The 113804-nt window shown below is 70.2% G+C and carries 96 protein-coding genes and 2 pseudogenes; 44 read left to right on the top strand and 54 right to left on the bottom strand.

What is annotated here, in order from left to right:
- Nucleotides 1–552: 552 nt before the first annotated feature.
- The gene (locus ACZ5XZ_RS26270) at nt 553–2106 is read left to right on the top strand and encodes a glutamate-cysteine ligase family protein (protein ID WP_468982174.1); all 1554 of its coding nucleotides are present in this window, start codon (nt 553–555) and stop codon (nt 2104–2106) included.
- A gap of 28 nt (nt 2107–2134) precedes the next feature.
- Here ACZ5XZ_RS26270 and ACZ5XZ_RS26275 read toward each other — a convergent pair whose 3' ends face one another.
- Nucleotides 2135–3922: a substrate-binding and VWA domain-containing protein gene (locus tag ACZ5XZ_RS26275; protein ID WP_468982175.1), complete on the bottom strand. Its 1788-nt coding sequence runs from the start codon at nt 3920–3922 to the stop codon at nt 2135–2137.
- Nucleotides 3923–4115: 193 nt separating this feature from the next.
- Here ACZ5XZ_RS26275 and ACZ5XZ_RS26280 point away from each other — a divergent pair, with 193 nt between their 5' ends.
- A complete protein-coding gene (locus ACZ5XZ_RS26280) occupies nt 4116–4937 on the top strand; it encodes a CPBP family intramembrane glutamic endopeptidase (protein ID WP_468982177.1) in 822 nt (273 codons plus the stop codon).
- A 67-nt stretch (nt 4938–5004) separates the two neighbouring features.
- Here the strand turns inward: ACZ5XZ_RS26280 and ACZ5XZ_RS26285 are convergent, their stop codons facing one another.
- Nucleotides 5005–5826 (bottom strand): PhzF family phenazine biosynthesis protein, encoded by an 822-nt coding sequence (locus tag ACZ5XZ_RS26285; protein WP_468982179.1) that lies wholly within the window; start codon nt 5824–5826, stop codon nt 5005–5007.
- Between the two features lie 185 nt (nt 5827–6011).
- Between ACZ5XZ_RS26285 and ACZ5XZ_RS26290 the strand changes: the two genes are divergently transcribed.
- The gene (locus ACZ5XZ_RS26290; protein WP_468982181.1) at nt 6012–6638 is read left to right on the top strand and encodes a PadR family transcriptional regulator; all 627 of its coding nucleotides are present in this window, start codon (nt 6012–6014) and stop codon (nt 6636–6638) included.
- 72 nt (nt 6639–6710) lie between these two features.
- Here ACZ5XZ_RS26290 and ACZ5XZ_RS26295 read toward each other — a convergent pair whose 3' ends face one another.
- Nucleotides 6711–7139 (bottom strand): type II toxin-antitoxin system Rv0910 family toxin, encoded by a 429-nt coding sequence (locus ACZ5XZ_RS26295; protein ID WP_468982182.1) that lies wholly within the window; start codon nt 7137–7139, stop codon nt 6711–6713.
- A 334-nt stretch (nt 7140–7473) separates the two neighbouring features.
- Between ACZ5XZ_RS26295 and ACZ5XZ_RS26300 the strand changes: the two genes are divergently transcribed.
- The 3 genes from ACZ5XZ_RS26300 to ACZ5XZ_RS26310 all read left to right on the top strand — a co-directional run bounded on the left by ACZ5XZ_RS26300 (nt 7474) and on the right by ACZ5XZ_RS26310 (nt 10367).
- On the top strand, nt 7474–8001 hold the full coding sequence (locus ACZ5XZ_RS26300) for a peptidase (RefSeq protein WP_468982185.1): 528 nt from the start codon (nt 7474–7476) through the stop codon (nt 7999–8001).
- A gap of 49 nt (nt 8002–8050) precedes the next feature.
- The gene (locus ACZ5XZ_RS26305) at nt 8051–9211 is read left to right on the top strand and encodes an EamA family transporter (protein WP_468982186.1); all 1161 of its coding nucleotides are present in this window, start codon (nt 8051–8053) and stop codon (nt 9209–9211) included.
- Nucleotides 9212–9389: 178 nt separating this feature from the next.
- A complete protein-coding gene (locus tag ACZ5XZ_RS26310; protein WP_468982189.1) occupies nt 9390–10367 on the top strand; it encodes a DMT family transporter in 978 nt (325 codons plus the stop codon).
- Nucleotides 10368–10440: 73 nt separating this feature from the next.
- On the opposite strand, the gene ACZ5XZ_RS26315 is transcribed toward ACZ5XZ_RS26310, so the two are convergent.
- Nucleotides 10441–11103, bottom strand: coding sequence for an FMN-binding negative transcriptional regulator (locus tag ACZ5XZ_RS26315; protein WP_468982192.1), 663 nt, complete (start codon nt 11101–11103; stop codon nt 10441–10443).
- Nucleotides 11104–11112: 9 nt separating this feature from the next.
- Nucleotides 11113–11778, bottom strand: coding sequence for a pyridoxamine 5'-phosphate oxidase family protein (locus ACZ5XZ_RS26320; RefSeq protein WP_468982193.1), 666 nt, complete (start codon nt 11776–11778; stop codon nt 11113–11115).
- A 35-nt stretch (nt 11779–11813) separates the two neighbouring features.
- On the opposite strand from ACZ5XZ_RS26320, the gene ACZ5XZ_RS26325 reads away from it, so the two are divergent.
- The gene (locus ACZ5XZ_RS26325) at nt 11814–13145 is read left to right on the top strand and encodes an aminotransferase class I/II-fold pyridoxal phosphate-dependent enzyme (protein WP_468982195.1); all 1332 of its coding nucleotides are present in this window, start codon (nt 11814–11816) and stop codon (nt 13143–13145) included.
- A gap of 168 nt (nt 13146–13313) precedes the next feature.
- Here ACZ5XZ_RS26325 and ACZ5XZ_RS26330 read toward each other — a convergent pair whose 3' ends face one another.
- The gene (locus ACZ5XZ_RS26330; protein WP_468982198.1) at nt 13314–14417 is read right to left on the bottom strand and encodes a DMT family transporter; all 1104 of its coding nucleotides are present in this window, start codon (nt 14415–14417) and stop codon (nt 13314–13316) included.
- A gap of 74 nt (nt 14418–14491) precedes the next feature.
- Between ACZ5XZ_RS26330 and ACZ5XZ_RS26335 the strand changes: the two genes are divergently transcribed.
- Nucleotides 14492–15400 (top strand): LysR family transcriptional regulator, encoded by a 909-nt coding sequence (locus tag ACZ5XZ_RS26335; RefSeq protein ID WP_468982199.1) that lies wholly within the window; start codon nt 14492–14494, stop codon nt 15398–15400.
- A 33-nt stretch (nt 15401–15433) separates the two neighbouring features.
- Here the strand turns inward: ACZ5XZ_RS26335 and ACZ5XZ_RS26340 are convergent, their stop codons facing one another.
- From ACZ5XZ_RS26340 to ACZ5XZ_RS26350, 3 genes are all read right to left on the bottom strand, one after another.
- Nucleotides 15434–16870: a carboxyl transferase domain-containing protein gene (locus ACZ5XZ_RS26340; RefSeq protein WP_468982200.1), complete on the bottom strand. Its 1437-nt coding sequence runs from the start codon at nt 16868–16870 to the stop codon at nt 15434–15436.
- The gene (locus tag ACZ5XZ_RS26345; protein ID WP_468982203.1) at nt 16863–18323 is read right to left on the bottom strand and encodes an acyl-CoA synthetase; all 1461 of its coding nucleotides are present in this window, start codon (nt 18321–18323) and stop codon (nt 16863–16865) included. Before ACZ5XZ_RS26345 ends, ACZ5XZ_RS26340 begins: the two co-directional genes overlap by 8 nt.
- A gap of 166 nt (nt 18324–18489) precedes the next feature.
- Complete coding sequence (locus ACZ5XZ_RS26350) at nt 18490–18954, bottom strand: pyridoxamine 5'-phosphate oxidase family protein (protein ID WP_468982205.1); 465 nt, start codon at nt 18952–18954, stop codon at nt 18490–18492.
- 209 nt (nt 18955–19163) lie between these two features.
- Here ACZ5XZ_RS26350 and ACZ5XZ_RS26355 point away from each other — a divergent pair, with 209 nt between their 5' ends.
- From ACZ5XZ_RS26355 to ACZ5XZ_RS26365, 3 genes are all read left to right on the top strand, one after another.
- Nucleotides 19164–19811 (top strand): cysteine hydrolase family protein, encoded by a 648-nt coding sequence (locus tag ACZ5XZ_RS26355; protein WP_468982208.1) that lies wholly within the window; start codon nt 19164–19166, stop codon nt 19809–19811.
- A 948-nt stretch (nt 19812–20759) separates the two neighbouring features.
- Complete coding sequence (locus tag ACZ5XZ_RS26360) at nt 20760–21260, top strand: RICIN domain-containing protein (protein WP_468982209.1); 501 nt, start codon at nt 20760–20762, stop codon at nt 21258–21260.
- A gap of 181 nt (nt 21261–21441) precedes the next feature.
- The gene (locus ACZ5XZ_RS26365; protein ID WP_468982211.1) at nt 21442–22182 is read left to right on the top strand and encodes a class I SAM-dependent DNA methyltransferase; all 741 of its coding nucleotides are present in this window, start codon (nt 21442–21444) and stop codon (nt 22180–22182) included.
- Nucleotides 22183–22232: 50 nt separating this feature from the next.
- Here the strand turns inward: ACZ5XZ_RS26365 and ACZ5XZ_RS26370 are convergent, their stop codons facing one another.
- The 5 genes from ACZ5XZ_RS26370 to ACZ5XZ_RS26390 all read right to left on the bottom strand — a co-directional run bounded on the left by ACZ5XZ_RS26370 (nt 22233) and on the right by ACZ5XZ_RS26390 (nt 29210).
- Complete coding sequence (locus ACZ5XZ_RS26370; protein WP_468982489.1) at nt 22233–22754, bottom strand: Rieske (2Fe-2S) protein; 522 nt, start codon at nt 22752–22754, stop codon at nt 22233–22235.
- A 169-nt stretch (nt 22755–22923) separates the two neighbouring features.
- A complete protein-coding gene (locus ACZ5XZ_RS26375; protein WP_468982492.1) occupies nt 22924–25089 on the bottom strand; it encodes a S9 family peptidase in 2166 nt (721 codons plus the stop codon).
- 168 nt (nt 25090–25257) lie between these two features.
- On the bottom strand, nt 25258–26478 hold the full coding sequence (locus tag ACZ5XZ_RS26380; RefSeq protein ID WP_468982213.1) for an acyltransferase family protein: 1221 nt from the start codon (nt 26476–26478) through the stop codon (nt 25258–25260).
- A gap of 732 nt (nt 26479–27210) precedes the next feature.
- Nucleotides 27211–28500 carry a sensor histidine kinase gene (locus tag ACZ5XZ_RS26385; RefSeq protein ID WP_468982215.1) on the bottom strand — a complete coding sequence of 430 codons (1290 nt, stop codon included), beginning with the start codon at nt 28498–28500 and terminating at the stop codon, nt 27211–27213.
- Complete coding sequence (locus ACZ5XZ_RS26390; RefSeq protein ID WP_468982217.1) at nt 28497–29210, bottom strand: hypothetical protein; 714 nt, start codon at nt 29208–29210, stop codon at nt 28497–28499. The genes ACZ5XZ_RS26385 and ACZ5XZ_RS26390 overlap by 4 nt, the downstream gene beginning before the upstream one ends.
- Before the next feature lie 260 nt (nt 29211–29470).
- On the opposite strand from ACZ5XZ_RS26390, the gene ACZ5XZ_RS26395 reads away from it, so the two are divergent.
- A complete protein-coding gene (locus ACZ5XZ_RS26395) occupies nt 29471–30202 on the top strand; it encodes a glycosyltransferase family 2 protein (protein ID WP_468982219.1) in 732 nt (243 codons plus the stop codon).
- Nucleotides 30203–30347: 145 nt separating this feature from the next.
- Here the strand turns inward: ACZ5XZ_RS26395 and ACZ5XZ_RS26400 are convergent, their stop codons facing one another.
- On the bottom strand, nt 30348–38108 hold the full coding sequence (locus ACZ5XZ_RS26400; protein ID WP_468982222.1) for an SDR family NAD(P)-dependent oxidoreductase: 7761 nt from the start codon (nt 38106–38108) through the stop codon (nt 30348–30350).
- Nucleotides 38109–38738: 630 nt separating this feature from the next.
- On the opposite strand from ACZ5XZ_RS26400, the gene ACZ5XZ_RS26405 reads away from it, so the two are divergent.
- The 5 genes from ACZ5XZ_RS26405 to ACZ5XZ_RS26425 all read left to right on the top strand — a co-directional run bounded on the left by ACZ5XZ_RS26405 (nt 38739) and on the right by ACZ5XZ_RS26425 (nt 45931).
- On the top strand, nt 38739–40253 hold the full coding sequence (locus ACZ5XZ_RS26405) for a flavin-containing monooxygenase (RefSeq protein ID WP_468982223.1): 1515 nt from the start codon (nt 38739–38741) through the stop codon (nt 40251–40253).
- A gap of 168 nt (nt 40254–40421) precedes the next feature.
- Nucleotides 40422–40907 (top strand): hypothetical protein, encoded by a 486-nt coding sequence (locus tag ACZ5XZ_RS26410; RefSeq protein WP_468982224.1) that lies wholly within the window; start codon nt 40422–40424, stop codon nt 40905–40907.
- Between the two features lie 203 nt (nt 40908–41110).
- Complete coding sequence (locus ACZ5XZ_RS26415; RefSeq protein ID WP_468982226.1) at nt 41111–43399, top strand: serine/threonine-protein kinase; 2289 nt, start codon at nt 41111–41113, stop codon at nt 43397–43399.
- 135 nt (nt 43400–43534) lie between these two features.
- On the top strand, nt 43535–44290 hold the full coding sequence (locus ACZ5XZ_RS26420) for a PE-PPE domain-containing protein (RefSeq protein WP_468982228.1): 756 nt from the start codon (nt 43535–43537) through the stop codon (nt 44288–44290).
- 285 nt (nt 44291–44575) lie between these two features.
- The gene (locus ACZ5XZ_RS26425) at nt 44576–45931 is read left to right on the top strand and encodes a (2,3-dihydroxybenzoyl)adenylate synthase (protein ID WP_468982230.1); all 1356 of its coding nucleotides are present in this window, start codon (nt 44576–44578) and stop codon (nt 45929–45931) included.
- A gap of 12 nt (nt 45932–45943) precedes the next feature.
- Here ACZ5XZ_RS26425 and ACZ5XZ_RS26430 read toward each other — a convergent pair whose 3' ends face one another.
- On the bottom strand, nt 45944–46810 hold the full coding sequence (locus ACZ5XZ_RS26430; RefSeq protein WP_468982232.1) for an arginase family protein: 867 nt from the start codon (nt 46808–46810) through the stop codon (nt 45944–45946).
- Nucleotides 46807–47964, bottom strand: coding sequence for a bifunctional glutamate N-acetyltransferase/amino-acid acetyltransferase ArgJ (argJ, locus tag ACZ5XZ_RS26435; protein WP_468982235.1), 1158 nt, complete (start codon nt 47962–47964; stop codon nt 46807–46809). Before argJ ends, ACZ5XZ_RS26430 begins: the two co-directional genes overlap by 4 nt.
- Nucleotides 47965–48351: 387 nt before the next feature.
- Here argJ and ACZ5XZ_RS26440 point away from each other — a divergent pair, with 387 nt between their 5' ends.
- Nucleotides 48352–48669 (top strand): hypothetical protein, encoded by a 318-nt coding sequence (locus tag ACZ5XZ_RS26440; RefSeq protein ID WP_468982237.1) that lies wholly within the window; start codon nt 48352–48354, stop codon nt 48667–48669.
- Nucleotides 48670–48754: 85 nt separating this feature from the next.
- Here ACZ5XZ_RS26440 and ACZ5XZ_RS26445 read toward each other — a convergent pair whose 3' ends face one another.
- From ACZ5XZ_RS26445 to ACZ5XZ_RS26475, 7 genes are read right to left on the bottom strand one after another with little or no spacing between them, the layout of a single operon-like run.
- A complete protein-coding gene (locus ACZ5XZ_RS26445) occupies nt 48755–49492 on the bottom strand; it encodes a DsbA family oxidoreductase (protein WP_468982240.1) in 738 nt (245 codons plus the stop codon).
- Complete coding sequence (locus ACZ5XZ_RS26450) at nt 49489–53316, bottom strand: multicopper oxidase domain-containing protein (protein ID WP_468982242.1); 3828 nt, start codon at nt 53314–53316, stop codon at nt 49489–49491. The genes ACZ5XZ_RS26445 and ACZ5XZ_RS26450 overlap by 4 nt, the downstream gene beginning before the upstream one ends.
- Nucleotides 53317–53360: 44 nt before the next feature.
- A complete protein-coding gene (locus ACZ5XZ_RS26455; RefSeq protein ID WP_468982244.1) occupies nt 53361–54674 on the bottom strand; it encodes a methyltransferase domain-containing protein in 1314 nt (437 codons plus the stop codon).
- Nucleotides 54671–55528, bottom strand: a complete 858-nt coding sequence (locus ACZ5XZ_RS26460; RefSeq protein WP_468982247.1) for an iron-containing redox enzyme family protein — start codon at nt 55526–55528, stop codon at nt 54671–54673. The genes ACZ5XZ_RS26455 and ACZ5XZ_RS26460 overlap by 4 nt, the downstream gene beginning before the upstream one ends.
- Nucleotides 55525–56340 (bottom strand): dihydrodipicolinate synthase family protein, encoded by an 816-nt coding sequence (locus tag ACZ5XZ_RS26465; RefSeq protein WP_468982249.1) that lies wholly within the window; start codon nt 56338–56340, stop codon nt 55525–55527. Before ACZ5XZ_RS26465 ends, ACZ5XZ_RS26460 begins: the two co-directional genes overlap by 4 nt.
- Before the next feature lie 40 nt (nt 56341–56380).
- Nucleotides 56381–56899, bottom strand: coding sequence for a DUF6190 family protein (locus ACZ5XZ_RS26470; protein ID WP_468982250.1), 519 nt, complete (start codon nt 56897–56899; stop codon nt 56381–56383).
- Nucleotides 56889–58082 carry a pyridoxal phosphate-dependent aminotransferase gene (locus tag ACZ5XZ_RS26475; protein WP_468982253.1) on the bottom strand — a complete coding sequence of 398 codons (1194 nt, stop codon included), beginning with the start codon at nt 58080–58082 and terminating at the stop codon, nt 56889–56891. Before ACZ5XZ_RS26475 ends, ACZ5XZ_RS26470 begins: the two co-directional genes overlap by 11 nt.
- A 430-nt stretch (nt 58083–58512) precedes the next feature.
- Here ACZ5XZ_RS26475 and ACZ5XZ_RS26480 point away from each other — a divergent pair, with 430 nt between their 5' ends.
- Nucleotides 58513–59124, top strand: a complete 612-nt coding sequence (locus ACZ5XZ_RS26480) for a TetR/AcrR family transcriptional regulator (protein WP_468982255.1) — start codon at nt 58513–58515, stop codon at nt 59122–59124.
- 67 nt (nt 59125–59191) lie between these two features.
- Here the strand turns inward: ACZ5XZ_RS26480 and ACZ5XZ_RS26485 are convergent, their stop codons facing one another.
- Complete coding sequence (locus tag ACZ5XZ_RS26485; protein WP_468982257.1) at nt 59192–59767, bottom strand: YceI family protein; 576 nt, start codon at nt 59765–59767, stop codon at nt 59192–59194.
- Nucleotides 59768–59863: 96 nt separating this feature from the next.
- Entirely contained in the window at nt 59864–60193 is a 330-nt protein-coding gene (locus ACZ5XZ_RS26490) for a rhodanese-like domain-containing protein (RefSeq protein WP_468982259.1), read from the bottom strand.
- Between the two features lie 110 nt (nt 60194–60303).
- On the opposite strand from ACZ5XZ_RS26490, the gene ACZ5XZ_RS26495 reads away from it, so the two are divergent.
- The 3 genes from ACZ5XZ_RS26495 (at nt 60304) to ACZ5XZ_RS26505 (ending at nt 62584) form a co-directional block, all read left to right on the top strand.
- Nucleotides 60304–60774 carry a MarR family winged helix-turn-helix transcriptional regulator gene (locus tag ACZ5XZ_RS26495; protein ID WP_468982260.1) on the top strand — a complete coding sequence of 157 codons (471 nt, stop codon included), beginning with the start codon at nt 60304–60306 and terminating at the stop codon, nt 60772–60774.
- Nucleotides 60775–60910: 136 nt separating this feature from the next.
- Nucleotides 60911–61573, top strand: a complete 663-nt coding sequence (locus ACZ5XZ_RS26500) for a HEAT repeat domain-containing protein (protein WP_468982262.1) — start codon at nt 60911–60913, stop codon at nt 61571–61573.
- A 6-nt stretch (nt 61574–61579) separates the two neighbouring features.
- A complete protein-coding gene (locus ACZ5XZ_RS26505) occupies nt 61580–62584 on the top strand; it encodes a MerR family transcriptional regulator (protein ID WP_468982264.1) in 1005 nt (334 codons plus the stop codon).
- Nucleotides 62585–62637: 53 nt separating this feature from the next.
- Here the strand turns inward: ACZ5XZ_RS26505 and ACZ5XZ_RS26510 are convergent, their stop codons facing one another.
- Together ACZ5XZ_RS26510 and ACZ5XZ_RS26515 are read right to left on the bottom strand one after the other, a co-directional pair.
- On the bottom strand, nt 62638–64089 hold the full coding sequence (locus ACZ5XZ_RS26510; RefSeq protein ID WP_468982494.1) for an amidase: 1452 nt from the start codon (nt 64087–64089) through the stop codon (nt 62638–62640).
- A gap of 176 nt (nt 64090–64265) precedes the next feature.
- Nucleotides 64266–66035 carry an ABC transporter ATP-binding protein gene (locus ACZ5XZ_RS26515; protein ID WP_468982265.1) on the bottom strand — a complete coding sequence of 590 codons (1770 nt, stop codon included), beginning with the start codon at nt 66033–66035 and terminating at the stop codon, nt 64266–64268.
- A gap of 347 nt (nt 66036–66382) precedes the next feature.
- Between ACZ5XZ_RS26515 and ACZ5XZ_RS26520 the strand changes: the two genes are divergently transcribed.
- Complete coding sequence (locus tag ACZ5XZ_RS26520; RefSeq protein WP_468982268.1) at nt 66383–67081, top strand: 2-phosphosulfolactate phosphatase; 699 nt, start codon at nt 66383–66385, stop codon at nt 67079–67081.
- 114 nt (nt 67082–67195) lie between these two features.
- Nucleotides 67196–67840 carry a hypothetical protein gene (locus ACZ5XZ_RS26525; protein ID WP_468982269.1) on the top strand — a complete coding sequence of 215 codons (645 nt, stop codon included), beginning with the start codon at nt 67196–67198 and terminating at the stop codon, nt 67838–67840.
- Between the two features lie 98 nt (nt 67841–67938).
- On the opposite strand, the gene ACZ5XZ_RS26530 is transcribed toward ACZ5XZ_RS26525, so the two are convergent.
- The 5 genes from ACZ5XZ_RS26530 to ACZ5XZ_RS26550 all read right to left on the bottom strand — a co-directional run bounded on the left by ACZ5XZ_RS26530 (nt 67939) and on the right by ACZ5XZ_RS26550 (nt 71241).
- The gene (locus ACZ5XZ_RS26530) at nt 67939–68355 is read right to left on the bottom strand and encodes a CBS domain-containing protein (protein WP_468982272.1); all 417 of its coding nucleotides are present in this window, start codon (nt 68353–68355) and stop codon (nt 67939–67941) included.
- A gap of 214 nt (nt 68356–68569) precedes the next feature.
- A complete protein-coding gene (locus tag ACZ5XZ_RS26535; protein ID WP_468982274.1) occupies nt 68570–68803 on the bottom strand; it encodes a hypothetical protein in 234 nt (77 codons plus the stop codon).
- Between the two features lie 287 nt (nt 68804–69090).
- Nucleotides 69091–69507, bottom strand: coding sequence for a CBS domain-containing protein (locus ACZ5XZ_RS26540; protein WP_468982276.1), 417 nt, complete (start codon nt 69505–69507; stop codon nt 69091–69093).
- 46 nt (nt 69508–69553) lie between these two features.
- Nucleotides 69554–70123: a hemerythrin domain-containing protein gene (locus ACZ5XZ_RS26545; protein WP_468982279.1), complete on the bottom strand. Its 570-nt coding sequence runs from the start codon at nt 70121–70123 to the stop codon at nt 69554–69556.
- Nucleotides 70124–70710: 587 nt separating this feature from the next.
- The gene (locus ACZ5XZ_RS26550) at nt 70711–71241 is read right to left on the bottom strand and encodes a hypothetical protein (RefSeq protein ID WP_468982281.1); all 531 of its coding nucleotides are present in this window, start codon (nt 71239–71241) and stop codon (nt 70711–70713) included.
- A gap of 330 nt (nt 71242–71571) precedes the next feature.
- Between ACZ5XZ_RS26550 and ACZ5XZ_RS26555 the strand changes: the two genes are divergently transcribed.
- A complete protein-coding gene (locus tag ACZ5XZ_RS26555) occupies nt 71572–72651 on the top strand; it encodes a YihY/virulence factor BrkB family protein (RefSeq protein WP_468982283.1) in 1080 nt (359 codons plus the stop codon).
- Nucleotides 72652–72801: 150 nt separating this feature from the next.
- Here the strand turns inward: ACZ5XZ_RS26555 and ACZ5XZ_RS26560 are convergent, their stop codons facing one another.
- Together ACZ5XZ_RS26560 and ACZ5XZ_RS26565 are read right to left on the bottom strand one after the other, a co-directional pair.
- Nucleotides 72802–73695 (bottom strand): SigB/SigF/SigG family RNA polymerase sigma factor, encoded by an 894-nt coding sequence (locus ACZ5XZ_RS26560; protein ID WP_468982286.1) that lies wholly within the window; start codon nt 73693–73695, stop codon nt 72802–72804.
- A 100-nt stretch (nt 73696–73795) separates the two neighbouring features.
- Nucleotides 73796–74788 (bottom strand): alpha/beta fold hydrolase, encoded by a 993-nt coding sequence (locus tag ACZ5XZ_RS26565; protein WP_468982287.1) that lies wholly within the window; start codon nt 74786–74788, stop codon nt 73796–73798.
- A 107-nt stretch (nt 74789–74895) separates the two neighbouring features.
- Here ACZ5XZ_RS26565 and ACZ5XZ_RS26570 point away from each other — a divergent pair, with 107 nt between their 5' ends.
- Nucleotides 74896–75456, top strand: a complete 561-nt coding sequence (locus tag ACZ5XZ_RS26570) for a TetR/AcrR family transcriptional regulator C-terminal domain-containing protein (RefSeq protein WP_468982290.1) — start codon at nt 74896–74898, stop codon at nt 75454–75456.
- 221 nt (nt 75457–75677) lie between these two features.
- Nucleotides 75678–76439, top strand: a complete 762-nt coding sequence (locus ACZ5XZ_RS26575) for a MerR family transcriptional regulator (RefSeq protein ID WP_468982292.1) — start codon at nt 75678–75680, stop codon at nt 76437–76439.
- A 290-nt stretch (nt 76440–76729) separates the two neighbouring features.
- Here the strand turns inward: ACZ5XZ_RS26575 and ACZ5XZ_RS26580 are convergent, their stop codons facing one another.
- Entirely contained in the window at nt 76730–77272 is a 543-nt protein-coding gene (locus ACZ5XZ_RS26580) for a hypothetical protein (protein ID WP_468982294.1), read from the bottom strand.
- Between the two features lie 66 nt (nt 77273–77338).
- Here ACZ5XZ_RS26580 and ACZ5XZ_RS26585 point away from each other — a divergent pair, with 66 nt between their 5' ends.
- A complete protein-coding gene (locus ACZ5XZ_RS26585) occupies nt 77339–77536 on the top strand; it encodes a phage tail tube protein (protein WP_468982296.1) in 198 nt (65 codons plus the stop codon).
- Between the two features lie 174 nt (nt 77537–77710).
- Here the strand turns inward: ACZ5XZ_RS26585 and ACZ5XZ_RS26590 are convergent.
- Nucleotides 77711–77932, bottom strand: a pseudogene (locus tag ACZ5XZ_RS26590) (DUF5133 domain-containing protein); the annotation flags it as partial.
- A 215-nt stretch (nt 77933–78147) separates the two neighbouring features.
- On the opposite strand from ACZ5XZ_RS26590, the gene ACZ5XZ_RS26595 reads away from it, so the two are divergent.
- Entirely contained in the window at nt 78148–78633 is a 486-nt protein-coding gene (locus ACZ5XZ_RS26595) for a hypothetical protein (RefSeq protein ID WP_468982298.1), read from the top strand.
- Between the two features lie 392 nt (nt 78634–79025).
- On the opposite strand, the gene ACZ5XZ_RS26600 is transcribed toward ACZ5XZ_RS26595, so the two are convergent.
- Nucleotides 79026–80075, bottom strand: coding sequence for an aldo/keto reductase (locus tag ACZ5XZ_RS26600; protein ID WP_468982300.1), 1050 nt, complete (start codon nt 80073–80075; stop codon nt 79026–79028).
- Between the two features lie 110 nt (nt 80076–80185).
- Here ACZ5XZ_RS26600 and ACZ5XZ_RS26605 point away from each other — a divergent pair, with 110 nt between their 5' ends.
- Complete coding sequence (locus ACZ5XZ_RS26605) at nt 80186–80656, top strand: MerR family transcriptional regulator (RefSeq protein WP_468982303.1); 471 nt, start codon at nt 80186–80188, stop codon at nt 80654–80656.
- Nucleotides 80657–80895: 239 nt separating this feature from the next.
- Here ACZ5XZ_RS26605 and ACZ5XZ_RS26610 read toward each other — a convergent pair whose 3' ends face one another.
- Entirely contained in the window at nt 80896–81231 is a 336-nt protein-coding gene (locus tag ACZ5XZ_RS26610) for a hypothetical protein (RefSeq protein WP_468982304.1), read from the bottom strand.
- Between the two features lie 526 nt (nt 81232–81757).
- Between ACZ5XZ_RS26610 and ACZ5XZ_RS26615 the strand changes: the two genes are divergently transcribed.
- Nucleotides 81758–82252, top strand: coding sequence for a DUF397 domain-containing protein (locus ACZ5XZ_RS26615; protein ID WP_468982307.1), 495 nt, complete (start codon nt 81758–81760; stop codon nt 82250–82252).
- On the opposite strand, the gene ACZ5XZ_RS26620 is transcribed toward ACZ5XZ_RS26615, so the two are convergent.
- Together ACZ5XZ_RS26620 and ACZ5XZ_RS26625 are read right to left on the bottom strand one after the other, a co-directional pair.
- The gene (locus tag ACZ5XZ_RS26620; protein WP_468982309.1) at nt 82227–82691 is read right to left on the bottom strand and encodes a hypothetical protein; all 465 of its coding nucleotides are present in this window, start codon (nt 82689–82691) and stop codon (nt 82227–82229) included. The genes ACZ5XZ_RS26615 and ACZ5XZ_RS26620 overlap by 26 nt on opposite strands.
- 324 nt (nt 82692–83015) lie before the next feature.
- Nucleotides 83016–83476, bottom strand: a pseudogene (locus ACZ5XZ_RS26625) (transposase); the annotation flags it as partial.
- Between the two features lie 248 nt (nt 83477–83724).
- Between ACZ5XZ_RS26625 and ACZ5XZ_RS26630 the strand changes: the two are divergent.
- Nucleotides 83725–84522, top strand: a complete 798-nt coding sequence (locus tag ACZ5XZ_RS26630; RefSeq protein ID WP_468982311.1) for an alpha/beta fold hydrolase — start codon at nt 83725–83727, stop codon at nt 84520–84522.
- Nucleotides 84523–84867: 345 nt separating this feature from the next.
- A complete protein-coding gene (locus ACZ5XZ_RS26635; protein WP_468982313.1) occupies nt 84868–85512 on the top strand; it encodes a dihydrofolate reductase family protein in 645 nt (214 codons plus the stop codon).
- A gap of 62 nt (nt 85513–85574) precedes the next feature.
- Here the strand turns inward: ACZ5XZ_RS26635 and ACZ5XZ_RS26640 are convergent, their stop codons facing one another.
- The gene (locus tag ACZ5XZ_RS26640; RefSeq protein ID WP_468982316.1) at nt 85575–86231 is read right to left on the bottom strand and encodes a class I SAM-dependent methyltransferase; all 657 of its coding nucleotides are present in this window, start codon (nt 86229–86231) and stop codon (nt 85575–85577) included.
- 445 nt (nt 86232–86676) lie between these two features.
- Nucleotides 86677–87090: a cytidine/deoxycytidylate deaminase family protein gene (locus tag ACZ5XZ_RS26645; protein ID WP_468982317.1), complete on the bottom strand. Its 414-nt coding sequence runs from the start codon at nt 87088–87090 to the stop codon at nt 86677–86679.
- A gap of 174 nt (nt 87091–87264) precedes the next feature.
- On the opposite strand from ACZ5XZ_RS26645, the gene ACZ5XZ_RS26650 reads away from it, so the two are divergent.
- Nucleotides 87265–87390 (top strand): hypothetical protein, encoded by a 126-nt coding sequence (locus ACZ5XZ_RS26650; protein ID WP_468982320.1) that lies wholly within the window; start codon nt 87265–87267, stop codon nt 87388–87390.
- A 44-nt stretch (nt 87391–87434) separates the two neighbouring features.
- Here ACZ5XZ_RS26650 and ACZ5XZ_RS26655 read toward each other — a convergent pair whose 3' ends face one another.
- Nucleotides 87435–87893, bottom strand: coding sequence for a carboxymuconolactone decarboxylase family protein (locus ACZ5XZ_RS26655; RefSeq protein WP_468982322.1), 459 nt, complete (start codon nt 87891–87893; stop codon nt 87435–87437).
- A gap of 87 nt (nt 87894–87980) precedes the next feature.
- On the opposite strand from ACZ5XZ_RS26655, the gene ACZ5XZ_RS26660 reads away from it, so the two are divergent.
- The 6 genes from ACZ5XZ_RS26660 (at nt 87981) to ACZ5XZ_RS26685 (ending at nt 96931) form a co-directional block, all read left to right on the top strand.
- Complete coding sequence (locus tag ACZ5XZ_RS26660) at nt 87981–88856, top strand: sigma-70 family RNA polymerase sigma factor (protein WP_468982324.1); 876 nt, start codon at nt 87981–87983, stop codon at nt 88854–88856.
- Nucleotides 88857–89038: 182 nt separating this feature from the next.
- Entirely contained in the window at nt 89039–93268 is a 4230-nt protein-coding gene (locus tag ACZ5XZ_RS26665; RefSeq protein WP_468982326.1) for an FtsK/SpoIIIE domain-containing protein, read from the top strand.
- 133 nt (nt 93269–93401) lie between these two features.
- Nucleotides 93402–93686, top strand: coding sequence for a hypothetical protein (locus tag ACZ5XZ_RS26670; RefSeq protein ID WP_468982328.1), 285 nt, complete (start codon nt 93402–93404; stop codon nt 93684–93686).
- 35 nt (nt 93687–93721) lie between these two features.
- Nucleotides 93722–94759: a hypothetical protein gene (locus ACZ5XZ_RS26675; protein WP_468982330.1), complete on the top strand. Its 1038-nt coding sequence runs from the start codon at nt 93722–93724 to the stop codon at nt 94757–94759.
- 89 nt (nt 94760–94848) lie between these two features.
- On the top strand, nt 94849–95130 hold the full coding sequence (locus ACZ5XZ_RS26680) for a hypothetical protein (RefSeq protein ID WP_468982332.1): 282 nt from the start codon (nt 94849–94851) through the stop codon (nt 95128–95130).
- 76 nt (nt 95131–95206) lie between these two features.
- Nucleotides 95207–96931, top strand: a complete 1725-nt coding sequence (locus tag ACZ5XZ_RS26685) for a protein kinase domain-containing protein (RefSeq protein ID WP_468982334.1) — start codon at nt 95207–95209, stop codon at nt 96929–96931.
- A 14-nt stretch (nt 96932–96945) separates the two neighbouring features.
- Here ACZ5XZ_RS26685 and ACZ5XZ_RS26690 read toward each other — a convergent pair whose 3' ends face one another.
- From ACZ5XZ_RS26690 to ACZ5XZ_RS26700, 3 genes are all read right to left on the bottom strand, one after another.
- Complete coding sequence (locus ACZ5XZ_RS26690; protein ID WP_468982336.1) at nt 96946–97881, bottom strand: helix-turn-helix domain-containing protein; 936 nt, start codon at nt 97879–97881, stop codon at nt 96946–96948.
- An 87-nt stretch (nt 97882–97968) separates the two neighbouring features.
- Nucleotides 97969–98400, bottom strand: coding sequence for a hypothetical protein (locus ACZ5XZ_RS26695; RefSeq protein WP_468982338.1), 432 nt, complete (start codon nt 98398–98400; stop codon nt 97969–97971).
- Nucleotides 98401–98654: 254 nt separating this feature from the next.
- Nucleotides 98655–99026 (bottom strand): peptidoglycan-binding domain-containing protein, encoded by a 372-nt coding sequence (locus tag ACZ5XZ_RS26700; RefSeq protein WP_468982341.1) that lies wholly within the window; start codon nt 99024–99026, stop codon nt 98655–98657.
- Nucleotides 99027–99267: 241 nt separating this feature from the next.
- On the opposite strand from ACZ5XZ_RS26700, the gene ACZ5XZ_RS26705 reads away from it, so the two are divergent.
- Nucleotides 99268–103005, top strand: coding sequence for an nSTAND1 domain-containing NTPase (locus tag ACZ5XZ_RS26705; RefSeq protein WP_468982344.1), 3738 nt, complete (start codon nt 99268–99270; stop codon nt 103003–103005).
- Nucleotides 103006–103021: 16 nt separating this feature from the next.
- On the opposite strand, the gene ACZ5XZ_RS26710 is transcribed toward ACZ5XZ_RS26705, so the two are convergent.
- The 6 genes from ACZ5XZ_RS26710 to ACZ5XZ_RS26735 form a co-directional block, all read right to left on the bottom strand.
- Entirely contained in the window at nt 103022–107401 is a 4380-nt protein-coding gene (locus ACZ5XZ_RS26710) for a tetratricopeptide repeat protein (RefSeq protein ID WP_468982347.1), read from the bottom strand.
- A gap of 471 nt (nt 107402–107872) precedes the next feature.
- Complete coding sequence (locus tag ACZ5XZ_RS26715) at nt 107873–108469, bottom strand: hypothetical protein (RefSeq protein WP_468982348.1); 597 nt, start codon at nt 108467–108469, stop codon at nt 107873–107875.
- Nucleotides 108470–108753: 284 nt separating this feature from the next.
- Nucleotides 108754–109029, bottom strand: a complete 276-nt coding sequence (locus ACZ5XZ_RS26720) for a hypothetical protein (RefSeq protein ID WP_468982495.1) — start codon at nt 109027–109029, stop codon at nt 108754–108756.
- Between the two features lie 349 nt (nt 109030–109378).
- Entirely contained in the window at nt 109379–110281 is a 903-nt protein-coding gene (efeU, locus tag ACZ5XZ_RS26725; protein WP_468982351.1) for an iron uptake transporter permease EfeU, read from the bottom strand.
- A 154-nt stretch (nt 110282–110435) separates the two neighbouring features.
- Entirely contained in the window at nt 110436–111047 is a 612-nt protein-coding gene (locus tag ACZ5XZ_RS26730) for a hypothetical protein (protein WP_468982353.1), read from the bottom strand.
- A gap of 12 nt (nt 111048–111059) precedes the next feature.
- Nucleotides 111060–111677, bottom strand: coding sequence for a hypothetical protein (locus ACZ5XZ_RS26735; RefSeq protein ID WP_468982354.1), 618 nt, complete (start codon nt 111675–111677; stop codon nt 111060–111062).
- A 269-nt stretch (nt 111678–111946) separates the two neighbouring features.
- On the opposite strand from ACZ5XZ_RS26735, the gene ACZ5XZ_RS26740 reads away from it, so the two are divergent.
- The 3 genes from ACZ5XZ_RS26740 to ACZ5XZ_RS26750 all read left to right on the top strand — a co-directional run bounded on the left by ACZ5XZ_RS26740 (nt 111947) and on the right by ACZ5XZ_RS26750 (nt 113323).
- On the top strand, nt 111947–112351 hold the full coding sequence (locus tag ACZ5XZ_RS26740; RefSeq protein WP_468982357.1) for a cupredoxin domain-containing protein: 405 nt from the start codon (nt 111947–111949) through the stop codon (nt 112349–112351).
- A gap of 326 nt (nt 112352–112677) precedes the next feature.
- Nucleotides 112678–113088, top strand: a complete 411-nt coding sequence (locus ACZ5XZ_RS26745; RefSeq protein WP_468982358.1) for a VOC family protein — start codon at nt 112678–112680, stop codon at nt 113086–113088.
- Nucleotides 113030–113323 (top strand): SgcJ/EcaC family oxidoreductase, encoded by a 294-nt coding sequence (locus ACZ5XZ_RS26750; RefSeq protein WP_468982498.1) that lies wholly within the window; start codon nt 113030–113032, stop codon nt 113321–113323. Before ACZ5XZ_RS26745 ends, ACZ5XZ_RS26750 begins: the two co-directional genes overlap by 59 nt.
- Nucleotides 113324–113332: 9 nt before the next feature.
- On the opposite strand, the gene ACZ5XZ_RS26755 is transcribed toward ACZ5XZ_RS26750, so the two are convergent.
- Nucleotides 113333–113638, bottom strand: coding sequence for a hypothetical protein (locus tag ACZ5XZ_RS26755; protein ID WP_468982360.1), 306 nt, complete (start codon nt 113636–113638; stop codon nt 113333–113335).
- Nucleotides 113639–113804: the final 166 nt, after the last annotated feature.

The raw sequence follows: 113804 nt of genomic DNA on the forward strand, positions 1-113804 counted from the left end.
CCCCCCCCCCCCCCCCCCCCCCCCCCCCCCCCCCCCCCCCCCCCCCCCCCCCCCCCCCCCCCCCCCCCCCCCCCCCCCCCCCCCCCCCCCCCCCTGGCCGCTGCGCCCCAGCACCGGCGAAATCACCACGACGCTGGGCGTCAACTCTCTGCCTCGTAAGCGGGAGTTTATACGACGTATGTTCTGAAAGTGTTTCGGCTACCTGCCTTGCGGATTTGCGGCAAGGCGGAATCCAGACCCTCGCGCGAGGTGTTTTTCACCGCTTTGTACGGTGCCTTTGCGATGCCACCTCGTAATTCCATGCCGGTGCGGTAGGCCGGATCTCGTCGGTGGATTTCACAAGTGAAATGCGAACGGCGATGGCCACCTGGATATGCCTGGGGAAGATGCCGGACGCCGCACCACTTCGAGCCTATCGGCACCGGCACGCCCCTGAGGCGTTATCGATCAGATTGCCGGGGCATCATCGACCGTAGCGCGAGCCCCGGCGTGTCGGGGACGGCCCCAAGCGGCCCGTGGTCGCGGGACGTTCACTCAAGGAGGGACCCTTCGATGGGGGAGAAGGTCGCCGCGGACGGGATCGACCTGGCGGACCGGGAGCGTTATCGAAGAAAGCTTCACGAGTGCCTTGAGGGCTTGCAGAGGCTGTTGGCGGAGAAGAGGTTCGATCGGCCCAGGAATCTCATGGGCCTGGAGATCGAGCTCAATCTGGCGGGCCCGGACGGCCTGCCCCGCATGCTGAACTCCCAGGTTCTCGAGCGCATCGCCAGCCGTGATTTCCAGACCGAACTCGCCCAGTGCAACCTGGAAGTCAACATCCTGCCGCACCGATTGTCCGGCCATGTCCTGGACCAGCTCGCCGAGGAACTCCGCACGGGGCTGGCCTACGCGGAAAGGAAGGCCCGCGAGGTAGCCGCCAGGATCGTGATGATCGGCATTCTGCCGACCCTGCACGCCAGTGACCTCACGGCGGCCAGCCTCTCCGAGAACGACCGCTATGTGCTGCTCAACGAGCAGATGAGGGCGGCCCGCGGCGAGGACTTCGCACTCGACATCCAGGGCGTCGAGCACCTGGTCGCCCGCTCGCCCTCGATCGCGCCGGAGGCCGCCTGCACATCCGTCCAATTGCACCTCCAGGTGACGCCCGGCCGCTTCGCCGCCGTCTGGAACGCGGCCCAGGCCATCGCCGCGGTGCAGGTGGCCGTCGGTGCCAACTCGCCGTTCCTCTTCGGCCGTGAGCTGTGGCGCGAGTCGCGACCGCCGGCCTTCCAGCAGGCCACCGACACCCGCGCGCCAGAGCTGACCGCCCAGGGCGTCCGCCCCCGGACGTGGTTCGGTGAGCGCTGGATCAGCTCCGCATACGACCTGTTCGAGGAGAACCTGCGCTACTTCCCGCCGCTGCTGCCCCTGTGCGGCCCGCAGGAGCCGCTGCGCGTCCTCGACGAGGGCGGGGTGCCGGACCTCGCCGAACTGGTGCTGCACAACGGCACGGTCTACCGCTGGAACCGGCCCGTCTACGCGGTCACCGACGGTGTCGCCCACCTCAGGGTCGAGAACCGGGTGCTGCCGGCCGGCCCCACCGTCGCCGACGTGATCGCCAACACCGCCTTCTACTACGGAGTGGTGCGGGCGCTGGCCGAGGAAGCGCGCCCCATATGGTCGCGCCTTCCGTTCGACACCGCGGCCCGGAACTTCGACACCGCCTGCCGGCACGGCATCGACGCCACCCTGCTCTGGCCGCGTCCCGGGCGGGCCGGCACGCTCGCCGAGATACCGGCCGTACGGCTCGTACGCCAGGAGCTGTTGCCGCTGGCGGCCCGCGGACTGGACGCCTGGGGCGTGGAACCGGCCGACCGCGACCGCTATCTGGCCATCATCGAGGAGCGCTGCCGGCGTCGGGTGAACGGCGCCTCCTGGCAGGCCGCGGCCTTCCACCACGCCCGGCGGCAGGGCCTGGGCCGGGACGCCGCGCTCGCCGCGATGACCCGGCGCTACAGCGAGCTGATGCACGCCGGCCAGCCGGTGCACACCTGGCCGGTGGCCTGGGCGCTCGGCGAGCGGTGGGCCGTACCGGGACCGCGGCAGGCGGCGACCGGGGGCGCGTAGGGCCCGGCTACGGTACGGGCGGGCCCGCTCAGCGCCGTCCGGCGCCGCCCGCCGCCATGATGGCCTTGAGGATCACCTGGTGGATCTGGGACGGGTCGCTGACGCGGTGCGCCGAGCCGCCGGTGGGCGCCACGATGCGTTCCAGGGCGGAGTTGTCCGCCTCCGGGCCGATCGCGAGGGCGATCAGCGGTACCGGACGGTGCGGGGAGGAGAGCTTCTCCAACTCGCCGACCAGGGCGCCGAGAGAGATGCCGTCGGCGTCGTCGTTGGCGCCGTCGGTGACGACGACCACCGCGTTGAACTTCCCGCTCGCATACGTCGCACGGGCGCTTCGGTAGGCGGAGAGCGTGGTGTCGTAGAGACCGGTGGCGCCGTGGGGGACCGGAGTGAGCGAGCCGAACGCGGCGGCGAGCGCGTCACGGTGGGTGGCGCCGTCCTCGTCCCGGTCGCCGAGGCGGCCGGTGGGCGACAGCTCCACATAGTCCTTGCCGCCGTCCAGAAGGGTGGCGAACTTCCACAGCCCGATCTCGTCCTCGGGCGTGAACGTGGCCAGCGCCTGGAGGAGGGAGTTCCTGGCGAGGTCCATACGGGACTGGCCGCCCCGGCCCGGAACCGGACTGCCCATCGACGCCGAGGCGTCCACGACGGTGCAGATCCGGGCGCTCTGTACCGTGATCGTCCACATGCCCAGCAGCGCCCGCAGTTCCCTGGCCGTCGGCTGATCGGCGGGCGCGGCCGCGTACGGCTGTGCGGCGCGCCCGCCGGCCGTGTCCACCACCTTCGCGACCGCCGCGCCGTTGCCGGGCCGGAAGCCGTGTGCGCGCAGCGTGCGCTGCCCGCCGGGCTCGCCGAGCAGTGTCAGGAAGCGGTTGGCGGCGCGGGTCTGCTCGGGACCGAGCGCGCCGTCGTCGACCAGGGTGTACGGGTAGGTGAGCTGAGCGGTGCCGTCCTTGGGGTAGAACAGCTCCAGTCGCGGGCCGCCGTCGGCACGGGTGTTGTGGGCGTAGGCGGCCTGCTCGGACAGCAGCAGCGCCTGGTTGCGGCGCGGATTGCCCTGCTCGGCGCCGGAGTCGTCGCGCGGCAGCGTGGCCGGTATCTGGCCGTCGCCGTCCGCGATCCGCTGGGCGAGGAGCTTCGCCGTGGCGGCGGTGCGGACTTCGGCCTCGTCGTCGTCCTTGGCTTCCGTGGTGTCGACGGCGTGGATACGGGCCAGGGCGAGCAGCCCGGTGGCGCTGCGGGCCGGGTCGGCCATACCCAGGCGCAGCGCGTCGCCGGATGTCGCGGTCCGGGTCAGCTCGGCCCAGGTGTAGGTCTTTTTCGGCCAGCCCAGGGCCTTGGCGGCCTTCGGGACGGCGCCCAGCGCGATCGGCGAGGAGGCGATGGCGTCGGCGGCGGTCAACGGGGTGCCGCTCTCCGCGTCGACCCGGTCCACCCACAGGTGCGAATCCGGTATCCATACCTGGAACTCGGGGTCGACCGGTCGTTGGCCGAAGGAGTCGGCGATCTCGTGGGAGGGGCGTGCGGTGATCTTGACGTCGAGGCATCGGCCGTCGGTGCGGGTCGCGTCCTCACGGGCCGTCTTGGCCACCGCCGCCAGCGCCGGGGCGATATCGGGCGAGGCGGCCACGTCGAGCCGTACCGACGCGCCGTCGCACGGGTCGCCGAAGGGGAGCAGATCGCTGCGCAGGGCGACGACCGAGCCGGCGGCGACGGCCAGGGCCAGGCCGGTGGAGACGACCAGGGTGCGACGACGTGCATCGGGGCGGGCCCCGATGCGCTGCGGTGCGGGGCCGTCCGGCAAGCTGTGTCGTCCCATTGCGGTAGCGCCTCTCCTTCTCGGAGCTCGATCGGGTTCGATGAGAAGAGGGACCGCGCGCCACGTGGATGGCGTCCGTCCCCGGCCTGTCGCGCGCGATCTTCGTACCTGCTGTCGAGACCCTAGCGGGGCGGTGGTGGCCAAGAGGCGGTAATGCGGAAGTGGAGGAAGTGTGCAGTCGGATACAAGTCCCGTGGCCGATGCGGACGTTCCGGGGCGAGGGCCCGGTGCGGGGGCAGGGGCGGGGACGGCCGAGGAGCCGTCCCGGCGCGTCCTGCGCAGCGAGACACTGATCGTCCTGGCCCTCTCGCTGGGTGCCAGCGCGCTGTCGGCGCTCATCAGCTTCATCGGGTCGGTGACCAAGCCCGGCGGCCTGAAGGACCAGGCGGCGACGCTCAACGCCTCCCATGCGCCGGGTCGGCCGTGGCTGGATCTCGCCTGGCAGCTGTTCGGGATCGCGAGCGCACTGGTGCCCGTGGCGCTGGTCGCGCATCTACTGCTGCGGGAACGGGCCGGCGGACTGCGGGCGATCGGCTTCGACCGGCGGCGGCCCGGCTTCGACCTGAGCCGGGGCGTCGCGCTGGCGGCCGCTATCGGGGGCAGCGGTCTGCTGCTCTATCTGGGGGCGCGGGCGGCCGGGTTCAATCTGACGGTGATCCCTGAGGCGCTGCCCGAGGTGTGGTGGAAGATCCCGGTGCTGATCGCCTCCGCGGTGCAGAACGCCGTCCTGGAGGAGGTCATCGTCGTCGGGTATCTGCTGCGCAGACTGGGACAGTTGGGGTGGTCGCCGCTGGCGGCGCTGGCGGCCAGTTCGGTACTGCGCGGTTCCTACCACCTCTACCAGGGCATCGGCGGCCTCTTCGGCAACATGGTGATGGGCGTGATCTTCGTCCTGCTCTACCGGCGGTGGGGCCGGGTCGGGCCGCTGGTCGCCGCGCACGCCCTGATAGACGTCGTGGCGTTCGTCGGGTTCGCCCTGTTGGCGGGCAAGGTGGGGTGGCTGCCTACGGGGTGAGGCGAGGGCGAGGGCCGGTGCCCTCGCCCTCGTCTACTTCCCGCGGCCCTCGGCCGGCTGCTCTTCCTCAGTCCTTGACCAGCAGTTCGCCGTCGATCACCGTGACCGCCGAGCCGGTGAGCAGCGTACGGTCGCCGCGCAGCTCGGTACGGACAGAGCCCGTACGGGCCGAGCCCTGCAGCCCGATCAGTGAGTTGCGGCCCATACGTGCCGACCAGAAGGGGGCGAGCGCGGTGTGCGCGCTGCCCGTCACCGGGTCCTCGTCGATGCCCAGCGCCGGGAAGAAGCAGCGCGAGACGAAGTCGTAGCCGCCGACGGGGTCTTCGGCGCGCGCGGTGGCGATCACCCCTCGGCCGCCGTGCCCGGCCAGCGCCCTGAAGTCCGGCGACAGCGCCCGTACGGAACTCTCGTCGGCCAGCTCGACCAGGAGGTCGCCGACATCGGGCCCGGTGTCGTGGGCCGAGCGGATCTCGGTGCCCAGTGCGTCCGCGACGACCGGCGGCACCTCTACGGGCGTCAGCGGCGCGGTCGGGAAGTCCATGGTGATCGAGCCGTCGTCGCCGGCCGTCGTGGTCAGCACCCCGCTGCGGGTGCGGAAGCGGACCGTACGGCCGGCCGTCCCGGTGGTGTGGAGAACATGCGCGGTGGCCAAAGTGGCGTGCCCGCACATGTTCACCTCGGCGGCCGGGGTGAGCCAGCGCAGCGCCCAGTCGGCGTCCCCGCCTTCGGGCAGCGGATGCGCGAAGGCGGTCTCGGAGAGGTTGACCTCGGTGGCGACCTGCTGGAGCCAGGCGGTATCGGGGAACGCGTCGGAGTCGAGGAGTACGACTCCCGCGGGGTTGCCGGTGAACGGACGCGCACTGAAGGCGTCGACGATACGAATCCTCATGGCCGCGAGCGTAGAGGTGCCACAGAGCCGCAGGCCAAGGCCAATTCCAGAAAATTGGCTATGGATGGCGGCCTGTCGAGCGCCGGCGGATGTTGTTCGGGCCTTGCTTCGACGAACAGTCCCGATATATCGTTGAGGCATCGCGACAGATTCGCGACAGCTCAACGATAGAGAGGAAGAACGACATGCGTCCCCAAGGACACGATCACGGGCACGAGCACCGCCATGACTACCGCGGACCCGGCCGCTCCGGCGGTCGCGGGGAGTTCGGGGGCGGCTGGGAGCGGCGGCGCTCCGCTTTCGGCTCCTTCGGTCCGCCCTTCGGAGGCCCGCCTTTCGGTGGCGGTCGAGGGCGCGGCGGACCGCGCGGCCGGGCGCGCCGCGGCGATGTGCGCGCCTCGATACTGGCGCTGCTCAAGGACCGCCCGATGCACGGCTACGAAATGATCCAGGAGATCGCCGAGCGGAGCGGTGGGGCGTGGAAGCCGAGCCCCGGCTCGGTCTATCCGACCCTGCAGCTCCTGGAGGACGAGGGGCTGATCGCCAGCGCCAGCGAGGGTGGCAAGAAGCTGTTCTCGCTGACCGACGCCGGGCGCGCCGAGGCGGACAGCGGCTCGGACGCCCCCTGGGAGGACGCCGGCCGCGGCGTCGACTGGGAGGCGATGAACGAGATACGCAAGGCGGGCGGCGGCCTGGTCGAGGCGTTCCGCCAGGTGTGGGCCACCGGCAGCCCCGAGCAGCGGGAGAAGGCCATGGCGGTGGTCAACAAGGCCCGCAAGGAGCTGTATCTGATCCTCGCCGAAGAGGACTGAGCGGGGAGCGGGCGGTGAGAGCAGTGGCCGGCGGTCTCCGGGGGCCGGACGGAAGGGGCGGCCCCCGGAGGGTCAGGAGACCAGGCCGGCGAGCTTGCGCAGCGACTCGTTCAGTGCGGCGCTCGCCGAGTCCTTGAGCTTGCCGGCCATCAGGGAGACCGCGGCGCCGGTGAACGTGCCGTCGATCCGCACGGCCGTCGCCTCGCCGTCCGGCGTGAGCGCATAGCGCATGCTCAGACTGACGCCCATCGGGCCCTTGCCCTTGATGTCGAGCAGGCGTCCCGGCTCCAGCTCCTGGACGGTCCAGGTGACCTCCGCGGGGAAGCCCATCAGCTTCATGTTCTCCTCGTAGGACGCGCCCGCCGCAAGCGTCTTCGGTCCGCCCTTGGGGAAGGCGGTGTGGGTGGCGTTCCACTCCCCGTACGCATCGAAGTCGGTGAGCCGGTCCCAGATCTTCCCGGCCGGTGCCTCGATGCGGGTCTGGGCGGTGACTTCGGCCATGCGATCACCCCTTCGGTGACGGTCCTGGCTGGTGCCGCGGAACGTAGCCGCATGGGGGTGAAGGTTCAAGAGCGAGGGGCGCTCTGGCTGATGGCTCGTCAGGTGTGGGGAGTGGCCTGCTTCGGAAGCGGGGCGGGAGGGGGCGCTGCATGGGCAGGCGGCGGCGGGGCTGGCACCCCGTATGTCCGTTCTCCATGATTCCCCCGCATTTTCTCCGCGAGATATCTCCTCCCTAGGGAGGAGATCCGGTGCGGGCATCCCCAACCAGCGTGGGATGCGCAAATGCTTCCCGCCGGGGATGTTCCCGGCCTCGCGGACTGGTGGGGTGGGAGCTGTGCAAAACCGTACTGCGTACAGTGGCGGCGGCTCCGCCCAGGAGGACCTCGACAGTCAGCTCACCGTCGAGCTCGCGTCGGTGGTCTCCGCTGCCCGCAGGCGGGCCACCCGCGACGGCGACCGGCAGGTCGACACCGCACATCTGCTGCACGGGCTGCTGGAATCGGACCCCGCCGTACGCGCGGCCTTCGACGGCGGGCCGCAGGTGGCGCGGCTGCTCGGCTACCTGGTCCAGCGCAGCATCGGCTACGGACTCCAATGGCACGGCACCGTCGAGGACTCCGGCGCGGTCCCCATGGTCACCGAGGGCGGCGTTCCCGGGTGGTCGCCGGCCGCGGCCGCCGCCATGGACGGCGCCCTCGACCGCGCGCACGCCCGCTACGCCCTCCGCGCCGGCTGTCTCGATCTGCTCGCCGCGCTGGTGGACGACCCCGGATCCCGGGCCGTGGAGGTACTGCACCGGGCCTCCGTCGACACCGCCGCGCTCGCCGCTCGTCTGGACGGGGAGCGCCCGGGCCAGGACTGACAGGGGTATCGGGGGTGACGCTCCTGACGACGGCTGTCATGATGACCCGATGCACGCGTCTTCGGGAAGCCCGGCGGGTCCAGCGACCGGCCCGGGGCAGGCCACTCCAGCGTCCCCGGCTGCCGGGCAGCCGTCATCCGGCTCCGGGCCGGGCCGCGACGCGCCCCGGGGACGTGGCGCGGGCCTGGGCCTCGCCCTGCTGTCCGCCCTCGCCTTCGGCGGTTCGGGCGTGGCCGCCAAACCGCTGATCGAGGCCGGTCTCGAACCGCTGCATGTGACCTGGCTGCGGGTGGCCGGCGCCGCGCTGGTGATGCTGCCGATCGCCTGGCGCCACCGGGACCTGCCGCGGCGCCGGCCCGCCCTGCTCGCCGGTTTCGGCCTGCTCGCCGTGGCCGGCGTACAGGCCTGCTACTTCGCCGCGCTCTCCCGCATCCCCGTCGGCGTCGCGCTGCTCATCGAATACCTCGCTCCCGCCCTCGTCCTGGGCTGGGTCCGCTTCGTCCAGAAGCGGCCGGTCACCCGCGCCGCCGCGGTCGGGGTCGTGCTCGCCGTCGGTGGGCTGGCCTGCGTCGTCGAGGTCTGGTCCGGGCTGAGTTTCGACGTCGTCGGTCTGGCCCTCGCGCTCGGCGCGGCCTGCTGCCAGGTCGGCTACTTCGTGCTCTCCGATCACGGCACCGACGACGAGGACTCCGCCGACCCGCTCGGCGTGATCGCCTACGGCCTGCTCATCGGTGCCGTCGTCCTCACGGTGGTTGCCCGCCCCTGGGGCATGGACTGGTCGGTGCTCGGCGGCGGTGCGCAGATGAACGGCGTCCAGCTGCCCGCAGCCGCGCTGCTCGCCTGGATCGTGCTGGTCGCGACGGTGGCCGCCTACCTCACCGGGGTGGTGTCGATCCGTCGGCTCTCGCCCCAGGTGGCCGGCGTGGTCGCCTGCCTGGAGGCGGTCATCGCGACGGTCCTGGCCTGGGTGCTGCTCGGTGAGCACCTCTCCGCGCCGCAGATCGCGGGTGGGGCTGTCGTGCTGTGCGGCGCCTTCATCGCGCAGTCGGCCAAGCCGAAGTCGACGCAGACGGTGGTGGTGGCGGGAGCCGGTGCGGAGAGCGGGGACCTCGCGGCGGCGGGTGCTCCGGCGGGCACCGCGGCGCCGGTGGCCGCGGCGTCTCCGGCCGGCTCCGAGGACGGCTTGTCCGCCGGATCCCGCGCCACGTAGGGTGGCGATCATGCATTCGACCGTGCTGCCCCCGCCCGCCGCGTAAGGCGGGCGGCGGCCTCCGAGGAAACCCCGGCCCGGGCAGGTACCCGGGCTGTGCGTCGCTGCCTGCACACGGGATCACGCGACCATTCCACGGCGCATCGCGCCGTACTGGATTTCCCGGAGCACACTTCCCATGCATGCCACTTCTGCCGCCACCCTGCCCGTGGGCCGGGGGCTGCTGTACGTCACCTTCGCCGCGACCGCCTGGGGTACCGCGGGTGCGGCCGCGGCCCTGCTCTACCGGGGCAGCGGACTGGGCCCGATCGCCCTCACCTTCTGGCGCACCTTCGGTGGGCTGCTTCTGCTGCTCGCCATACGGGCGCTGCGACGCCGCCGGTCCGTCGCCCCCGTCGCCCCCGCTCCGTACGAGCCGATCCACCGGCGCGCCCTGCGCATCGCCGTGACCGGCATCGCCCTCGCCGTCTTCCAGGCCGCCTACTTCGCGGCCGTCGAGGCCACGGGCCTGGCTGTGGGCACCGTCGTCACCATGGGGGCGGGCCCCGTCCTCATCGCCATCGGGGCGCGCGTGACGATGGGCGAACGGCTCGGTGTGGGCGGAGTGCTGGCCGTCGCCGGTGCGCTGACCGGGCTGCTGGTCCTGGTCCTCGGCGGGGGCGGCGCCGCGACCGTCCGTCCCGCCGGTGTCGGCTACGCCCTGCTGTCCGCGGCCGGCTGTGCCGCGATGACGCTGGCCACCCGACGGCTGGGCAGAGGCGGCGGCAGCGATCCGTACGCCTCGACGATCAGCGCGTTCGCGGTGGCCGCACTGTGCCTGCTGCCGCTCGCGGTGGTGGAGGGGCTGTGGCCCCAGATGCACGACCTGGGGCGCAGCCTGTGGCTGATGGGCTATATCGCGGCGGTGCCGACGGCGCTGGCCTATGGGCTGTACTTCGCGGGGCTGGCCGCCGTACGGGCCGCCACCGCCTCCGTGGTCTCACTGATCGAGCCGGTGTCGGCCGCGGCCATCGCGGTGCTCTTCCTGGGGGAGCGGCTCACCATGGCCACGGCCGTCGGGACCGGCGTGCTGCTGACGGCGGTCGCCGCGCTGGCGGTGACGGAGGCGCGCGGGGCGCTGGCGGCCGCCCGGTCCGCGGCTCCGGTGGCGGGCTGAGGACGGGTGCCCGGCCGGTTGCCTCGGCCGGGCACCCCCGTCACACCGGGGGCGGACGGGGCGCTCAGGCCCTTCAGGGCGTGGGCGTCCCCGTGGCCGCCGAGGCCGCTGCCAGTCGGCGCTGCTGGTGGCTGCGGGCCGCCGCGTCCCCAGGGCCGCCGCGCTCGGCGAGGCGCTCCGAGACACGGTGCTGGACGGCCTCGCTCCGCTTGCCGCCGTACTTGAACTTGGCGCGCACCTCCCGCACTTCGAGGCGCAGACCGCGGATGCCGGAGAGCAGCCGCCCGTACGGCTCCTCGCCCGCGGCGACCGGAGCCGAGCCGCCGTCCGGCTGGAAGTGGCCCACCTGGCGCTGCAGCAGCGCCGCCTTGGCCTCCGGGTCGTCCACGACATGGGCGGTGCAGGTCAGCTGGACCGCGGTGTAGAAGCTGGTGGGGACGCCGTGTTCGGGCGGCTGGTCCTCCGTCGCCTGCCAGGGGCCGGGGATGAAGGCGTAGTCGTCCACCACGCTCAACAGGACTGTCGGGTGGTCGGCCAGCGCGCGCCAGAGGGGGTGGGGGCGGGCCAGATGTGTGACGGCCTCGCGGCGCTCCGGGTCGTAGGCGAAGTGCAGCGGCTGCACCAGCGGCGGCTCGCCGGGCGGTCCGTTGGCGGCCAGCTGGCCGAAGTCGTGTGCCGCGAGCCAGTGTTGCCACTCGGCGTCGTCGTCGGGCGCGTCCCAGGGGTGGATCAGCACGGTGGCTCCTCAGCGGGCGGGGAGGTACGCCGGCTCGGGGATGCCGGGCGCGAGGTCGTCGGACGGTATGGGGGCGCCGTACGCCGGTGTCACGGGGAGGACACCGCTCCAGTACGGCAGGGCGAGATCCTCGGGCTCGTCGTTGGGGCCGCCGGTGCGGATCTTGGCGGAGACCTCGCGCAGGTCGAGCTGGATCACGGACGTGGCGGCCAGCTCCTTGGCGTTGCCGGGGCGGGAGTCCGCGGCGCGCCCGGGCAGCACATGGTCGACGAGCGCGTCGAGGGCGGCCGTCTTCTCCTCCGCCTCGGTCACCTGATACGCGGTGCCGTGGACCACGACGCAGCGGTAGTTGATGGAGTGGTGGAACGCGGAGCGGGCCAGGACCAGGCCGTCGACATGGGTGACCGTGACGCAGACCGCGAGGCCGGGGTCGGGCGCCTCACCGGCCATCCGCAGCGGCCGGGAGCCCGTCGAGCCGTGCAGATAGAGGCGGTCGCCGACCCGGCCGTAGAGCGTCGGCAGCACGACCGGGGAGCCGTCGCGGACGAAGCCCAGATGGCAGACGTACCCGGCGTCGAGGATGCCGTGCACCGTCTCGTGGTCGTATGCGGCGCGCTGGCGGGCGCGGGTGGGCGTCGTGCGGCCGGTCGGTTCGTACGACTCTGCTTCGGGCATTGCGAACTCCATTGCACTAGTGCATAATCAAGTTTGTGCTAGGAGAGTATCGGATCGAAGGGCGGCGCGCATCGGAGATTGCCGCCAGTGTCGAGCGAGCCGTCGGTGCGGGCGAGCTTCAGCCGGGGGAAGTCCTGCCCCCACTCAGGGAGTTGGCCGTCTATCTCGAGGTCAATCCGAATACGGTCGCGGCCGCGTACCGCACGCTCCGCGACCGGGGCGTGATCGAGACGGCGGGCCGTCGTGGCAGCCGCGTGCGGCCCCGCCCCGCGAGCACCTCACGCGAGGCGCTGCGGGTGGAGGTGCCGCCGGGCGTCCGCGACGCCTCCGACGGCAACCCCGACCCGGCCCTGCTGCCTCCGCTCGAACGGGCCCTGGCCGAGGCCGCGGCGCGCAGCGCGAGACGCCCGGCGCTCTACGGCACTCCGGCCGTCGACGAGGACCTCGCGGCCATGGCCCGCTCGGCCTTCGCCGCGGACGGTGTGACCGACGGCCCGATCGCCGTCACCAGCGGCTCATTGGACGCCATCGAGCGGGTGCTGGCCGCCCATCTGCGGCCCGGTGACACCGTGGCGGTGGAGGATCCGGGGTGGGGCAGCCTGCTGGATCTCATCCCGGCGCTCGGACTGCGCCCCGCACCGGTCGGAGTGGACGACGACGGCCCGCTGCCCGAGCGGTTGGCGGGCGCTCTCCAGGACGGCGCCCGTGCGGTCGTCATCACCGACCGGGCGCAGAACCCGACGGGTGCCGCCGTCAGCCCCGCGCGTGCCGGCGAGCTCCGTGCGCTCCTGGCGGGCCACCCCGGAGTACTGCTCATCGAGGACGACCACGGCCATGGCATCGTCGACCTCCCGCTCCACCCGCTCTCCGGCGTCACCGACCACTGGGCCCTGGTCCGTTCGACGGCCAAGTCCTACGGCCCCGACCTGCGTCTGGCGGTGCTCACCGGCGACGCCTTGACGGTGGACCGGGTGCGGGGCCGGCAGCGCCTGGGGCCGGGCTGGGTCAGCCATCTGCTTCAGGACGCGGTCCTGCATCTGTGGCGGACGTCCGCGATCGACCCGAAGACGGTGGCCGCGGCGTACGGCCGGCGTCGGGACGCGCTGATACACGCCCTGGCCGAGCGCGGAGTGCCCGCGCGGGGCCGCAGCGGTATGAACGTCTGGGTGCCCGTCCCGGACGAAACCGGTGCGGTGGCCCGGCTGCTGCACTCCGGCTGGGCGGTGGCCCCCGGCGCACGCTTCCGTCTGCACTCCCCGCCCGGCATCCGCATCACCGTCTCCGGCCTCGGCGAGCACGACATAGCCCCTGTGGCCGACGCGGTCGCCGCGGCCACAGGGGTGGGGGAGGCCCGTCGGTACGAGTGAGCGGCGCCCGGGCGCTCGGCTCCTGGCCGGTGGCCGGTGGCCGGTGGGCGATGTCGCCTCGTCGGCCGAGCGGGCCGAGCGGGCCGAGTCGGCCGAGCCGGTCGGGCGCCGGGCGCCGGTCTCAAGGGCCGGGCGTCAGGGAGGCCCGTCCGGCCCCGGCCCGATGGTTCAGACCCGACGGCCAGACCGGTCCGTGGTGGTCGTGGTGGAGGTGGCGAGCGAGGTCGAGGGACGGGTGGGTCGGGGCTTGCTCTGGGTGAGGGCGGCGCCGAACAGGATGATCAGGGCGCCGATGGGCGTGTGCCAGCTCAGCTGCTCGCCGAGGAGGACGACTCCGGCGGCGGTGGCGATCACGGGAACGAAGTAGGTGACCATCTGCGCCGTGGTGGGACCGACCTCGGCGACCAGGCCGTACTGGAGGAGGAAGGCGAAACCGGTGCCCAGGGCGCCGAGCGCGAAGACGGCGAGCAGCGGGACGATCGGGTAGGCGGTCGGCGCGGACGTGAACAGGGGGGTGACCACGGCCAGTTGGACGGTGGCGAGCAGCAGCTGGGCGCTGGACATGGACAGGTGGGAGTGTCCGGCGCCGGCCAGGGTGCGGCGGACGTAGATCCAGCCGATGGGGTAGCTGAGCGAGGCGCCGAGCGCCATCGCGGTGCCCGTCAGATCCGTGCCGGCGAAGCCCTGCCAGGCGCCGAGCACGGTCAGCACGCCCAGGAAGCCGATGCCCAGGCCCGCGACCCGGCGCCGGGTGGGGCGGTCCTCGGACAGTGCGACGACCGACAGCGCCATGCCCCACAGCGGGGAGGTGGCGTTGCAGATGCCGGCGAGCGTGGAGGGGATGGTCAGCTCGGAGTAGGCGAAGAGCGAGAACGGCAGCGCGTTGAGGAAGAACGCGGCGACGGCGAGATGGCCCCAGGTGCGCGGGGAGCGAGGGAGCCGCTCACGCCTGATCGCCAGGATGGTCAGCAGCACCAGCGCACCGAACGCCACCCGGCCCAGCGTGACCTGCAGCGGCGCGAAGCTCTGCGTCCCCACCTTGATGAAGAGGAAGCTGAAGCCCCAGATCAGGACGAGGACGGCGAAGCGGGCCTGCCAGCCGAAGGCGCGAAGGCGGCGCGCGGGCCGGTTGCCGGAGTCGGGGGAGACCGGGGCGGCGGAGGCGGCCGGGGAGGGGGTGCCGACGGACTGCGGGGCCGCGGGGTCGGCAGGGGCCGAGGGGGAGTTCGCGGTGCTGGCGGAGGCGGTGGGTGCGCCGGTGGCGGTGCTCATGGCGTCAACGATGCGGGGTACAAATTCGTAGCACAAGCGAAATTCCGTGGGGGGTATCGATTAGCATTGCTTACATGTTGAACCTTGATCGCCTACGGACGCTGAGCGCGGTCGCCCGTCATGGGTCGGTGAGCGCGGCCGCCGAGGGACTGCATGTGACGACGTCGGCCGTCTCGCAGCAGATCGCCAAGCTGGAACGGGAGACCGGTCAGCAGCTGCTGGCGAAGAACGGGCGGGGTGTGCGGCTGACCGACGCCGGCCGGCTGCTGGCCGACCATGCGGTGCGCATCCTCTCCCAGGTCGAGCTGGCGCAGGCGGAGCTGGAGGCGCATCGCGGCCAGGCGGTGGGCGAGCTGCGGATGGGCGCGTTCCCCACCGCGGCCCGGGGACTCTTCCCGTCCGCGCTCGCTGCCCTGCGCGCCGAGCACCCCCAGCTGCGCGCGGGGCTCACGGAGCTGGACCCGGATGCGTCGGTACGCCAAGTGGTGCGCGGCGATATCGATCTGGCGGTCGTGCTGGACTGGTACAACCGGCCGTTGTCCCTGCCCGAAGGGCTGGCGAAGGCCCCGCTCCTGGACGATCCGGCCGATGTGGCGATGCCCTCGACGCATCCGCTGGCCGGGCGCACATCGGTGGAGCTGGAGGATTTCACGGACGATGAGTGGATCTCCTGGCCGCAGGGCGAGTTCTGCAACGAATGGCTGATGTTCACCCTGCGCGGCAAGGGCGTGGAGCCGCGCATCGCGCACATGGCGGAGGAGCACGGCACCCAGCTCGCCCTGATCGCGGCCGGGCTGGGGGTCGCGGTGGCTCCGCGCCTCGGCCGCGGGCCGGTGCCGGACGGGGTGAGCGTGGTTCCCGTACGCCATACGATGCGCCGCCATGTGTACGCCATCTGGCGCGCGGACGCGGACCGCAGGCCCTCGATCCGGGCGGCGGTGGCAGCGCTCCGCGCGGCGGGGAAGAACCTGGAGGGCTGCTGACGCGGTGGCGACGGCCGAGTCAGCAGCCCCCGCTCACCTCGGGTCCGGCGCCGGTGGGACGATGGCGCGGATGACGCCCAGCTCCAGCAAGTCCTGCGGGCGGATGCGGAGTTGGTCGGCGGTCTCCCGTACCTGACCTTCGTCGCGTTTGAGGATCGCGGCGGCCAGCTCCGGGGCGATCACGGAGAAGTAGCTGTCCGGTGTCGCCCAGAGCCGGTCCGGTGCGGCGAGCGCCAGCGCGCCGCCCGAACCGCCCTCGCCGATGAGCAGGGAGGTCACCGGCACCCGGGTGGTGGCGAGCGCCGCGAAGGCGTCGGCGATCGCCGCACCGGCGCCGGCCCGCTCGGCGGCCGCGTCATTGGCGGCGCCCGGGGTGTCCACCAGGGTGAGGACCGGGAAGCCGAGCCGGTCGGCCAGCCGGACGAGGCGGGCGGCGGTACGGAACCCGGCCGGGCGGGTGGCCGTGCCGCACTGCGCGGCGAAGGCGATCGTACGGCCGTCGCGATGGCCGAAGCCGCAGCGTATGCCGGGGTCGACACCGCCGCAGCGGTCGCCGCTTAGCTCCTCCCAGTCGTCGAAGTACGCACGCAGATAGGCCTCGGCGCGCGGCCGCCGGGTGTCGCGGGCACGCACCACCGCGCCCCAGCCGGTCTCCGGCAGCCCCGGGGCGCCCAGCGCCTCCGGCGGGAGCGCCGGTTCCGCGGCGCGGTCACCGGACTCCCCCGAGGGGCACAGCAGCCGCAGCCACCGCTGGAGCGTGCCGCGCAGCCGGTCGGGCGGCACGACGGCATCGATCTGGCCGGACGCCAGCTGCCCCTCGGCGCAGTAGGCGCGGGGATCGGCGTCCGGGGGACGTACCCGCGAGCCCGCGAAGCCGATCTGCGCCCCCGGCAGCGCGAGGATCACATCGGCGCCAGCCCCGAGCGTGGCCCAGCCGCCGCCGGTCGTCGGATCGCGGAGCACGGCGATCTGCGCCAGTCCCGCGGCGCGGTGGTACGCCGACTGCCGCGACACCCGCTGGAGTTGGGACAGCGCACGCATCCCCTCCTGCATCCGGCTGCCGCCCGTGGCGATCAGCGACACGACCGGCAGGCCCCGCTCCCGGGCCTCGGTGTAGGCGGCCTCCAGGCGGTCGCCGGTGCGCTCGCCCAGGGAGCCGCCCAGATAGCGGAACTCGAAGGAGAGCACGACCGCTTGTGTGCCGCCGATCGTGGCGAGGGCTGTGACCACCGACTCGTCCTCGCCGGTCCGCTCGCGGGCGCGCCTGCGAGCGTCGTCGTAGCCGTGCCAGCCGAGCGGCCCGTCCGGTCCCACGGGCGCTCGGGGCGGCGCCTCGGCCCGTGATCCGGACGCGGTGCTCGACGGTCCTCGGGAGCCGTCCGGCCCGGCGAGCTCGGTGTACGTGTCCGCGACCGCCGCGAGGGCCTGACGGGCCGTCAGCCGGCTGCAGGGCAGTGGCCCGTCACGCACGGAGCTCTCGCTTCATGATCTTGCCCATGTCGTTGCGCGGCAGCGCGTCCAGGAAGTGGATGGTCCGGGGGCGCTTGTGCGGCGCCAGCTGGCGGGCGACATGGTCGGCGAGCTCCTCGCCGGACGGTGGCGGACCGGCGTCCGGGCCGCTCTCCGCCACGATCCAGGCGACGATCCGCTCGCCGAGGTCCTCGTCGGGCTCACCGGTGACGGCCGCCTCGGCGACCGAGGGATGGGCCAGCAGCGCGTTCTCGATCTCGCCCGCGCCGATTTTGTAGCCGCCGCTCTTGATCAGGTCGGTGGCCTTGCGACCGACGATGCGGTAGTTCCCGGAGGCGTCGCGAAGGGCCATGTCGCCCGTACGGAACCATCCGCCGTCGAAGGCGGCGGCGGTGGCATCGGGGCGGTTGAGGTACTCCACGAAGAGGTTCGGACCGCGGACCTGGATCTCGCCGACCGTCTCGTCGTCGCCGGCCTCGACGACCTGGCCCGCGTCGTCGACCAGCCGGACGTACACACCCGGCAGCGGCACCCCGACCGTGCCCGTGGCATCCGGGCCGTCCGCCCGCACGCTGGTGTTCATGAGGGTCTCCGTCATGCCGTAGCGCTCGATCACCCGCCGGCCCGAGGCCGCCGCGATCCGCTCATGATCGGTCAGCGGCAGCGCCGCCGAACCGGAGACCAGCAGCCGGGCGCGGGACAGCGCCTTGGCCAGCTCGACATCACGGCCCGCCTCGACGGCCAGGCGGTGGTACATCGTCGGCACGCCGAACAGCATCGTGCCGTCGGCCAGCAGTTCCCGGGCCACCGCCTCGGTGCTGAAGCGTCCGAGGTGGTGGACGCTGCCGCCGCGCCGCAGCGGCCCGAGGACGCCGAGGATCAGGCCGTGGACGTGGAACAGCGGCAGGGCGTGCACGAGCACGTCGTCGGCGGTCCACTGCCAGGCGTCCTCGAGGGCGTCGAGGGTGTGCGCGATGGCGCGGCGGGGGAGGACCACGCCCTTGGGCGGGCCCGTCGTGCCGGAGGTGTAGACGATCAGGGCCGGTGCCTCGTCACCCGGTTCGAGCGGAAGCGGGGCCGGGCCGGTCTCCTCGGGGGGCTCGGCGGCCTCGATGTCGATACGGGGCAGCGCGGCGAGCGCACCCGGGAGGGCGGCGCCCGGCTCGGCCAGGACGAGCGAGGGCGCGCTGTCCGCCACGATGTGCGCCAGCTCGCTCTCGCCGATCTTCGGATTCACCGGGACGGCGGCCACCCCGGCGAGCAGCGCGGCCACCACGCCCACCGAGGTCTCCAAAGTCGGCGTGGCCCAGATCGCGATCCGGGTTTCCCCGGCGATCCGCTCGGCGAGTGCGCCCGCCACCGACGCCAACTGGCGATAGCTGAGGGCGCGGTCGCCGAAGCGCAGCGCGGGTGCGGGCGAACCGTCGCGCAGTGCGGGGAAGAGCACGTTCACCGGATCTCCTTCGTCCTCGTCGGCGCCCGGCACCGAGCGGCCGGGCCGTCCCGCTCCGGCACCTGCGCGGTGCGCGGCGGGCTGACTACCCCACTCTCGCAGAGACCACCGACAACGCGATCACCGCGCGGCCGGCACCGCGCGGTCCACCGCCGCCCGCGCGCCCTCACCTGGGGATCTTGCGGAAGTCCCAGGACGCGACGGACTCCGGCGTCAGCCGCAGCCAGGCGTGCCGGCCGTCATGCGGCATCCGGGCCGCCCCGAAGTACTTCTGCGCGAACAGCCGCTCCGGAACGTCCAGTTCGGGGCAGTTCTCACCGGTGCGCGGCGCCTCGCCCACGAACTGCCCGCGGCCCGACAGTTCGGCGCCGCGCAGTTCGCCGTACTCCTGTCCGTCGTCGACGACCACCGCGATCCGCGGGTCCCGGCGCAGCTGGGCCCACCGCCTGCTGCGGGTGATCGAGTACAGCCACAGCGCCGACCCGTCCCAGACGAACCACAACGCCCCGACATGCGGCGCCCCGTCGCCGCCTACCGTCGCGACCCGGCAGGTGCGCTGCTCGGTGAGGAACGCGTCCAGTTCGCCCCGCGTCATCATGATCCGGCGCCCGCGCCGCTGTGTGTCGGTCATCCGTCATCGCCTCCGCTGCGTACCGCTTGCCTGCCTGACCCCGACGACTTGCCGCAACACCCGGCTGCGCCGGCCGCGCCGACCGCCCTGACGGTGTGTCAGGAATCATGGGCGCTCTTCCTGGTGGGCGCAATGCCCGGTACCCTCGCCCGCCTCGGACCGGCACGCCGGCAGACCGGGCCCGCCAGGGCCCCACAGAGGGGAACGCGATGCCACCGGACACCGCACGGCTCAGCGAGCAACCGGACCCGGCCTCGACGGTGCTGCTCACCGTCGAATGCCAGCGCGGTGTGGTCGGCCCGGACAGCGCACTGCCCGAACTCGCCGACGCGGCCCGCACCTCAGGGGCGCTCACCAACATCGCCCGCCTGGTGGCGGCCGCGCACGACGCCGGCATCCAGGTGCTGCACGCGGTCGCCGAACGCCGCCCCGACGGCCGTGGCGCCAGCCGCAACGCCCGTCTGTTCAAGGCGGCCGAGCGGCTGCCCGTCCAGCAGATCATCGGGTCCACGGCGGTCCGCGTCGCGGACCCGATCCCGGTCTCGGAGGCCGACCTGGTGGTGCGCAGACTGCACGGCCTGTCACCGATAGCCGGCACCGACGTCGACGCGCTGCTGCGCAACCTCGGGTGCCGGACGCTCGTCATCACCGGGGTGTCGGCGAACGTCGCGATCCCCAATGCGGTGTTCGACGCCGTCAACCTCGGCTATGCGGCCGTGGTGCCGGCGGACGCCATCGCCGGGGTGCCGGCCGACTACACCCCCGCGATGGTCCGCAACACCCTCGCCCTGGTCGCCACCGTCACCACCACCCAGGACGTCCTGGCCGACTGGAAGCGACCACGCCGGGCCCGCTGACCGCGGCCGGGCCGATCGACCGCCAACGGAAGGGGCGGAATGTTCGGGCTGGGCCGCCCTCGGCGGGGACGTGCCGCGGTATCCACCGGCTGATAGACCACGTCCCCAGGAGTGATGATCAGCGGCCACACCGCCCCCTCGTCACCCATCACGAACTCCACGGCGGGGTCCCCGTTCGGGGCCCGGATGCGCCTGCACCGCCTCACTTCGGCGGCGTCGATGCGCACCGTGTCATCGATGGCGGGCACATACACGCAGACCCGGCCCGCCGTCACGACGGCCCGGGGCCCCGTAACCCCTCCAGGAGCTGGATGACGTCCGCAGCCTCCATCGATGCCCCCCCACGTCGACACTCTTTGCCCCTCTTCGCCGCTGTCCATCCTGGACCTCCGCGGCCGGCGTGTGCGCCCGGCGTTCTGATCGGGTGGTGATCGTGACCGTGGGGATCCTGTGGGGATCCTGTGGGGATTCGGCCATGCGGCGACTCGCCGAATCGCGCCGAAGTGCCGGGTGAGCGGGAGAGGGGACGTGGCCTGATGTGGAGAACGGGGGGTGGGCGGCCGTGCTCCGGCTTTACGGCCCGGCCCTTCCGCTGCCCTGTGTCCGCCACCGTCCGTGCCGGCCCCCTATCGGCGTCCCGGCGTACCCGTCTACTGACGTCCGGGTAGTGGCGGGAATTCCCGGATCTTTGTCCTGGCCCCCTGTGCCGTTTACGGACACGGCACAAGTGGTCTCATGGCTTGCTTGACTTCGGCTCGATCCTGCGGGAATACAAATCCCTTGAAAACCCAGAACGCCCGGGTCTGTGCCGCGTCCGGATTCCACCTTCCGGAGGGATATGGCCGGCCGTAGGTTGCTTTGCGAGGCACATGCCTCGGGGAAGTGCAAACACAGTGCACAGTCAACTTCTCGTGTGACGTGCAGACGTCACGAAGCCAGGAGGAGATCGTGGCAACTCGCAAGGCCATCACTGCCGTTCTGTCCGTATCGGCTCTGCTGGGCACGGGGCTGCTGACCAGCGGCAGTGCCCAAGCGGCGTCCCCCGCGACATTCCGTCCGGACGTGCGGTACACGTTCCAGAACGTCGGGAGCGATCAAAATCTCGACGCGTTTGGAAATGACACCATCAAGGCCTGGTCGGCGGACGCCTCCGGAACTCAGGACTTCTACCTTCGAGTCGGAAGATTCCAGGGTTACCAGCTGGAGAGCGCGCATCACGCCGGCCGGTGTGTGACGGCCAAGGGCATAGGGCAGCAGGTGGCGCTGGAGAACTGCAACACTGCCGTACAGGCGCAGTACTGGGACTATGCCAACAGGGACGAGGGTTCCACGTTCATCAGCCGTAAGTTCGCCCGGGGCTGCATTGCCGACGAAGGCGAGCGCAACAGCGTGGCGCTCGCGCCGTGCACCGGGGTCGACGCTCAGCGATGGATTCCGCTGATCGGATAGGCGGGAGAGCCCACGCGGCAAAGCGGAAACCAGCCGGACCCGCCGGCGGTGAACGCGCAAATGGGCAGGGGCAAGTGGCAAGTGGCAGTGAGCAGGGGCGGGCCCCGGGCCGGATTCGGCTCGGGGCCCGCCTCGTAATTGAGTCGACAGCGACCCGCCGTGCCCGGCAAGGTGGCGGGCCGTGACGAGCAGTGAGCTGTGGACACGTGCGACCGCCGACCGCTACGACGCCGAAGAGACCGAGATGTCCTCGGCCCCCGTTCTCCTACCGACCATCGCCTTCCTCGCCGAACTCGCCGGAGACGGCCCGGCGCTGGAGTTCGCCATCGGAACCGGACGCGTGGGCATCCCGCTCCGGGAACACGGCGTGCCGGTTGTGGGCATCGAACTGTCCACGCACATGGCAGCGGTCCTGCGCCGCAAGATCGACGAGGACAGGCTCCCGGTCGCCATCGGAGACATGGCCACGACCACCGTTCCCGGCGAGTTCACCTTGGTCTATCTCGTCTACAACACCATCACGAACCTGCTCACGCAGGACGAGCAGGTCGAGTGCTTCCACAACGCCGCACGTCACCTGGCGCCCGGCGGCCGATTCGTCATCGAGCTGGGCGTGCCGCCGCTGCGGTTCCTGCCGCCCGGGCAGGTCGCGGTGCCGTTCGACGTCTCCGAACGGCATCTCGGCTTCGACACCTTCGACCTGGTCGAGCAGATTCTCGTCTCGCACCACCTCACACGCGACGGCGAGGACGGTCGCTACCGCCGAGGTGCCTCCCGGCACCGGTACGCCTGGCCTGCGGAGCTCGACCTGATGGCACGGATCGCGGGGCTCGAACGGGAACGACGGGTCGCGGACTGGGACGGGGCGCCGTTCACCCAGGACTCCGCGAAGCACATCTCCGTGTGGCGCAAGCCGGCCTGAGGCGGCCCCTCGTCGCGCGGCGACCACCCGAACCAAGGGCGGCCGGGCCCTCATCCGAGGGTGACCGAGCCGCCCTTGACGTTCACCTTGGCGGGCGCCAGCGGCTTGGTGGCGGGACCGTCCTTCACACTGCCGTCGGTGATGTCGAACTTGCTGCCATGGCACATGCAGTTGATGGTGCCGCCGGTGACCTCGCCGACGATGCAGCCCGCGTGGGTGCAGACCGCGGAGAAGGCCTTGATCTCGCCGTCCTGCGGCTGGGTGACGACAACCTTCTCGGCCTTGAAGATCTTGCCGCCCCCCTTGGGGATCTCCGAGGTCTTGGCGAGCGCGCCGCCCGTGCCCGCACCCGCGCCCGCCGTACCGCTGCCGCCGGCACCCGGGTCCGCGGGATCGCCGCCGCCGGCGCCGGGGTCCGCCGCGCTGCCGCCGCTGGCCATGCCGCTGCCGCAGGCCGCGAGCGCCGCCGTCAGCCCGGCCGCTCCGACCGCCGCGACCACGTTCCGCCGGGTCGCCCCGCGCCCCGCCGTCTTCGGGGTGGCCGGCGCCGCGTCCGCCTCCTCCGCCGTCATCGCTTCGGTCCGGATCTGTCGTGATGCCGCGTGTCCAGCCATGGTGTGCCTCCGGTTCCTGGTGGGGCCTTCGGTGCGCGATGTGCTCCAAGGACGTTGCACAGATCCATACGGACGGGCGGCCGCGGGCGTTCAACGCCGTACGCGTTCCCTGCCTACGCGTTCCCTCCTACGCGGGCTCTCCCGCGCGCCCGCGCAACGCGTCGAGCAGGAAGTCCCGCTGGAAGTGGAGCAGCTGCTCGTTGACCGCGTCGTCGGCCGGAGCGTGGGTGGCGCCGGGCAGCGGCAGCACGCTGTGCGGCTTGCCCGCCGCGAGCAGCTCCGCCGAGAAGCGCAGGGTGTGTGCGGCCGCCACGTTGTCGTCCGCGAGCCCGTGGACGAGCAGCAGCGGACGGCTCAGCAGGTGGCCATGGCCGGCCAGAGACGAGCGCGCGTAGTTCTCCGGCCGTTCCTGCGGGTGGCCCAGGAACCGCTCCTTCCAGTGGGTGTCGTACAGCCGCTGATCGGTGGGCGGGGCGCCGGCGACCGCGGCATGGAAGACGTCCGGGCGGTGCAGCACCGCGGCCGCCGCCAGGAACCCGCCGAAGGACCAGCCGCGGATCGCCACCCGCGTCAGATCCAGGTCGGCGCACCGCTCCCCGGCCGCCTGAAGGGCGTCCACCTGGTCCTCCAGCGCCGGCGTGAGCTGGTCGCCGTGCACGGCCTTCTCCCAGACCGGACCCCGCCCGGGCGTCCCGCGTCCGTCCACCACCAGCACCGCGAAGCCCTGCTCGGCGAACCACTGCGACACGCAGGTGAACCACCCGCGGGCCCGCCCCACCAGCTGCATGCCGGGTCCGCCGTACGGATCGAGCAGCACCGGCAGCCTGCCCTTGCCCTGCTGGTGCCAGGACGGCAGGAACAGCGCACCGCGCAACTGCCGTTCGCCGAGGGTGAGATGGAGCGGTCGCGGGGTGAGGGCCGGTTCCTCGGCGAGCGAGGCGATCACCCCGTCCGGCGCGCCGTCGCCCGTCCCCGCACCCGCCACCGGATCCGCGTCCCGGACCACCCGCACCTCGTTGCCGTGTGGTGTCACGCCCTCCAGGACGACCGTGCCGCCCCGCGCCACGCCCGCGTACCTGCCGGGGCCCCGGCTCAGCCGCCGGACGCCGTGGCCGGGACCGTAGCGCCACACATGGGTCTCCAACGGGTCCTCGCTCGCGGTGAACAGCACCTGTTCGCCCTCGACCCCCAGGACCGCGCGCAGCTGCAGCCCGTCCGGGGTGACCCGCCGACCGCCGACGGTCAGGAACCGGGTGCCGCCGTCGTCCTCGGGGAGCACCGGCGCGCCGGAGGCGGTACGGGCGGGAGTGCCGGGCACCAGCTCCACCCATGCGGCATCGGTCCGCTCGTGCCGCACCTCGGTGGCCCCGGTCGCCGGGTCGACCGCGAGCGTCCGCAGGGTGCGCTGGTCGCGGCTCTGGACGGCGACGTACGGGCCGTGTGCGTCCCAGCCCGCGTCGACGAGGTACTCATGCGTCCCGCGGTCCCATGCCACCTCCACCCGCTCGCCCTCCAGGGAGAGCAGCTGCACGGTGACCTCCGCGTTGGGGGTGCCCGCCGCGGGATAGGCGATGACCTGCGGCGGCTTCGCCGGATCGGCGGGGTCGCCGAGGTAGCGCCGTGCCACGGGACCGGTGTCGACCCTGGCCACCAGGAGGTGGGCGCTGTCCGGCGACCACCAGTAGCCGCGCATCCGCTGCATGGATTCGGCCGCGACGTATTCGGCCAGCCCGTAGGAGATGTCCGGTCCCTCCGCGCGGGCCAGTTGGCGGTCGCCACCGGCGAGGCCGACGACGTGGAGGCAGCGGCCGCTCACATACGCGATGTGCCGGCCGTCGGGGGAGGGCCGGGGGTCGACCACCGGGCCGGCCGCGGGGACCGGGAACGGTGCACCGCCGTCCGTGCGCACCGCCCACAGGGCGCCGGACAGCGCGAACGCCACGAGACGGGCGGCGTCGTCGGCCGCGTACGACACCACCCCCGCCGAGCGCTCCCTGGCCCGTTCCCGGCGCAGCCGCTCCTCTTCGGGGACGGTGTCGGCCGCCGCTCCTATCAGGAGCCCCGGATCGGCCAACAGGCTTTCCGCGCCGTCCTCGTACTGCCACAGCCGGCCCACCGGGTCGGTGCCCGAGCCCGTACGGACGAACAGGACGCGGCGGCCGTCGGGGGAGACGGTGAAGTGCCGGGGCACCCCCAGGGAGAAGCGGCGAGTGCGGGCGAACTGCCGTGGAAACGCGGCAGAGTTGGGGGACTTCGAAGAGCCCGTGGAGTTCACGGGGGGTGCGGAGTTCACGGTGCTGGCGTCCAAGGTGCTGTCCTCCAAGGGAGTGGGATCCGGTTCTGCGGTACCGGTACCTGCGGTGTACCGGTACTGCGCTCCGACAGGCGCTCGCACCCGCGCTCGCCCGGGACAACGTAGGCACGGATCAGATCCCTGGAAAAGGGGGGATCCGATCCGTAGTCAGGTACGTGTACCGACGCCGGCGTCCTCCTTCTCCGCGACGCCGGCGCCCCCCTTCTCCATGGCGCCGACCTGCCGGTCCCCTCGCCGCCAGGACCGTACTTCGGTCTGCTCCTTATGGGAGCCGTGGCGCATCTCCTGGATTCCCTTTTCGATCCCGTTGCGCAACCAGTTGCCCACGGGTCGTTCCACCAGTCGGTTGACGGCATACGAGAGCAGCAGCATGAGGGTGACGATCGCCGTGAGCAGCACGGGAGCGGGCATCCGATCCCGCAGGAGGTCGATCAGCGTGAATCCGATGTACATATGCAGAAGGTAGAGCGGGTACGTCAGGGATCCGGCCGTGCTCAGCCAGCTCCAGCGCACCTTGTCGAACGCGCCGAGAGCGATGGCCGCCATGAGCGCGAAAGCGACGATGATTCCCAGGCGCGCCGGCCAGGTGTCCGTCACCGCGGCCTTGTCGCCCAGATTCATCACCAGGCGCCCCCGCACATAGTGCTGCGCCAGGAGGAACTCCACGGCGACGATCGCCCACAGCAGCAGGGTCGGCCGGAAGCGATGCATCAGGTAGAAGGCGATTCCCGCAATGAAGTAGGGGGAGTACGGGGCGACCGCCCACACGGACAAGAAGTTGCTTTCGGCCTTGAACGCGATGACGCCGGCCACGGTCCACAGGCCGCAGAAAAGTACGCATCTGCGGTAGGTGACCCCCTTGTACACGACAAGCGCGAAGAGGAGATAGAACTTCAGCTCGACGAAGAGCGACCAGTAGACGTCATCCACGTCGGACACTCCCACACCTTGCTGCAGCATGGTGAGGTTGGTCAGTACGGTCTCCAGGCTGTCCGCACTGCGCACGCGTGGCCACAACGTCAGGACGGTCGCCGTCATGAGGACGGCGACCCAGTACGCGGGATAGAGGCGGGCAACCCGTGACTTGACGAAATCGCCGAGCGGACGTCCCCATGCGCTCATGCAGATGACGAATCCGCTGATCAGGAAGAAGACCTCAACGCCCAGCCAGCCGAACTGCGCGACATGGTAGAGCTCCGGTGAGAAGGCCTTGGGATCTCGGCCCCAACCGTCGCGAAGCGCTATGTAGTGGTAGCACAGAACCATCAGTGACGCCACGAAGCGCAACCCGTCGAGCACATACAGTCTGGGCTGCCCCGGCCCCTTTCCCAAGGTGGCCGGAGAGGCGGGTGGCGCGACGAAGCGCATACTGCGATTCCTTGTTCTTTCTCAAAGCGTCTTCAGCAAGAAGGGACGCGTGCTGATGCCGTGATGGCGGGTCACGGCACGGCCGGCGAGACGGGAACTCGGGCACGAGTCCCGCTGCGTCCCCTTGGGGCGGTCAGCTCGGTATTCGCTCATGTGTCGCTCTGTCACAGGCGCTGACGGCTTGCCGCATCGTCACGCCCAACCGGCTGAGTTGCACGACGCAGGCCGGCTTCGCCAACCAGCCGTTCCCAGGCTGACAGGCATGGTGAATTCTTGACCCTACGGCATATCCCTGCGACTTCAGGTAGGCGGCGCAGGGTTTGGCGGCGGCTTCCGCCGGGCTGGCTACGAGTATCGGCATCGCGGCCGCCAGTGTGGTGAGGACTGCGGCGACGCTCACACGTCGAAACGCTCGGTGCATCGGGCTACCTTTGGTGGGGGGTTGACGCGGAGTCATGTGGCGCAGAACGTGGGGAATTCCCTCGCCGTGGGGGCGGTCCGGCAGCGCCGACAGGGGTACCCGCTGTGGTGCGTTCGGGCGCGTACATGCGGTTCGTCAGGTCAGGTGATTCATCGGTTTCGGTTGCCGCGTGGGAAGACGGGAAGCCCAGGCGTTCGGTTCAGTCCGGGGAGGGTTTTTCGATTCCCGGCCGCGCGCCGCGACCACCGGAATTTACGGCTGCGCCGTTCCCGTAATCGTCACCCGGGACCGGGGGAGCGCGCCGTGGCGCCCTACTCCTGCGACTGCCGCTCGGCCGTCAGGCGGAGGGTGGCGACCGCGCCGCCGCCGGGGGCGTTGGAGAAGCAGAGGGTGGCGCCGAGCACCCGGGCCTGGCCGCCGGCGATGGTCAGACCCAGGCCGTGGCCGGACTTGCGGCTGCCGCCCGAGCGGGTCTTGAACCGCTGGGGGCCGTGGTCGAGGAGGTCGTCCGGGTAGCCGTCGCCGTGGTCCCGCACGGTGACGACCGGGCCGTCGACGGTCAGCACCACCGGCGGGCGGCCGTGCTTGTGGGCGTTGGTGATCAGATTGCCCAGGACGCGTTCGAGCCGGCGCTGGTCGGTCTCCACGCGGGCGTCCCGGATGACGTCGACATCCGCCGCCAGCCTCGTGGCCCGCACCGCGCGCTCGACCAGCGGGCCCAGCTGGTGGATGTCGAGGTCGGCGCGTTCTACCTGGGCGTCGAGCCGGGAGATCTCCAGCAGATCCTCGGTCAGCCGGCGCATGGTCTGGATGCGCTCCTGCACCATCTCCGTCGGACGGCCGGGAGGGAGCAGCTCGGCGGCCGCGTGCAGTCCGGTGAGCGGGGTGCGCAGCTCGTGGGACACGTCGGCGGTGAAGCGCTGTTCGCTGTGCAGCTTGTTCTGCAGGGTGGCGGCCATCGCATCGAGCGCGGCCGCCACCGCGGCGGCCTCGTCCTGGGCGAGGTCGGGCCGCAGGGCGCGGGGGTCGCCCACCCGTGCGTCGAGGTCGCCGGTACTGATCCGGCGGGCGACCCGCGCGGTGCGGTGCAGCCGACGGGTGATTCGGGAGACGCCGAACAGCCCGACGAGCAGGGTGACACCGATCGCGGCGGCGGAGGAGCCGATGATGGCCCGGTCCAGTCCGCGGATGGCGGCGGCCCGGTCGCCGTAGTCCAGGCGTACCGCCAGCGCCCGGCCGCCGTCGACGGGGGCGACGGCCCACATCGCCGGCCGGCCCTGGTGGTCCGCGAGCTGCGTGCCGCGCTCCTTGTGGTGTACGGCCATCTCGCGGAGGTGGTGGGGGAGGTCCGGCGGATCCACCGCGGCATTGCGGCCGAGGGGCTCCCCGGCGACGTAGGTGGCCACCGCGCCGTCCAGTTCGTCCAGGGCGGCGCCGCGGGCCTGGCTCTCGGTCTGCTGGCCGACCAGGACGTGCACCAGGATGCCGAGCAGCGCGGCGAGGGTGCAGCACATGACGGTGATGAAGACGGCGAACTTCCAGTAGAGGGTCGCCGTCCAGGAAGGCAGCCGCGGTGCGGCCCGCCGCCGGGCGGTGTTCACGGCGTACGCCTCGGCACGGGGGAGGAGACCGCCCGGTCGAACTCCATCGCCCGGATCTCCATGGTCTGCTGCTTGTCGTCCCAGGAGTGGACGGTGCGCATCTCGTACCCGGACGAGCTGGTCGGCTCCCGCATGATCAGGTCGCCGTCCGACACCTCCACCGACAGCGGTGTGCCGGCGGTGTCCAGGATCCGGTTCACCACCCCGCCCCGGATCATGTAGGCCCATACCGCGACCGTGTGCTCGCCCCCCTCGATGCCGACGATCAGCTCGTCCTTCCCGTCGTGCGTCAGGTCCTGGTATTCGGCGGCCCGCACGGGACAGCGCTTCGGCTCGGCGGCGCACCGGGCGATCCTGCGCTCGGTGGCCTTGTCGAAGGCCGGCGTCTGCCGGCGGGCGTCCTCGGTGATCTGCGCCTTGACGACGTCGATCGCGCCCAGCGTACGGATGTTGCCGGAAGGGAGGTGGGGCAGCCCGGGGAGGGGTGACGGTCCGTCCTGGCCGCTCTTGTCGGGCGGCGGCGGAGGCGCGGGCGGCCGGTCGGGCCACAGCCGGGCGGGAGCCGAGGCGATCGGGGTCTGCCCCGCGCTCTTCGGCTGCCCGGTCCCCGCACACCCCGCGACCAGCAGCGTCGCCGCGCCCGCCGCCGAAAGAGCGAACCAGGCGGGCCGTACCCGGCGGGGGAACGGCAGGGAGCGGAGCAGGGGCACGGGACTTCCAGACAGCGCGGGGCGGCAGTGCACGGGGACGATGATGTTCCCTGCCCCGCATTACGGCAATCCGGCGGTTGCGTAACGGTTGCCCGTAGATGGGCACACAGTGCCGTTGCCGATTCGGCCATTCGTTCGGGTCGCGTACCCCTGGAGGGCTCGCGGCCGGGCGGGTGCACGGGGCACCGAGAGTGAAACCCTGGCCATTGGTCATGTCATGATCGCGGGCGGGATAACCCCTCTCCGACAGGACCCGTTCCATGCGAACCATCAGCGTCATCACCGCCGTACACGAAGGCGGCCACCACTTCATCGGTGACACCTATGAATCCCTGCGCGAACAGAAGCTCCCTGACGACTGGGAATGGGAGTGGTGCGTGCAGGAGGACGGCACCTCGGGTATCCCTGCGAGCAGCCTGCCCAGTGACCCCAGGATCAGATTCGGTACAGGACTGCGGGCGCGCATAGCGGTGACGCGCACACACGCCCTCGCGCGTGCCACCGGAGACCTCATACGGACGTTGGACGCGGACGACGTACTGCTGCCGGGGGCGCTGGAGCGGGACATCGAGACCCTGGAACGCGTCCCATGGTGCGTGTCCGCCTGTATCGACCTCCACGAAGACGGGAGCACGGCACCAGGTCCCTGCGACCCTCCGGACGGCCCCTTGGAGCCCGCCCGCCTCTATCGCGAGATGCTGGAGCGGCGTCTGTCCGTTCAGGCGACCACCTTCGCCGCGCACCGCCGCCTGGTGGTGGCGCTGGGCGGCTGGCAGGCGCTGTCCGGAGCCGAGACGGTCGCTCTGCTCCTGGCCGCGGAGGCGGTGGCACCGGGTGAGTTCATAGCGGAGCCGAGCGTCTTCTATCGCAAGCATCCCCACCAGACGACCGCGTCCGATCGCTACTGGGAGCCGACCGAAGCGGCCACTCGGATCGAAGCGCTCCTGCAACGCGCCCGCGCCCTGCGGGAGTCAGGCTGGAAGTGGCAGTAGCAACACCGCCGCCGGCGCGCGCCCGCGGCCAACCGGTCGTACGCGGCGAAGGACTGGTCGGCCGCGGTGCGCAGGCGTTCGTCGCGGCCGGCCTGGAGGTAGAGCTCGGTGAGGCGCCGGGTCTCGCCGCCAGGCGGCGAGTCGCTCAGGAGCGATCCTGGCGTGGTGGCGGGTTCGGCGGGTTCAGTGGACTCACCGGGAGAGTCCGGGTGGCGGACAACGGTGCGGATGCCGTGTCCTCCCGGGCGGCTGAGGAGGCGGGGGCGGTCGTGTCGTCGCCGGCGGCCGCCCGGGAATCCCCCGAGAGGCCGAGGCGCAGCAGGACCAGATGGGCGATGTCGGTGATGGTGCCGCCGCTGCGCAGGAGTTCCATGGGCGGGATGTCGATGTCGAAGCGTCTGCGGACGGAGACCAGCAGCTCGGCGACCATGAGCGAGTCCAGGCCGTACTCGTCCAGCCGCCGGTGGTGATCGAGATCCTCGGCGTCCATGTGCAGGACCTCGGCCAGGAGTTGCGCGAGCACATCGGCCACGGCGCGCGACGCGTCCTGGACGGACATCGCCGCGAGCGCCCGCAGGATCTCCTCCCGGGTGTGGTCGGCTTCCTTCAGGTGTTCGGGGAACAGCAGGGAGAGCCGGGGTGCCGCGAGAGCGGGCAGCAGCCGGCGCATGCGCCCCCAGTTGTAACGGCCCACACCTGCCACTTCCAGGCCACTGCCCGTCAGCAGGTCGGCAGCGGTGAAGGCCTCGTGGAGCGATACGGATTCGATCCCGGCGGAGGCGAGTGTCTGCGTCAGCTCGTTGCGGGCGACATAGCCGGCTTCGCCGATGGCTCCCCAGGCGATCGCCTGCCCGGTGGCCCCGCGGTCGCGGCGCCGGCGGACCAGGGCTTCCAGCCAGAGGTTGGCCGCGGCGTAGTTGGCCTGGCGGATGTTGCCGAGGACGGTCGTGCCCGACGAGTACGTCAGGAACATCTCCAGCTCGCGTCCGGCGAGGAGGTGGTCCAGCACCATGGCACCCGCCGCCTTCGGGGACAGCGCGGCCGCGAACCGTTCGTCGGTGAGTTCGGTCAGCAGATCGTCCTCCAGCTGCATCGCGCAGTGGACGACGCCGCGCAGCGGGTGACCGCCCGCGTCGATGTCCTCGACGACGCGCCGCATGGCCGGGAGGTCGGTCACATCGGCGGCGTACGCGGTGGCCCGTACGCCGCGCGCCGCGAGTGCGGCCAGCACGGCCGGGGCCTCGGGTGCCTGATCGCCGCGGCGGCAGACCAGTGCGAGGTGGCGCACGCCCCGCTCGGCGAGCCAGCCCGCGCTCGCGGCGCCGAAGCCGCCGAGGCCCCCGGTGACCAGATACGTACCCCGAGGGTCCAGGCGCGGCGCCGGCACGCGCCGTTCGACGGGGACGGGTTCGTCCAGCGGGTCGAAGGCGACGACGACCTTGCCCACATGGCGGGAGTGCTGCAGGAGCTGGAATGCCTCGGCCACGCGTGCGGCGGGATACACACTGTGCGGAAGCGGGCGGTACGACCCGGCGCGTACGCGTTCGGTGACGGCCGCGAACAGCGCGGCACCGTGGACGGGGTCGAAGGCGAGGGCGCTGAGGTCGACGCCGAAGAAGGCGATGTTGTTGCGGAAGGGGCGCAGGAGCAGCGGTTTGTTCTCGTAGATGTCGCGCTTGCCCAACTCGACGAAGCGGCCGCCGGGGCGCAGCAGTTCCAGGCTGCGCGTGATCGCCTCGCCCGCGAGGGAGTTGACGACGACATCGACCCCCCGCCCGCCGGTGGCGGCCATGACTCCGGGAACGAACTGAAGGCTGCGTGAGTCCAGGACGTGCTCGACGCCCAGGTGCCGCAGCAGTTCCCGCTTCGCGGGAGTGCCCGCGGTGGCGATCACGCGGGCCCCGCACGTGTGCGCGTACTGGAGGGCGGCGAGTCCGACTCCGCCCGCGCCACCATGCAGCAGTACCGTCTCCCCGGCTCCGAGCCGGGCCAGTTGGTCGAGGCTGTAGTGCACCGTGGCGAACGCGACGGGCAGGGTGGCGGCCTCGGTGAAGCCCATCCCTTCGGGGATGTGCCCGAGTGCCTGGTGGACGGTGACGGTGTGCGAAGCGAGGGCGGCGGGCGCCAGTCCGTACACGCGGTCGCCGGGCCGGAAGCCGGTGACGTCCGGGCCGACGGCGGTGACGATGCCGGCGCACTCCAGGCCGAGGCCCGTTTCGCTGTACGTCCCTTCGAGCGCCTCGGTCGGCAGCAGTCCCACCGCCTGCATCATGTCCCGGTAGTTCAGGGCGGCCGCCCGTACGGTGACGGCCACCTGGCCGGGGCCCGGCGTGACGGGTGTGTTCTCCACCCATGCCAGCTGGTAGGAGAGCCCTGGGGAGCGCACGTCCAGCGTGAAGGCGTCCGCGACCGGTGCGGCCGCCCTCGTCGGGCCGGCGGCGGGCATCGCCAGCTCACGGGGCACGAATCTGCCGCCACTCGCGGTGATCACGATTTCGGTCTCGACGTGGTCCGAGAGGAGCTCGCGGGCGACACGACGGGCGTTGGTGGTGAGGGTTTCGCCGCCGCGGTCCAGTGAGACGGCGCGGACGCACAGCCGCGGTTCCTCGTTGGCCAGGGCCCGTGCGATGCCCCACACGGCGGCGTCCTGGGGCGAGCGGGCACGCTCGGGCGGGGGCAGCGCGCCACTGGGGCGGGTCACCATGGTCAGCGAGGCATGGCTGCCGTCCGCGAGGTGGGCACAGGCAGCCGTGACCGCACGCATGAGGGCGGCGCGCCGGGTTGCCTGTTCCACCGCCCGGACGGGGTCCGGCTGGGCGGCCTCGCCGAGGAGGACGCAGACATCCGCACCGTCCTCCCCGAACTCCGCCGCCCAGTCGACGGGGCCTTCCTCCAGCAGGCGCACCGGTGTGGCGCCGCCGCCGTCCGGGGGCGGCACAAGGGCTGCGAGGCTCCGTGCGAAGCCGAGCTCCGCGGCCGTCTCCGCGGCGACGACCCACCGGCGGCCCGGCCGGTCCGCCGGGAGCGGCGGCGCCACGACCGTGCGCCTGGGGGCGGCGGCCAGGAGGACGGAGAAGTCCTCGCGGCAGGGGGCCGCGTCGTCGCCGGTGCGGATGATGTCCGTGAAGCCGCACCGCTCCAGCAGAGTGGGCCACCGGTCCGCGGGCAACAGCGGGGAATCCGGGCGCTCTTCGAGGTCGGCGCGGTCCCAGAAACTGTCCAGGGTGCCGAAGTAGGGCGCCAGCAGGTACGGATCGTGGCTCTCGACCCCCAGCAGCAGTCCGCCGGACGCCAGCAGGGTCGCGACGCGGCGCACCGCTGAGGCGAGGTGCTTCGCGGTGTGCAGGGCGTTGGCGGCGATCACGAGGTCGAAGCCCGCCTCGCACAGCCCCTGGCCGGCCGGGTCGGCATCGAGGTCGAAGGGCCGGTAGGTGACGAAGTCGTATGCGGCGAAGCGGCGTTCGGCGCGTGCCAGGAAGGCCGGTGAGACATCGGTGTACACGTACTGGGTACGCTCCGCCGGCAGCAGTGGAAGCAGGGCCGCGGTCATGCCGCCGGTGCCCGCCCCCACCTCCAGGACGCGCAGCGGCCGGTCGGCGGGCCACCTCCGTACCGTCTCCCGCAGGAGGGCTTGTGCGACCCGGTTGTGGAAACGAAGGGTGACGGCCGTGTCGTAGAGCTGCTCCGCGTCGGCGAGGCTGCCGTCGGACACCAGGATCTCGACGGGGTCCCGGCCGTCGCCGGTGAGCACTTCCCGCAGGCTGCTGATGGCCAGCCGGCTCTCGACGGACGCCTGCGGGAAGTCCAGGGTCAGCCGGCGCAGCAGCTCCCGGTCGTCGAAGGCCGACCGGGTGAGCCTGAGCCGTTCGCCGTCCTGTTCCAGCAGTCCGTGCCGGACGAGTTCGGGGATCATGCACATGAGGTAGGGCGTGCGCCCTGGGGCCATGCCCGCGGCGATGAGGTCGGCCACCTCGAAGGGGGCGGCGACGTCCGTGAGCAGGTCCGCGACGGCGGCCGCGTGGCGATGGGCGGCGGCCTCTTTGAACAGGGCCACGAACCGTGCATAGCCGCTCTCGCACGCGTGCTCGCGGGGGGACCGGTGGATCTCGTGCCAGTCCGCGCGGAGCGCGGCGATACGGTCGGCGGCGGCCGCCGCGAGGTCCGAAGGGGCCGCGGGCGGCTCGCCCACGGCCGGTTCGCAGCCGCCGGGCAGGGCGCGCAACTCCGTGTGATGCGTGGTCAGCATCGTGCGGGCGGCCGCAGCGAACCTGCGCTGCCGGCAGCGCCGCAGTTCGACACTGACCGTTCCGTCCTGGTCGGTGACGACGATGTCCCAGCCCGCTTCGCCCGCCGAGAACGCGCGCTGCCGCACATGGATCCACCCGCTCGCAGCCGGCGTGCGCCACACGCGGACGGCTCCGATGGCGGCCGGCAGATACACCGTGCCGGCCGCCACCTCCGCTGCGATCAGCGGCGCGCCCGCCTGCAGTGCCCCGTCCAGCAGGGCGGGGTGCGCCACGTACTCCTCGCCGGGCGCCTCGTGCCGGTAGGCCGCCAGTACCTCGCCGTCGCCCACGTGCAGTGCGTCCAGCACCTGGAACGCGGGTCCGTAGTGGAGACCGGCGCGCTCCACCGCCTCGTAGTGTTCCGCCCCGCTCACCGGGCGCGGGCAGCGTGCTCGTACGCCGGGGATGTCGAGGTCCGCCGGCGGCCGACCGATCAGGGCGCGGACCCGTGCGCGTACGTGCTGGCGCGGCCGTCGGGCCTGTGCTTCGGTGCTGGTGATGCTCACCAGTCCGTCGTCCGGGGTGATGGCCAGCTGGACGTGGACACTGCAGGCCTCCGCCCAGGGCACGACCAGGGGGCGGGTGATCTCCAGACAGTCCACTTCCGCCGCCGTGTCGAGGGTGAGGCGGCCGGCGGCCATCGCCATCTCCAGGTAGGCCGTCGCGGGGAACACGACCGAGCCCGCCAGCTTGTGGTCGGCCAGCCACGGCGCCAGCGCGGGTTCGATGGCCCCCTGCCAGGTCGGTACGGGGGACGGCAGCCGCTCGCCCAGCAGCGGGTGATCCAACTCGCCCGAGCCACTGGTCCGCAACCAGGTCTGCGGGGTGCCACTCCAATGCCGCTCGCGCTGCCACGGGTACGCCGGCAGTCGCGCCACCCGGCCCCGCTTCGGGAAGTACCCGCTCCAGTCCAGCCGGGCGCCTTCGGCCATGAGCGTGGTCACGGCGTGGTGCATCGCGTCCCGCCCGTCGAGACCGCGCCGCAGTGTGGGCGTCACCGCGATCACCGTCCGGGGACGGGAGTGGGCGATCCGACGCAGATACGACCTCAGGACGGGGTGCGGCCCGATCTCCACGAGGACATCCGCGCCGTCGTCGAGCACCCCTTCCACCGCTGAGGCGAACCGAACCGGCTCCCGGACGTTGCGCCACCAGTAGTCCGCGCCGAGGTCGAGGCCCGCTATCCGGCCACCGGTCACGGTCGAGACCATCGCGACCCTCGTGGCCGCGGGCCGCAGGCCGGTCAGCCCACGGCGCAGCGGCTCCTCGACCCGGTCCATCGCCGCGCTGTGGAAGGCGTAGTCCAGGTCGAGTTCCTTGCAGACCACGCCGCGCCGCGTCAGCCTCTCGGTGAATTCCCGTACGGCGGCCGCCGGACCGGCGACCGTCACATCGCGGCCGCTGTTCACCGCCGCCACCTCCACCCCGGGGAAGGCGGCCACCGCCTCCTCGGCCTCCGCCGGCGGCAGCGCGACGGCAGCCATCCGGCCGCTGCCCGCGGTGGCCGCCTGGCAGTGGCTGCGCTCGGCGATCACCTGGGCGGCCTGCCGCAGGTCGAGCGCCCCGGCGACATGGGCGGCGGCGACCTCCCCGACACTGTGCCCCAGCACGCTGTGCGGGCAGATGCCCTGTTCCTCCAGCATCCGCACCACGCCGACCTGCACGGCGAACAGCAGCGGCTGGGCGATCTCCGTGCGCCCCAGACGCGCCCGGTCCGCCGGCACGGTGAGCTCCTCGGTGACCGACCAGCCCAGCAGCGGGGCCAGGGCGGCGTCGACCGCCGTCAGGGCCTCGCGGAAGGTCGCACTGCCCGCGAGGAGATCGGCCGCCATGCCCGCCCACTGTGAGCCGTTGCCGGAGAAGACGAAGGCGATCCGCCCATGGCGGACGGCCCGGACGGTCGTCCCGATCGAGCAGTCGCGCTCGTGCTCGCGGTCGCGGTCGCGTGGGGCAGGGGCGAGCGCGCGCCGTCCCGGCTCGCCCGTCGTGGGCGGGGCGTTTGTCGCGGGTGAGGCATCCGTCGCTTCGTCGGGGCCGGGCTGAGGCCCGGCCAGAGCGCGCAGCCGCTCGGCGGCGACGCGGCGAGGGGCCAGTACGGCCGCGCGGTGCGGGTGCATGCCGCGGCGCCGGCAGGTGGTGTAGGCGATGTCGTAGAACTCCCGCTCGGTGACGGTTTGCAGCCGTTCGGCGAGCAGCGAGGCGGCCTCGACCAGGGCCTTCGGCGTGCGTGCGGAGACGATCACCGGGTACGCCGGTTCCGCGTGCCCCGCCGCCCCCTCGGCACCGGAACTCTCCGGTGGGGCGGGCGGCAGTGCCGGCGAAGAGGTGAGCACGGCATGGGCGTTGGAGCCGCCGAAGCCGAAGGAGTTGACTCCGACGACCGGCCGGTCGACAGCGTCCACGGGCCGGCAGCGGGTGACGGGCGCGAGGTTGAGCCCCGCGAAGTCGATGTCGGGGTTGGGCGGACAGGCGTGGAGAGAGGGCGGGATCATCCCGTGCCGGAGCACGAGCAGCGCCTTGAGCAGCCCCGCCATTCCGGAAGCGGGCTCCAGGTGCCCGACGTTGCTCTTGACCGTGCCGATCGCCAGTGCCCCGCCGACTCGTCGGCTGCCCAGCGCACGGCCGATGGCCCGGCATTCCATCGGGTCGCCCACCAGGGTGCCGGTGCCGTGGGCCTCCAGGTAGACCAATTCGTCCGGCGCCACGCCCGCCTGCGCGTACACCGAGCGCAGCAGGTCCTCCTGTGCGTCCGCGTTGGGCAGCGCCAGTCCCATGGTCCTGCCGTCGCTGTTGGACGCGGTGCCCAGGATGACCCCGTGGATCCGGTCGCCGTCGGCCACGGCGTCCGCCAGCTTCTTCAGGACGACCAGGCCACCGCCCTCGGCACGTACGAACCCGTCGGCGTTCGCGGAGAACGCGGCGCATCGGCCGGTCGGCGACAGCATGGCCGCCTGCGAGAACCCCACGTAGTGGTACGGGCTGAGCAGCGCGTTGACACCGGCCGAGAGCGCCACCCGGCTGCTGCCGTCGAGCAGGGTGCGACAGGCCCGGTCCAGAGCCACCAGGGACGAGGAACAGGCGGTGTCCACCGCCATGCTGGGACCGTGCAGATCGAAGAAGTGCGACAGCCGGTTCGCGGCGATCGAGGACGCGCCACCGGACATCGTGTACGCGTTGACGGCCTCCGGCGTCCCCATCTGCAGGGCCCCGTAAGAGGTGTCGGACACCCCCACATACACCGCCGCATCAGAACCCGCCAGTCGTTCGGCGGCGATACCGGCGTCGTCCAGTGCTTCGACGGCCAGTTCCAGCAGCAGCCGGTGCTGGGGATCCATGTGAGCGGCCTCCTTCGGCGAAATACCGAAGTAGGCCGCGTCGAAACCGGCGATGTCGGCGAGGAAACCGCCCGCGGCCGTGTAGCTCTTGCCGGCGCGCGGCATCGACGTGTCGACGAACCGGCGGGCCTCGAAGCGGTCCGCCGGCACTTCGCCGACCACATCACGGCCCTCCTCCAGAGCAGCCCACAATCCGTCGAGATCATGGATACCGCCCGGCAGGCGGCATGCCGCCCCGACGACCGCGATCGCCCGGTCCGGTGGCACTCTCCTGTTGTCAGGCATGAACTACCCACTTTCCTACAGGGAGACCAGCGGCCTGCGGTCACCATGGCTGAGGAACTTGGTGTAGAAATTCGGTGAGATTGAGATCGCGTATTGCGCGTCCATACTTGCGGGCACTCGTCGGGTGAGCCGGTGCGGTGGTCCCGGCATGGAAGAGGCGCCAAGAAAACCCGTCACCTCATGAAGTCACACCTTCGGCACTCCGTCAACGGCTCGTGCCCATTTCGCTGAGAACAGATCGAAATCCGGGCGCCAGCGCCCTTTTCACGCACGCCCATGCCTACTTGAACAAATGCGCTGCGTCAATTCATTCGAATCCTTATCGCCCTGCGGATCCTCATCGCCCTGCGGTTCCTTGCGGGCTCCTGCTGGCCGAAAGGCCCACACGACCGCCCCGGCCCACTCATGCACCACGACCGCCCGCCCACCACTACGCGCCCCATCTGCACCGCTGAGAAACTCTCACCCAATCCGTTGGGGAACTCTGCTTGGGCTACCCGAAAACCAGCAACCCCCGCTATTGGTCGTATACCACTCGTAAGTCGACTGTCCTACGCTGGTATTCGTCCCGGTGCTTTATGGCGTGGTGGGCATTCCAGCGGCTTCAAGGGACTGGAAAGGCGGCGAGCCATGGCGGAGCTGGCGGGTGAGCACGTACACGTGGCGGTGATCGGATCCGGATTCGGCGGCCTGGGCGCGGCCGTACGGCTCCGCCGCGAGGGCATCACCGACTTCGTCGTGCTGGAGCGGTCCGGCTCCGTCGGCGGCACCTGGCGGGACAACGCCTATCCCGGCTGCGCCTGCGATGTGCCCTCGCACCTGTACGCGTTCTCCTTCGCCCCCAACTCCCGGTGGCCGCGCACCTTCTCCGGGCAGCGGCACATCCGCGCCTACCTGGAGCACGTCACCGACACCTTCGGGTTGCGCCCGCACATCCGCTTCGACTGCGAGGTCCACGCCCTGCGCTGGGACCCCGTCGCACTGCACTGGGAGATCGACACCGCCCAGGGGAGGCTGACCGCCGACATGACCGTCTCCGCCACCGGCCCGCTGTCCGCCCCCAAGGTCCCGGATACTCCAGGGCTGGAGACGTTCCCCGGCAAGGTCTTTCACTCCGCCCGCTGGGACCACGACTACGACCTGCGCGGCAAGCGTGTGGCGGTGATCGGCACCGGTGCCTCCGCCGTCCAGATCGTGCCGTCCATCCAGCCCCAGGTGCGGCGGCTCACGCTCTTCCAGCGCACTCCGCCGTGGGTACTGCCGCGTCTGGATCGCAGGATCGGCGGTGTGGAGCAGTGGCTGCAGGAGAAGGTCCCGGCGGCGGGGGCGCTGCGGCGGGCGGTGCTGTGGGGTGTACGGGAGCTCCAGGTCGGCGCGTTCACCAAGCGGCCGCGCGAACTGGGCATGATGGAGCGGGTCGCCCTGTGGCATCTGCGCCGGGCCGTCAAGGACCCGGCGCTGCGGGCCGTGCTGAGGCCCGACTACCGCATCGGCTGCAAGCGCATCCTGTTGTCCAACACCTACTATCCGGCGCTCGCCCGCCCCAACGTCGGCATCGTCGCCTCAGGGCTGCGCGCGGTGCACGGCTCCACGCTCACCGCGGTCGACGGCGAGCGGGCCGAGGTCGACGCGATCATCTTCGCCACCGGCTTCCACGTCACCGACACACCGATCGCTCGGCGCACCACCGGAGCCAGGGGCACCACGCTCGCGGAGGAGTGGCAGGACGGTATGGCCGCACTGCGCGGCGCCAGCGCGGCGGGCTTCCCGAACTTCATGACGATCGTCGGCCCCAACACCAACCTGGGCAACAGCTCGATGATTCTCATGATCGAGTCCCAGCTCAACTACCTGGCCGACTACCTCCGGCAGCTCGATCTGCACAACGACGGGCCAGGTGACGGGCAAGGAAAGGCCGCGCTGGACGCCCGTCCCTCCGCGGTGCGCGCCTACAACGACCGGCTCCAGGAACGCATGCGGCGCACCGTGTGGAACACCGGAGGCTGCGACAGCTGGTACCTGGACGCCGCGGGCCGCAACACCACGGTCTGGCCCGGCACCACCGTCGAGTTCCGCAAGGCCACCCGGCGGGTGAACCCAGCCGAGTACGAGGTGCTGCGCATCCCGGCCGCGCCCGGCCCATGACGAGCAGGGCCGGCTCTTTGGCCACGTGCCGGCTGACCAGGCCGCCGTGCCGTGAGGAGCCGGGGCCATTGCGGGGCGCGCCCCGGTCAGAGTCCCCCATCGACGCCCGCGCAGAATAGGGCGGTACGGCGCTGGAGCCCGAGCGCAGCGCACCAACGGGGAGTTGACATGCAGAGTACGCACAGCGAGGCCGCCCTCGTCCTAGTCGTGGTGGTCGTGGGGCTGGTGGTGCGACGGCAACTGCGCACCCGTCCGGTGCGGCGCATCGGCTCGCTGATCGCCCCCGTGCTCCTGGGGTGCCTGGGCGTCGCAGGGATCGCCTTCGGAATCCTCTCCGTCACCGAGGACCACCCGCTGACCGCGCTGCCCGTCATCCTCCTGGCGGCGAGCCTTGCCGTCGCGGCGGGGTTCGGGGCGGCCAGGGCGCGGACCGTCCGGGTCTGGCGCGACCCGCACGGCGTGGTGCTGCGCAAGGGAACGTCGGCCACTACGGGACTGTGGCTGGCTTCGGTGTGCGCGCACCTCGGCCTGGGACTGTGGATCGACCATGAGGCCGGGGCCGGGGTGCTGGGGACCGTGTCCCTGTACGCGTATCTGGCGATCGGCCTGGGCACGCAGAACCTCTTGGTACGTGGGCAGGCCGCTGCGCTGTGAACGGGGGCGCCGACGCGCGCCCGACAGCCGGCACACCGAGCCGCTGCGACGAGTGCTTCGTCAGGCGCCTCCAGCCGCGCGGACTTCCCCAACTCCCTTCGCCGTGCCACGGTTTGACCGCAGAATGACACGGCCGCGTAGATCGCACGTGGCGCATGCGGACAACAGCACAGACGGGGGACGCGCATGGGGAGTGACGCCGCATGGCCGGAATGAAGCTCTACTCACTCGAATCCAACGACCCGCGGCGGCTCGGCCCCTACCGGCTGCTGCGGAGGATCGCCACGGGCGGCATGGGCCGCATCTACCTCGCCCGTCAGGAGGCGCCGGGCACACCCGCCAGCGCGGCCGGGCCCACCGGAACGGTGGTGGACCACGGGCTCGTCGCGGTCAAGACGCTCCTCGCCGAGGGGATCGTGAGCAGGCCGGACCGGGCGCGGTTCGCCCGCGAGGTGGAGCTGGCGGGGCGGGTCGACAGTGCGTACACCGCCACGGTCCTCGACGCCAACGCGAAGGCGGAGCGCCCATGGCTCGCCATCGAGTTCATACCGGCTCCCAACCTGGCCGAACTCGTCGTCAGTGCCGGGACGTTGCCCGTCGACGCGGTGCGCAGGGTCGCGGCCGGGGCCGCCCGGGCGCTGGTCGAGCTGCACGGCCTGGGGGTCGTCCACCGGGACGTCAAACCGCTGAACATCCTGCTGCCCCATGACGGCCCCCGCCTGATCGACTTCGGCATCTCGCACGCCCACGACCACACCAGCTCGACGACGACCATCGGCACCTTCGCGTTCACGTCGCCGGAGCAGGCGTGCGGCAAGAGGTCCACCGCCGCGTCCGACATGTACTCCCTGGGTGCCACGCTCTTCTTCCTCGCGGTCGGCCGCCCGCCGTACGAGCAGACCGACCGCTCCATCGGGGTCCTCGCCCTCGTCCAGCGCGGCGAGCTCGACACGAGCGGGCTGCCGCCGGAACTGGAACCGCTGATCCTGCCGCTGCTGGAGGTCGACCCCGGGAGGCGTCCCGCGCCGTCCGACGTGTTGCGGGACCTCCTCGCCGACCTCGACCGGGTGGCGGCGGACGGGGGCGCCGAGCGGTGGCTGCCGGCGGCGTGGACCGCGCTGATCGAGGAGTACGCCGAGCAGGGGCGCCAACTGCGCGACGGGACCGTGGACTTCGCGGCGTCCGAAGCGCCGACGGAGCTGAAGCCCGACGGCGTCCCGGAGGGTTCGGACGAGGCGATCAGCGAGATGCGCGAGCAACTGGAGGCGCTGCGCAAGCAGCGGGACGCCTTGGTGCGGGCGCAGGCCGAGGAGCAGGCGGAGGCGGAGGCGCGGGAGCTGGCGCGCCGGGAAGAGGAGGAGCGGAGGCGCAGGGAGCAAGCGCGGAAGGTAGCGGCAGAACGCAGCGAGCGGGAGCGCAAGGAACAAGAGAGGAAGAACAAGGAGCAGAAGGAAGAGGAACAGAAGGCACGCGCGCAGAGGGAAAGGGAACGGAAGGCACGCGAGCAGAGGGAAAGGGAGCAGAAGGAACGCGAGCGTAAGGAGAGGCAGCGCAAGGAACGCGAGCGCATAGCGCGCGAGAAGACCGAAACCTCCACCAAGAACAAGAGCACCGGCACGAGACCGAAACCCACGACCCCGCCGAAGTCCGGAGCGACCAAGAAACCCACCACGACACCGAGTTCCTCGGAAGGCTGGGGCGGCGGCCTGCTCCTGGTCGTCCTCGTCATCGGGGTCCTGATCTGGCACCCCTGGGACAAGAAGAGCGACGACACCCCGACAAGCAGCCCCACCCCGCGGTTCACCCTGTCCAGCAGCGGCGGCAGCACCAGCGGCCTCGGTGGCAGCGACCCACTCGGTGACCGCAACACCGACACCTCCTCCAGTTCCGGCACCTCCTCCAGTTCCTCCGGCTCCTCCAGCGGCGGCTCCGATGACACCGCGACCGAACCCGAACCCGAGCCCGAGACCAGCTCCCCCGAGCCCGACCCCACCGAAGACGCCTTCAAGGCCGTCTCGGCCGGGGACTGTCTGGACGTCGTCGACACCGGGTACGGCGGCCTCAGCAGGTACGACTGGAGTGAGAAGGAACCGAACACGACGTCCTGCGGCTACGGGACGCGCGTGAAAGTCACCGGCACCGCCGACAACTGCGCGTCCGGGGTGGGCAAGGCGACCTGGTCGTACTACTCCACCAGCAGCGGTGAGCGGACGGCGCTCTGCCTCACCGGCCAGTACCGCCAGGGCGACTGTCTGCTCGCCAAGCACGACGGCAACTACGTCGGCAGCATCGCGATGCTGTCGTCCCCGAACTGCACGGACCGCAGGGTTCCCGCCGCGTACAACGAGATCCTCGTCGTCACGGACGTCTACCGGGCGACGGCGGGGACCGGCACCGAGGTCTGCCGCCACGGGCAGTACGACCCCAACACGTACTGGTCCACGAAGGTGGACGACGGCGCGACGCTGCTGTGCCTGAAGGCGTACGACTGAGCGTCCGGCCCTCGGTCGGCCCCCCGCCGGCGCAGTCATCGCCGTTTCAGCGCGATTTCAACGGCTGTGGTTAGCGTCAACGCCGTTCGAAGCAGTCACATCTCCATCCAGGGGGATTGCCGGGAAATGGCGAAGATGAGCAGGCTGACACGGGTGGTGGGGACCGCCGCCATGACGGGGGCAATGGTGGCCGGCACCGCAGTCGTGGCACCCACCGTCGCGCAGGCCGACGACGTCCACCACTACTACCTCGAGGTGGGTGGCACGGGCGCCGCGGCGGACGCGCCCGGATGCACCACGACCTACGGATTCGCGAACCAGCACCTGGACGAGGGCGACGAGGTCGTTCCGGTCTGCTACCCGGCGAGCGCCGGACCGTGGGTGGGCAGCAAGACGTTCCAACCGGACCCGAGCGCACCGAGCTACGACGCCAGCGTGAACGAGGGGTACAGGAATCTGCTGGAGGCAGCCGAGGAGACGCACCGCCGCGACCCGAGCGCACGCCTGACGATCGTCGGCTACTCCCAAGGCGCACAGGTCGCGGACGTGGTGCTCCAGAAGATCGCCAACAATGCGACCGCCATCCCGCGTTCGCAGGTCAACGGCATGCTCTACGCCGACCCGATGCAGCCCGGCACCGGCATCGCGGCCCGCGTGCCGAAGGGCTGGAGCGCGCTCGGATTCACCTCCCCCGGCGCCGGGCCTGAGGAGTTCCCGGGCGTTCCGGTCGAACGCTTCTGCATCCGCGGCGACGGGGTGTGCGACGCGACATCCGTCGATTCCGTCCTCGGCTACTTCACCAAGCATGGGAACTACCCCAAGGACGGCAACGCCATGACCCAGACCATCGCCAACGACGGCGGCCACGGGATCACCTGGCTGGACTCCTAACCCTCCGATCAACCCTCCGATATCCACCGCCGCGGCCCGGGGAAGGCGGCGGCGGACCCATCGGCCCGGCCGCCCGCGAGGGCGCGCCGGGCCGATCTTTTCCCTGGTCAGCAGCGCTGATTGGACATTCCGCCGATGGAGTTCAACATCCATGGTGGGGAAAGCGCCTTGTGTACAGGGGTGTTGACGGTTTGGATCGTCAAGATCACTGCCGCCCCGCCCCCCGTCACCACGTAACACGACCCGCACGGCCTCCGGGTCGGAAACTGGTACAGAAGGACGTTCATGACATCCATGCTCGACGGCTGCACGCCCTGGCCCGAGGAGTTCGTCGACCGCTACTGGACGGCCGGGCACTGGCGTGGCAACACGCTGGACAACCTGCTGCGCGGCTGGGCCCTGCAGTACGGACCGCGGACAGCGCTCGTGCACGGCGGCACCCGCATCACGTACGCGAACCTGAACCGGCGCGTGGACCGCATGGCCGCCGGGTTCCGGCTGCGCGGCCTCCGGTCCGGGCAACGGGTCGTCGTCCAGCTGCCGAACGTTCCCGAGTTCGTCATCACCGCGTTCGCACTGATGCGCGCGGGCACGGTCCCCGTGCTCTGCCCGATGTCGTACCGCGCGTCCGAGGTCTCCCACCTCGTGCGGGTCACCGAAGCGGTCGGATACGTCGGTCCCTCGACGTACGAGGGCTTCGACCACACGGCGATGGCCGCGGACATCGCGGCCCGATGGCCCTTCCTGCGGCGGGTGTTCACCTATGAGGCGCCAGGTGCCTCGTCCCAGTACGGCGGCATGACGACCGACCCGGCAGGCTGCCAGTACTATCCGCTGGGCTCCACCGACGCTCCGCCCGGGCCGGCGCTTGAACAGAGCGCCGGCCAGGTGGCGTTCTTCCTGCTCTCCGGCGGTACCACCGCGGCGCCCAGGCTCATTCCTCGTACCCACAACGACTACGCCTACCAGGCCCGGGCCGCCGCCGAGCTGGTGTCGCTCACCGAGAACGACGTATATCTCGCCGCGCTGCCCGCCGAGTCCAACTTCGCCTTCGGCTGCCCCGGCATCGTCGGCACGCTCTCCGTCGGCGGCACCGTCGTCCTGGCCGCGACCCCGGAACCCGCCGAATGCCTTCCAGCCATCGGACGAGAGCGGGTCACCATCACCTCGCTGGAGCCCGCCGCCGCCCAGCGCTGGCTCGACGTACTTCCCACGGTCCAGGCGGATGTGAGCAGTCTGCACCTCGTGCAGATCGGTGGCGCGCCCTTGCACCGGGCGATCGCCGAACGGATAGGCCCCGAGTGGGGCTGTCGTCTGCAACAGGTCTTCGGCATGGCCGAGGGGCTGCTCACGCTCACCCGGCCCGACGATCCGGACGAGACCGTGCTCACCACGCAGGGCCGCCCGCTCTCGCCCGACGACGAGATCCGCATCGTCGACGTCGACGGCAAGGACGTGCCCGACGAGGAGCCCGGCGAACTCCTCGCCCGAGGTCCGTACACCCCGCGAGGCTTCTACCGGGCGCCCGACGACAACGCACGCTCCTTCACCACCGGCGGCTACTTCCGCACCGGCGACCTCGTGCGGCGCACCTCGGACGGCAACCTGGTGGTGACCGGCCGGCACGGGCCATCCCTGTAGGAAAGCCATGTCTTACGGGCCATCCCTGAAGAAAGCCATGTCGTTGAGGATCCCTTGGAGGACGTGGTCACTGCTGGCCGAGTCGGCGGCGGGGGCATGCTCGGTGATCCCCATGCCGGCGACGTTGAAGCGCTGGGTCAGCGCGCACAGGGCGGCGCGCAGCTGGTCGGGGTGCAGGCCACCTGGCTCGGGGCAGGACAGGCTGGTGAAGTGCTCGGGGTCCAGCACGTCCAGGTCCAGGTGCAGGTAGATGTGCGTGGCCCCTGTCCCTGCCACCGCGGAAACCAATTGGTCCGGTGCCTGAAGAGCCTGAACGGACAGGGCTCGGATGCCCTCGGACTCGATGAAGTCCCGCTCGGCGGGATCGAGGGCACGCGCGCCCGCGAGCACGATCTGCCGGGGGGAAAGGCGCTCCGTCGGCCCGGGGGACAGTGGTGACGGCCCCTGGCCGAGCAGGGTGCGCAGCACCATTCCGTGAAAGCCCCCGCAGGGAGATGTCTCGGGGGTGTTGAGGTCCGCGTGGGCATCGATCCAGACGACTGCCAGGCCGTCGCCATGGCGAGCCACGGCGCGGGCGACAGGCGCGAGCTCGATGCCGCAGTCCCCGCCCACGGCAAGCAGTGGCTCATCGCCGATCCGGCCCAGTGCGGCCCTGGTCGCTTCCCACGAGCGGGTCAGCACATCGAGGTGGCGTACGCCCTCCAGGTCCCGTCCGGGTCGGGGGTCGACGTCGACGACCGTGCGTCGCATTGCGGGAAGCAGCGCGCTCAGCCGGTGCGCCCCCTCAGCCAGCCGTTGCGGATCGCGGGCAGCCGACCCTTGCCACTGGGGAATCACCAGAACGGGGTGAGATCCGTTGCCACCGTCGAGCCCGGTCATGTCGTGTAGTCCGCGTTGACGCGGATGTAGTCGGCGGACAGGTCGCAGCCGTAGACCGTGGCTTCGGCCCGCCCGAGGCCGAGTGCGATGACGATGTCGACCTCGTCCCGGCGCATGAGGTCGACGAGTGTGTCGAGGGTGTCGGCCTTGGGCTCTTCGGGGTACACCTCGATGCCGCCGAATCTCACGGTGACGTTGCTCGGCGTGATGTCGGTGTCGTCGGTGTTCTTGCCGATGGCCATCAGTACTCGACCCCAGTTGGGGTCGGCGCCGTGGACGGCGGTCTTGACCAGAGGAGAGTTCACCACGCTCTTGGCGATGCGTTTGGCCTGTCCGTAGTCGCCGGCCCGGGCGACCGTGACGCGCAAGAGCTTGGTGGCACCTTCGCCGTCACCGGCCATCTGCTGGGTGAGATCCAGGCACAGGTCGGCGAGGGCATCGGCAAACTCCGCCGCATCGACGGGGCCTGCCGCCCCGTTGGCGATCACCGCCACCGTGTCGGAGGTGGAGGTGTCGGTGTCGACACTCAGGCAGTTGAACGTGCGATCCACCGCTGTGCGCAACGCGCTGTCGAGATCGGCCGGGGAGACATCCGCGTCGGTGAACACATAGGCCAGCATCGTGGCCATATTGGGCTCCAGCATGCCAACACCTTTGGCGATGCCCACGATGCGGGCCTGCCCGACGGTCCGTATGGCGGTCTTCGGGCGGGTGTCGGTGGTCATCATCGCGCGGGCCACATCCAGGGGGCCGGCCGTGAACGCCGCGAGGCCGCGCTCGGCAGCCTCGTCGAAGTGCGTACGGAGGGTGCCCATCGGCAGCGGGCGTCCGATGACGCCCGTGGAGCCGATGAGTACCTCGTCCTCCGGGATGCCCAGAATCCCGGCGACTCGGCGGACGACCTCGGCGGCGTTCGCTGCGCCCTGGCGCCCGGTGGCGACATTCGCGTTCTGCGCAAGTGTCGTCACGGCACGCAGGTTCTGTGCCGCGGCGTGCGCACGGCTGAGGACTACGGCCGGACCTGCGAAGAGGCTCTGGGTGAACATCGCGGCGCTGATGGCCGGCCGGTCCGACGCGACGATGGAGACGTCGTCGCCGTGCTCGCGCAGTCCGCCGTGCCCTGTGTACGCGCGGAATCCTGCCGGCCACGCCATGGGGGAAGAATCTTGAGTCAATGCATGATCATGCGGCATGAGGCATATATTTGCACCCCGGGTACGGGCTGTCCATCCGCTTTCGAGCGCCCGTCACGAGCCAACTCCATCGGGACACGGCGATGCCGCGTCAGACAACGTTCGCCCGCGCCTCGTCCTCTGATGCCGGGGTGGCCGTGGTCAGTCGGTCGGTGATCTCTGCGGCGGTCAGCGTAGAACGCCGCGTCATCACGTCTCTGGGAGTCATTCCGCCGGCTGACGTGCGTTCCCCCCTGCGGGGGAGGGGAAGCCCTGCCGTGGGCCGACGATCATTCACCGGAGATCGCGAAGACTGGCGGGCATGACGGCGAACGATCTCGGACGCCGTGTGACGTCTTTGCAGGGGCATTGGCGCTGCTCTGCTTCGGCCTGGTGCGAGGCTGGGGCGAGGTGGCGCCCCGTTGGCTGCCGGTTGTCGGGGGAAGGCGCATTCCGCCCTTCGCGGCCATCGTCCCCGCCGCGCTCGGCGGCCTGGGCGCGACAGCCTTCTGGGCGCCCACGCTGCTGCACTGGCTCCACGTCCCCGGCTTCGAGGGACTTGGGTTCTCCAACATCCGGTGGGAAATACTGGCGAAGGTCTGCATCGCCCCGGGCATGTTGTGGGGCCCGCTGGTGCTGGCACTGACCTACGCCTACTACGTACGCCGCTGCCGCCCCGCACGCTGACGACACCTTGAGCCACCCGGCCCGGCGAGCCGGCGGGTCGGCCACTGCGGCAGCACATGGTCGACCCGCCTCGGAGAACGCCTTCTCACCTCAGTCCTGCGGCATGGATGAGGAGTTCTTCGCAGACCTCCGGTCCGCGGTCCTTGTCGATGACCGGCGAGCCGACGCCGAAGTCACCGTTGACCCAGTGGGCCTGGACACCGGGGTTGGCGCTGTTGGTCCCGTCGTGAAGGAAGACGTGCGGGCTGCAGTTGACCCGTCCGTCGCACGCCGCGCGGTACTGGTCCATCACGGCCGCGCGGGCCGACCCGGTATCGAGCGCGTCGGCCAGCGCCGTCACGTCCACCACACCGGTCTGCCCCGCGACTTCGAGGATGACGTGCCGGAGCGAGATACAGCGCCCCTGCGCCCAGAAGGCCCGGCGCAGCGCCCGGTCGAGCTGTTCGCTGGCGTGCCAGCCCTGTGCCTTGGCCGCGTGGACGGCTTCGAGGGCCGGGAGGGTGGTGACGGGGTAGGTCCAGTCCGGGCCCTGCCAGAGCCGCCAGCCCGCTTCGGGTTCGACGGCGCCGAGCACCGAGATCTCGGAGTCGACGCCGGGCCGGGCGTTGACCTCGCGGTTGAACAGCTCCAGCGGGAAGGCGCGGAAGTCGAACCACAGCTGCCCTTCCAGGCCCAGCCGTTTGCGGGTCTCGTGCAGGCGGTGCACGGCGACGTGGGCGAAGGAGCAGTTCAGGTCGGTGAAGACGGCGACGGTGTCCGGGGTGGCCGGGAGCCGGGGGTCCTTGGCACCGGGTGTGGCGTCGACTGCTTCCTTTTGGGTCACGGCTTCTCCTGTACTCGGATCAGGCCCCACCATCCCTCGCTGACCCCCCAGTGCAGGTTGCCGGTGCGGTAGGCGTAGTCGCCGGGATGGTTGGCACGGAAACGGACGGTGCGGGTGCTGGCGGAAGCCAGGGCGCCGATCGTGGAGACGAAGGCGCCGCGGCCGGTCTCGGAAGCGTCCCAGACCTGGCCGTGCACGGTGAAGCATTGGTTGCGCATCCGCGCGGCGCCGATGGCGAGATGGATGGCCACCTGGTCGCCGGGGCGGCAGTGCAGCAGCGGGGTCGGTGGCTCGGGGTCGGCCAGGTCCGGAGCCAGGGGGTGCAGGGCGGCGGTGCGGTAGTTGTACGCCTTCTGGCCGGAGTCGTCGGGGCTGTCGGAGAAGAGGTCGGTCACCGGCTGGGTGAGATCGCCGCCGTGGTAGAGCCGCAGGCCGTCCTGGGTGATCAGGACCAGCTCGCGCACCGATTCGGCGTCGGGGCGACGGACCACGGCCTGCTCCCCGGTCCAGCGTTCGTGGCCGGTGGCCGGGTCGTACGGGGTGGCATCCGGCTCCTCGACGACCAGTGCGCCGACCAGGCCGCGGCGCATATGGGAGACCACGTCGGCGTGCGAGCGCAGCAGGACGACGCCCGGCTCGTCGGCGTACCAGTGGTAGGTGCGGGAGCCGCCGGGTTTGACCGTGCTGTCCTCGTTGTGGCCGACGTGGGCACCGTCGTCGGTGCGTACGTCGTACGAGAGGAGGGTGGGGTGCAGGGAGACCCGGCCGGAGACGGTGCGGGTGCCGGGGTCCTCGTCGCCCATCAGCCTGGGGTCGAACGGGCTGGCCGGGGGCGGCCCGCCGAGCTCGTTGATCAGGGTGACCTCGATCCATTCGCCGGCCCGGGCGCGCAGGACCAGGGGCCCTTCGCCGTCCTCGCCGTCGACCGCGTAGACCAGGCCGTACGGGTCGGTGCGCCGGTCGTTGTAGTCCAGGGTGCGGGAGCGGGCGCGGACCGTGTAGCGGCGGGTGGGGCCGGGTCCGGGCGGGGCGGGTGGGGTCTGCGCGCCGGGGAGCGCCGGCAGGTCCCGCTGCCTGCGCCCGTGCATCCGCAGCAGGCCCCAGCAGCCGAGCCACAGCTCGCTGCCGGAGGTGAAGGACCACAGGTGGTCGCCGGCGCCCAGGGTGGGGGCCAGGGCGAGCTGGGCCACTTGGGAGATGCCGAGGGTCTGCTGGTTGCGCCAGGCGGTGTCGGGGCGGCGGGGCCATTCGCGCCAGCGGGCGCCGCTGAGGGTGAAGCTGTGCTGGAGGTCGTGCGAGCCCTGCAGGACGTGCAGGCGCAGGTCTTCGCCGGGGTAGGCGCGCAGCAGCGGGGTGCCGGGGTCGCCGTGGACGCCGCTGGAGAACCAGTGGGCCGGGTCGCCCTGCCGGCTTCCGAGCGGTTCGCAGCGGTAGTTGACGCCCATGCCGCCCTGGTCGTCGGGGGCGCCGGGGAACGGCGGCGGGTTGACGGGTTCGCCGTGCGGCTGTCCGGTGTGCCGTTCCAGGGGGACGAAGTCGCCGAGGGCCAGGACCATTTCGCGGTACGCGTGGCCGTTGGGCAGCTGGATGACGGCCTGGCTGCCGCGGCGCAGTTCGGTGGAGTGGTCGGTGGGGGAGACCCACGTGGCACCCTCCGGCTCGGCCATCAGCGCGCCGAACAGTCCGTGCCGCTGGCGGTAGTTGGCGAGCAGGTGGTCGTGGAAGAAGACCGTGCCGAACTCCTCGTCGAGGTACCAGCGGTAGGTCCACGAGTTGTACTGTCCGTACGCCTCCCGGCCCTGGTCGGTGGTGGTCGTCGCGGAGAGGTAGTTCCAGCCGATGGCGGAGCCGTCGGAGACCAGCGGGTCGTACTTCACCAGGTGGGTGTGGAGACCGACCTCGGGCTGGAACGGCAGCGGCGGGTCGAAGACGGACGCCTTCTGCGGGCCGGGCGGCAGGGCGTTGGTGAGGGTCATCTCCAGGATCTCGCCCTTGTTTGCGCGGATCACCAGCGGCTCCAACCTCCTTTCTCCCTTGGCGAGTTGGCTCTTGAAGGCGTCGAGCCCGCCGGCCTCCTCCACCTCCTCGGCGAGGACGTAGAAAATGCCGTTGTGGTCGTGCCAGGTCTCGGCGTGCGGCTTCGTCGGGTCGCCGTGGTAGACGAGCACGCCGTTGGTGACCACGAGGTGGTAGCGGCGCACCGGTGCGTCCGGCGGCCCGATCTTGGTGAACGCCTCGCCGGGCTGCGGGTTCACGCAGTACGCCAGCGCCTCCAGCGCGGTGGGCTCGCGCCCCATGCCCGGTGGCTGCAGCGGCGTCCGCGGCGGCCGGGGGTTCTTCTGCGGGTAGGTCGCCGACTGGGCGAGGAAGCCGGGGAAGCCGGGGCGTCCGGTGGTGGGCAGCGGCGGGGCGTCGCGGTGCGGCAGCGGGACCAGTGGCTGGATCCGGCTGCCGTCCGGGTAGCGTCCGGTGCCGTTCTGGAGGGTGTCGAAGATCCGGAACATGCCCCACATGCCCATGTGGAAGTGCACGTACATATGGCAGTGCCACAGGGAGTCGCCGGCCGCGTGCTGGGTGGAGCCCAGGCCGCCGATCAGCTCCAGGGTCATGCCCTCCTGCGGGCTGATGCTGACCGAGTCCACGATCGGGGAGTGCTCGTCGTCGGGGTCGCGCCGCCACTGGTGGAGGTGGGTGTGGAAGACATGGGTGTCGCGCATGCCGCCGTGGACGAGCCGGATGACGGCGGGGTCGCCCGCGTAGCCCCGGAGGACCGGGGTGGAGGGGTCGCCGAACATCCAGGAGCTGTGGTGCATCTCCTCGCCGTAGGTGGCATCGCGCTCCGCGTCGAGCACCCCGTCCTTGACCATCTTCTGGTAGCGGTACATCCGCCATTCCATCGGCTCGATGCGGAGGTTGACCGGGAGCATCGCGACGTTGGGCGGGGTGAGGTCGGCCAGGCTGTCGGACTCCTCGGACTGCTCGGCCGGCGCGGGCTTCCCGGGCTTGGCGAGCTGGTCGGCACGGGGGATGCGCAGCGTTCGCGTCAGGTCGGACGCCGGGGCGGCCGTATCGCCCATGCCACCGTGATCGTGCCCGCCGTCGTGTCCCCCGTCGTGCCCGCCGCCGTGCCCGTGCCCCGACATGGGCGGCGGGGTGGCGGGGTTGGCATTGCTCGGGTACTCCATCATGAAGACCACGAACTCGCGGAAGCTCCGCCCGGGCAGGTGCACATCCGCGTAGAGCCCGGTCGCCAGCGGGCTGCCGGACTCCGGGTCGGTCCAGGTGGCTCCCGGGGCCTCGACGACCAGCGCGCCGACCATCCCGTGGCTCTGGGTCCCCTCACCCCGGGCGTCGGACATGTCGCCGAAGTGGAAGACGCCTTCGTGCTCGCACACCCACTCGTAGACCCGTGCCTCGCCCGGCGGCACCCTGCTGTCGGGGTTGGCGCCGATCGCCGCCCCGTCCATGGTGCGGGCGTCGTAGCGCACGCCCTGCATGGTGATCCCGGCCGGGCGGGACAGCTCGTTGCTCAGCCGTACCCGCAGCCGCTCGCCCTTGCGTACGCGCAGTACCAGCGGCCGGGCGAGCGGATGCGGGCGCGGTACCAGCTCGGGCTCCTCCAGGTAGCTGGGGAAGGGCTCGGGCCAGGTGGCCGCCACCTCACGCAGCTCGTGGGCGTCGCGGGCCAGCGTGTACAGCGCGCCGTCGCGGTCGTGATCGCCGTACTCGTTGTAGGCGATCGGAACTTGGAGCGCGACCACGTCGTACGTCCTGATGGGACGGCCGTCGCGGGTCCGCTCGCCTGGTGTGAATGCGGTGCTCATGGTGTGCTCCCCCGTTTACTGATCGTGCTTGTGTCCCGTTGTGCTCAGGGTTGTCGGCGTTCTCCCGTCGACGGTGTGCCGTGCGGGCGGGTGCTGTGCGAGAAGCGGGCGAGGGTGGTGTCGCCGGAGAGCACCCGCCCCTCCCAGCGGTAGCGCTGCCCGAAGGAGTCGTCCGCTCCGGCGTCCCGGCTGAAGGTCAGCGCGATCCGGTCGCCGCGCCGTACGGGTACCGCGTCGGCGACCGGCAGATAGCAGTGCTTCCAGCTGTCGGAGGTCGTACGGGCCCGGTCCGCGCCGCCGGTGTCGTCACCGGAGATGTCCAGGGCGACGGAGTCCGACAGGGTCGCCACGAAGTAGCCCTTGAATCCGGTGAACAGGCCGTCCCGGCGGACGGTGTAGACCAGCGGCAGCCGGTAGTCGGTGTCCGCCGCCCCGTCGCCCAGGAGGTCGTACGCCCTGGCCAGCCGGGGCGCCGCGAGGTAGGCGCCCACCGGGAGGACCGCGTCGTAGTAGAGGTCGAACGGGCTCCGGGCCCCGCGTCGGCGCAACAGCGCGGCGAAGTCGGCGGCGCTTCCCGCGTCCTCGGGCACCCCTCTGGCCACCTGGGCATGGGCCCGCTCGGCGGCCACCGGGACGAGGTAGCTCTCCACCCGGCGCGGCAGCATGGTGCCGCCGGGCTTGAGGAAGCGGCGCCGGGCATCGGCGAGGATCGCGGCGAAGTTCTCGTTGTCGGCGAGGTTGCCCATGATCTCGGAGATGACCAGGTCCACCCGCTCGGGCAGCTCCAGCCCGAAGGAGAGCCCGGCGAGGGGGCGGAAGCGGTCGCCGAATCCGGCGGCGGTGAGCCGGTCCGCGGCCGTGTCGAGGATCTTCTCGTTGAGGTCGATGCCGTAGACCCGGGCGGCGCCGGCCTCCAGGGCCCAGCGGGCCAGGATGCCGGTGCCGGTGCCGAGGTCGAGGACCGTGTCCCCGGGGTGTACGGCCTCGAAGACAGCGGCCCGGAACGCCGCCATCCGTACGTCGTCGCCCAGCATCAGGTCGTGGAATCCGTCGTCCCACTCCAGCAGTTGCTCGGACGCCGGGAGCCAGATCTGCTCGGGCTGGTAGTCCTGCCCGAGGACACCGGCCCGGTGGACGGTGAGCGCATCGGTGGCGGGCCCGGCCACCGGGCAGCCGGTGGCCAGGTCGAAGCCGGTGCGGTGCAGCGGGCAGGTGATCCGCAGCGTGCGCGGGTTGACAAAGCCGTGGACGAGCCGGCCCTTGCGGTGCGGGCAGGACCCGTCGATGACGAACTCCCGCCCGGCGACCCGTACGCGGACCCGGTCGCCCGGCAGCTCTTCGAGGACCGCGTCCGTCATACCGCCTCCCTCGCCCGCTGTACGGCGGCGTCGAAGGCGTCCCCGATCAGGCCGGAGAGCAGCTGGGCGCCGATCCACACCTTGGTGGGGTCGAGGCCGTGCACGGCTTCGTACTCCTTGATGGCCTGCTGCATCTCCTTCATGTGGAAGGTGTCGATGTGCAGGTGCTCGGTGTAGTACACGCCGTTGACGATGCCGAGACGGGCGCAGGCGCGGGCCTGGACCTGGAAGGCGTCGGGGATGCTGGCTTCCAGGTAGGCCAGTCCGCCGAGGAAGTACTCGACGTCCGGGGCGCGTTGGGTGAGCCAGTAGAAGACGTTGAGGAACTGGAAGGTCTCGTCGCCGGTGGTGTCGAGGAAGGGCTCCATCTCCTGCGGGAGGCCCAGCTCGGCGAGGAGGTTGCGGTAGAGCTGCGAGTGCGCCTGCTGGAGGTTGCCGCAGCCGAACTCGTCGATGAGCACCCGCATCACGGCCATCTGCGCCCTGATGGGGAGGCGGGGTACCGCGGGGAAGAAGTTCTGCGCCTCGGTCAGACCGTCGAGGGCGAACTCCCTTACCACAGAGGCGAATTCCTCCCGAGTGGCCTCTTCGGCGAGGTACTTTCCGGCCGGGCTGCCGGCGCGCTCCTCGGCGAGCAGGGCGTCCAGGTGCGCGATCCACTGGGCGCGGGAGGCGAGCGGCTCCGAGCGGGCGGTGAGCTCGGCGATCCGTGGCACGATCCAGCCCTCCTCCAGCGCCTCGATCTCCGCGAGGACCTCGGAGGTGACGCGCGAGCGGTTGAGGACGAACAGGCGTCGGTGTGGGCTGCCTGTCTTCTGCGGGGTCGGTGTCCGTGTCGGTGTCGTGATGCTCATGACGGGATCTCTCCGGTATCGACGGCCGGGTCGGCATCGGCCGTACGGTCGGTCTCCAGTACGCCGCGCCGGCACAGCTCGGTCTTGAGCGCGCGGTACCAGTCGTCGCGCTCAAGGCCGAACCGCGCGCAGGCCGCGGTGAGTTCGGCGGCCCGGTCCGCCGTCGGATCGTCGAACAGGGCCGCACACAGGGCGGGTTCGGCATTGGCCAGTGCCAGGACGTACCCGTCGACGGGCCCGGACTCCAGCAGCAGATGTTCCAGGCCCTGGAGGACGGGCACGCCGGGACGGGCGGCGACCAGCTGCCGGGTGAACCGGCCGTTGCCCGCCGAGTCCTTGACGCCGGCCACGGCGGGCAGCGCGCAGATCCTCAGCAGGGTGCCGAGTTCGAGGGCATTTCCGGAGACCGCGGACTCGTGGTAGACGACCAGGGGCAGCCGGGTCGCCCGTGTCAGTTGCTCGTAGTGCCGGTACATCTCCTCCTGGGTGACCCCGGGCCCGTACGGGGTGGTCACCGCCACGGCGCGGGCGCCCAACTGCTCGGCGGTCCGCGCGCGGGCGGCGACCTCGGCCGTGGTGGGCCGCAGGACGCCCGCCACCACCGGCAGCCCGTCGGCGTGCCGGAGGGTGGCGGACACCATCGCCTCCCACTGATGGGCCGTCAAACTGCCGCCCTCGCCGGTGCTGAGGGTCGGCAGCAGGGCGCTGACATGCGGGCGTACCGAGGCGACCAGGCGCGCGACGGCGGGCTCGGATACCTCTCCGGCGGCCGTGAGCGGCGTCACCAGCGCGACGGTCACTCCTGGGAACACGCCGCGTTCGCCCCCTTCGATACGGGCTTCCGTATGGTCGTCACGGGCTTTCCACCGGTATGCGCAGGGCCAGGGACTGCTGGTACAGCTTCTCCAGCGGCTCGGGGAAGGACGGCTCGGGGCCGGTGACCGAGGCCGGGGCCTCGACGGGCAGCCCGCCGCGGGCGCCGTGGTCCAGCAGCCGGGCGCTGGCCGAGTGCAGCCGTCCGTGCCGGTTGAGGACCATGCCCAGCAGTAGCCGCTCGTGCACGGGCAGCGTGCTGGGCGGCTCCCCGTCGAGTCCGCGGCGTACATCGGCCTCGTCGTACGGCGGGCGGGCGATGTCCATGACGGTGTGCAGGTTGTCCATGAACGGGTAGTAGGCGTCCTGGAGTTCGCGGTCGAACCGCCAGATGACGTCGTCGCAGCGGCCGACCTGTTCCTGGCTCATCACCACCCGGCCGTTCAGCCGGGCGGTGAAGAACGCCTTGCAGGCGCGCCGGAGCCGGTCGTCGGCGCTGTTCATCCCGAGGAACAGCGCGGCGTCGGCGTAGGTGTCCGACGTGGCGTCAGCGGCCATAGCGGTCGAGCACCTCACGCATCCGCACCATGGCGTCGGCGAACAGTTCGGGCTCCCGGGCCAGCGCCAGGCGCACATGGGACTCGCCCTTGCCCGGCTGGCTCCAGAAGAAGTACCGGCCCGGCAGGACGTACACCTGCTCGGCGCTCAGTAGCCGCTGCAGTTCGGTGGCGGTCAGCTCCGGGTGGTCGATCCGGGCCCAGGCGACGCTGACCTTGGCGACCGGTTCCTGGTATTCGAGGATCGAGCCGTCCAGCGCCTTGCGCACCGCGTCGCGGTTGGCGGTGAGCACCTCGCGGACCGAGGCGAGCTGGTCGGCGGCGGAGTCCTCGATGTACTGGGTGAGCATGTTCAGTACGAACGGCGAGACGTTGAGCAGGACGCTGGTGTGGAGGTTGTAGATGTCCTCGCGGATGTCGTCGCTGGCCGTGACCATCGCGGCCTTGGCGTCCTGGACGGGCCAGGTCTTTCCGGTGTCCTCGATGGCCAGGTACGACACCCCGGAGGACTCCAGCAGCTCGTAGATGTCGAACCGCGCCAGCTCGGCGTCGAAGAGGGTGAAGGACGCGAAGCAGAAGTCGATGACCAGCAGCTTGTGGTGGTCCTTGCAGAAGCGGACGACCTCCTCGAAGCCCTTGCGGCCGTGCTGGAGCAGGCTGAAGCCGGTCGGGTTGTTGGGGTCGACGAGGAAGAGCGCGTCGGTTCGGACCCGGCGCTTGAGCTCGGAGTAGATCCGGTCCGGGTCGTGCAGCGCGGCCTCGTCGAGGGGGTAGAGCGGTACGTCCATGTTGGCGAGGACGTCGTAGAGGTTGTCGAAGCAGGGCTCGACGAGCGTGACGGCCATCCGCCGCCGCTTGAGGTACATCCCCACGACCATGGTCGAGATCGACGCGGCGTAGGAGAGCAGGGTCTTGTTCTTGGCCAGGGCGGTGGGTTGCCGGTGCAACCGGAAGAACGCCTCGGTGAACCTCTGCTCGAAGGTGGCCTGCAGGCCCTCCTCGGCCTCGTACCACAGCTCGGGCAGCCGGCCGACGATCCGGTGCTGGCTCGCGGACTGCCGCTGGTGGGTATGGGCGTCGCCGAGGTTGAACTTGGCGCGCAGCGCCTGGATCTCGTGTTGCGTCAGGTCGAGCAGTTCCTGCTGCGGTTCGGTGGTGGTGCGCATGGTGCCGTGCGGGTTCATGCTTCCTCCAGTCACACACGGTGCTCTTGGGCGCGGCGGCGCGGCGCATGCAGGTACGTCAGCGCCCCGTCGGACGTGGGAGGTTCATCGGTGTGGCCCGCGCCGTCGGCCGGCGTGCGCCGGCTGGTGGCATGGCGTGGTGCGGGCCCGGATCTGCCGGCGTACGTCGTCAGCCGACGCTTCGACCGTGAAAGGGCCCGGGCAACAGACTGAAGCGGCATAGGGCCGCCGGATGCGCGATGCGGGCGCGGTCGGTCAATCCAGTCACGATTTCCCCCCGTAAACGGACTGCAGTCCGATTGGCGACTCTAGTCATACCGGACACCGAACGACAATCGATTTCCGGCCGTGGGGGAGTGGGTAGACTTTCCGCATCCTTTACGCGCGACCGGCGCTTTCCGCCGGTGACCGTGGCGAACGGAGGTCCCACGTGCACAAACGGTCGACCGGCGAACTGGCCGATTTGTCCGCCCGTCCGCCTCAGGAACGCGCGGACGCCGCCCGCAACCGCAATCGCATCCTCACCGCCGCCGCCCAACTCTTTGCCGAGCGCGGGGTGGACGGGGTCTCTCTGGACGCCATCGCGGCGCGGGCCCAGGTCGGCAAGGGCACGCTCTTCCGCAGATTCGGCAGCAAGGCCGGGCTGGCCGCCGCCCTGCTGGACGACGAGGACCGGGACCTCCAGGAGCGCATCCTCTTCGGCCCGCCCCCGCTCGGCCCGGGCGCCGCGCCCGCCACCCGCATCACGGCTTTCTTCGACGCCTACCTCGACCTGCTGGAAGTGAATCTCGAACTCGTCCGGCTCTCCGAGACCGCGGCTCCGGGCGCCCGCTACCGGGTCGGCTCGTACCGCTTCTGGCAGCACCATCTGTCGATCCTGCTGACCGAGGCCCGGCCCGAGCTGGATGCGGACTGCGCCGCTCATCTGCTGCTGGCGCCACTCGACGCCGACCTTCAACACTCCTTGCGGGAGCGGGGGTTCGCGGGCGGACGGACCCGGGCGGCGGTCGGCGGCCTGGTGCGCCAGGTGCTGGGCGTATGACGTCGTGACATGAGCGGGTCCAGGCATGGCGCCATGCCTGGACCCGCACCCCTCCCCTTCGGACCGGTCAGACCTCCCTGACCGCCTCCAGCTCCAGCGCCAGCTCGATCTCCTTGGAGACCAGGATGCCGCCGGTTTCCAGGGCCATGTTCCAGCTCAGGCCCCAGTGCTCACGATTGATCTTGCCGCGGGCCGAGAAGACCGTACGGTCGTTGTCCCACGGGTCGCGCGCATAGCCGAGGTAGTCGACGGCGAGGGTGACCGGGCGGGTCACGCCCTTGATGGTCAGCTCGCCGGTCAGCGTGCCGCTCGTGCCGTTCCAGGTCACCGAGGTCGAACTGAATTCGGCCTTCGGGTGGTTCGACACGTCGAAGAAGTCCTCCGAGCGGAGGTGGTCGTCGCGGGTCTGGTCCCCGCTGTCGACGCTCGCCATGTCGATCACGGCGCTCACCTTGCTGTCCTCGGGTCGCTCACCGATCTCCACGGTCGCGTCGACCTTGGTGAAGCGGCCGCGCACCTTGGTGAGCATGAAGTGCCGTCCCACAAAGCCGACTTCGGCGTGGCCGGGGTCGACCTTCCAGATCCCGGCGGCCGGCAGCTCGACGCCGCCGACCGTGCGGGTCGGACCGATTCCACTGGTCATTTCTCTCCTCCCCCTCCCGTTACACGGATGCCCTTGAGCGGAGTCCGCTACAGGGTCTCCGTATCCGGTTTCCGTATCCGGATGTCGCTACCTGGATCAGGCGCCGGTCTCGGTCGGCAGCCCGGCCTCGATCCAGTCGTCCTTGCCCTCTTCGTACTCGTGGACCTGGGCATAACCCAGTTCGACCAGCCGCTCGGCGGCGATTCGCGAGTTCGGGCAGGGCGTGTTGGCGCAGTAGACGATGACCTCGGCCTGCTTGTCCGGCAGAAGGCCCGGAGCCAGCTTGTCGACCGCGTCGTGCGGCAGGTTCAGCGCACCGGGCAGGTGCGCCTTGGTGTAGTACTCCGCGGGCAGCGCCTCGACCACCGTGGCGGCTCCCGCGTCGATCTTCTTCTTGACCTCGTCGCGCGTGATCTTCCGGACCATGTGCGTCACACCTCCATTGGATGACGGGCAGATGCCGCCACCGATCTGTGCGTACGCACACACATTAACAGGTGCGTGCGCCCGCACACAATGCCGGATACACTGGCCTGGTGAGCGACACAAAGAACCCGGGAAGGCACCGACTCGATGCCTGGCGCGCCCTGCTGCTGGCGCACAACGCGGCCGTACGCGCCATTGAGAGCGATGTGCAGCGGGACGGGCGCATCCCGCTCACGTGGTACGACGTACTGCTGGAGCTGAAGGACGCCGGCGAGCGCGGCCTGCGGATGCAGGAGGTCGCCAACCGCGTCGTGCTCAGTCGCACCCGAGTGAGCCGGCTGGTCGACGAGATGATCCGGGTCGGCCTGGTGACGAAACAGGCCGACCCCGCCGACAAGCGGGTGTCCTGGGCCGCCATCACCGAGGAAGGCGCCGCGGCACTCAAGGAGACCGCACCGGTCTACCTGCGCAGCATCCGGCGACACTTCTCGGCCCACCTGACGGACGAGGAGGCGGCGGTGATCACCGAAGCGCTGCTCAAGGTCGCCCAGGGCGGCGGCACCGAGATCCACTGGGGCTGATTCCTGGCTGCGCCCCCGTGGGGGAGAAGGCGTCGGTGGTCACGTAGGGCGTGATCCCGCGGCATGACTCCGCTTGACCTTGACACGGTGACAAGGTCTTCACTGCGGAGCAGCCAAGGAAGTGGTCCCGACGACCATGCCGGAACAGGACACGAACACGATGCAAGCTCTCCAGGGGCTGGAGAACAGCAGCTCGTCGGTGCGGCTGCAGGCAGCGCTCGCGGTCGGCACGACCCCGGACCCGCGGTTCGTCGACAAGCTCATCGAACGATGCGCGATCGAGCCCGAATTCTACGTACGGGAAATGCTCACCTGGGCACTCACCCGCCACTCGGCATCAATGACCGTCCCAGGGCTCGTCGATGAACTCCGCTCGGATCTCGCGCAGGCACGAAGCCAGGCGTTGCACACGCTGTCCAAGATCGGGGATCGGCAAGCATGGCCGGCGATCACAGGGGCGCTGCTGGCCGACGCCGACGACGAGGTGGCGCGAAGCGCCTGGCGGGCCGCAGTCGTTCTCGTACCCGAAGACGAAGGACCCGAGCTGGCCGCGGTGTTGGCGACACAGCTCGGGCGCGGCGAACGCGTCACGCAGCTGAGCCTCAGCCGGGCGCTGATCGCGCTCGGTGAGATGATCACGCCGATCCTGCGCGCCGCGATGACGGATCTCGACCCCCGCGTGTGCGCGCACGCAATCGCCACGGAGCGGCTGATGCGCGACCCGGATGCCGGATTCGAGTTCGCGATCGAGGAGGCGAAGCGCATCGTGGCCCTCGGCACGACCGGCCAGGAGAGGTGACAGCCAGTGTTGATCGGTGAGGTGGCGCGACGGTCCGGGGTCAGCGCCCGCATGCTCAGGCATTACGACACGCTCGGCCTGGTGCGGCCGACGGGCCGTACCGGCGCCGGCTATCGAGAGTATTCCCGCGAGGACATCCGGCGGATCTTCCATATCGAGAGCCTGCGGTCACTGGGGCTGTCGTTGCGTGACGTCAGACGCGCACTCGATGATCCCGGCTTCACACCCTCGGAGCTCGTCGACGACCTCATCCGCCAGACGCGAGAACGCATCGCAGCCGAGACGGAGCTGCTCACGCGACTCCGTCGGATCGGTGCCGCGGAACCCGCCGGCTGGGACGACGTCCTCCAGGCCGTTTCGCTCCTGAAGGCGTTGGGGTCGAAGAGCGCCGGGACGCGCCAGCGCGCGGCCTTGTCCTCGGTCGAGGAGGTTCCGGTGCCGGTGGAAGCACTGGTCGAGGCAGCGCTGAGCGAGACGGACCCGAACGTCGCCGGAGCCCTCCGATGGGCTTTGGCGCACTCCGGCGACGGCGGATCGGCGCTGCTGGCGGAGGGACTCGGCTCACCAGTGGCAGAGGTGCGCAAACGTGCCGTCCAGGCCATTGCCGAGTGTGCGAACGGCGCGGCGACCGCACTGCTGCGGGACTCCCTCGCGAACACCGACATCGTGGTCCGCAGGTACGCCGCTCTGGCGCTCGGGGCACGTGGAGTGGCCGACGCGATCCCGACGCTGATCGACATGATCGTCGAGGAGACGAACGACGTCGATGCGGCCGATGCGCTGAGCGCGCTGGCAAGCGATCCCGCGGTGGCGGATCAGATCGCCGGCAGGCTCGTCGACTGCCTCGCCCGCAGCTCCGTAGCATCGTCCGCACGTCGACGGCTGACTCAGGCGCTGGCGGATATCCCGGGAGACACGACGTCACGCGCCCTCGCAGATCTGTCACATGACGAAGACCGTGCCGTGGCGCTTACTGCGGCATACATTCTCGGGATACGCCACGCACGATGACGGGCGGGCAGCCGGCCGGCCATCTCCTTTCCTCCAGTCGATGCGGGTCCGCCCTACTTCGGCGCCTGGAAGCCACCAAGCCTCTGCTCGAGCAGTTCGGCCAGCCGCAGCGGGGTGCGGTCCTCGAACATCGGGCCGATGAGCTGCACTCCCACCGGCAGGCCCGCGGGGGACCGGTCCGCTGGTATGGCGGTGGCGGGCAGGCCGGTCATGGTGGCCAGACCGGCCCAGACGAGCTGGTCGAAGTACGGGTACTCGACGCCGTCGATGTCGATCCGGCGTTCCCTCGGATCGGGGTTGTGGTCGTGCGGGAACGCGGGAGTCGGCGTGATCGGACACACCACGGCATCGAACTCGGCGAAGAGCTGCCGCCAGCCGTGACGGTGGAGCTCGCGACGGCTGTTCGCCTCGATCCAGTCGCGGTGGCTCAACACCATCCCGCGCAGTAGCGCCGCATCCAGACTCTGGTCGTCTGCGCTCAGTCCGGCGGCGCGGGTCCGCAGCTGTTCGTAGGAGTCGACGGGAAAACGGGGGGCGGAGCCCGAAAACAGAAACTGCCTGTAAAGCATGGCGGCTTCGGTCAGATCGGGCAGCAGCGGACTGTGCCGTTCGACGCGGGCGCCGCCGTCGACAAGCGCGTCGGCCACCCGGTTCACGCCCGCCCGCACGGCGGACCCGGTCGGAATGAGCGGATGCTCCTCGAGCACCAGGACTCGGAAGTCGCCGAGCCGCTCGTGGCGCGCGGGCGGCAGCGTCACGTCGTACGCCAGACCGTGCGTCAGCGGGTCCGGTCCGGCCATGACGTCGAGCAGGAGCGTGAGGTCGCGGGCGGTGCGCGCCATCGGACCGACGACGGCGAGGTCGAGGTCGACCGGCAACGGCGGTTCCGGCGGCGCGACCATGCCGCGGGTCGCCGCCAGCCCGAGTGTCGGCTTGTGCGCGTAGACCCCGCAGAAATGCGCGGGGGTGCGCAACGAGCCGGCGAGGTCGGAGCCGATGGACAGCGCGCCGAACCCGGACGCCAGGGCCGCCGCTGATCCGCCGGAGGATCCGCCCGACGTGCGGCCGTGGTCCCACGGGTTGTTGGTGGTGCCGTAGATCTCGTTGAAGCTCTGGATATCTTGCAGCCCCAAGGGCACATTGGTCTTGCCGAGCACCACCGCGCCGGCGGCCTTGAGCCGCGACACCTGGACCGCGTCCTCGGCCGGCACATAGTCCCGGTGTTGCGGCATGCCCCAGGTCGTGGGCAGTCCGGCGATGTTGTAGGACTCCTTGACCGTCACCGGAAGGCCGAGCAGCGGCCGATCCTCACCGCGGGCGCGGGCCTGGTCGGCACCGCGCGCGGCGGCCCGCGCACGGTCGAAGTCCGGCACACAGATCGCGTTGATCGCCTTGTCGTCCCGCTCGATACGGGCGATCGCCTCGTCGGTCAGTTCCACCGAGGTCACTTCACCGGCGCGCAGGGCAGCCACGAGTTCTTCGGCCGTTTGAAAATTTCGTTCCATGAATCGGGACCGTAACGGCCTCTGGATCAAGCCACGAAATGCCGCTTCGCGCAACAGGATGGATGTCTCCATACTGGTCAGACGGCTGCGTGGAACGCGTGGTGTCGAGCCGCGGCAACAGCGGCATGCGGAGACGGGCTTCGATCCGCGGGCCCCGCAGGTGCTCAGGAATCAGGTCAGCGGTCGTGCTGAAGGCGGTGCAGTTCCGCGAACAGCCCGTTGGTTTTGAGGAGTTGGCCGTAGCTGCCCTGTTCCACGATCTGTCCGTGGTCGAGGACGATGATGCGGTCGGCGGACGCGACGTTGGTGAGCCGGTGTGTGATCAGGAGGATTCCGCGGGTCTGGGCGAGGTCGCGCAGGCCGGCGAACACGCCGTGTTCGGCACGGGCGTCGAGTGCGGCGGTGGGTTCGTCCATGACCAGCAGGTCGGCCTGCCGGTAGAAGGCGCGGGCGAGGGCGATGCGCTGCCACTGGCCGCCGGAGAGTTCCTGCCCGCCCCACCATTGGGAGGCCAGGAGGGTGTCGAGGCCGGAGCGGAGTTCTTCGATGACCTGGTCGGCGCCGGAGGCCTTCGACGCGGTCTGGAGGCCATGCGGGTCGTCCTCGCGGGGCTGGCCGAGGTTGATGTTCTCGCGGGCCGTGAGGGGCCACTGGGCGTACTCCTGCGGGACGTGGGCGACCTGCCGCCACAGTTGTTCGGGGTCGATGTCGCCCAGGTCGATCCCGTCCCAGGTGATGGAGCCCTTGTCGGGGAGGTAGAGGCCGGTGATGAGCCTGGCGAGGGTGGTCTTCCCGGATCCGTTCTCGCCGACCAGGGCGACGATTTCCCCTCGGCCGACGGACAGGGAGACGCCGTTGACGGCCGGGGCCTGGCCGCCGGGGTAGGTGAAGACGATGTCCTCGGCGGTGAACACCCGCGGCCTCGCCGGCGGGGTTTTGGGGCCGCGCTTCATCTGATGTCCCCCGGCCTCCTTGAGGAACGACGACCAGTCGTCCATGTACATGCCGGTGCGGAAGAGGCGGGCCCAGGCGGAGATGAGGGCCGACATGGCGGTGGACACGGTCCTCATCGCGAGGACGACGGTTCCGGCTTTGGCGACGGAAATCTGGCCCGAGGTCAGCAGGAGAGCGAGCGCGCCCCAGATGATCCCGGAGGACAGGCCGGAGATGACGGCGCCGGCGAGGCTGATGCGTGCGGCCCGCCAGGCGGCGGCCTGCATGCGCTGCTGCACCTTGGCCGAGGTGGTGCGGTAGCGGCCGAAGAGGAACCGGAACATCGTGCCGGACCGGATCTGGTCGGCGAAGCGCTTGTCGATGATCCTCGAGCGCAGCATCGACAGCAGGCGCCGCTCGTTCGCGGTACGGCGGGACTCGATGTACTCCACCCGTGCCGCACGGATCGCCGAGACCGTACGCGGCAGCGCACCGAGGGAGAGCAGCGGCAGCAGCAGCGGATGCATGACGGTGATGACGGTTGTCGCGCCGAGGAACGACATGATCGCGGAGATGACCTGACGGGCTTCGAAGACGATGTCGCGGGAGACATCGGCGCCTCGGTCGGCGGCGTCCCAACGTTCGTTGTAGCCGGGGTGGTCGTAGGCGACCAGCTCAGCCTTCGTGCCGGCGGTCAGCAGATCGATTTCGGCTTCGCGGGCCACCAGCGGGGCGATGCGGTCGGCGAGCCAGTTCGCCGTGAGCCGGCACAGCGTCCGTAGCCCCACCGCGATGACCAGGAGGAGCAGGGCGGGGGCGGACTCCCGGAGGCGGGCGGCGATGTCGCCCGAGGTGATCAGTGAGGTGATGACGCTGGTGGTCGCCAGCAAACCGAACGCGTCCATGGCGCCGGCGGCGACATCGCACACGATCATGCCGGCCACGGACTTCTTGTGGGTGCGCCAGCCGAGCGCCATGGCCTGCCGCATGAGCCGCGGCAGGCGTTTGGCCATGGCTAATGTGGTGACGCTCCCGAAGTCCGTTGCGACACCGAGGCGTCGGACGACGAGTTCCTCTGCCGGCGGCGCGGCCTGTGGGGGGATGGCATGCGTTCTCACGCCGGGTCGGGTGTCGCTGCTGGCGTCTTTGGACATAGGCGCACTCCTGTAGAGGCAGGAAGACGGAAGAGGGCAGCAACAGATGGTAGTCGTGTAGTAGCAGAGCGTGCACATGATTTATGGGCGGGCATCACGCCGCCCGGGATCCGGCCGGCACCAGAACCGCTTCGCCGACGGGTCACCCCGAACGGGCAACCGGAACTACCGCGCCTGCGGATGATCCAGGGCCTCAGAATGGTGCGATGGACCATCACTTCGTCGGCATCCCGGAGTTGACCGGCGTTCCCCGTGTTGCGGTCGTCATCGACGTCATGCGCGCCTTCACCGTGGCCGCCTGGGCCTTTTCGCGTGGCGTCGAGAGGATCGTGCTGGCCTCAACGGAGAGTGAGGCACTTGCCCTGAAGGAGAGCCGCTCGGGTTGGCTGGCTCTGAAGGACGGGGCTCCGGCAGCGGGCTTCGACGCGGTGAACTCACCCGGCTTGCTCAGGTCATGCGATTTCGCTGGGCGCACGCTGGTGCAGAAGACGACGGCAGGAACCGTGGGCGCGCTGGCCGTCGCGAACGCGCCGCTGGTCCTGTGCGCGAGCTTTGTAGTGGCCGGCCCGACCGCGCGGTTCCTGCAGACCCGGGATTCCGGTCCGGTGACGTTCGTGGTCACCGGCGAGGACGGCCAGGCCGACGAGGACCTGGCCTGCGCTGAATACATTGGCCAATGTATGGCCGGAGGCGAGGTCGAGGCGGCCCCGTATCTCCACCGCGCGAGGACTTCTCGTGCCGCGGCAGACCTCGCCGGTGGGCTGCGGAGCGGATACCACCCGGACGATGTCGATCTCTGCTTGGAAATCGACAGGTTCCCGTTCGCGATGATGGCTCGCCAGGAAGAGTCGCTAACGGTGCTCCGTCCCGTTGCGGTGCCTGACATCCCGCCCAGTCTCCGCTGACCTGCTGGAACTTTGGCCTCTCAGGCCGGCAGAGCCCACCCGATCAGAGCGTGGGGGAGGGGCCTCGTTGGGCGGTTTCTCCTTGCGTGACGCGTGCGGCGCCTAGAATCCCGGTTGAACTTTGTCACGGTGCGGCGGCAAGGGGGCATGGTGCGGGCAGTCAAAAACGTCGGAACCGTGTTCTTGTGTCTGCTTCTCGGCCTTCCGGCAGCCTGTGCCGAGCATGCGGGTGACCGCGAAGGGCGGCCCGCCCGCTCCTCTACGGGGGCGCCCAAGACGCTGTTCGGCAAGGAACAAGTGCGTGCGGCAATACCTGACTTGGAGGATCTGCCCCCGGGCTGGAAAGAAGGCGAAGAGGGCCTGTTCGGGCGCCGGAAGGGGTATCCCACGGTGGCGGAGGCGTATCACCGGTTCCGCGCCCCGGAGTTTCACGGTGGGCTGGTCGACTTTCGTGTGATGGCGTACGAGAGCCGGGCGGAGGCCGCCCAGGAGTACACCAAGCTGAAGTCGAAGGAAAAGCCGGGTTCCGTTCACCTGCCGAGGGCGGACGCGGCGTACATGTCGTGGGGTTGTTACAGCCACGAGGCCTGCTTTGCCTCGATCAGGGCACGCGTCGGCTCGGCCCTCATCACGGTGAATCTCACCAACAGAGGCCCGAAGCCGGATGATCCTCGGCTGCTGAACCCGTCGGCCCGGATGCTCGTCGAGCGCGTTCGTCAGGCCCAGCACGGGCAGCGCCCCAGAGCCGGGACTGGGTAGGCCACTGCCGGCGCGGCCTGGCCGGACTCCCCGCGCCCGCTTGTGACCGCGTGGTGCTCATGGCGGCCCCGCGGGTCACCTGACCGCCTCGGCTGTGCTCAGTCCGTAGAGAGGGCTTCAAGCAGGTCTCCGACCTGGGGGTCGGGCAGATCGCGGGCGACATCGGCAAGCGCGACTATGCCGACCAGGTCACCTCTGTCGAGGACCGGCAACCTGCGCACTTTGTGCGAGGACATGGCGCGCAGGATCTGGTGCGTATCGTCATCCACGTCGACGGTCACGACCTCTCCCTGAGCGAGTTCACCCGCCTTCGTCGTTCTGGCATCGAGCTCTCTGGCCAACACCTTGATGACGATGTCGCGGTCGGTCAGCATTCCCTTGAGCTTGTTGTCACTGCCGCAGATGGGCAGGGCCCCCACGCCCAGCTGGGCCATTCTCTTGGCCGCCAGCACGACGCTCTCGTCCGCGCCGACGCACTCAGCGCCCTCCGTCATGATTTCCCGCGCGCTTGTCATGACTGCCTCCGATTTTCTGAACAGAAGGGCTTCCCGCCACCACGCGCTGCGCGCTGATCTCTTCGTACGCCGCGTTGTCAGCGGGCCACAGCCTCATGTCCTGAGACGACACGACCGTGCGATTGCCGCATCCGCGTAGCCTGCCGGCTCCGCGGGCAGCGGCCTTGTCGTCCCACAGCGACGGGTATGGGGCCAGGGCCGCACGGGCGGGCGCTCACGCGTTGTCGGTGAGTGCGGTGTGGCCCTGGACGCGTGCGCAGTGGGCGCAACAGTAGAACTTGCCATCGGTCTGGTGGCCGTGGCCGAGGATGCGGCAGCCACAGTTGTCGCAGATGGGCGCGAGTTTGTGTGCCGCGCATTCGAGGCTGTCGAAGGTGTGGACCGCGCCGGCCGCGCGGACCTCGAAGGCCATTTCGTAGTCGTTTCCGCAGACCTCGCAGGCTGCCATGGTGCTCTCCTCCAAGACTGGCTTGGTCAGGCCCGCGGGTCGCCGGCCTTCCGTTGCCGGCCGAGAGGACGGGGCCGGCTGAACCAGGACCTCACGGATTCGGGCGCTCAGCGCGCCACAGAGGCCAGATGGCGCAGTGTGCCCACGGAAGCGGGTGGAGCTCTCCTTCGCCGCGGTGGCACCTTCGCCGTGGTGGCGCTCCCTGGGTTTCCCACCCGGCGTTCGAACATTCCCCGGGCGTGCTCACCGGCGCCGACCGCTGTTTGGTGCCAGTGGCCGGCCGGTGGTCAGTCCCCGGACAGGGAGGCGAGGAGCTCTCCGACCTGGGGCGCGGGCAGCGCGTGGGCGACATCGGCGAGGGCGATCATGCCGACGAGGCGGTTGCCGTCGACGACTGGCAGGCGGCGGATCCTGTGGCGGGCCATGGTCTCGAATATCTGGTCCGCACCGTCGTCGGCGCCGATGGTGATGGCTTCGCCCTGCGCGAGGTCACCGGCACAGGTCTGCTGCGGGTCCCGACCCTCGCCCAGCACCTTGATCACGATGTCGCGGTCCGTGAGGACGCCTTTGAGGGCGTTGTCCCTGTCGCAGATCGGGAGGGCTCCGACCCCGAGCTCGGTCATTTTGCAGGCAGCGTCCAGGATGCTGTCCTCCGTCCCTATGAATTCGGCTCCACAGGTCATGATGTCGCGTGCCACGGGCATCTCTCCCGCCTTTCTTCAGAGGGGCTTCGATTCCGAGGGGCTTCGATCAGTTGGTGACGGGGCGGCCGCGGCTCGCGACGTAGTCGCGCACGCGGTCGACCAGCCCCAGCCCGGGGGCCGGGAGCCTGTTCAGGGGCGGGATGCAGGGCGCCTGGGGTTGCGGGCGGGCGAGGGTGGCCTGCTTCGCCTCGCGGACCTTCCTCCCGAGGCCTTTGAGGACGGGGGGCGGGACGCCGGTGCGCACCTGGCGGAAGAGATGACGTTCCTCTTCCTCCACGTGCGAAGCGACCTCGGTGCGCAGTTCTCGTACGAGCCGGTCGAGGTCACGGTCGTCGGCGTTGCGCCCTTCGAGGTCTTGGAGCCGTTCCTCGATGCTGCTGTGTTCGGCGATCTCGTTGTCCGCCCAGCGTCCGCCGTTCGGCAGGTGTTCGCGCACGGCGGGATAGAGATACATCTCTTCGGCGACCGCGTGGCGGACCAGCTCGATGGTCAGTACGTTCAGGAGCAGCTTGCGCTCGATGCATCCGGGGGCCCGCTCGTAGAACTGCTCGAAGAGCTCGTTCGCCGCGCGGTGGTCGGCGGTCAGCTCCTCGATGATGTCGGCGTCGTGCTCCATGGTCTGCCTGCCTTCCCGAGGCGCTGCGACAGCCGGTCCGGGCGCGCCAACGCGCAACGGCTTCGCGCTCGGCCCCCGGCCATACGCCGGGCAGGGGGACCACACCGGATGGGGTCCGCGGCCGTTCGGCTCCGGCCTGTTCGTCCGGGCTCTGCAACAGCGCCGGGCGAGGGTACGAGTTCCGGTCCGGCAGCAACTACGGCTCCACCACCACTGGGGCGGAGCCTCCTCTCCTCTCCAGCGTCGCACGCCTGCCTCACCGCAGCGCCCGCTGCCGCCTCCCCCCTTCCGGGCTCGGCCGGTGCCAGGTCGGAGGTTGCGTCTACTGCGGGGGCTCCGGCGGAGGTGTGTCGTCAAGCCGGAGGGTCGTCAAGCCGGAGGGTCGTCAAGCTGGAGACGTGCGGCGCAGCAACCCTGACACCGTTCTGATCAGCCAGTTTGCGCGGGTTGGTCCGCCGCGACCCGATGGCCCGAAGAAACGTTCGAAGCCGTCCCGTGCGGCAGGGCCCACGCTCCACCACGGGGGCAACGCTGCCGGCAGCACCGTCCCGAACGTGAAGACATCTGTGAATCCGACAGCCGCGGGCTCACCGGTCGGCCTCCGCGTTCCGCTCGCCGGACCGGTCGGACAGGTACGTCCTGGTGGCCCTGGTGTGCAGTTCATCCAGCGCCTCTGTCTGCTGCCGCGCTCCGTCCAGGAGTTCGTGGAGGCGTCGAGTGTCCAGGCGTGGCTCCCGGGGCGCCCAGTTGAGGAGAGTGCGCCAAAGGAGTGCCTTGCCCTCGACGCCGAGTCGCAGCGCCTCCAGCTCGACGACCGTGCTGAGACCGGAACGACGGAGGACGCGGCCATTGGGCTTCAGCCGCCTGATCTTCTCGCCCGCCCAGGCTCCGTAGACCTTGTACCGGCGGACAGGAACGCCGAGGGAGTTCATGAGACGGAGGAGTGCCTGCCGGTCGAGTGAGATCTCCGCGGCGAGGTTCTTCAAGTCACCGCCGAGGCTCGAACGCCGGTGAGCCCGGGCCATGCTTCGGCAGAGCTCGACACCGGCTGTCGCGCCGGCCACGTGATCATTGAGGTAGACCGCGACCATCCGAGATTCCGCGAGCGGACCGCCCATGACCGACCTCCCTAGCTGGGACCGGATGATCCCTCCTGCGGCTGAGTGGCCAGTTTCAGCCTATCCAACGGTGGCCGCCCGCGAAGCCGGCTCAGGCGCGGCGCCCGCCAGCTGCCTGCCCGCAGGGACGGACCGTGCCGGTTCCACCAGATCGCCTTACCGTGGCCTTGAGGGCAACCTGTGCCGTCGATGTGTCGGGCTGCCCGCAACTGAGCCGGGAGCGGCGCGGCGATGGGCAAGCGCCGGGTGGCCGGGCCGGGCGGCGCGTACAAGGAGCCCTACGGCGTGCTGGGGCGTGCAGAAGGCAGGTTTCGCGGTTATCCGTAGGGCATGGCACCGATGTGGCAGCGCAAGCGGGACGATCAGCACCGGGACCGTGCGAACCGGGTGGCTGGGCACAGGGCGGGCCGCGGGGAGGGAGGTGGCCGGCCTGGGCCGGACGAGCAGGTGGAGCGTAGAGCTCCGGATCAGCCCACCGAGTTGGCCAAGAAATCGTGGGTGGCTGTGCTGAAGCGGACGGCCGCGGAATTCAAGGACGACGAACTCGCCGACCGGGCCGCGGCCCTGACCTACTACGGGATTCTGGCCCTCTTCCCCGCTCTGCTGGTGCTGGTGTCCATGCTGGGCATCGCGGGGGAGTCGGCGACGAAGAGCCTCCTGGACGGCATCACCAAGCTGACCCCGGGCGCGGCCCGCGACATCATCACCAAAGCGGTGACGCAGTTGCAGTCCAGCAGCGGCACCGGATCGGTCCTGGCGATCATCGGCCTGCTCATGGCGCTGTGGTCGGCGTCGGGCTATGTGGCGGCGTTCATCCGCACCTCCAACGCCGTGTACGACGTACCTGAGGGGCGCTCGGTATGGAAGGTCACGCCCCTGCGGCTGGTTCTGACGCTGGTGCTGATGATCCTGGCCTGCGTCAGCGCGCTGATCGTGGTGTTCACCGGTGCCCTGGCCAGGCAGCTCGGCGCCGCCCTGGGGGTGGGGGAGACGGCTTTGACGGTGTGGTCGATCGCCAAGTGGCCCGTCCTGGTCCTGCTGGTCACCGTCATGATTGCGATCCTGTACTGGGCAGCGCCGAACGCGAGAGTGCGCGGATTCAGGTGGATCACTCCCGGCAGCTTCCTGGCCTTGGTGATCTGGATGATCACCTCGGCGGGCTTCGCGCTGTACGTGGCGAACTTCGGCTCCTACAACAAGACCTACGGCACCCTGGCCGGGGTGATCATTTTCCTGGTGTGGCTGTGGATCACGAACCTCGCGATCCTGCTGGGGCTGGAGTTCGATGCCGAACTGGCCCGGGAGCGCGCGATCGCGGGCGGCCACCCCGCTGAGGAGGAGCCCTACGTCGAGCCCCGGGACACCCGCACATGGAGCGACAAGGACCGCCGGGAGATGGGCGACAGGTGACCGGCCGCAGCGGACTGCACGACCCGGTGATGGGCCTCAGCATCAGCTGAGCCATCTCTCACACGGATACGCCATGACCGACCGGAGGCTCGTCCGTTCAACGCCCCGGCCAGATCTCGTGCCGGCAGCGGTTCTCACAGGTCACTTCTCTCACTCCTCGATGAGGAGGCCCTCGCGCAGTTTGTTGCACGTTCGGTTCAACAGGCGCGATATCTGCATCTGGGTGACACCGAGTTCCTCCCCGATCTCGGCCTGTGTCATCTCCGCTCCGAAACGCAGTCGCAGGAGCTTGCGTTCGCGGGCATCGAGCTGCGCCAAGTGCGGTTTGAGGGCCTGGACGTGCTCCGCGAGGTCCAGGGCCGGGTCGTTGTCGCCGACGAGATCGGCAACGAGCCCTCGCTGCTTGCTTCCCCCCGCCTGAAGGGGCCGGTCGATGGAGTCGGCGTCGTAGCCGTTGGAGGCGACGAGCCCTTCGAGGATCTCGTCCTCCGCCAGTCCCAGATGCGTGGCGAGTTCGGCGGTGGAGGGGGCATGGTTGCCCTCCGCGGCCAGTCGTTCGCGGGTGCGAGCGAGATCGGTACGGAGCTCCTGGAGCCGTCGCGGCACATGGACGGCCCAGGTCTGATCACGGAAGTGGCGCTTGATCTCACCCTGAATGTAAGGCACAGCCAGGGTGGTGAACTCGACCTGCCGGTACACGTCATAGCGATCGATCGCCTTGATCAGACCGACGGCTCCGACCTGCAGCACGTCCTCGACGCTTTCGCCTCGGTGCTTGAACCGCCGGGCGACGTAACGGACCAGGGAGAGGTTCATCTCGATGAGGGTGTTGCGCGCGTACTGGTACTCCGGGGCTCCCTCCTCAGTGGTGGCGAGGCGTTCGAGGAACAGCGGCGACAGGTCCCGTGCGTCGGCCGGGGCGACGCACCGTGGCTCTTCGATCAAGGGCAAAGGTTCCGCGGGCGCTGTGCGCAGGCTCTCCGTGGGACTACTCCCTGTGGATGCTCGTGCCGTCGCTGCCGTCGTGGTGCCGTTACTCGTCATGCCGTGGCTCCTGGCGATTGCTGTCGGCCCCGTCGTCGGCCCCTACCCGTTCCCCCACCTCCCATGTCAGGTCTCAGTCATGCAGGCCCTCTCTCCTGTCTCAATTCGACTGCTTGGCAAGGGAGTTGGAGTCAACGGCGCATGACTCTCGTGGTGACCGGCCCTGATGGCCGGAAGTCGCGGCGCGGGCTGGCGTGTCGGCGCTGCCGAGTATGGGACCGGCGGCCGCGTTCGGGTTGGTGTTGGTGAGGGTGGGGCGGACGCGGGTTTGCAGGAAGTCGAGAAAGCGGTCCGGGTGCTTGTAGGCGGCGAAGTGGCCTGCGTCCTCGATCAGGGCGAACTCCTTGACCGGTGCCTCGACGGCGTCGAAGAGGGAACGGGCACGGGCAGGCGTGTTGATCAGGTCGTCGCCGCCCTGGACGACGAAGAACGGAACATCGAAGCGGGTGCCGTCCGCCCAGTCGTCGAACGACGCCGTCCCGGGCAGCACCTCGGCGGACACCTTGAAGCCCTGGAAGAACGTGATCAGTTCACGCAGTGAGTACAGCGGCGAATACCAGAGCGACTTCATCACCACGGACTTCATGGCCCCAAGGGACTGCGGGTCGGTCGCGGAGGCGAACCGGCTGAAGTGGCTGTGCTGCTCGGCCGTCCAGGCGCGCGCATCTGGCCCCATCTTCCGTACGGCCGCCAACTCCTTCTTCTTGCCCGCCCGTTGGAGCCGGTCCAGCAGGGCGGCGTAGTCGGAAGTGTCCCGGCCGCCGTCGAAGACCTTCTGGTCGGTACCGACGTAGGCGGCGACCAGCTGCGGGTGACTGCGGGCAAGGCGCAGTCCGAGCGCACTGCCGAAGGAGTGCCCCAGCACGATGACCCGCTCTACGCCGAGCCGGGCCCGGACATGCTCGACCACTTCGACGGCGTCCGCCAGCATTCGCGCGAAGGTCAGTTCACCCTGGCCGTCGGCTCCGGAGCGCCGCAGGGTCTTGCCGGCGCCCCGCATGTCCCAGCGCACCAGGGTGAAGTGCCGCTCCCGGTCGCGGGTGCGGTTCATGAGGATCGAGTTCGCGGAGCCGGGGCCACCGTGCAGTTCCACGATGACGGGATTGGTGCGGTCCTCCCCGCGGACGGAGAGCCACTGGTCGATCCCGCGCCCGCTGCGGTATCGAGATCGCCGACGCGGAGGGTCTGGAGGCCCTCTCGATGCAGCGAGTGGCCGAGACGTTGCGGGTCACCACCATGGCCCTCTACCGCTACGTCCCCGGCAAACCCGACCTCATCGACCTCATGGTCGACACCGTGCTCAGCGATCCGCCCGACCTCACCCGCATCCTCGGCGGCTGGCCTCCCCGCCTCGAAGCCTGGGCGCGCGCCTGCTGGGACGTCTACCGCGCCCACCCCTGGATCCTGACCGCGACCGGAATGCGCCGGCAGGCCATGGGCCCCCACCAGGTGGCCTGGCTCGACGCCGCCCTGGCCGCTCTCGAGCCCTCCCGCCTCACCGCCCGTCAGCGGCACGATGCCGTGATCCTCGTCCTGGCTCACGTCCGTAGCCTCACTCAACAGATGATCGACTACGACGAGGAATCCAGCGCGGACTGGGACCGCCTCACCACCGACCAACTCGCCCGCCACGGCGAGCGGTTCCCAGCCCTCACCCGCGCCGTCGCCGAAGGCGCTTTCGCACCCAGCGACGAGGACCCACTCGACTTCGGCCTCACCTGCGTGCTCGACGGCATCGCAGCGCTTGCGGAGTCCGGCTGACAGGACACGCCTTCAAGGTCGATCACGGCAGCCGTGTCACCCTGCCCGCAGAGTGCCAAGTGTCAGCCGAGGCGGAGTGCGGCAGGGGTGGTGCCGGCCGTGGCGGAGGGCCTCTGGGTGAGCCCGGGTTCGGGGGTTGAAGTTGTCGCTGCGGCAGCTTCTACCGTCCTGAACAGGGCCGGACGGACCGGCCTGGTGAAGCGACTGTGGGGGAGACGGCGATGGACTGGTCGATCGCGGAGGTCGCCCGGATGTCGGGAGTGACAGCCCGGACCCTGCGGCACTACGACGAGATCGGCTTGCTGCCGCCCGCCCGGATCGGGGCCAATGGCCACCGCTACTACGCGGAGCACCAGCTCCTGCTGCTTCAGCAGATCCTCGTGCTGCGTGCGCTGGGCCTGGGGCTGCCAGAGATCGGCAGGGTCCTGGCCGATCAGGTCGACGAGGTGGAGGCCCTGCGCGGCCATCACCGACGGCTTCTCGCCGAACGGGACCGGATCGAGGCCCTGGCCCGCACTGTCTCCCGCACGATCGCCGAACTGAATCAGTCCAGGAAGGACGGCACACCCATGACCGCCATCAACCGACCGGAGAACCTGTTCGAGGGCGCCCGGCCCGCCCAATACGAGGAGAGCCTGCGTGACTTTCCCGAGCATGCCCAGGAGGTCGCCCGCAGGGTCGCCGCGATGACCCTGCAGGACGTCGAGGCCGGCCAGCGCGAACGTACGGTACAGATGATCCGGTTGGCCGAACTCATGGCGGCCGGCCACCCAGCCGACACCGAGCCTGTCCAGGCCGAGATCGACGCCCAGTACCGGACCTTGACCGAACTGCGAGCCGTCTCCACCGAGGAGTACCGCGCCATGGGACGCTCCTGCGTGGACAACGACGCCTGGCGCGCCGCGTACGAGGCAATCGCACCGGGCCTGGCCGCCTTTCAGCGGGACGCAATCGAAGCGTACGCCGCTACCCGGCTCAGCTGACCTGGGAACGGGCCGTCCACGGAACCGCCCGCCCAAAGCGGCCCTTGCCTGCCGCACCGACGATCTCACCTCGCCCGACCACACGAGTGCCGGGCGAGGTGCCCCCGGCGGCCTACCGCACTATCTGTCGTCCCTTGAATGGTGACGTGCGCCGTGCCACAAGGCCGTTACCCGGCTGAGCGCCTGGAGGAACGAGGAATGCCTGTGCGAGGAGATGAAGTCGAAGAGAACGCGACCAACGGCAGAAGCGGCAACGAGGATCGTGCCGCCCCACGTAATCCACTCTGCTGTCACGGCTTCGCCTCCAGTTCGCACAGGTATGTGCTTCTTCCGGCGCTCACCAATGTGACCGCAAGGATGATCAAGGACTGTAGCCCCACTCGTGTCGGGCTAACGCCATCTGCGCTGGACGTTGCCGCCAAGAGCGAAGTGAGGCCGAGGATGACGATGTTAAGACTGTTCCAGAAGTTGAGGGCGTTGCTGCGCTCGCGATCGAATGCCTGCGCGATGGCGGTTGCGGAGAGGCCCATGGAGACCACGAAGAGGTCAGCTTTAGCGGCCAGGACCAGGAGGCTGGGGCTGTCGTAGTCGGGGCGCTGTAGGCCGCCCAAGTGCTTCCCGAGTGTGGGCATGACCGCGAAAAAGACAGCGAACAAGAACCACGTTCGCAGCTTGCGGAGAGCCTGATGTTGTGCCGCCTTTTCAGTGGCGGCGCGGGCATTTGTTTCTCCCTGGCGTTGGGGGGAGCCTCCTTGGTCAGCCGGCGGATTCCCCAATGCGGCTGACGCTTCTGGGGCTTCGTCCCCATGCGACTGCGCTGACGCAGTGGTCATTCATGACTCCGGTCGCCATGTCCAGTTGATAGCTCCCCATGTCTACCGCAACTTGCAGGGAGGCATTTGCCCCTGATCGACGACGTCGCGTTTGTTGCGACCGGCGGGCGCATCTACATCGCAGACCCGGACACGACCAAGCCGACCGATATCAAGGACCCGTTGACCCCGACGAACGGCTGGGAGTCCTTCGGCCACACCAGCCTTGACGACCTGCCGGAGTTCGGCCGGGACGGCGACGACCCCGAGGCCGAAGGGTCATGACAGGATGCCAAGCTCCGAGCCACCACGTCGGACGTGACGTGCTCCGTCACCATCAAGCCCCTTCGCACCTGTCCAGCTTCCGGTCTACGCTCCGCGAACGCCTCCAGGGTGCGTACGCCGCGCGGCGTCAGGAGCGCCGAGGGTGCCGGACCGGTCCGGCACCTCCTCAAGCGTGGCCAGAACGGAGTCGTCCTCGGTTCGAGCCCCGGGCAGCTGGTGGCGGGCCGCGACCAGTGCGGCGTCGATGTCGCGGGTGCCGGTGGAGACGCACAGGGTGTAGGCGAGATCGTCCATCCGTCGGCGCACCGCGTCACTGGTCTGCTGTGCGTGCAGCAGTTCCTGGGCCTCGTACTTTTCCATGAGGTCCTGCAGCACGGCGGGGTGGGCCATGAGCATGTCCAGCTCTCCTTCCAGCGCGCGAATCACTGCACACCTCGGCTGCCCTGCCAAGCACCGCATACGCATGGAGTCGCCCGGCTTCAGCCGTGTGATCACCCTCGGCGAACAACGGGACAGTGGGCGGCGGAAGGCGGTGGGATGGGCGTCGCCGCAGGTCAAAACTCGGCGAGTGACGCAGTGAAACGCCATCTCCCCTGGGCCGAGGAGCGTAGATGAAGTGGGCCATGAGTCAGGACTACGTCGCCATCATGACGACGGTGATCATCGCTGAAGTCGCCGTCAGCAGCCTCCTGATGCATCAGTTCCTCAAGCCCTTCATGAGAGTGCGCCCCGCAGGGACGCCGGACTCCCCGGGACGGACGAGGAGGCGCGGCGCCGGCTTCTATGTCGTGACGTCGTTCGTTCTTGTGTGGATCGGTCTCGTCGGCAAGCTCACCGATGTAGAAGTCGACCTGTTGGCATGGTCCGGCACGGAACACCCTGAAGGGACCGGCGCAGACCCCGAACTGGCCAAGGAGGCTTTCCGTTGGGCCACAGCCTCCATGTGGGTGCTGGTGGGTCAGGGCCTTGTCCAAGCAGTCATGGAAGGCGTACGGGCGGCAATGTCTCATGCGGGAAACGAGGGCCCTTCTGGGAGCACCGACGGGGGCTCGACCTCACAGGCCCGCGGGGTGGACGGCCGTACTCCGAGCCGCTGAGCGACGCGGAGCGGCCGTTGCCGGTCTTGGATCTCCGTCCTCGGGGTGCCTGTGCCGGGATGTCCTGAGCAAGGAACGCGTCCCCGTTCGCCCACCTCGTGAATCCAGTGCTGCTCCCTGTGGACTTGCACCTGCACCGTGAGGACGCGGATCGGCTGTCGTGACGTGACTTCAGCGGGCTCATGCGTCCCCAGCCACCGTCGGTGAACGTCCGGGTGGCTTGGCCCGGAACGGATCCAGCCCCGCGGCACGTTCGTGATGCGGAACTGCACGCCTGCCATCACCACCGCGGACACACCGCGCTGAAAGGCCAACAATCCGCCGGCCGCGTCCTCAACCTCTCAGGGCACTACAACCAGGAACCTCTCACGGCACTACAGGCTGGGGCACCGTCAGTCCGCCGAGCGGTCGGCGTGCGGGCGGCGGCGCCGGGCCGGGTCGGTGAGCGAGACCGGCTGCCACGCCCCGTCCGGGTGGTACACGTTGGTGCCGGGCGGGACGATCTCGTCGATCCGGTCGAGCACCGCGTCGTCCAGGACCAGGTCCGCGCCCTTCAACGTGTCCTGCAACTGCTGCGGCGTCCGCGGGCCGATGATCACCGAGCTGACCGCCGGGTGCGCCAGCGGGAACGCGAGCGCCAGCTCGGGCAGCGTACGGCCAAGACCGTCCGCGACCTCGCTCAGCGCCTCGACCGCGTCCAGCTTGGCCGCGGTACCAGGCAGCGCCGGGTCGAACCGAGCCGGGGTGAGCGCGGCCCGCCCGCTGGTCAGGTCGATCGGCCGGCCTTTGCGGTAGCGGCCCGTCAAGAAGCCGGACGCCAGCGGACTCCAGGTAAGCGCCCCCATCCCGAGCCGCTGCACGACCGGCAGCACCTCCGCCTCCACCCCGCGGGCCAGCAGCGAGTACGGCGGCTGCTCGGACCGGAACCGCGGCAGGCCCCGGCGCTCGGCGACGTGGTACGCCTCGACGATGTCCGCGGCCGGGAACGTCGAGCAGCCGAATGTCCGGATCTTGCCCGCCCGGACCAGGTCGCCGAGCACCGACAGCGTCTCCTCGACGTCCGTCCGGTGGTCCGGCCGGTGCACCTGGTACAGGTCGATCCGATCGGTGCGCAGCCGCCGCAGGCTGTCCTCGACCGCCTGGACGATCCACCGCCGCGAGTTCCCGCCCCGGTTGGGCCCCGCCCCCATCGGAAAGTGCACCTTGGTCGCCAGCACCACGTCGTCCCGGCGGCCCTCCAGAGCCTTGCCGACGATGGTCTCCGACTCACCCGCCGAGTACATGTCGGCGGTGTCCACGAAGTTGATTCCCGCATCGAGCGCGGCGTGGATGATCCGCGCGCACTCGTCGTGGTCCGGGTTGCCGACCGCTCCGAACATCATCGTGCCCAGGCAGTGGGCACTCACCTCAATGCCGGTGCCGCCGAGAACGCGGTAACGCATGGCCATCTCCCCTGGTCATCAACCGGTCCGGTCTGGAACCGGTCGCCCTGATGTCCGCGACTCTAGGAACTAGAGTCGGCTCTAGATCAAGCACCGGACCGGGGGTCACGATGGTCGACAAAGTCACCGCACTCAGCATCGGCCAGGTCGCCGCACGCACCGGCCTGAGCGTGCACGCCCTGCGCTTCTACGAGCGCGAGGGCATCCTGCTCGCCGACCCGGTCCGCCGCGGCGGCCGCCGCGTGTACACCGAGGCCGACGTCGACTGGCTGAACCTCTGCATCATCCTGCGCTCCTCCGGCATGCCACTGCCCGCCATCCGCAGCTACACCGAACTCGCCCGCACCGGCGCCGGCACCGAGCCCGAACGCCTCGCCCTGCTCCGCGAACACGAGACCCGCGTCCACGAGCAGATCGCCGAACTCACCCGCTGCCTCGACCTGATCCGCTACAAGGTCGCCGTCTACGAGGACATCGTCGAAAACGACACCACCGACCACGACACCACCGACCACCTCTGCACCCCGCCGCCCGCCCTCACTGACGGGGCCGCCAAGGGCGTTCGAGCCGCGGACCTGTAGCACCCCGGGGTGTTTCAGCCCCTGGTCGAAGCCAACCCTCTACGTCGCAGGGTCCGCAGGCGACCTCCCTTGAGTTCCTGCACTCGGACTGAGCGCCCAACTGAGCTACACCCACGGCGCACTCCGGCGAACGATCACGGGCGCTCAGGAACCGTCGTCCCACGCCAACGATGCACCGACCGGCCCGGACCGACGATCGAATTGCTTGGGGGTGAAGAGGCCATGGCTGCCGCGCCCGCTCACCTCGAGTCGGCTGGTGGAGACCAGTCGGGCCACACCGCGTCAAGGAACTGGAGTGCGCGCTGCCTACGGGCTTCGCGCGCGAGGAACGTGACTCCCGAGACGACCGTCGCGGTGAACGACAGCACCACGGTGACCGGCCACCAGATGGTGTCGGCTCCCATCACGACCAGCCATATCGCTGCCAAGCCCGCCGCCAGGACCAGCAGCAACGTGACCCTGGCCCCACGTGGCAGCTTGCCGCTCGTCACGACGAAAACGTACCCGAGGACCGCGCCCGGCGCGACAGACACGACAAGACCGAAAGCCAGGAAGGCAAGGAGGGCAAAGATCATGTCAAGCCGATCTCCGGATCTCATGGCAACCGCTCACACGGACAGGCGGGTCCACATGGTCCATATGGCCCGCCACTCCGGAATGACACAGCGCCTCGACAGCAGTGAAGCGCGAGCGCGGCCAGGGTGGCCACCCCCCACAGGAGTCACCCTGGCCGCGATCGAGCACGGGACGACCAGCGCACCGCATGCAGTTCTGCGTCGCAAGGTGCTGCCGTGTTACTCGAACAGGCGATACGTCTGATACATAAGGACATATGCGCTCTTCCAGGCGACTGGTCGTGCGGGTGTGACAACCGATGAACCAGTGGCGCAGTGAGAAGTAGCCGACTGGTCATCGGCCCGTGCGAATCCGACGGTTCCCCCCCCGTGCCGGCGGATCGTGCACCCGGCGCGGGCGGCACTACCTCCCTCTGAGGCCCGCCCGCGCCGGCCCTATCCCGATGAGTAGTTGACGGTGCGACGGTGCGCGTTCCGGTGGTGGATGCCCTGAGCCGCCATAGAGGGCGTCGAACTCGACCGGTAAGTGCAGGCGCCTCTGCCTGCCGCTGAGCGGCCCCGACGTTTGCGATCACCGGCTAACCCCCACCCCGACAACTGCATCGAGGTCGCCGACAACACCCCGACCACTGTGCGCGTGAGGGACACGAAGCAGGACTGCCGGGGCCCGGTTCTCACCGTCAGCCCTGCTGCATGGTCATCGTCCTCGGCCTTCGCCAAGGAGACCGTGGTCCCACAAGCCCGAGCACGCAAAAAACGCCCCCTTCGCTACCAGGCCAGGGGGCGCACGTGTTCAGAGCAAGGTTTTGGTCGGTGGCCTGCATCGTGTCGGGAGCGGGAAGACCATGCGCTGGCCAGCGGATCGGGCAGCCAGGCCTACCTTCGGCGTATCAGCCCGTCTCCCCGCTGCGGCGATTGCCGTCCTGGCGTACGCGCAGGTCAAGAACGGGCCCCGGCGCCGCTCCTGTGGATCGGACGCCGGGGCCCGTTGTGCGTTACTTCTTGGCGCTGTTGTTGTTGACGGTGATGCTGCAGTTCATCGACGACCCGAGCGTGGTGGTCTGCGAACCCGAGTCCCCCTTGCCGCCGTGCACGTTGCCGTCCGTGCCGTTCGCGAAGCCAATCTCACCGTAGTAGTCGACGATCTTGTCCTCTGCCCCGCATGAGGTGCTCTGGCTGCCTCGCCAGCCGCCGCCCGACTGCTGCCGGTCGTACTCACGGTTCGTCTGCTGGCGGTCGTATTCACGGTTCGTCTGCTGGCGGTCGATGTCGTCGCGGTTCGACTGTTGCTGCTCGGAGTCACGGCTGGACGACTGTTGCTGGTCGTAGTCACGGCTGGACGACTCACGGCTGTAGTCGCCGCCCTCCGAACCGGTGTCGGCGTAGGCGGTGCCGGCGCCGAGAAGGCCGACACTGCCGAGGACGGCGACCACGACGGCTGCATTACGAAGCTTGCGCATGTCATCTCCGGTAGAACGAATGGATGCGATCAGTAGTTGATCGACTTCGTACGGTTACTAGAGGTTAATAGGAAGATCCATGGGCCGCTCGGTGACGCGCCGTTGCGAACCCGCAACGGCGGAACCCCGTCCGCTTCCCGGCCCTCAGGTCCCCGACGGGAAACGACCTGTATGGCCCTCTGCGGGGAATCGACCATCGACCTGCGCCAGCAGGAGGTCGTCGGTGCGACATGGGACGTCATCGAACAGGACGAAGCAGCCCGTTAGGAACTGAGACGTGTCCCGGCGGCCGGCAGCGAGCAGCATCACGCAGGGTGACAGGGCTCAGGCCACGGCGAGACGACGCTGAGGTGGCTCGGCATCGAAGGTTCGCTGATCGCGCATGAGAGCCCACAAGACATCGAGGCGTCGGCGGGCGAGGGTGAGGGCGAGGGTGAGGATTGCCTGTTTGTGGCTCTTGCCCTCGTTCCTCTTGCGGTCGTAGAAGGTCTTCGAGGGGGGCAGAAGCGGGCGGCGATCTGGGTTGAGAGGTAGAAGACGCGCAGGAGTCGGCGGTGGCGGCGGCGGTGTGGTCGGCGCATGTTGCCGCTGATCCGGCCTGAGTCCCGTGCGACCGGGGAGAGACGGGCGGCTCCGGCGAGGCGCCCCGTGCTGCCGAAGGCGTCCATGTCCCCTCCGGTGCAGGCGATGAACTCCGCTCCGAGCGGCGGGTTGAGCAGCGGGCCCATTCCGGGCATGCCGAGGATCACTTCGGCGTCGCGGTGCTCACGGAATCGGGCCGCGATCTTCAATCAGCCTGCCAGTCGGCTCGGGCTGGTTCGGCGTAGGGCTGCCGGCGTCTGGTGGCCGGTCAATCGTTCGGTACTCGGCGTGAGAGTGCCTTCGTCCCGTCCGTGTCGAGCACCGTGCAGTGGTGCGCGGCCTGGCGAGTCGAGCGCGACAGGTGGCGGCGCGTGGGCAGCACGCCGGATTCACACGAGCGTATTAGACAAGCGTCTTGTACGGGCGTATAGATCTACTCTATGGTGGAGCTATGGACACCGACATCATCGCCAAGCGCTCCGCGCTCACCGTCGACGGCCGCACCCTTTCCTACGTGGACTTCGGCGGCCCCGGACGGCCGCTGCTCGCCCTGCACGGGCACATGTCCGAGGGCCTGTCGTACGCCGAGCTCGCCGCCCGTCTCGCCCCGGAGTGGCGGGTCATAGCCCCCGATCAGCGCGGCCACGGCGAGTCCGACCGGGCGTCCGACTACAGCCGGGCGGGCTACCTCGCCGACCTGAAAGCCCTCATGGATCACCTGGGCCTGGACCGGGCGGCACTCCTCGGCCACTCGCTCGGCGCGATCAACGCCTACCAGTTCGCAGCCCGCCACCCCGAGCGCGTCACCGCGCTGATCAATGCCGAGGGGTGCGCCGAACTCGGCCTGGACGGCAGCAATCCGCTGGCGTTCGTCCTGAACCTGCCGGAGGGCAGCGCCCCCGACCGGGAGGCGTTCGTCGCGCAACTCGGCCCGTTCGCACCGCACTTCGAGTCAGCCGTCCGCGAGCGGCCGGACGGCACCTGGAGCCTGCCCTTCCACCCCCAGGACATCTACGACTCCGAGGACCAAGTACACGGCGACCACTGGGCCGACTGGACCGGCTCCACCTGCCCGGCGCTGCTGGTGCGTGGCGCCAAGGGCGGCGTGCTGCCGGCGGAACAGGCAGCACAGATGATCACCCGACGCCCCGGCACCCACCTCGCCGAGCTGGAGACCGACCACTTCGTATACGCCAACGACCCGGCCGGCTTCGCGGCTGCGGTCCACGGCTTCCTCGCCGCGGTCTGACGCAGATCCGCAGCCGTCCCCGCGGCCCAAGGCCGCCGAATACTGGGCGGCCTCTGGCTGGCCGCCGCTGATCAGCCCCCAAGCTGCCCATGTGGCCCCGGATGCGATCGCCTTCGGGTGGCCGCAACCTGCCCGCGAACGCGAATGCCCAGCCCCGCCAACTCAGGCACTCATCCGCCAAGTGAAACGCTCGGTCACACGACTGTGACCGAGTACTGGACCAGTCCAGTGAGCACTGGACTTGTCGTGCTGTGTGGTGAAGCCGGGTTCCGGCGCGGCGATGAGTTTGCGGGCACCCGCAGGTCTATCTCTTGACGGAGACAACCGACTCATCGGGAGTAAGCCATGGGCCTCATCCACATCGAGCTGTTCGCGACCCTCGACCTCGTCGGGCAGGCGCCCGGCGGCCCCGACGAGGACCCGGTGGGGTTCCCGTTCGGCGGGTGGCAGGCGCCCCTGCTGGACGAGGTCGCCGGGGCACAGGTCGGTTCCGCGTACGAAGGCACGGACGCCCTCTTGCTCGGCCGGCGGACGTACGACATCTTCGCCGCCTACTGGCCTCACCAGGAGGGCGGCCAGGACAACGAGATCGCCACGCTCTTCAACAGCGTCCCGAAGTACGTGGCCTCTCGCGGCCGGCCCGACCTCTCATGGGCCGGGTCCACGCAGCTCGGCCCGGACCTGGCCGGCGCGGTGCGTGAGATCCGTGACCGGCACGAGCACGTGAAGGTCGTCGGGAGTCTGAATCTCGTGCAGACCCTCCTGCGGGAGAAGCTCTTCGACCGTCTCGACCTCTGGCTGCACCCGATCGTGCTCGGTGTCGGGAAGAAGGTGTTCGACGACGGCGCGGTGCCGACCAACGTCACGCTCCTCGCACCCCCGGCGGCCAGCCCGAAGGGCATCGTGTACCTGCGGTACGGGCTCGCCGACGGCACGCCCGCCACGGGAGACATGAGCGCACCCGATCGCGGTGCCGGAAGCGGCCACTGAAGCCACCCCGCGCCTGGTGGGTCCGTATCGCTGCGACCAGGCAGGGTGATCTTGGGGGCCGTTCAATGGCGATGCCATACGAGTGTGTAGCGCCAGAACAGTCGACGGCGCAGTCGTGCGCCGGGCAGAGCGTCATGGGCCTCACTGATGATGTCGGGAAAGCTCATGTCCGCTGGTCGGGTCAGCGCGGTCATCGAGACCGGCCGGGGTGCCCTGCGGCCCTTGTTCTTGAGCCAGCCCGCGGCGGCATTCAGCGGGCTGGCGGCGGCGCCGAGCAGATAGTCTCCGGCAGTCTGCGCCCGGGAAAGGCCGACGACCACCAGGGTTCCTCCGGGGGCTAGGTGCTGACGGAAGACAGCGAGCGCTTCGGTGAAGGGCAGATGGTGGAGGGTGGCGATGCAGGTGATGACGTCGTAGGAACCGGCAGGGATTCCGGTCAGCGCGTCTGCGACCGTGAAGGTCACTGGAGTTGCCGGAGGAGTCTGCCGCTGCGCCCGGGAGATGATCAGCGGGTCGGAGTCGATTCCCTGGACCTCGTTGGCGTGTGTGGCCAACAGCCGGACCAGGTCGCCGCTGCCGCAGCCGACGTCCAGGGCACTGCCGAAGCGTTCGGGAAGTTGCCGCAGGATCCAGCGGTGGTAGTGGGCGTTGTGGTCCCAGGGGTGGGCGGCATTGAACTGGTCGAGAGCTCGGAGGACTCGGCGCGGCAGTGGCGTCATGCCGTCAGTCCACCAAGTTTCTGATTCCCGCGTCACCTCGATCGAGGAAGTGTCCGCGATCACCCGCAGGGGGAATCCGCTGAGACAGAAGACGCAACGACTGGGTTCGGTGAGTAAACGTCGTAAACGTCTCGGTTGGATGAGGGCAGTCATCGGATGCTTGGCTCTGGTCACGAGAAGGGTTGATGATCAGTGTGTTCGTGTCATCCAAGTTTGAGCGGCACGGGTTGGTGCCGCTGGGAGCCGCGAGAGTCATCCCCGCAGCCTCTCAGCGGCGTAAAGACCTGCAGGTCATCGGCTGGCAGTGAGGGCTCCGAAGAGCATCAGAGCATCAATCCCTCCAGGAGCAGCAGCAGGACAACTAGTGCCGCATCAAGTCAAGTTCGCCCTGTTGTCGGCTGTCGGCTGTCGGCTGTCGGTGTCAGTCCTTGCTGAGGGTTCGGGTTCACTCGGCTTCGAGCTGGTGGTCGGCCCAGACATAGCTTTCGGGTAGCAAGTCGGTGATGTGCACGGTTCGGATGCGGTCGTCCTTGCCGACGATGACCTTGAGGGCGGGGAAGTAGTCAAGAAGGACTTGTCGGCACCGGCCGCACGGGGGAACGACCCCTCGGTCGCGGTCGCCCACGGCGACGATTGTGTCCAGCTCGTAGGCGCCCTGGGCGGCTGCCGCGCCGATGAGGACCAGCTCGGCGCACGGTCCTCCCGTGAAGTGGTAGGCGTTCACCGCCGTGACGATCCGGCCGTCCCGGGCACGGGCCGCGGCTGCCATGGTGTGGTTGTCGCCTCGACAGCGAGTGCGAGCGACGTGCGCTGCGGCCTCGATGAGTTCGTGGTCGACGGGGTGGGTCTGCGTGGTCATCTTCTCTGCCTTCGTCAGGTGTCAGGCGACGTTGGCCTGCGTGACGATGGTGTGCAAGCGAATATCGCTTGCATCGCAGATGGCCGGCTACTGGCCGCAACCCCGGCTTGGCCCGGGCGCTGGTGGCCGAGTGCCGCCCCGACCGGCCGGTGCCGCCGATGGCCGGTGCCGCCGATGGCTGGTACCGCCGCGATCGGGCGGTTGTGCGTCTGCCGGTCACCGCTCATCGAGGAGGGCCGGGATCAGTACTCGATGAGCGGCATCCTGGCCGACACCGCACACCGTCAGCCGCCGGCCTGACGGCCCGGCCTCACTTCGGGGTAAGAGCCAGGGCCAGGCCGGGCTCAGCCCCAGGTCTGGCCGGCCGGTTCCTTGATGGTGCGGTTGATCCGGTTGAAGAAGTTGGTCAGCGCGATCTCCAGGTTGATTGCGCCGATCTCCTCCTCGGTGAAATGGGCGTTGGCCTCTTCCCAGATCTCGTCGGTGACTCCCTCCGCGCCATCCTGCAGCCGGGTGGCGGCCTCGGCCAGCGCCAGCGCCGCGCGCTCCGCATCGGTGTAGAGCGGCGCCTCACGCCACGCCGCCACGTTGTGCAGCCGCTCGTCGGTGTCACCGGCCTTCTTCCCCGCGGCGACACTGGCGTAGACGCACGCCGAGCAGCTGTTGATCTGGCTGACGCGCAGGTGGACCAGCGCGAGCAGCTTCGGGTCGACGCCCCCGTCCGCGATCGCCTTCTGGAAGTGCTGGATCGCGGTCCACGCATCGGGGTTGTTCGTGTTCTTGTTCTTGAGCCGGTTCTCCATGTGGGAGTGCTCTCCTTGATCGGGGTTACGTTCCGGGGCTTGTGCCCGTCACCCCTATGACGGAGCAGTTTCGAGGAAGGTAACAACATGCCCCACGCCCATCCCACGGACCCGATCGTCGGTGCCTTCGAGTCCCACCGCGACCGGCTCCGCGCCGTCGCCTACCGCATGCTCGGATCACACGCCGACGCGGAAGACGTGGTCCAGGAGGCGTGGCTGCGTCTCTCCCGCCAGGACACCGGCACCATCGACAACCTCGGCGGCTGGCTGACCACCGTGGTCGGCCGCATCAGCCTCGATGTCCTGCGGTCGGGCCGGGCCCGCCCAGAAGTCGCCCTCGACGACCAGCTGCCCGAATTCACCGTGACGCTCGACGACGCTCCTGCTCCGGAAGACCTCGTGGCGCTCGGGGAATCCGTCGGCCTCGCGCTCCTCACGGTCCTCGACTCGCTGCGCCCGGACGAACGACTGGCGTTCGTGCTGCACGACGTGTTCGCCGTGCCCCACGGGGAGATAGGCACGATTCTCGGCAAGTCCGCCGACGCGACCAAGATGCTCACCAGCCGCGCCCGCAGAAAGGTACAGGCCGCCCAGCAGCCGGCAAGCGCCGGACGACAGCAACGCGAGGTGGTCCAAGCCTTCCTGGCCGCGGCCCGCGACGGTCGGTTCGAGCAGCTGCTGCAGGTTCTGCACCCCGAAGTGAAGTTCACCGTCCACACCTCGGATGGTCGGTTCGTCACGCTCGGAGCCACCGAAGTCGCCACCCGCGCGCGAGTGGCCGGCGGCGCAGCCCGAGGACATGCGGCGATCGTCAACGGCCGCCCCGGCGTCATCGCCTGGAGCGAAGAGGGCACCCCACTCTCCCTCCTTGCCTTCGTCGTCGCCGACGGCCGCATCACCGAGATCACCGCTGTGGTCGACCCGGCCACACTCGTGCTCATGGACCTGCCGGACCCGGTGTGACTCCGTACCGGCGATGGCCTCTCAAGCAACGACGGCGACGACCGCTCCCACGTGGCCGGCCTGCTGGGCCGGTTGCACTCCGGGTCAACGGCTCTGCGCTCGCTGCCCATGCCCTCCGCGCGGGGGTGCGGAAGACTCGACGAGCCCCCTTGCGTCAGGACCCACCACGGAGGAACTGAGCGGTGCAGATCGTCTATGCCGATGGTGCTTCCGAACGGCATCTGGAACTGCGCATCGGTCGGCCGGACGCGACACTGGCCGATCTGGCAGCGGCTCTGGACCTCCCCGCGAGCGCCCTGAGCGTCGACGGTCGGGTGGCGCCGCCGGAGACCGGGCTGAACGAGTCCGGCCTCGTCAACGGCTCACGGGTGGCCCGGGCAGCCGGCTGGGGCTCCGCCGCGGGCCGGCGCGGGCCGGCTGCTGTCCTGCGGGTCGTCGGAGGGCTGGAGGCGGGGCGCGGCATTCCGCTGCCGGTGGGCAGGACGGTTGTCGGCCGGGGAGCCGAGGCCGACGTGCGAGTCGTGGCTACGGGGGTGTCACGACTGCACGCCGCACTGGAGGTGTCGGCGGACGGGGAGGTGCGGGTCACCGACCTGGGCTCGGCCAACGGCACCGACGTGAACGGGGAGAGGATCTCCGGGGCCGTCCTGGTGCACCCCGACGACCTGGTGTCACTGGGAGGTGAGGTGCCGCTGCGCGTCCTGCCACCGGACCGCCTCGGTCCGGTGCAACGCATCAACGCGATCCGTGAGGCGGGTCCCGGCGGCACCCTCCCCTTCAACCGCGCGCCGCGTGGCCGTGGGCCGGGCGACCCGCCGCGGATCCCCGCCCCCGAGCCGCTGTCGCGCGCTGACAAGGCCCCCTTCAGCATCTCCAGCATGCTCGGCCCGCTGGTGCTCGCCGGAGCGATCGTCGCGATGACCGGTGACATCCGCTACGCGGCCATCGCCGCGCTCACACCCCTGATGTTCGTGGCGAACTTCGCGGAAGAGCGGCTGCGGGGCAGGTTCTCCTTCCGTCGGGGCAAGCGGGAACACGCCGCCCGGATCGCGGAGTTCGAACAGGCCCTGGCAGCGAGCCACACCGCCGAGGTCCGTACCCGCCGCACCGCTCATCCCGACCCCGCGGAGGTGGTTCACCGGGCGACGGCACCGGGGCTCGCGCTGTGGGAGCGGCGCCCCGGAGCGCCGGACTTCCTCAAGGTGGTCGTCGGCTCCGCCGACCTGCTCTGGGCCCCGCCGCTGGACACAGGTTCCTCGGGGCCGGCACCGGAGGTGGCGCGGAGCGTGGCCGCGCGGAGCGTCCTGCCGCAGGTGCCGGTCGTGGTCGGTGTCGCGGCCGGTGAGGCGGTGGGGTTCGAGGGGGACCGGCGGGCCGCACTCGCCGTCGCGCGGTCCCTGCTGTGTCAGGCCGTGGTGGGCAGCGGACCGGCGGATGTGACGGTGGCGGTGTTCGCCGACCCCGACCGCCTCGCTGACTGGGACTGGACGAAGTGGCTGCCGCACGGCGCCGACGCCCGGTCGGGGACGACGCGGCTGGTGGCGGTCGGCCCGGAGCAGACCGACCGGCTGGCCCGGGGCCTGCTCGCCGCCGCGCCCGAGCGCGGGAAGGACGGCCATGGACCGGTACTCCTGGTCGTCGTGGACGGCGCCACGCTGCTGGAGGGGCGGCCCTGTCCGCTGCGCGACCTGCTCGCCGGCGGCTCCGCTGGCTCCGTACGATGCGGGGCGCTGGTGCTGACGACCAGGCTGCCCGCCCTGTGCACGTCGGTGGTCACCGCCTCTGCCCAGGGCACCGGTCGGGTGCGCGACGTGGCCACTGACGAGGTGGTGCCCGACGTGCTGCTGGACGGCATACCGGCCGCCGAGGCGCTCCGTACGGCCAGGGCGCTGGCCCGCTTCGAGGACCCCGAACTGCTTGTCGAGGGGGCGGGGCTGCCCGACCGGCTCCCGCTGCTGCCGCTGCTCGACCTGCCGAAGGTCACCGCGGCCGCGGTCCGCGACCGATGGGAGGAACGGGCTCCCGCCCTGCGGGTGGGCGCTGTGCTCGGCGTGAGCGAGCGGGATCTGTTCACCGTGGACCTGGACGACGACGGGCCGCATGCGCTGATCGCCGGAACCACGGGATCGGGCAAGAGCGAGCTGCTGCGCACCCTCATCGCGAGCATGGCCGTCGATGCCGACCCGGAGCATCTGACGTTCGCCCTGGTGGACTACAAGGGCGGTGGAGCCCTCGACGAGTGCGCCGAACTGCCGCACACCGTCGGCCTGGTCACCGACCTGGACGAGCAGCTCAGCGAACGCGCCCTGCGCTGCCTCGACGCCGAGCTGAGGCACCGCGAACGGTTGCTCCGCGAGGTGAGCCTGAGCCATATACGCGACTACCAGCGGCTGCGCGACACCGGGCGCCGCGACCTGGAGCCGATGCCCCGGCTGGTGGTGGTGATCGACGAGTTCGCCACGCTGGTCAAGGCGCTGCCGGACTTCGTGGACTCGCTGGTGAGCATCGCGCAGCGCGGACGCACCCTCGGCGTGCACCTGATCATGGCCACCCAGCGGCCCGCCGGCTCGGTCAGCGACGCCATCAAGAACAACGTCAAACTGCGCATCGCACTGCGCCTTGAGAGCACCGGGGACTCCCAGGACGTCATCGACAGCCCGGCCGCCGCCGGCATCGGCACCCGGCAGTGGGGCCGTGCCTACTACCGGCTCAGCGCGCGGGAGGTGCTGCCGGTGCAGACCGCGCTGTCCACCGGTGTCACTCCGGAGGCCGCGGTGACCGCCCCGGTGACGGTCGTTCCGTTCCGGCTGGGGCTGCCGGTCGCGGACCCGGCCGCAACCGACCCGGAGGGCGAAACCGATCTGCGACGGCTGGTCAGAACCGCCCGGGAGGCAGCCGAGCTCGCCGGATTCGCCGCTCCCCGGCGTCCCTGGCCCGATCCGCTGCCCGCCGTCGTACCTCGCTCCGGCCTCCCGTCTGCCGCCGAGCGGGGGCTGCACACCGAGGCCGACGGGTTGCCCTCCTGGGCACTCGCCGACGACCCCGACCAGCAGCGGCAGTACCCGGTCGGCCGGGACCCCGCCGCCGGAAACATCCTGGTCTACGGCGCGGGTGGCTCGGGGACGACCACTGCCCTGGCCACGCTCGCCCTGGCCGTCGCCGGCTCCCGTCCGCCCGACCGGCTCCACCTCTTCGCCCTCGATCTGGGCGCGGGCGACCTCGCCCCGCTGGCCGGGCTCCCGCACTCCGGCGCCCATATCGGGCCCGGCGAGCGCGAGCGGCAGATCCGGCTGATCAAGCTGCTGCGCCGTGAGCTGGACGATCGCAAGGCCGGTGGGGCGGCACACGCGCCGGACTGGCTGGTGCTGCTGGACAACCTCGGCTCCCTGCTCTCGGACTTCGACAAGGACGTCGCGGGGATGAACCTGATCGACGAGCTCACCAGGGTCTACACCGACGGCCCTACCGTGGGCATCGGCTTCGCGGTCAGTGCCGAGCGGTCCGGTGCCGTGCCGTCGGCGTGGTCGGCGCTGACGCAGACGAAGCTGCTGCTGCGCCTGGCGGACCCCGGTGAGTACGGCTACTTCGACGTGCCGCGCGGCGCGGTCCCCACGTACGTACCCGGCCGGGCACTCGTGACGGCCACCCGGCAGGTGATCCAGATCGGCTGGCCGGGCCAGGACCTGGCGGCGGCGGTGGCGGAGACCGCCGCGCGGTGGCCGGACGCGGTTCGTCGTGCGCCCGGAATCGGCCTGCTGCCCACGGATGTCTCCGCGTCGGAGCTGACGACACCGGCGTCCACGGAGGCCGACCCCTGGTGGCTCCCGTTCGGCTTGGACGCCGACACGCTCGGCTGCGCCGGGCTCCGGCTGTACGAGCACGAACACGCCCTGATCGCCGGGCCGCAGCGCTCCGGCCGCAGCACCGCCCTGTGCACCCTCGCCCGTGTGGTGACCGCGTCCGCCGACGCGCCGGTCTCGGTCGTCGCCTTCGCGCCGCGCCGCTCCCCGCTGCGGGACCTGCCGGGCGTGGATGCCCTGGCCACCACGTACGACGCCCTGGAAGAAGCCCTGTTGACGACGGCTCCGGGGGCCGCTGTCCTCCTCCTGGTCGACGACGCGGACACGGTGGAGGACGAGCGCGGGGTCCTGGAGCGATGGCTGTCCGCGTCCGGCCCCGCCGGCAGACACCTGATCGCGGCCGGCCGCGCCGACGCCCTGCGCCGCACCTACGGCCACTGGACCCAACGCGCCCGTGACAGCCGCTGCGGCATTCTGCTCTGCCCGGACCACGACCTCGACGGCGACCTGCTGGGCACCCAACTGCCGCGGTACGACCGGATGGAGCCGCTGCCGGGGCGGGGCTATGTGGTGGTGGACGGGGGCGCGAGTGGTGTGCAGACGGCCCGGTGACCAACGGCGCGGCGACTGCAGTGCCATGGCCCGTGCGCTGCGCGGAGCGCCAAGGAGATTGCGTTCACGGTCAATGACAGCAAGGGGCCACGACGCGAGAATTTTCGTGTGTTGCACATAGGGGGAGCGACTGATGTCACGCGAGAGAATTGTTGCCGCCGAGAACCTTCAGCAGGTAATGAATCAACTCGTAGCGAAGATAGAGGGTTTTGTCTCACTGCGCGATGCGCAGCGTAGGTCTCTTCTCGGAACTCCGCAGAGCGACAACTGGCGAGGCGCAAAACGTAACCAGTTCGAAGGCGAGTTCGCTCGTCACCAGGCGGCTCTCAAAGACCTCAGGGACGCGGCCCGCAAGTTCCAGGCACAAGCGGCCCGGGCGGCGGCTGATGCCCGGGCCGCCGAGAAGCCCAGACCGTAAGCGGGACCAGCATGAGTACGGTATCGGCGATTCCGATGAACTTGCACAAGTACACCGCCACCTGCAATCGGGGGGCGGTGGAGTTACAGATTTGGGCACGGACGGTTCTGGCGCCCGCGATGCGTGAATTTCGGAAGTACCACGGGTGCACCATGCAGGACTTTCTGGACGAGTCCCTCGCCAAGGAGGTACTCGCCACGTACTGTTCCGATCGGAATGTCGAAGTCGTCGCCCGTGCCTTCGAGTTGGCCGACTCGCGGGGCGAAGTCGACATGTCCGCGCCTGGCTTGGCAACCGTTCCTCTCCGGGCCGACGACCAGGCCGTGAACTCGGCCTTTGAACGACTGGAGAAGGAAGCGGCCCGTCAGCGGCGGGAGCAGGAAGAGCGCGAACGCCTTTTGGTGGGGCCCTACGCCATGCCCGTGACACGTCCCGCGGTTCTCGCCCCCGAGCTCAAGGACGCGGGAATGCTGCCTCTCCCCGCCGTGGATCCCGACGGCTCGCGCTTCTCTCCCGAAGAGGACTCGGTCCTGAGCTGGATGGAGGTGCACCGGGATGTGATCCTCCGGGAAGCGCGAGCGAGGAACATCGACCCGAAGGCCATTGTTGCCGCCATCGCGTGGGAGGCGTTGGAGAACAAGACTCTCCTCAGCCCGTTTCCCTATGGCCAGTTGCTTGGTCGGCAGTGGGTCGGACCCGGCAAAGTGCATGTCGACACCCTTGTCGTGAAGCAGATCGAGTCCGGGGATTACGGCTACTACCTCCCCCGTAAAAGCTCGGGGGAGCGTGCGGCCCTGCTCCGTACTCCTGAGGGGTCGATCAGGTACATAGCCGCGATCATGGGTGCCTTCGCTGATGCGACGGACAGGGACAGGAACCACGGAAGTATCCGTCACCACGTCCCGGTACTCGTCGACCTGTACCAGGGAAGAGACCTGAAGAGTTGGCAAGAACTCCTCCGAAACAAGCCCCCGGGTGAACCGTTCAGGACCGGCAACAGCATGGGCAAGTGGGCTGAAAGACACCGGAAGTTCCTGGACACCTGGGATGAGATGAGCCCCACGCCTCCGTGAGAGGGGGCGGTCCGATCAGGCAGGACGTTGAACTACCTGCCCATCGGAAATCACCTGACTCGCCATCGAAACAACACAGGGGAAACATCATGGCAGGCACAGTAAAGGTCGACGACGCCGCGCACGCCGCGAGCGGGAAGTTCCTCAACATCATCAACGGCGGTCTCGATCAGTCCATCAACCAGCTCTCGCAGGCCGGGACCACCCTGAGCGACCAGAGCCACTGGGACGGCAAGCACGCCGCCGAGTTCCGTGCCGCCTGGCACAGCGCCGAGGCCGACCTGAAGAAGATCAAGGATTCGCTGGCGCAGTTCCAGCAGAAGTTCAACAGGATCCTGCAGAACATCTCCCAGGCCGGCGGCAACGGCTGACCGGTTCCCCTGCCGTAGCCGGGAGCGCCGTAGCTGGGACTCCACGTCGTCGCCAGAACTCCACGAGGAATCACCCATGTCTGAGACAGATCCGGCCCACCCCTGGACGGGGGAGCTGACCACCGCGGACCTCGACCGGCTCGGCGCCGAGCCGCTGCGCCGGTCGGACCCGGTGGCCGTCGGCCCCTACCGGGTGCTCGCCCGGCTGGGCGGCGGGGGGATGGGCCGGCTCTATCTCGGCCGGGACGCGGAGGTGGACGCGGACGGGGCCGCCGCCTACGGGGCCCCGTCCCTGGTCGCCGTCAAAGTGATCCGGCCGGAGCACGCCGAGGACCCGCGGTTCCGGCGCCGCTTTGAGCGCGAGGTCGAGGCGGTACGGCGGGTCCACGGCAAGTACACCGCCCGGCTGCTCGGCTCCGGCTTCGACGATGAGGAGCGGCTGTGGATGGCGACCGCCTACGTCGCCGGGCCGGGTCTCGACGACGCCGTGGACCGATTCGGGCCGCTGCCGGCACCGGTCGTGTGGCGGCTCGCACAGGAGGTCGGCGAGGCGCTCGCCACGATCGCTGCCACGGGGATCGTCCACCGCGATCTCAAGCCGTCCAACGTCCTGCTGGCGGCGGACGGGGCGCGGGTCATCGACTTCGGGGTCGCCCACACCGCCGACGCCAGCGTCCTCACCATGACGGGTCAGCACGTGGGCACCCCGGCGTTCATGTCCCCCGAGCAGGCCGACGGGCGAAGAGTCACCACCGCGTCCGACGTCTTCTCACTCGGCTCGGTCCTGGTGCACGCGGCGACCGGCAGGGCGCCGTTCGGCGACGGTTCGACGGCCGACGTCATCCACCGCGTCATCTACTCGCCGCCGAGCGAGCAGGTCGTCGCCCAGGTCGCGGAGTCCGACGCGACACTGGCGGAACTCATCGGCCGGTGCCTGGAGAAGGACGCGGCCGACCGACCCAGCCCTCAGGACGTGGTCGACGCCGCTCGGCGGCAGGCCCCGGCACAGGAGTGGCCCGCACCCGTCGCGGAGCTGATCGGGGCGCGCGGCGAGTGGAGCGGCCGCGCCGCGGCCGTGTCCTCCACGGACCAGCTGACGGTCCTCCGCCGCGGTACGCCGAAGCGCACCGGCGGGCCGACGCCCCCACGGCGCCGTCGCCGCCTTGCCCTGGGTGCGGCGGCGGCCGTGGCCTGCACCGCGGTGGCCGGCGCCGTGTTCCTGTTCACCGCGCCAGGTTCGGACGGGTCGCCCTCGGACCACGCGAAGAGCGCCGCCTCCGCCGGCCACTCCCGGTCCGCCGCCCCCAAGAAGCCGGCGAGTCCGCGCCCCACGAAGTCGCCGGACGTGCCGCCCGCCAAGCCCGCCAAGCCCGCCAAGCCCGGCACCTCCGCGCCGCCCGCGGCCCCGCCTCCCGCCGATTCCCAGGCTCCCACCCCGCCCGACGACCCACCGGCGGCACACGGAGAGGGGGGCGAGGGCGGGGGCGACGTCGGTCCCTGGGACCCCGCGCAGCCCCCGCCCCCGCGCCCGCCCCGCGCGACGCAGCCACCACCGGCGAAGCCGTGGCAGACCTGCCAGTACTACTCCGGTGCCTCGCTCACCCAGTACGGCGACAAGGGGAAGCGCGTCCGCCAGGTGCAGTGCATCCTCAAGGCGCGCGGGTACGACATCGGCCCCCGCGGCGTGGACGGGGCTTTCGGCCCCGACACCCGCACGGCGGTCAAGAGCTTCCAGCGCGACCACCACCTCGACGCCGACGGCCAGGTGGGGGTGAAGACCTGGCCGGCGCTGCGCGGCTGACCGCCCACGCGCCCCTACGGATGCGTCCGCCGCCTGCGGTACTCGCCGGGGGTGACCCCGTACGCCTTCTTGAAGGCCCGGCTGAACACCGCCGCGTCCCTGAAGCCCCACCGCGCCCGGATCGCGCCCACGCTCTGCTCCGTGAGACACGGGTCGGTCAGGTCGGCCCGGCAGCGTTCCAGCCGCCGCGCGCGGACGAACCCGCCGACCGTCTGCTGCTCCTGCTGGAAGAGCAGATGCAGGTACCGAACCGAGATGTGATGGGCCGTGGCGATCACCGTCGGCGACAGCTCCGGGTCTCTCAGATGGCGTTCGATGTGTGTCTTGATCTCCCGTAGGAGCGCGGCCTGCCGCGGAAGCGGCGACGCGAGGTCCCCCACGTCCGTCAGGCCGGTGAGGAACGCGACCGCGAGGCCGACGGCCGCCCGGCCCAGCCAAGCCGCCTGCCGGGGCTCGACCGCGGTGGCATGTCCCCCGAGTTGCTCGACGAAGCGCGCGAGGAGAGCCGCCGGCCCGGCCCGCGACGACACGGGGCGCGCTTCCATGTCCCGCAGCGCAGGGCAGGGAAGCGGTAGAACACCCTCCGGTAGGTGCAGGACCATCGCCCGCGGCGTCGCCTCCTCTTCGGCCGACACCGCGTCGAAAGGCTCCGACGCGTCCCACAGGACCAGGTCGCCGGGCTCCAGGCGGATCAGCCGGCCGCCCCGACCCAGCGTCACCGGCCCGTCGGCCACCAGGACCAGCTGCCAGCTCCGCTGCTCGTGGCGCTGGACGGGCCGGCCGGTGCGGACCGAGGACGGTAGGGAGATCGGGGACGGTGCGGGGAGAGCGGGGAAGCGCAGTACGGACATCCGCACCGGCCCCAGCTCCAGCTCGGCCGGGCGGTCCGGCCGGTCGTGACCGACCGTCCGCAGGGCCCCTGACCGCGGTGAGGGCGTGAGCGATGGCAAGAGGTGCTGCCTTTCCCGGAACGCTCCGGCTGTCCGGAACGCTCGACTGTGGGTGGCTGAAGCCTCGGCACGCTGCCAGGAGCGTGCTCAGTAGACCTTGACGTGGAGTTCGAGGGCCGGGAAGCGCGGATCCAGGGTGTTCGCGGCGTCGGTCCGGACGGTGACCGCGTAGGGCTTCCCGGCTCCGTGGTCCTTGTCGTCCCCGATGACACACACGGTTTTCCCCGCGAGATTGCGCACGTCGAGAGCGAAGTCGGTGTCCCAGTCCTTGTTGCGGGCGGCTGCCGCGCATGCGCGGCCCGAAGCGGGGAGGGACTTCACCAGGCCCTTGGGGCCTTCAAGGTCGAGCTTCGCGGCGCCACTACAGGTGCCTCCGTAGCGCATCCGGCGCCGGTCGTGCGGGGGAGCGCCGGCCGAGGTCGTGCTGTCGGGATCGGCGACCACCACCTTGAGGTCTTCGGTGACCACGAAATCAACCCGCTCGCCGGTCTTGGGGTTCGTGCAGACAGGAGCCGGCATCTTCACCGTCCTGACCCCGGCAACTGCCGTGAGGCGAGAGGCGAAGGCAGGCGGCCTGCCGTGAATCTTCAGGGCTGAGCCGTCGCTGTCACAGGCCGTGAGAGCCACGAGGCCCACTGCGAGTAAGGGAAGGAGCTTGCGCATCGCGGTTGTTCCTCTGCGGTGTGCGTGCCTGACACTCGACACGCCGCGGCCGAAGGGGGAGTCGGGTTGCGGCCCGGGCCCGTGTGCGGCCCGGGCCGCTGTCTGGCGGATCAGCCGTTACGGAGCTTGGCCCACGTGTTGTCGCCGACCTTGCCGTCCTTGGACAGGCCGTGGCGTCCCTGGAAGGTCTTCACGGCATCCTCGGTCCGCTTCCCGAAATCACCGTCGACGCCGTCAGGACCGACGGAGATGTTGAACCAGTAGACGAGCAGGCACTGGATCTCCTTGACGTGGTTCCCCCGGTCGCCCCGGTCGGCGTACTTCGTCCCGTCGTGCCAACCGCAGTAGTTCCCGGCCACGGTCGACTCCGCGCGCGCCTGCGCCGGGACTGCTGCCGTAGCGGTCGCGGCAGCGCCGCCCAGGATGCCGGCGGCGAGGAAGCCGGACGCGAGCGCTGTGGTGAGCTTCTTACGACTAAGCACGGTTCTCCTTCTGAAGGTCCGTCACGGGTGCCTGTCGTGGCATCCGGGAACGACTACACCGGCTCGCGGATTTTTCATCACCCCTGCTCCGGGCCCTGAACAATCCCGTGGACGCGGTGGCCGGGGCGTCCGAGGACGGCTGGTTGGCCGAGAGGTCCCTGTTCGCGACCGGTGGCCGTCCGTAGGTTGATGCCGTAGATCATTTGGGGGAGGGGGACGGGTGGGGCGCAGGGAGAAGCCGGTGGATCCGGCCGCGGGACCGGTGCAGCGCTTCGCGTTCGAGCTGCGCAAACTGCGGCAGGAGGCCGGCGGGCTGTCGTACCGGGTGATGGCGGAGCGCACCCGGTACTCCATCACCGCCCTGTCACAGGCGGCGGCGGGGGAGAAGCTGCCCTCGCTCCCGGTCGTCCTGGCGTATGCGACGGCATGCGGGGGTGACCCCGCCTCGTGGGAACGGCGCTGGCACGAGGCCGTCCGCGAGGACGCCGAGCGGCTCTCCCCGGGGCCGGACGAGGAGGGGCCGGCGCCCTATCAGGGCCTGGCGCGCTTCGAGCCGGCCGACCACGAGCGCTTCTTCGGCCGGCAGCGGCTCGTCGACGAGGTGAGCGACGTCCTGCGCCGGCACAGGTGCGCCGCCCTCGTCGGCCCCTCCGGAAGCGGCAAGTCCTCCCTGTTGCGCGCCGGTGTGATCCCTCGCCTCCAACGGGAGCAGGATCCCGTCCTGCGCCCGGCGGCACTGCGGGTCCTCACACCCGGCGAGCACCCCCTGCGCACCCACCGCGAGGTTCTCGCGCCCGCCCCCGGGAACGGCGACACCTGGCTGGTCGTCGACCAGTTCGAGGAGGTCTTCACCCTCTGCCGGGACGCCGGGGAGCGCGCGGAGTTCATCGAGCTGCTGCTGACCGCCAACGCCTCCGACAGCCGGCTGCGCGTCGTCCTGGGCATCAGGGCCGACTTCTACGGCAGCTGCCTGGAGCACCCCGGGCTGGTCCCGGTGCTGCGCCGGGCGAGCGTGCCGATCGGCCCCATGACACCTGAAGAACTGCGGGAAGTCGTCATCAAACCCGCTGCCGCACGGGGCCTGATCGTGGAACGGGCGTTGACGACCCGGCTCGTCGAGGAGGTGGCCGACGAGCCCGGCGGCCTGCCGCTGCTGTCCCATGCCTTGCTGGAGACCTGGCGCCGACGGCGCGGCCGCACCCTGACGACGGGCGCCTACGAGGCCGCCGGGGGTCTGCACGGCGCCATCGCCCAGACCGCGGAGAACCTGTATGCCGCACTCTCACCGAACCAGCGCGTCATCGCCCGGAGGATCCTGCTGCGGCTCATCACCCCCGGTCAGGGGGCCCCGGACACGCGCTGCCCGGTGGACCGCTCAGCACTGGGGACTCCGCACACCGACGCGGGCGAGACCGGCGCGGTACTGGAGCGCCTGGCGCGGGCCCGGCTGATCACACTCGACGAGGACACCGCCGACCTCGCGCACGAAGCGCTGATCACCGCCTGGCCTCGGCTACACGGCTGGCTCGACGAAGACCGCGAGCGGCTGCTCCTGCACGACCGGCTCAGACAGGACGCGCGCACCTGGGAGGAACTGGACAAGGATTCCGGATCCCTCTACCGGGGCGTGCGTCTGGCAGAGGCCGAGGAGGCGTTCGGCCCCGGCGCGGCGGCGGACGAACTCACCGCGACGGAGGCCGCGTTCCTGGCCGCCGGCCGCACCGCGCGTACCCGTGAGCGCAGGCGCCGTCGCAGCCTGGCGGCCTCCCTGGCCGTCCTCGTCGTACTGTCCCTGATCGCGGGTGTGGTGGCCTGGCAGCAGAACCGCGCGGGCGACCAGCGGCATTCGGAGGCCACGTCACGCCGGATCGCCTCCATCGCGCAGAACATGTCCGCCACCGACCCTGTCACGGCGCTGCGGCTCGGTGTCGCCGCCTGGCGCATCAGCCCCACGACGGAGGCCAGGGCGGCACTCCTGGGGGCGGCGACGCAGCGGGAGCAGGGGGCGTTCTCCGTTCCGGTGACCGGAAGCGACGAAGTACGGCTGATCAGCGAGGACGGCCGGACGCTGGTCAGCATCGGCAACAACGGACCGTCGAGGGCCTGGGACGCGGTCACCCATGAGCGCATCGGGTCCTTCTCCCTGCCGGAGGGGGCCGGATTCACGGATCTTTCGCCGGACGGGCGGCGGATGCTTGTGGACACGGATGACGAGCTGCAACTGCGGCAGGTGACGAACGGGCGACCGCTCGGCCCACCCCTCCACGTGAGCGGGGGCACAGGGTTCTTCACCCCGAGCGGACGCCTGCTCCTTCTCCACGACACGGGCATCCGGCTGTGGGACATACAGCGACGGCGCACCATATTCCAGCGGCCCAACGTCGACCAACGGCAATCGGCCGTCAGCGCCGACGACCGACTCCTGGCCTTCTGCCCTGAGGCCGGATCGCTGGAGATATGGGATATCAAGGGACACCGGCGGCTCCCCGCCTTCCCCGCAGCCGCACAGCAGGCAGCATGCCCTGCGGGGGAATCCCTCGATGACGAGATGAGCTTCGATCCGACCGGCCGCCACCTCGTGGTCGCCGGCGGTAAGGGGGTCAGGAGATGGGACCTGGCCTCTCGGCGTGAACTTCCGTCGATCCACTGGTCCGGAGCGCAGATCTACTCGTTCAGCCCGGACGGCGGATTCCTGGTCGCCGCCGTCAACCAGGAGATCCTGCTGTGGCGCCTCTCCGCCCCCGACCACCCCGTCTTCCGCCACCGGCTGGTGACTCCGAACGTCAGCGCCCTACATGCCGATCCGCGCTCCGGAGTGATCCGCTACCTGGCAGGGTTCGACACGGCAGCGGTCTACACCCTGTGGGCGGGCCGCTTGTTCGAGCACGGCTGGCAGCAACAGGGCAGTGTGGCAGCGGTGTTCAGTCCGGATGGCAGCACCGTTGCCACCATGAGGAGACGGGGCCGCACCGCCCGCTTCACGGTGCGCTCGACGCGGGGCGGCGGAGCGGCAGACGACCTGCCGCCGTACGACTGCGGCTTCGCGCGCGACAGTGCGGACCCGTTTCGCGAGTGCGTGCCCTTGATGGCCTTCAGCCCCGACGGCCGGCGATTCGCCTATAGCGTCAGCGTTCAGGGGGAGGATGAGGATGCCGGGATGACGGGACCGGGCTCGATCACCCTGCGGGACGTGCGCGGGCGCACCCACACGACCCGGGTCGACGTCATCACCAAAGAGGACGAGACGCCGGTCGACGCGGTTGCCTTCACCGCCGACAGCCGGTCCCTTCTCACCTACCGTGGCAGCTCGCAGGTGCTGGACACCTGGGACCCGAAGAGCGGGAAGCGCCTTCGGCGGCAGTCGCCCGCGGAGGACTCCAACACCGGCTACACCAGGACGTTCTCCCTGCCCGGCGGGATGGCGGTACGTCCCGACGGGAGATTCCTCGCCGTTAGCTACGGCGCCCACTTCCCCCTTCCCGGTGGCCGCCCGGCGCTGCGCAGCCTGACATTGGAATCGGCCACCGCCATCACCTACAGCCGTGACGGCGAACACCTCGCCATTGGAGAGAGCTCCGGACGCGTCACCGTCTGGAACCGCGACGCCACCCGCCGCATCGCCGTACTCCCGCTGGACTCCGGCGGACCCGGCATCGAGGCCGTCACCGCCCTGGCCTACTCGCCGGACGGCACCATCCTGGCGACGGCGAACAAGGCCGGCACGGTGCGGCTCTGGGACGCGGCCTCCAGCCGCCCCCTGGGCGGGGCCCTGCCCACTCCCGGCGACCCGGTCCGTGCCCTCGCGTTCAGCGCGGACGGCGCAACCCTGCTCGTCGCCGGCCGGAACGTCCCCCTCCAGACGTACGCGGTCGATCCGGAGCGGATCGCCGCAGAGGTGTGCCGCCGCGCGCAGGGAGGTCTGAGCCGTACCGAGTGGGCCACGCACATCCCGGATCTCGATTACCGGCCGCAGTGCTGAGGGGTCCGCCGCGCCTTCAGTCGCCAGGACCGGTGCCCGGATCCGGCTGCTGCAGAACGGCCATCGAAATTCGGGCGAATCGTTGGTACAGGGTCAGGAAGCTTCCTCGCAGATCCGAGAGGTCCGGGATCACCGGATAGATCCGATGGAGATGCACGAGGAAGAACTTGAACGTGTCCCGTTCAAGGTCCGTCCCGCCGCCGCTCAGGAATCCGGGGAAGTTGGCGAGTGCGGTGTGGAACTCGCCGACGTATCTACCGAGCTGGGATTCGACGGCCGAGACGTCCGCACCGCCCGATGAGGCATAGACGAGTTCACGGGCCAGCAGTCGACTGCTCTCCGTGAGAACCTCCCGGGTCAGGTCGGCAGGCCAGTCCCGCTGGACGGAGGTGAAGAAGAGGACCAGGCTTGTGCTGTAGAACAGGAGCCAGCGGCGATCGATTTTCGATCGTTCCCTGCCCTGCATCCGAAGAGCCTCCGCGGAGCGGGCGGCAGAGGTGACGATATGGTCCTCGATGGCCGTGTTGATCCGCGCGCCGAGGCTTCTGGAGGCGTTCATGACCATTCTGGCCAGGCTCTCGGGTGACTCGGGACGCGTGACCAGCGGTTCCGTGATCGGCACATGGTGCTGTTCGACTTCGGACGCGGCCCGTTCGAAGTCGGCAACGAGGTCCGTGAACCCGGCATCCCCCCTGAAACTGGGTTCGACCCGCGTGAGGATCATGCGCAGCCCCGCCCCCCAGGGCCTCCGCTCGCTCGCCTCCAGCGCCACGTAGATCCGCACCGCCCGGCCGAGCCCCTCGAATGCTGCGGAGCGGTCACCCCCGTTGCCGTAGCCCACCGCTGACATGGTCCAGAGATTGATCCCCGCAGCCGCTGGACTCGTGAGTTCCGCGACCTGGGCGAACAGCCGGCCCGCTTCGAGCTGTAGCCCGGCCTGTGAGCCGGCTTCCATGACGTTGTCAAGACTCCCGCTCAGGGCATCGAGCCTTGAGGGGTCGAGGGCGAGGAGCGCCAGGATGCCGACGCGATAGCTGCCGAAGGCTTCGCGAGGGTGGCCTGCACGGAACTGGTTGGAGCCCAGGTTTACCTGGGCCGTCGCGTGTTCACGCGAGCCTTCGCCGAACAGCCGCTGCGCTGCTTCGACGACCCGCAACTGGCATGCGACCGCCTCCTCGTACCGGCCGGCCGCGACGATGTCGAAGGACTGCTGCAGCAGGGCCGCGTCTTCGGCGTGCTCGGTTGGCGGTGGCAGCAGCAGGCCCGGATGGAGATCGGCGTACAGGCGCCGACAGCCATCGAGAAAGAGATAACGGTCGGCGTGGGACACCCAGGCGGCGACCACGGGGTGGGTGAAGTCCCGGACCGCACCGGGCTCGCCGCGGAGCGTGTCGACGCGCTCGTCCAGAACACGGACGAAACTCTTGGCTTCCGCCTTCGACAGCTTTTCGTGGACGGCAGCCGCGAGGACCACGAGGATCCACAGGGCCTGCCCGCTGACGAGGAATCGGGTCTCCGACGCTTCGTCGCGGATGCCGAGCCCGTACGCTGCCGTGCGTACGAACGCGCTGAGGACTCGCCCTTCGGCGGTGGCGTCCGGCGGGACGGCTGACCGGTGCACTGCATCCGCCAGCGCGCGGACCTTTGCGGGGTCGCAGGCCTTCACAAGGTCGAGAATCTGCAGTGTTCTGAGGATCGCCCACAGTGCGGCGTCGCCCCTCGGAGCGAGATCCAGGCATCGGGTGAGCAGGTCGCATGCCTCGTCCGGGCGACCGCAGGCCATCAGGCTGGTGAAGTAGGCCATGGCGATCTCGGCCACCATGGGCTGCCCGAGGTTGCGGAACTCGCCGCAGCGCGCGAAGGCATCCTCGAACGTGGCCAGCGCCTCGTTCGACTCACCCATCTTGAACATGATCCAGCCGCAGGCCAGCGACGCCGACGCCAGCCGCAGGCTGTGCTCACCGTAGAACTGCCGGACCAGGGCGACGCTCCTGTTCGCAAACCCTCGCGCCTCATCCAGCACACCCTGGTCGGCGAGGACTCCTGCGATGGCCTGATAGGCCTCGCTGAGGGCCACCTGGTGGCCCGGTTCCGTCTCGTAGGAAGCGATAACGGTCCGCAGAAGAGGCTCGGCTTCGGCGTTCCGCCCCTGATACCACAACGCTGCTGCCAGGTTGGCCCGCAGCGGCCGCAGTGCGGGACCGGAGGGAGCGCCGAACGCCGCGATGGTGCCGACGCAGAGCTCCTCGGCCCGGCGGAAGTCCCCCGCCGACAGGTGTGCGTCGACGGCCTCCATCACGGCGGCCACCGTCAGCGGGTGCGTGGCGCCGAGATGAGCGCGTCTCAGCTCCACCGCCCTGTCCGCCAGCGCGCCCGCGAGCACGAACACGCCGAGCGCCCTCACCAGCACCGACAGGTCGAGCAGCCAGTGGCTGTGTTCCCGGGGGGCGAGTTCCGCAGTCGAGCGCTGTATCTCCGCGATGTGACGCAGCACCGCTTGCGCGGATCCGGTCCCGACAATCGCCTCCATCAGCGCATCACCGCCGTCGGCCGCGATGCTGGCCTTCATGAAGCCCGGTGACCTCACCAGTGTCCCCAGCGTCCGCGAGGCACCGTCGGCCGCGGCCAGCTCGGCGAGCAGCAGGGCCTCTCTCCCCGTTGCCCGATCGGCATCAGCGAGCAGATGCTCGATGAGCAGTGTCCGGCATCGCCGAAGCCACGACTCGTCGACAGTCGATCGGTAGGACGCCTGCAGACGTGCGGCGGGGACGCCCGTCATGCCGACGTCCTCCAGGAACGCGTCGAAGTGGTCACGGAGGCGGTACCAGATCAGCGGGGGTACCTCACCCATGAACGGCTGATGAGGAAAGTGCTCGACGAGTTCGGCGTAGACAGCCGGGTCGCGGCGGCAGACTCCGAGGAACTCCCGATCGGTCAGGCCGAAAGGACTCAGGGAGCACAGCCCCAGGAAAAGCCGGCAGATATCTTCCGCGAACGGTGCGGTTTCGCCGGCGCTCGCCACCGACACCGGTGCCGGTGGATCGTTTTGATCGTCGACCGGCACGATCGCGGCATCGGCCAGCGTCCCGGCGAACGGCTCGTCGCATGCCAACAACAGACGTGTCGGTACCGCGTTACGCCACAGCCACTCGGTGGCCGCGGGCCGTGCACCCTCCCGCACCAGGTCGAGTCCATCGATGACGACGAGCAGCGGCTCGTCATCTGCGGCCGCCGTGAGCCGGGCGACCATCCGCTCCAAAACGGCCGTGGTGCCCAAAGCGGCCACGGCCTTGATTTCCTCGTCGGTGATCGGCGCGCGGCTGCTCAGGCATGCCAGAGCGGTGGCGAAGGTCCGCAAGTTCTGGAGTTCGGGCGAGCGAGCGACATCGAGGTGGACGACAAGGGCAGCGGGCTCCTGTCGGCTCAGCACCTCGCGGGCATGCGCCAGGGCCGTCCTCCTCCCGGCGCCGGCCGGACCGACCACGGCCAGCACGTTCGCCTGTGCGGCGGCGGACCTCAGCGCGTCCTTCGTCTGCTCGGACGCCGGCATGCGCTCTGCGTCCTCGAGACGGCCGGTTGCCTGGAAGCACTGGAAGTAATGGCTGCGGGTTCCCCGTTGCTTGGCGAGGAGGACTCGCGCCGCCAGCAACTCCGTGCAGGTGGCGACGAAGGCCTCTGCCTCCGCAATGCACTCGCGGGCCCGGTCCCCGAACGCCCGGGCGACCCGCTCCCTCATCTCGAACTGGGAGCTCTCCGGCGCGCCGGCCGTGCGGATGACGGCCACGGCCCCTTCGTTCTGGTGCGGCCCGGCAAGGGTTGCCGACCGTAGGATCTCCTGGTGTGTGAGGCTGTGGCCGAGCTCCCGCCGCAGCGCCTCAGCAGTATCGCCAGTGCAGGTGAGCGCCCGCAGGAGAGCCCCGGCGCCGTCGCCCATCACCATGCGCGTGGCGCCGCTCACCGCGGGCGAGTCATCACGCAGGAGCAACCCCGGCCTCCCGCCCCTCGACGGGTACATCTCACCGAGCGCCTCGGCCAACACGTCGGCGTCTTCGGACCGTATCGACCTCAGGCTTGCCTGGATCTCGTGGAGGGCATCTGCCCGAACACGCGCGGGCGCGAGTCGGCTGCCGGCCCGGTCGGCCAGCAGCACGAGAAAGTTGAGCTCCGGTGAGACGTCGTGGCAGCGGTCGACCTCGCGAAGACAGATGTCGATGATCTTCTCCTGGGCCACGTCCAGCGGAGTCACGCCCCAGCGCAGATCGGAGAGCTCAAAGGCCAGACCGAAGTGCCGACACATCTCGTCGACCACCGGAGCAACCTGGCTGTGGAGGAGTTGGCGTTCGGTGGAGAACTCGGAGAACGTCGACGAGACAAACACCCTGACCTGGTTGCTCACCGGCACCGCCTCGACCGCGTCACGTTGAACCCTGTGTGTGTCACAGTGCCGTCCCCGCACAGGCGTCGGGCCTGCCAGAAGCCAGGGAGGCACGCTGCTCCCGTGGTGGATCAACGATCAACGCCGTGATGCACAGGATCGGAGAGGTCATCAGGAGGAGCACCTCCCCTGTACCAGGCCCCCGCATTGACCCGGTCGGCTGTCTTTCTGTGGCTCTCGCGGCGTCCAACCGATCGCATGGCGCCAAGCCAAGTCCCTATGGAGTAGGCGCCGTTGAGTGCGGGCGCGCCGTCGCTTCTCCACACTGTCCACGCGAACCAGTGTGAACCAGGACGAACCAGCTGTCTGCCCCTGATGGGCTACTGACGACTTTCCCGTTGAGTTCTCGGAGTCACTGAGCCCTTTCGGGCGCGGCCACTGATCGGGTGACGCACGTGCACCAGTGAGAGGTTGGGCAGCCGGCTGCCGGCGTCATCTCGTGGGCATGACGGTGGCAGGGAGATGAACCTCCAGCACGACTGCGGTGCCGGCCACGGTCCGGTCCTCGTGCATGCTGATCCGTTGGCCGACTTTGACGTCCGTCCAGTGAGAGGGGGTGAGGGGAACGAGGCGGACAGTGGCTCGGCCACCGGGCTCCAGAGTGGGCATGTCCTCGACCCAGAGCCCGGCGATGCTCACCGAAGCACTCCCGGTGGGTGAGAGGTTCCCGATATCCCACATGGGCCGCAGAACACCGTGACCGGAGACTGGTGTCCTGCGTCGCGCCTCTGTGGCTGGACGGAGTGTCAGATCCGCCCGGACCATTCCGTTTCGGATCTCGGAACACCGCCAGTGGCACCAAGCCGCACTCCGCTCAAGGCGGAGCTGCTCAGCCGCCTCGGCAAGCTGCTCCCAGAACGTCAACGGCAAGGGATGTCCGTCCCCGAGCTCCTCCAGCAGGCTCAGAGCGATCTGCCATTCGTCATGGGCGAGGTAGTCCCAGACGTCTCGCACCGTGATGTCGTTTTCGGTAGCGACCTCTTCCTGGACCAGGAGGGAAGCCGATTCGAGCAGCTCGGTGACATCCATACGGTCATTGTCGACCACGTTGTCAGGCTGCGTCGCCCCGCTCTCGTTCGACGGCGACGAGCCGGATCTTGAGCCGGTGGCCGAATCAACGGGCAGTCGCGGCTGATGGGGATTAATTCGGGCGCGCCGAAGTGCCACGCGGGGGAGCGTGCGTATCGGGGTGGGTGGGTATCGCAGCCTTTTCGACCGTAGTGGGTGAGGTTGGCGCGCTAAGCGCTGGAAGAGGTGCTTCGCGCTCAGGGGGCACTGGTCGCCCGTGCCCCCTGAGCTCGGCGGAAGCACTGTCAGAGGCGCCGCAGCCAGGCGGCCGCACCGTGTCCGACCCCGAGGTAGATCAGCGCGGGGAGGGCGTAGTTGAAGAAGACCCGCAGCCCTTCCGTGTCCATGATGAAGATGTCCTGCGACCAGCCGGCGAGCCAGTCGGCCACACCGTGCACGAAGTCGACGAAGGCATTCGCCTGATTCGCTTCGAGCAGATACAGCAGGATCCACAATCCGAGAAATGCCGCGGCGACATCCGCGAGGCTGTGAATGATCAAGGCGAGTCGACTCTTGTCGATGCCTCGCTGATTGCCGCGCGAACTCCTTCTGCTGTACGCGGCGTTCGGAACGTCGCCGTACGGGGCCGCTGGGGCGGAGCGGTGAGGAGAGGGTGAATTTCTGCCACGCGGGGCATGCGCTCCGTCAATAGGCAGTGGGGCCGTATCGCCGACGTCCTGCGCGTGTCCGCAGTCATCAAGGCGCCGTGCGGCCGATACGCAGTCGGCACTACCTACAGCGGCGCGTGGGGCGAGAGTGCACTGCTTCCCTGTCGGGGGTCCCGGTGCAGGCGGAGTAGGCCACACCGCCAGTGCGGGGCTGGGGCTGGCGCCCGTCAGCGGCTCGCGCTCAGCGGTTCGCGCTCGGCGGTCACCCGGCCGACGGCGACCCCTCGGATTCCGGCCGCTCCGTCGTCGGCCCGGTGGTCGTCGGCCTGGTGGTCGTCGGTCCGGTGGTCGTCGGTCCGGTGGTCGCCGTGCGCGCCGGACGTACGAAGAGGAAGAGCACCGGTGCGAGGTAGAGCGCCCAGACGAGGGATTGCAGCACGCTGGGGTTCGGCTGGAAGTTGAAGATGCCCTTCAGCAGGGTGCCGTACCAGCTCTCCGGCGGAATCGTCGCGCTGATGTCGAACAGGCGGTTGTCCAGGCCGGGCAGGATGTCTGCCTCCTGCAGGTCGTGGACGCCGTACGCGAGGACGCCGGCCGCGACGACGACCAGCAGGACGCCGGTCCAGATGAAGAACTTGGCGAGGTTGATCCGCAGCGCGCCGCGGTAGAACAGCCAGCCGAGTGCGACGGCGGTGAGGAGGCCGAGGACGGCTCCGGCCAGCGGGCGGGCTCCGTCGTCCGTGGCCTGGACCGCGGACCAGACGAACAACGCGGTCTCGATGCCCTCGCGGCCTACGGCGAGGAAGGCGGTGACCACCAGCGCGCCGGTGCCGACGGCCAGGGCCTGGTCCAGCTTCCCGTGCAGCTCGGCCTTCAGATGCCGGGCGGTGCGGCGCATCCAGAAGACCATCCAGGTCACCAGGGTCACGGCGAGGATGGACAGGCCGCCGCCGAGCATCTCCTGGGCCTCGAAGGTCAGCTGGGAGGAGCCGAACTGCAGCACCGCCCCCACGCCCAGGCTGAGCGCGATCGCGATCCCCACGCCGAGCCAGATGGGCGGCAGTTTGCGCTGGTTGCCGGTCTTGACCAGGTAGGCGACGAGGATGCAGACGACGAGGCTGGCCTCAAGACCCTCGCGCAGGCCGATCAGGTAGTTCGCGAACACACGGTCTCCTTGGACGCGTTCGTGTGGTGTGCATTGCGGTCGGTCGTATTGCCGCCGTCGGTCGTATTGGCGCTGCCGGTCGTGTTGCCGCCGTCGGTCGTGTTGGCGCTGTCGGCGGTGCTGCTGCCGCCGTCGGTCGTGCTGCCGCCGTCGGTCAGGAGTGGCTGTTCAGGAAGCCGACCAGGCTGGCGCCCCACCAGCCGAGCTGGCTGACGGCGGTCGCGGCGCCCGCCTGAACGCGCAGGCGGCGCGGCACCCCGGTGGCTTTGTGCTGGTCGAGGCGCTGCCCGAGCCAGTGGGCGTAGAGGCAGTTGAGGGTGATGGCCAGCACGAGCCCGAGCTTGACCAGCGTCAGCGGTGCCGCCAGGTTCGGGCGGAGGAACGAGCCGGTGACGACCAGCCCGGCCAGCCCGAGCCAGATGGGGACCTGCAGGGTGCAGGCGGTGTTCAGAACGTCGGACAGCCGGCGCCGTCCGAGCATCCACAGGACGCCGAACCAGTCGACGGCGAGCACAGCGCCCAGCCCGACGATGAGCGCGACGAGATGCAGAAAGCGGGCCGCGGCCTGCAGCGGCGGGTCGGCGTGCAGGTGGCCGGACGCCCAACAGGCACCCGCCAGTGCGGCGGTACTCAGGACGCCCAGCGCGGCGAGCGCCCAGACCGGTGTCGCCGGGTGGGCGTTTCCGCCGCCGCTCTCGGGAGGCTCGGCCCACCCCGGCACCCGGGCGGACCCGGTAACCGGGACGGGCAGCATTCTGTCGGACATCTGGGACACCGGTCAGTTCTCCGGCTTGAGCTTCACGTTGCGGAAGGTGGCGGTGGTCTTCTCGCCCAGCGCGGGCTTCTCACCGCTGGCGCCGTGACGCAGGAACGTCGGCCGATCCAGCGTGGCACGCAGCGTGTACGTGCCGGCCTTGGGGATCGAGAAGTTGGTGGCGTAGTGGAAGAACTCGGCGTAGTAGAAGTTCAGCTTCTGCGCCTGGACGACCTTGCCCTTGCCGTCGAGGACTTCGAGGCGGATGGGGACATCCGGGACGATACGGCCGGTCTTGGCCTCCATCGGGATGATCTCGATGTGGTGGGTCTCGTTCTTGGTCGGCTCGCGGTGGACCAGCTTTCCGTGCTCGCCGTGCTCACCGTGGAACCACGGCTCGGCCGCCTCGACGATGTACCCCACGCGGTACTCGCCGGCGCGGGTCTCGCCACCCTTGGCCTTGATCTCCGCCTCCAGGATGGTGTGCTGATGCGCCACACCGGCCGGCGCGGTCTCCTTCGCCTGGCCCTTGGCCGGGCTGTTCGCGTCCTTGCCGGAATCGGCGCCGCCGCAGGCGGTGAGGGCGAGGGCGAGCGGGACGGCCAGAGAGAGTGAACGAAGCGGGAGTCTGATCCCTGACATGACTGAAAACCTTCGATCGGAAGTAAGGTGAGGCGAACCTAAGTGTCTGCCGTGCGCCCGTCAACTCATCCCGCAATGCGAACATGAGGTGCATAACGGGCGCCAAGAGGAGGCTTTCCGCTGGTCCAAGGGAAGTTGAGTTGCCATCAGTAGGCGCTGAGGTTCAGAAAGTAGCCGTCCGGTGGTCGGTATCTGGACAGGTGGGCGGCCCCCACGCCTACACTGCGCGCGCTTTCGTCCCCCGTCCCCGTATCGCACCAGGAGCCGTCATGCCCCCTCGCCTGCCCCGGCTTGCCACCGTTCCCCTGCTCGCCGTCGTCCCCTTCACCTTTCTGACCGCCTGCGCCGAGAAGAGCGACGGCGGCGACGCGAAGTCGGGAGCCATCACGGTCCAGGCAGCCGATGACACCTGCAAACTCTCCCGGACGTCCGCACCCGCCGGATCCATCGCCTTCAAGATCGCCAACGAGGGCAGCAAGATCACCGAGTTCTACCTCTACAGCCCGGACGGCAAGGTGGTCAGCGAGGTCGAGGGCATCGGCCCCGGCACGTCCCGCACGATGACCGTGAAGATCGACAAGGCCGGCTCGTACACCAGCGCCTGCAAGCCCGGAATGGTCGGCGACGGCATCCGGGGCGACTTCACCGTGACGGCGAAGAAGCAGCACGGCTGACTGCTCCTCGCTTCCTCGCTGAATACGTGTCCCCCCGGCGGGGACCCGGCGGCTACGGCCTGCGGCACGCAGATTTCGCCCCATGCGGAGCGATCGCCCGCCTGCTGCTGACCCACGCCGCCGGAGTCTCCCTGGGGCCCAGCTGAAGAACCTCATGCTCCGGGTACGGGATGTGCGGCAAGGCGGCGGTGGCCGCGGGCGTACCGACGTGCTTCACGATGGCGTGGACGCGGCTGAGTGCCTGACCTTGCGCGCTTTCCGAACCATCCGTCGACTGAGCAGTTTTGGATAAGTTTTCGTCCGGAGTCCCCAGTAGCGTGATGCACATGTTCACCGCAATCACGCATTCAGCGATTTACGTCCTGGACCAGGACGAAGCACTCGATTTCTACGTCGGCAAGCTCGGCCTGGAGGTCAGCGCGGACGTCGACATGGGCTTCATGCGCTGGCTGACCGTCAGCGTCCCCGGCCACCCCGAGCGCCAGATCCTGCTGGAGAAGCCGGGCCCTCCGGCGATGTCCCCGGAGATGACAGAGCAGGTTCGCGATCTGGTGACCAAGGGCGCGATGAGCGGCTGGCTCATTCTCACCACGGACGACTGCCGCAAGACGTACGAGACGCTGCGGGGCCGGGGCGTCGAGTTCACCGAGGAACCCACCGACCGCCCGTACGGAACTGATTGCGGCCTCCGCGACCCCTTCGGCAACCGCATCCGCTTCACCCAGCCAAAAGTCTGAGGACTGTCGAACGGTTGATCACGAGTTTGTCGGCCTCTTCCGGGCCGACGCGATCTGGACGACCGGTCACGGCAAGCGCCTCACCGGTCGCGATGAGATCTCGGCCTTCACGCACCAGGTGCTGCCTGGTGCGATGAAGGACTCGACGGTCACCTACGAGGTGGAGCTGTTCATCCGCCCCGACGTCGCCGCCGTCAAGGCTCACGCGCAGTACTGGACGGGCCTTGGGCAATGAGCGGCAGAGTCAGTCGCCGTCCTGTCCCATGGCGCAGCGACGTGCCTCGCGCCGGCCCGCGTAGCGCTCCTTGCGGTTGCTGGTCTTGACCATCCCCTGCCATTCCTTGCGGCAGGAACGCACAGTGCACCCCGAGCAGCAGGTGTGGCCGAACAGCAGCATGCCGGGGTGTGCCCAACGGCAGCGGGTGTCCGCTTCCTCCTGCGTCGGGTGCGGCGGCAGATCGCAGGCACCGTAGCGGTGATCGTGAATCGGCCGGGGGTCGTGCTCCGCGTGGCGCACCCACAGTGGCTTCGTCTTGTCCGTACGGGACATCTCGTTCCTTCCGGAACCGCCGCCCTGGCTCCCGGACATTCCGGGTGGGCGGCTAGGTTCGCCACTTCACGGCGTCACGCTCCTTCCTGTGGCTTGTGGCTTGTGTCCTGTTGTCTTGCGTCCGGTGTCTTGCGTCGCCAGCGCCGGCGCTGTTCGGCCGCGCCCC

The organism is Streptomyces sp. NPDC033270 (assembly GCF_055576575.1).

Excerpts from the sequence above, each read along its gene's own strand:
- ACZ5XZ_RS26270 (WP_468982174.1), top strand. The coding sequence starts at position 553 with ATGGGGGAGAAGGTCGCCGCGGACGGGATCGACCTGGCGGACCGGGAG.
- ACZ5XZ_RS26275 (WP_468982175.1), bottom strand. The coding sequence starts at position 3,922 with ATGGGACGACACAGCTTGCCGGACGGCCCCGCACCGCAGCGCATCGGG.
- ACZ5XZ_RS26285 (WP_468982179.1), bottom strand. The coding sequence starts at position 5,826 with ATGAGGATTCGTATCGTCGACGCCTTCAGTGCGCGTCCGTTCACCGGC.
- ACZ5XZ_RS26290 (WP_468982181.1), top strand. The coding sequence starts at position 6,012 with ATGCGTCCCCAAGGACACGATCACGGGCACGAGCACCGCCATGACTAC.
- ACZ5XZ_RS26295 (WP_468982182.1), bottom strand. The coding sequence starts at position 7,139 with ATGGCCGAAGTCACCGCCCAGACCCGCATCGAGGCACCGGCCGGGAAG.
- ACZ5XZ_RS26305 (WP_468982186.1), top strand. The coding sequence starts at position 8,051 with ATGCACGCGTCTTCGGGAAGCCCGGCGGGTCCAGCGACCGGCCCGGGG.
- ACZ5XZ_RS26310 (WP_468982189.1), top strand. The coding sequence starts at position 9,390 with ATGCATGCCACTTCTGCCGCCACCCTGCCCGTGGGCCGGGGGCTGCTG.
- ACZ5XZ_RS26320 (WP_468982193.1), bottom strand. The coding sequence starts at position 11,778 with ATGCCCGAAGCAGAGTCGTACGAACCGACCGGCCGCACGACGCCCACC.
- ACZ5XZ_RS26330 (WP_468982198.1), bottom strand. The coding sequence starts at position 14,417 with ATGAGCACCGCCACCGGCGCACCCACCGCCTCCGCCAGCACCGCGAAC.
- ACZ5XZ_RS26335 (WP_468982199.1), top strand. The coding sequence starts at position 14,492 with ATGTTGAACCTTGATCGCCTACGGACGCTGAGCGCGGTCGCCCGTCAT.
- ACZ5XZ_RS26350 (WP_468982205.1), bottom strand. The coding sequence starts at position 18,954 with ATGACCGACACACAGCGGCGCGGGCGCCGGATCATGATGACGCGGGGC.
- ACZ5XZ_RS26355 (WP_468982208.1), top strand. The coding sequence starts at position 19,164 with ATGCCACCGGACACCGCACGGCTCAGCGAGCAACCGGACCCGGCCTCG.
- ACZ5XZ_RS26370 (WP_468982489.1), bottom strand. The coding sequence starts at position 22,754 with ATGACGGCGGAGGAGGCGGACGCGGCGCCGGCCACCCCGAAGACGGCG.
- ACZ5XZ_RS26380 (WP_468982213.1), bottom strand. The coding sequence starts at position 26,478 with ATGCGCTTCGTCGCGCCACCCGCCTCTCCGGCCACCTTGGGAAAGGGG.
- ACZ5XZ_RS26395 (WP_468982219.1), top strand. The coding sequence starts at position 29,471 with ATGCGAACCATCAGCGTCATCACCGCCGTACACGAAGGCGGCCACCAC.
- ACZ5XZ_RS26400 (WP_468982222.1), bottom strand. The coding sequence starts at position 38,108 with ATGCCTGACAACAGGAGAGTGCCACCGGACCGGGCGATCGCGGTCGTC.
- ACZ5XZ_RS26405 (WP_468982223.1), top strand. The coding sequence starts at position 38,739 with ATGGCGGAGCTGGCGGGTGAGCACGTACACGTGGCGGTGATCGGATCC.
- ACZ5XZ_RS26410 (WP_468982224.1), top strand. The coding sequence starts at position 40,422 with ATGCAGAGTACGCACAGCGAGGCCGCCCTCGTCCTAGTCGTGGTGGTC.
- ACZ5XZ_RS26415 (WP_468982226.1), top strand. The coding sequence starts at position 41,111 with ATGGCCGGAATGAAGCTCTACTCACTCGAATCCAACGACCCGCGGCGG.
- ACZ5XZ_RS26420 (WP_468982228.1), top strand. The coding sequence starts at position 43,535 with ATGAGCAGGCTGACACGGGTGGTGGGGACCGCCGCCATGACGGGGGCA.
- ACZ5XZ_RS26425 (WP_468982230.1), top strand. The coding sequence starts at position 44,576 with ATGACATCCATGCTCGACGGCTGCACGCCCTGGCCCGAGGAGTTCGTC.
- ACZ5XZ_RS26430 (WP_468982232.1), bottom strand. The coding sequence starts at position 46,810 with ATGACCGGGCTCGACGGTGGCAACGGATCTCACCCCGTTCTGGTGATT.
- argJ (WP_468982235.1), bottom strand. The coding sequence starts at position 47,964 with ATGGCGTGGCCGGCAGGATTCCGCGCGTACACAGGGCACGGCGGACTG.
- ACZ5XZ_RS26450 (WP_468982242.1), bottom strand. The coding sequence starts at position 53,316 with ATGAGCACCGCATTCACACCAGGCGAGCGGACCCGCGACGGCCGTCCC.
- ACZ5XZ_RS26455 (WP_468982244.1), bottom strand. The coding sequence starts at position 54,674 with ATGACGGACGCGGTCCTCGAAGAGCTGCCGGGCGACCGGGTCCGCGTA.
- ACZ5XZ_RS26460 (WP_468982247.1), bottom strand. The coding sequence starts at position 55,528 with ATGAGCATCACGACACCGACACGGACACCGACCCCGCAGAAGACAGGC.
- ACZ5XZ_RS26470 (WP_468982250.1), bottom strand. The coding sequence starts at position 56,899 with ATGGCCGCTGACGCCACGTCGGACACCTACGCCGACGCCGCGCTGTTC.
- ACZ5XZ_RS26475 (WP_468982253.1), bottom strand. The coding sequence starts at position 58,082 with ATGAACCCGCACGGCACCATGCGCACCACCACCGAACCGCAGCAGGAA.
- ACZ5XZ_RS26485 (WP_468982257.1), bottom strand. The coding sequence starts at position 59,767 with ATGACCAGTGGAATCGGTCCGACCCGCACGGTCGGCGGCGTCGAGCTG.
- ACZ5XZ_RS26490 (WP_468982259.1), bottom strand. The coding sequence starts at position 60,193 with ATGGTCCGGAAGATCACGCGCGACGAGGTCAAGAAGAAGATCGACGCG.
- ACZ5XZ_RS26500 (WP_468982262.1), top strand. The coding sequence starts at position 60,911 with ATGCCGGAACAGGACACGAACACGATGCAAGCTCTCCAGGGGCTGGAG.
- ACZ5XZ_RS26510 (WP_468982494.1), bottom strand. The coding sequence starts at position 64,089 with ATGGAACGAAATTTTCAAACGGCCGAAGAACTCGTGGCTGCCCTGCGC.
- ACZ5XZ_RS26515 (WP_468982265.1), bottom strand. The coding sequence starts at position 66,035 with ATGGCCAAACGCCTGCCGCGGCTCATGCGGCAGGCCATGGCGCTCGGC.
- ACZ5XZ_RS26520 (WP_468982268.1), top strand. The coding sequence starts at position 66,383 with ATGGACCATCACTTCGTCGGCATCCCGGAGTTGACCGGCGTTCCCCGT.
- ACZ5XZ_RS26530 (WP_468982272.1), bottom strand. The coding sequence starts at position 68,355 with ATGACAAGCGCGCGGGAAATCATGACGGAGGGCGCTGAGTGCGTCGGC.
- ACZ5XZ_RS26535 (WP_468982274.1), bottom strand. The coding sequence starts at position 68,803 with ATGGCAGCCTGCGAGGTCTGCGGAAACGACTACGAAATGGCCTTCGAG.
- ACZ5XZ_RS26540 (WP_468982276.1), bottom strand. The coding sequence starts at position 69,507 with ATGCCCGTGGCACGCGACATCATGACCTGTGGAGCCGAATTCATAGGG.
- ACZ5XZ_RS26545 (WP_468982279.1), bottom strand. The coding sequence starts at position 70,123 with ATGGAGCACGACGCCGACATCATCGAGGAGCTGACCGCCGACCACCGC.
- ACZ5XZ_RS26550 (WP_468982281.1), bottom strand. The coding sequence starts at position 71,241 with ATGGGCGGTCCGCTCGCGGAATCTCGGATGGTCGCGGTCTACCTCAAT.
- ACZ5XZ_RS26555 (WP_468982283.1), top strand. The coding sequence starts at position 71,572 with ATGGCACCGATGTGGCAGCGCAAGCGGGACGATCAGCACCGGGACCGT.
- ACZ5XZ_RS26560 (WP_468982286.1), bottom strand. The coding sequence starts at position 73,695 with ATGACGAGTAACGGCACCACGACGGCAGCGACGGCACGAGCATCCACA.
- ACZ5XZ_RS26570 (WP_468982290.1), top strand. The coding sequence starts at position 74,896 with ATGCAGCGAGTGGCCGAGACGTTGCGGGTCACCACCATGGCCCTCTAC.
- ACZ5XZ_RS26575 (WP_468982292.1), top strand. The coding sequence starts at position 75,678 with ATGGACTGGTCGATCGCGGAGGTCGCCCGGATGTCGGGAGTGACAGCC.
- ACZ5XZ_RS26580 (WP_468982294.1), bottom strand. The coding sequence starts at position 77,272 with ATGACCACTGCGTCAGCGCAGTCGCATGGGGACGAAGCCCCAGAAGCG.
- ACZ5XZ_RS26595 (WP_468982298.1), top strand. The coding sequence starts at position 78,148 with ATGAAGTGGGCCATGAGTCAGGACTACGTCGCCATCATGACGACGGTG.
- ACZ5XZ_RS26600 (WP_468982300.1), bottom strand. The coding sequence starts at position 80,075 with ATGCGTTACCGCGTTCTCGGCGGCACCGGCATTGAGGTGAGTGCCCAC.
- ACZ5XZ_RS26605 (WP_468982303.1), top strand. The coding sequence starts at position 80,186 with ATGGTCGACAAAGTCACCGCACTCAGCATCGGCCAGGTCGCCGCACGC.
- ACZ5XZ_RS26610 (WP_468982304.1), bottom strand. The coding sequence starts at position 81,231 with ATGATCTTTGCCCTCCTTGCCTTCCTGGCTTTCGGTCTTGTCGTGTCT.
- ACZ5XZ_RS26620 (WP_468982309.1), bottom strand. The coding sequence starts at position 82,691 with ATGCGCAAGCTTCGTAATGCAGCCGTCGTGGTCGCCGTCCTCGGCAGT.
- ACZ5XZ_RS26630 (WP_468982311.1), top strand. The coding sequence starts at position 83,725 with ATGGACACCGACATCATCGCCAAGCGCTCCGCGCTCACCGTCGACGGC.
- ACZ5XZ_RS26635 (WP_468982313.1), top strand. The coding sequence starts at position 84,868 with ATGGGCCTCATCCACATCGAGCTGTTCGCGACCCTCGACCTCGTCGGG.
- ACZ5XZ_RS26640 (WP_468982316.1), bottom strand. The coding sequence starts at position 86,231 with ATGACGCCACTGCCGCGCCGAGTCCTCCGAGCTCTCGACCAGTTCAAT.
- ACZ5XZ_RS26645 (WP_468982317.1), bottom strand. The coding sequence starts at position 87,090 with ATGACCACGCAGACCCACCCCGTCGACCACGAACTCATCGAGGCCGCA.
- ACZ5XZ_RS26650 (WP_468982320.1), top strand. The coding sequence starts at position 87,265 with ATGGCTGGTACCGCCGCGATCGGGCGGTTGTGCGTCTGCCGGTCACCG.
- ACZ5XZ_RS26655 (WP_468982322.1), bottom strand. The coding sequence starts at position 87,893 with ATGGAGAACCGGCTCAAGAACAAGAACACGAACAACCCCGATGCGTGG.
- ACZ5XZ_RS26660 (WP_468982324.1), top strand. The coding sequence starts at position 87,981 with ATGCCCCACGCCCATCCCACGGACCCGATCGTCGGTGCCTTCGAGTCC.
- ACZ5XZ_RS26670 (WP_468982328.1), top strand. The coding sequence starts at position 93,402 with ATGTCACGCGAGAGAATTGTTGCCGCCGAGAACCTTCAGCAGGTAATG.
- ACZ5XZ_RS26675 (WP_468982330.1), top strand. The coding sequence starts at position 93,722 with ATGAACTTGCACAAGTACACCGCCACCTGCAATCGGGGGGCGGTGGAG.
- ACZ5XZ_RS26680 (WP_468982332.1), top strand. The coding sequence starts at position 94,849 with ATGGCAGGCACAGTAAAGGTCGACGACGCCGCGCACGCCGCGAGCGGG.
- ACZ5XZ_RS26685 (WP_468982334.1), top strand. The coding sequence starts at position 95,207 with ATGTCTGAGACAGATCCGGCCCACCCCTGGACGGGGGAGCTGACCACC.
- ACZ5XZ_RS26695 (WP_468982338.1), bottom strand. The coding sequence starts at position 98,400 with ATGCCGGCTCCTGTCTGCACGAACCCCAAGACCGGCGAGCGGGTTGAT.
- ACZ5XZ_RS26715 (WP_468982348.1), bottom strand. The coding sequence starts at position 108,469 with ATGGATGTCACCGAGCTGCTCGAATCGGCTTCCCTCCTGGTCCAGGAA.
- ACZ5XZ_RS26730 (WP_468982353.1), bottom strand. The coding sequence starts at position 111,047 with ATGTCCGACAGAATGCTGCCCGTCCCGGTTACCGGGTCCGCCCGGGTG.
- ACZ5XZ_RS26735 (WP_468982354.1), bottom strand. The coding sequence starts at position 111,677 with ATGTCAGGGATCAGACTCCCGCTTCGTTCACTCTCTCTGGCCGTCCCG.
- ACZ5XZ_RS26740 (WP_468982357.1), top strand. The coding sequence starts at position 111,947 with ATGCCCCCTCGCCTGCCCCGGCTTGCCACCGTTCCCCTGCTCGCCGTC.
- ACZ5XZ_RS26745 (WP_468982358.1), top strand. The coding sequence starts at position 112,678 with ATGTTCACCGCAATCACGCATTCAGCGATTTACGTCCTGGACCAGGAC.
- ACZ5XZ_RS26755 (WP_468982360.1), bottom strand. The coding sequence starts at position 113,638 with ATGTCCCGTACGGACAAGACGAAGCCACTGTGGGTGCGCCACGCGGAG.